The sequence below is a fragment of the Lysobacter sp. genome (genome assembly GCA_013141175.1).
Classification (GTDB): Bacteria; Pseudomonadota; Gammaproteobacteria; order Xanthomonadales; family Xanthomonadaceae; genus Lysobacter_I.
In genome coordinates, this window is the sequence record JABFRN010000001.1 from 3,558,268 (window position 1) to 3,673,610 (window position 115,343).

Consider the following 115,343-nt stretch of genomic DNA (forward strand, 5'->3'; position numbering starts at 1 on the left):
TTCGATCATGCAACGGCCATGGGGGAGGGAGTCAGCCATATCCTCGGGGATATACGTAATCGAAGGATGAAACCGGACGCGGACGAAAAATCGATCGCCGATCCGAACGCTGGCATCCCGGCCTGTGTCGCTTCCATTCCCGCAGATACGCAAAGCGCCCCGCAAACATCAGGGGGATTCACTCGGCACATCCATGTGCCTTTCCGGCCAGCGCTCGCGCGCTGGCGTTCGGCGGCGCGCGGACATGCCGCGCGATGATCCGCCTCACCCCTGCGGGCGGCTTCGCCGTGCCGATCGGCAATCCTGCCGATCGGTCGAACCTGGGGTCCTCATCGAAGCCCCCTCTCCGCCAGATACGCAAAGCGCCCCGCGAGGGGGCGCTTTGCGTATCTGGCGGAGAGGGGGGGATTCGAACCCCCGGTGCGCTATAAACGCACGCCTGATTTCGAGTCAGGTACATTCAACCGCTCTGCCACCTCTCCGAAGGGGCTCGCGACGATGGATTGCGGTCCACCGCTGCGGGGGCGTCATCATAAGGGGCGAGGCGCCCGGGGACAAGGCGCGTACACTTCCCGCCTCACTTCCCGCCATTCCAGATACGCCGCCATGTCCGAAATCCTCGCTCCCGTCTCGTTCGGCGAACTGCTCGACAAGATTGCAATCCTCCAGATCAAATCCGAGCGGATGAGCGACCCGGCCAAGCTCGCCAATGTCCGTAACGAACTGTCGGCATTGGAGAACAGCTGGATGGCGCATCCGGCGGCGGGTCACGACATCGCCCGCCTGCGCGCGCAGCTGAAGGCGGTGAACGAGCGGCTTTGGGTGATCGAAGACGACATCCGCATCAAGGAAAAGGCGCAGGCTTTCGACGAGGAATTCATCCGCCTCGCACGCAGCGTCTATTTCGAGAACGACGAGCGCGCGCGGATCAAGAAGGACATCAACCTCGCGCTGGGTTCGGCATATGTAGAAGAGAAGTCGTATCAGGATTACCGCGCTGGCGCGACGCCCTGAGCGTCATGTGACCGATCCGGCCCTCGGCAGAGGGTATCCACGCATTTCGTATCGCCCGGGCGGTTGAATCCGCACCGTCGCCGGACGCCGTGTGCGCCGACGATGGCCGCTGCCATGCGATCGCCACGGCGATTCTCGGACTGGACTTCGTGGACCTCCGGAATGCGGAAGGGCGGCTTCGCATGTCCGGCGGAGAGGATGGCGTGAAGGCGCTGAAACTGGGATGCCTTCCACATTCCGGGGCATCAAGCGGAAATGCTACTAATGGTATCCCTGCCAGCTATATTCACATAGCACTGTTCACTATCGGTAGCGGGTTCCGCAAAGCTTTCATGGAAATCCGGTGTTTTTGACTCATGGCTACCAGAATTGGCCGAATTCCCGGTGTCCCCCATCTTCCCTTCCTCATCGCTTGCGCTTACGTTTCACCTGCACGTGAAGGATCGCAGTCGAAGCGCAAGCGGCTACTTCGATCCCGGAGCTCCCGGCCTGCCGGGCACTTCGCAGGCACATGGATGTGCCGCGTGCATTCGCCCCTCAGGGGGCGCGCGATATCCACGGATGGGTGTCGTGTGTGTTCGGTGCAGGATGCACGCGATTGCCTGGAGGGACCCGACATCGTACGGAAACGATGGGCAGAACCAAGGTCGTTGCGCGGGCCCCAAGGAGGGGGCTCGCCCCGGCTGACCCGAGCATGGCCGTATCAACATGGGTCGTATCAGGGACGAGACGGATCGGGATTCGGACATCTCGAAATCGAAGGCATACGGACGAACCCTCGCGATGCATCATCGCGGGGGTTTTTTGTTGCCCATCGCGCCTGCAGGGTCGGTATCGAGCGCTGCAAACGCGCGAATCGGGAAGGGCATCAGCCGCGCGCCGGGTTCTGCGCCTGTTGAAGAGGATTTCTGTCGGAGAGGATTTCCTCTCGGGTTCGCTGCGCCCATGCGCTTTTTTTGGAAGCGCGCTTCAGCATGGGAACGTCTATCAGGATGACGAGGATTTCTGGAATTTGAATTTCTGGATCGGCTCGCCGGATACGGTGATGGGCGGTGGTTCCAACACTTGGCGCGCGCTGGCCAAAGTGAAGTAATCGGCTCTGCGATCCGACTGTGGACGCCCTCCGGTCAAAGCCGGAGGGCGTTCGTGCATGGCGAGTGCAATTCCGACTTCGCCGACGATGTCCGGAAATCGTACGAGGAGGCTTGTCTCCGCACTGGGTTATCGGCAGGCGTCGACATATCGTTCGAACGCCGCGATGCCATCCTCCACCGTCACCAGATCCATCACTCCATCGTGCTCGATCTTGGCACCCCATTTGAGTTCGCTGGCGGGCTTGCCGAGGTATTTCCGCGCTGCATCGTCGTAGCGATCGACGCAGAAACGGAGATCCGAATACGGCCCGCTGCGGCGCGGATTGCTGGCCGCGTGCAGGCCCAGCACCCTGGTGCCCATCGCATTGGCGATATGCATCGGCCCGGAATCCGGCGTCATCAGCAGGTCGGCGCGTCCCAGTAGCGCCGGCAGCTGTTTGAGCGTGTCCTTGCCGACCAGATCGAGCGCTGGCGCCTGCATCGCTGCGAGGATCGCGTCGCTGGTGTCGCGTTCAAGCTGGCTGCGCCCGCCGAGCAGCACGACCCGCCAGCCCCGCCCAGCTGCGTGGTCGGCGACTGCGGCGTATCGCTCCGGTGGCCAGTTGCGCAGGGCGTGGCTGGAGCAGGGCGAGATCGCCAGGGTCGGCACGCCGTTGTCCGGCCATTGCGCACGTGCCCACTCGCGCGCCGCGTCGGGGACCGGCAGGTCCCAGATCACCTCGGTCTGTTTCAGGCCCAGCGGTTCGCAGAAGCTGCCGATCGCATCGAGTACATGGATGCCGGGCCGGTCGGGGATACGTTCGTTGATGAAGAGGCCATGCAGGTCCTTCGAGCGCGATCGGTCGTAGCCGATCCTGCGTGTCGCCGGCAGGAACGCCGACAGCAGATTCGCCCGCGCCGCCACCTGCATCTGCAGCAGTGCGTCGAAGCGCCGGCCCTGCAGTTCGCGGCGCAGCATGCGCATCCCGGCCAGACCGGTCTTCTTGTCGTAGACCAGGAATTCGACTCCCGGCAGACCCTCCAGCAGTTTCTGCTCGCCCTTGCCGATCACCCAGGTCAGTGCGACTCCGGGCCAGGCCTGGCGCAGGGTGCGGATGAGCGGCAGGACATGGGTCACGTCGCCCAGTGCGGACAGGCGCAGCAGGCAGATCGACTGGGGGACGTTCAAAATATTTTCTTCACTTGCAGTTGATAGACTCGGTCAATGGCCGCCTTCGATGCCACCGAAAGCCTGACGCCGTTCCGCGATGTGCGCGGAGCGGGGGGAGGGGCGATTCTGTTCGACGCGACCTGCCTGCGGCAAGCGGGCGGGCGGGCGGCCGATCCTGTCTGGTTCGATCCGGCCTGGTGGGGCGACCGCGCCGAACCCGTCGGAAGCGGTGGCCGCGGCGGCGCCTGGTTCGTCGACGGCGCGCCGTCGGGAGGCGGTTTCGGCCCGGCGGTGCTGCGGCACTATCTACGCGGCGGTGTCGCTGCCCGGTTCAGTCACAACCGTTTCATCTGGCGCGGGGTCGGTCGGATCCGCAGCTTCGATGAATTCCGCCTGCTCCGCGAGCTGCTGCGCCGGAAGTTGCCGGTGCCGCGTCCCATCGCCGCGATCTACTGGCGCGACGGGATGTCCTATCGTGCCGGCATCCTGCTCGAACGTTTGCAGGGCGTGACATCGCTCGCCGATCGCGCCACCGCTGCCGGCAGCGCTGCGCCGTGGAAGGAGGCGGGGCAGATGATCGCCCGCATCCACCGCGCGGGGCTCGATCACGCCGATCTCAACGCTCACAACGTGCTGTTCGAGGACAGCGGACGCGGCTGGGTCATCGATCTGGATCGCAGTCAGCTGCGGATCCCCGCCACGCCGTGGCGCGAGGCCAATCTCGCCCGCCTGCAGCGCTCGCTGCTGAAGCTGCGCGGCGCACGCAGCGAGGTCGAGGTGGAGAAGGATTACGCCGCGCTGCGCAACGCGTACGATGCGCTCTGGCAGCGCGGGACCTAGGCGACAGCACGATGAGTTGGGCTTTGCGGTTTCATGGCGTCGGCAACGCGGCGGCGGTCGAATTGGGTTCGGCGATGGCGACCATCGAGCGCGATGCGCGGCCGTGGCTGACCATCGACTGCGGTGCGGAAGGGCTGAGCGAATACCTTGTGCACTACGGCGAAGCGCCGCGCGCCCTGTTCGTGACCCATGCCCATCTCGATCACATCGGCGGCTTCGAGCGGTTGTTCATCGATGCGTTCTTCGACCCGGCGCGGCGCGGGCGCACTCGCGTCTATGTGCCGGCCCGCGTGGTACCGCTGCTGCACCAGCGCGTCGGCGATTATCCGAACGTCCTCGCCGAGGGCGGCGCGAATTTCTGGGATGCGTTCCAGGTCATCCCGGTCGGCGACGCCTTCTGGCATGAGGGCGTGCGTCTGGAAGTGTTCGAAACCCGCCACCATTGGCCGCAGACCAGCTATGGCCTGCGCCTGCGCGGCAGCGTCGTCTGGACCAGCGACACCCGGCCGATCCCCGAAGCGCTGGCGCGATACGCCGATGCCGACGAGTTGATCGCCCACGACTGCGCGCTGCACGGCAATCCTTCGCATTCCGGTATCGACGATCTCGAGCGCGAGTATCCGCCTGCGCTGCTCGATCGCTGCATCCTCTACCACTACGCCAGTGCCGCCGACGGCGAAGCCCTGCGTGCGCGCGGACGGCGTGTCGCCCATCCCGGCGAATGCATCGCACTCGCCGCGCCGACCGCGCCGCAGGCGGAGCCCTTCGGCGCAACCGAAACCGTGGATGCCGCCTCTGTTCCGGCATCCGCCACGTAACTGGAAGCCATGAACGCCGTTCCGCAACCCCTCGATCTGCCGCGCGATGCCCTCGGGCGCCCGCTGCACGACCTGCGCTTGTCGGTGATCGAAGCCTGCAATTTCCGCTGTCCGTACTGCATGCCGGCGGAGCGCGTGCCCGACGATCATGGCCTCGATGCCGCATCGCGGCTGTCGTTCGACGAGATCGAACGCCTGGTACGTGGTTTCGTGCGCGTGGGCGTGCGCAAGCTGCGCATCACCGGCGGCGAACCGCTGTTGCGCAAGCGGCTGCCCGAGCTGATCGCGCGGATCGCGGCCATCGAAGGCCTCGACGACATCGCCTTGACCACCAACGGCAGCCTGCTCGCCGCGCAGGCGCGCGCACTGCGCGACGCTGGCCTGCATCGGGTCACCGTGAGTCTCGATACGCTCGATTCCGCGCAGTTTTCGACGCTGTCGGGCGGGCGCGGCGATCTCGCCGAGGTCCTGCATGGCATCGACGCGGCAAAGGCCGCCGGCTTCGCGAAGATCAAGCTCAACTGCGTGGTGCAGCGCGGCGTGAACGAGGACCAGGTCCTGCCGCTGGTCGAGTTCGCCCGCGAACACGGCCACACCCTGCGCTTCATCGAATACATGGATGTCGGCACCTGCAACGACTGGAAGATCGAGCGCGTCGTGCCTTCGGCCGAACTGCGCGACCGGATCCACGCACGCTGGCCGCTGCATGCGCTGGGTCCGCAGTATCGCGGCGAAGTCGCCGCGCGCCATGCCTTCGACGACGGTCGCAGCGAGGTCGGTTTCGTCAGCTCGATCAGTGCGCCGTTCTGCGGCGACTGTCATCGCGCTCGCGTTTCGGCGGAGGGCCGCCTGTACACCTGCCTGTTCGCGGGCGAGGGCACCGATTTGAAGCCATGGCTCGGCGGCAGCGACGCCGATGTCGTCGAACGCCTGACCGGTCTGTGGCAGGCACGCGGCGACCGTTACAGCGAATTGCGCAGCGGTTTGCGCGACCCGCGCAAGCGCGTCGAAATGTATCTGGTCGGAGGTTGAGCGCATGTCGCGTGCGATGCTGGCCGAAGCAGGATGGCAGCGCGTACCCTCGGGTTTGCCGCGCGCGTGGCTCGGCGCGCTGCCGATGGATCCCGCGCTCGATGCCGGCGATGCCGGTTCGCGCAATCTGCTGGCGGAAGCCTGGTGCTCCGATCTCGTCGCGCCGTTGCGCAACGGCCTGCAGTCGCTCGGGCTGCTGTCGAACGACGCGGTCGCCGTGCAGTGCACGCTGTTCCGCAAGACGCCGGACTGCAACTGGAAGGTTCCGTACCATCAGGACCTGTCGATTCCGGTCGCCGGACGCGTGGAACATCCTGCATTGTCGGGCTGGTCGGTCAAGGAGGACGGTCTGTACGTGCAACCCCCCGTCGAACTGCTGGATGGGTTGTTGGCGGCGAGACTGCATCTCGATCCGTGCGGCGATGACGACGGTGCGCTGCGCGTGGTCCCGGGGACGCACCGTCTCGGCCGTTTGAGCCCGCAACGGATCGCGGCGATGGACAAGCGACGCGACGAAGTCGTGTGCGTCGCCGATGTCGGTGACGTGCTGTTGATGCGTCCACTGGTGCTGCACGCATCATCGAAAGCCGAACGGCCGAAGGGTCGTCGCGTCTTGCATTTCCTGTTCGCGCCGCCGGATCCCGGCTGCGGGCTGCAGTGGAGGATCGCGGTTTGAAAAAGAATCCAGGGCTGACCCATCTCGATGCGCAGGGCCGCCCGGCGATGGTCGATGTCTCGGCGAAAGCGGTCGCCGCCCGCGCCGCCACGGCCGAATGCCGGGTGAGATTCCCGGTTGCCGTCGCTACGCAGCTGCGCAAGAGCGGACTGAAAAGCGCGAAGGGCGGGGTGGTCGAAACCGCGATCGTCGCCGGCACGCTGGCGGTGAAGCGCACGCACGAGCTGATCCCGTTCTGCCATCCGCTGCCGATCGACGGCATCCGTTTCGCCATCGATTGGCGTGGCGAGCGGGAGCTGGAGATCGTGTGCACCGTCAACGCCACCCACCGTACCGGCGTCGAAATGGAAGCGCTGACCGGCGCCACTGTCGCCGCGCTCACCGTCTACGACATGTGCAAGGCACTGACGCACGCCATCGTGATCGGTCCGGCGAAGCTGCGCGGCAAACGCGGCGGCAAGCGCGACTTCGGCGCGATCATGGAGAAGACTTGATGGCAGTGGCCACCGTGCTGTATTTCGCCAGCCTGCGCGACGCAGCGGGCCGCGACGGCGAGCACGTCGATCATGACGGCGATCTGCGTTCGCTCTATCTCATGCTGCAGGCGAAGCATGGTTTCGCGCTGCCGGTCGGACGCCTGCGGGTCGCGATGAACGGCACATTCGCGCGTTGGGAAGACGTGCCGGGCGAAGGCGCCGAGATCGCCTTCATTCCGCCTGTCAGTGGCGGTTGAGATGGTTCCGCGCTTCGCCATCGCCGACGCGCCCTTCGATATCGCCCCGCTGCGTGCGCATCTGCTGCGTGCGGAGGCGGGCGCCTACGCGAGCTTCGAGGGTTGGGTGCGCAATCACAACGAGGGCCGCGCCGCGCTCGGGCTGCGCTACGAAGCCTACGCCGCGCTGGCCGAAGTCGAGGGTGCGAAGATCGTCGAAGAGGCGTTGGCGCGCTTCGATATCGCCGATGCCACCTGCGTGCACCGCGTCGGCGATCTCGACGTCGGCGATCTCGCGGTCTGGGTCGGCGTCAGTGCGGCGCATCGCGATGCCGCGTTCGCGGCCTGCCGCTGGATCATCGACGAAGTGAAGACGCGGGTGCCGATCTGGAAGCACGAGCGCTACGCGGAAGGCGATGCCGCGTGGCTGCATCCCGATTGAGCCCGTTGTCTGAATGGCTCTGCTCGAAGTCGCTCTGGTCGAGACGGCTCAGGTCACGCTGTCGAGCAGCCGCTTCGCCGCCGCGCGCGCTTCCTTGCTGACTTCCACGCCGCCGAGCATCCGCGCGAGTTCTTCCTGGCGTTCTTTCGGCCCCAGCCGCTGCACGGCGCTCTGGGTCATGCCGGCGGCTTCGGCCTTGCTGACGCGGTAGTGGGCGTGGCCCTGCGCGGCGACCTGCGGCTGATGGGTCACGCACAACACCTGCCGGGTTTCGCCCAGCGCACGCAATTTCTGGCCGACGATCTCGGCGACCGCGCCGCCGATGCCGGAATCCACTTCGTCGAAGACCATCGTCGGCACCGCGTCGAGGCCCAGCGCGGCCACTTCGATCGCCAGCGACACCCGCGACAACTCACCGCCCGAGGCGACCTTGCGCAGCGAGCGCGGCGGCTGTCCGGCATTCGCCGAAACGAGGAATTCCACGCGCTCCGCACCGAGCGGATCGGGGCGTTCGACGTCGTTGGGCTCCAGCGCGATCTCGAAACGGCCGCCGCCCATGCCGAGATCGGCGATCAGTTCGGTGGTCGCTTTCGACAGCGTTGCCGCCGACGCGCGGCGCGCGGCGCTGAGCGCTGCCGCAGCCTCGCGCCAGCGATGCGTGGCGCCGACGATTTCGTCATCGAGGCCGATGAGGCGGGTGCTGGCATTGCGCAGGGTTTCGAGTTCGGCCGCCAAACGGTCGCGGACTTCGATCAGCGCTTCGGGCGCGGCACGGTGTTTGCGGCCGAGATCGTGCAGGCGGGTGAGGCGGTCTTCCAGCGTTTCGAACTGGTCGGGATCGACTTCCAGATCGTCGCGGATGCGCTGCAGCTGCCGGGTGGCTTCGTCGATCTGGATCGCGGCGGCGTCGAGCATGCCATCGACTTCGCCCAGTCGCGGTTCGTCGTTGCGGGCGCGGGCGATGTCGCCGCGCAGCTGTTGCAGGGTCTGCAGCAGCGAGGGCGCGTCGTCGCCTTCGAGCCGGGTCAGTGCGTGCTCGCAGGTTTCGATCAGGGTCGCGGCGTTGGCGTGGCGGCGATGGTTCGCGAACAGATCGAGGATCGAGACCGGCTCCAGGGTTTCGCGCTCGAGTTCGCGCCACTGGTGGTCCAGCAGGTCGATGCGATCGGTGACATCGCCCGCGCGCGACAGCGCATCGCGTTCGCGCAGCAGTGCGGACCATGCATCCGCGGCATCGCGCACCGCTGCGAGCGGTGCGGGGTAACGACCGAAGGCGTCGAGCAGATCGAGCTGACTGGCTTTCGACAGCAACGCCTGGTGCTCGTGCTGGCCATGGATTTCGACCAGCAGGCCGGCGAGTTGCGCCAGCTGCGTCACCGTCACCGGCCGGCCGTTGATCCAGGCGCGTGAACCACCGTCCGAGCGCAGCGTGCGCCGCAGCTGGCAGCCGCCCTCGTCGTCGCGGCCTTCATCCGACATTTCCTGTTCGCGCAGCCACGCCAGCGCTTCGGGGCGGTCGGCCAGGTCGAATTCGGCGTTCAGTTCGGCGCGTTCGGCGCCGTGGCGGACCATGCCGCTGTCGGCGCGCAGGCCGGAGAGGAAGCCCAGCGCATCGACCAGCAGGGACTTGCCGGCGCCGGTTTCGCCGGAAATCACCGTCATGCCGGGGCCGAATTCGAGCTCGGTGGCGGCGACGACGGCGAAATCGCGGATGGAGAGATGGGTGAGCATGGGTCGGAATTGTGCCTGAACCTGTCTCAATGTCCGAGACGGCATCGTGCGCCGGCTTCGATTCGGGCCCGCTTCCGCGTCCGCGCGCCCCTCGATCGGTATGATCGGCAGGTATGCACCGTCCCATCGACACCGGCTTCGATTCGCGCGCCCTCGACCCGCGCGCGCGCCTGCTGTTGCGGACATTGATCGCGCGCTACATCCGCGATGGCGAGCCGGTCGGTTCGCAGACGCTGGCCCGGCACGCTGGCCTCGATGTCAGTTCGGCCACGATCCGCAACATCCTGTCCGAGCTGGAAGACGTGGGCCTGCTTTCGGCGCCGCATACCTCATCGGGGCGGGTGCCGACCTCGCAGGGCTACCGGGTGTTCGTCGACAGCCTGCTGCAGATCCAGCCGCTGGCCGAGGGCGAAGTGGCGCGGCTGCGTTCCGAATTGGCGCCCGGTGCCGGCACCAACAGTCTGCTCGGCAGCGCGTCGGAGCTGGTGTCGGCGATGACCCATTTCGTCGGCGTTGTGAGCGTGCCCAAGCGCGAGCAGTTCGCGTTCAAGCATGTCGATTTCGTGCCGATGGACGGCCAGCGGGTGCTGGCGATCCTGGTTTTCGCCGACAACGATGTGCAGAACCGCATTCTCCACACCCGCCGCAGCTACGATGCCGGCGAACTGGAACGCATCGCGAACCATCTCAACGCCCACTACGCCGGCCGGCCGCTGGCGGAGGCGCGGGCGCTGCTGCTGGCCGAACTGCGCAACGCCAAGCAGGAAATGGAGGCGCTGATGGCGCAGGCGCTGGAACTGGCCGATCAGGCCCTGGCGACCGACGCCGAGGACATGCTGGTGGCCGGGCAGACCCGGCTCATCGGCATGCAGGGTCTGTCCGATCTGGACCGCCTGCGCGAACTGTTCGAGGCCTTCGCCAGCAAGCGCGAGATCCTGCAGGTGCTGGAACGGACGCTGCGCGCACCGGGCGTGCGGATCTTCATCGGCGAGGAAACCGGCATGGCGCCGCTGGACGGCGTGTCGCTGGTCACCGCGCCCTACGGCGTCGGCGGGCGGACGCTGGGCGTGCTCGGCGTGATCGGACCGACCCGGATGGCCTACGAGCGGGTGATCCCGGTGGTGCAGGCGGCGGCTTCGGTGTTGACGCAGGCGCTGGGGTCCGAAGAGGTCAGGTAGAGCGGCCTTCAGGCCGCTGTCTACCCCATCCCGCGGACACGGCGGCCTTGAAGGCCGCTCTACCCTTGATTCCATTCCGGATGGTCCCCATCCATCGGCGGTCGGCGGGGTTCTCTCCCTTTGCCCGCCTCCGGACCGAGTACGCATGAATCAGGAACAGACCCCGCAGGAAGACCAGATCTCCACCGCTGACGGAGTCGTCGCTGAAGACACCCCGCAGGCGATCATCGAACAGCTGAAAGGCGAGCTGGAACAGCTTCGCGCGGACGCCCTGCGCGAGCGTGCCGATCTCGACAACCAGCGCAAGCGGCTCGCGCGTGAAGTCGAAATGGCCCGCAAATTCGCCAATGAACGCCTCCTGGGCGATCTGTTGCCCCTGTTCGACAGCATGGAGGCCGGTCTGGCCGCCGCCGCCGAGGGCGACCCCCTGCGTGCGGGCATGGAGCTGACGCTGCGCCAGTTGCACCGCATCGCCGAGGCCAACGGCTTGCTGGAAGTGTCGCCGGCGGCCGGCGAGACCTTCGACCCGGAACGCCACCAGGCGATGAGCATGATCGATGCCCCGGGCGTGGCCCCGGGCGCGGTCGCACAGACGTTCCAGAAGGGTTACCTGCTCAACGAACGCCTGCTGCGGCCGGCGCTGGTGGTGGTGGCGAAGCAGGATTGAGGCGGCCCGTTCTCCCGTAGGAGCGACTTCAGTCGCGATTGCCGCTGCGGCGAAGCCTGATCGCGGCTGAAGCCGCTCCTACAAAAGCTTTGCCGGCCGCAGGGTAGCGCTTGAAACCTCCGCGCCGGCCCCCACAAACAGACCATCGGCGGCCGTGAGCCACCACCAATCTCCAACGTTCCAGAGGACAACATCATGGGCAAGATCATCGGCATCGATCTGGGCACGACCAATTCGTGCGTCGCGATCATGGAAGGCGGCAAGGCCAAGGTCATCGAAAACAGCGAAGGCGACCGCACCACGCCGTCGATCGTGGCCTACACCAAGGATGGCGAAGTCCTGGTCGGCGCCAGCGCCAAGCGCCAGGCGGTCACCAATCCCAAGAACACCTTCTACGCGGTGAAGCGCCTGATCGGCCGCAAGTTCACCGACGCCGAAGTGAAGAAAGACCTCGATCTGGTGTCCTATGCCATCGTCGAACACAACAACGGCGACGCGTGGGTCGCGACCAGCGACGGCAAGAAACTGTCGGCGCAGGAAGTCTCCGCGCGCATCCTCGAAAAGATGAAGAAGACCGCCGAAGCCTATCTGGGCGAGACGGTCACCGAAGCGGTCATCACCGTGCCGGCTTACTTCAACGACAGCCAGCGCCAGGCCACCAAGGACGCCGGCAAGATCGCCGGTCTCGACGTCAAGCGCATCATCAACGAGCCGACCGCAGCCGCGCTGGCCTATGGCCTCGACAAGGGCGACGGCGGCAAGGACCGCAAGATCGCCGTGTACGACCTCGGCGGCGGTACTTTCGACGTGTCGATCATCGAGATCGCCAACGTCGACGGCGAGAAACAGTTCGAAGTGCTGGCCACCAACGGCGACACCTTCCTGGGCGGCGAAGACTTCGACAAGCGCGTCATCGATTATCTGGTCGAGGAATTCAACAAGGACCAGGGCATCGATCTGCGCAAGGATCCGCTCGCCCTGCAGCGTCTGAAGGATTCGGCCGAACGCGCCAAGATCGAACTGTCGTCGTCGCAGCAGACCGAAGTGAACCTGCCGTACATCACTGCGGACGCCTCCGGTCCGAAGCATCTCAACATCAAGCTCACCCGCGCCAAGCTCGAAGCGCTGGTCGAGGAACTCGTGAAGCGCACCATCGATCCCTGCCGCACCGCGCTGAACGACGCCGGCCTGCGCGCCAGCGACATCAGCGAAGTGATCCTGGTCGGCGGCCAGACCCGCATGCCGAAAGTGCAGGCCGCGGTCACCGAATTCTTCGGCAAGGAACCGCGCAAGGACGTCAACCCGGATGAGGCGGTCGCGATCGGTGCCGCGATCCAGGGCGGCGTGCTGGCCGGCGACGTGAAGGACGTGCTGCTGCTCGACGTGACTCCGCTGTCGCTGGGCATCGAAGTGATGGGCGGCGAGTTCAACAAGGTCATCGAGAAGAACACCACCATTCCGACCAAGGCGACGCAGACCTATTCGACCGCCGCCGACAACCAGAGCGCGGTGACCGTGCACGTGCTGCAGGGCGAGCGCGCGCAGGCGGTGTACAACAAGTCGCTGGCCCGTTTCGATCTGGCCGGCATCGAAGCCGCGCCGCGCGGCGTGCCGCAGATCGAAGTCACTTTCGACATCGATGCCAACGGCATCCTGCACGTGTCGGCGAAGGACAAGAAAACCGGCAAGGAACAGAAGGTCGAGATCAAGGCCGGTTCGGGCCTGTCGGACGACGAGATCCAGCGGATGGTGCAGGACGCCGAGTCGCACCGCGAGGACGACAAGCGGTTCCACGAGCTGGTCCAGGCCCGCAACCAGGCCGACGCCCTCATCCACGCCACCCGTTCCGCGATCAAGGACAACGGCGACAAACTGCCGGGCGAACTGATCGGTCGCGCGGAAGGCGCGATCGCCGAAGTCGAAACCGCGATGAAGGGCGACGACAAGGTCCAGATCGAGGCGAAGTCGAAGGCGCTGGAGGAAGTCGTGCAGTCGCTGATGGCCGCCACCAACGCCGGCCAGGCGCCGGGCGGCGATGCCGGCCCCGGCGCGTCTTCGACCAAGAGCGATGACGTGGTCGACGCCGAATTCACCGAAGTGCGCGACGAAGACAAGAAGTGATGCAAACCGGTGCCGCCGTACGCAAATGCGGCGGCACCTCGTTATCGATCCCTCGATCGTCGAAGGTCAAAGGTCAAAAAGAGCGGTCGCGTTCTTTTTGACTTTTTTGCTTTCGACTTTTGACTTGCCGGCAGCAGCAGACCTGTGAGCAAACGCGATTACTACGAAGTCCTGGGCGTCGCCCGCAACGCCAGCGAGGACGAGCTGAAGAAAGCCTATCGCCGGCTGGCGATGAAGCTGCATCCGGACCGCAACCCGGACGATGCCGGCGCCGAGGCTGCGTTCAAGGAGGCGAAGGAAGCCTACGAAATGCTGTCCGACGCCAGCAAACGCCGTGCCTACGATGCGCATGGACACGCCGCTTTCGAGCATGGTACGGGCGGCGGAGGTGGCGGCCAGGGACATGCCGACATCAACGATATCTTCGGCGACATCTTCGGCAATATCTTCGGCGGAGCCGGCGGCGCGCGCGGCCCGAGGCGCGGCGCCGACATCGGTTATGTGATCGAACTCGATCTCGAAGATGCGGTCGCGGGTGTCGACAAACGCATCGAAGTGCCGACGATGGTCGGCTGCGGCCCGTGCAAAGGCAGCGGTTCCGAAGATGGCAAGATCGAAACCTGCAGCACCTGCCAGGGACGCGGACAGGTCCGTTTCCAGCGCGGTATCTTCGCGATGCAGCAGCCGTGCCCCACCTGCGGCGGGCGCGGCCAGAAGCTCAGCAATCCCTGCAAAGCCTGCCACGGCGCCGGGCGTGTCGAAGAGGAGAAAGTCCTGTCGGTGAAGATTCCCGCAGGCGTCGACAATGGCGATCGCATCCGTCTGGCCGGCGAGGGTGAAGCGGGCCCGGCCGGCGCCGCTGCCGGCGATCTGTATGTGGAAATCCGGGTGCGCGAACACGCGATCTTCCAGCGCGATGGCGACGATCTCCATTGCGAAGTACCGATCCGATTCTCTCAAGCAGCACTCGGCGATACCGTGCGCGTGCCGACGCTCGGTGGCGAAGCGGAAATCCGCATCCCGCTCGAAACCCAGACCGGCAAGGTCTTCCGCCTGCGCGAGAAAGGCGTGAAGTCGGTGCGCAGCCGCAGCACGGGCGATCTGTATTGCCGCGTCGTGGTCGAGACGCCGGTGAACCTGACCTCGCAGCAGCGCGACTTGCTGCAACAGTTCGAGGCGACGTTCGTCGGCGAGAGCGCGCATCGTCATTCGCCGCGTTCCAGCACCTTCATCGATGGCGTGAAGAGTTTCTGGGAGCGGATGACTTCGTGACGGCCTCGTGGTCCGGGCGGCGTTCGCGCCGCCGATAGGCCCGTCGGTAGCGTTCCCACGTTCCGCGCCCGATGTTGCGGCGCGGTTTGACATCGTCCATGGCCGGTAAGACGCTTGGCGGCGACGGTGCATCGTGCGCCGTCGCGCGCGCTTGTCAGCGCGCGTCCAGGAGATGTGGGCACCGATCCGACGTTGCCGGTATCGCCGGCCGTGGTTCGGGTTCGCCCCCCAGGATCAAGGAGAATCCCCATGTCGTTCGATTCACGTCCTGCCCGCCGGCTTGCGCTCGCTTCCGCGTTGTCGGCAGCCGCTTTGGCGGCCCCCGCATTCGCCGCCGGGCGCGTTCATCTGTCGCCTCTCAGCGAATACGATCCCGCCGACGGTTTCATCGTCGGTTACCGCAGCGGCAGCCTGCTCCGATCGGATTCGGCGCTGGTGCAGCGTTCGCTCAGCGGCGCGGTGGCATCCGTCTTCGGTCGCAGCGCCGCGCCGACGCTGCGTCGCGAACGCACGCTCGGCATCGGTGCCGAACTCATCGCCGTGGATCGCAGGCTCGGTCGCGCCGACGCCGAACGGCTGATGCGGCAGATCGCGCTCGATCCCGACGTGGAGTACGTCGAACCCAACATCCGGCTGCGCGCGGATTTCACGCCGAACGACACCTACTTCAACCTGCAGACCAATCTCAGCAGCGTGGGTGAGAACACCTACGCCACGCAGGCGTGGGATACCGGTTATCGCGGCCAGGGCAAGATCATCGCGGTCATCGATACCGGAATCACCAATCATCCGGATCTCAACGCCAACGTCATCGCGGGCGGTTTCGATTTCGTCAGCAATGTGTTCATGGCCAACGACGGCGGCGGACGCGACAACAATCCGGCCGATCCCGGCGATTGGGTCGCCGCGAATCAATGCTATGCCGGCTCGCCGACGCTGGGCTCCAGCTGGCATGGGACGCACGTCGCGGGTATCGCCGCAGCGGTCACCCACAATGCGACGGGCGTCGCCGGCATGGCGTTCAACGCGCGCATCCTGCCGGTACGGGCATTGGGGCGCTGCGGCGGCACGCTCGCGGATATCGCGGACGCGGTGACCTGGGCTTCGGGCGGCGCCGTGGCGGGCGCTCCGGCCGTGGGTGGGAACCGCGCCAATGTCATCAACATGAGTCTCGGTGGTGCCGGTGTCTGCAGCGCGGTCATGCAGAATGCGATCAATGGCGCGGTCGGCCGCGGCACGGCCGTCGTGGTCGCGGCGGGCAACAGCAACGCCAACGTTTCCGGTTTCACCCCGGCCAGTTGCGCGAATGTCATCGTGGTCGCGACGCACAGTCATACCGGCAGCTTTTACGGACAGAAAGAGCCCTTCTCGAACCATGGCAATGGCGTGGATCTCTCGGCGCCCGGCTACAGCATCGCATCGACCTACAATACCGGCGCATCGTCGCCCGGCGCGGCGACCTATGCCTATCTCAGCGGCACATCGATGTCGGCGCCGCATGTCGCCGGCGTGGTCGCGATGATGATGTCCAAGCCGAGCGCCGACTGTACGCCGGCGGCCTGCGAATCGATCCTGAAAACCAATTCCGACCTGTTCATGGGGCCGGTGCAGTACTACATCGGTTGGGGGCGCCTGAATGCATGGAAAGCATTGAACGCGACGCCTTGATGTCGGAGTGATCGACGCTGCATGTGTTGCTGTTCCGTTAAAGCGTCGGCTGGCCGATTCATTCGGCCGGCCGATCGCCGTTGCATCGATCATGTTCGCGCGAGAGCTGTTTTTTTAACGGTTTTTTTCTGTTTGCATATTTGGATAGCCGATCGGTTTTGTTAATGTTTTTTGATCTGCTGATCGTCGTCACGCAATCGAATGCGATTTCGGATGCGGCTGTATTGACGCGGTCATCTGCGAGTCGCAAGGTATGCAGCAGGCACGGAACGTGCCTGTATCGTGTCCGACCCGGGCTCCAGCGTGACGTTGGGGGCAGGTCGCCCAGGAAATAGGACATTTCTGCCGCATCCGCGGCATTCCGATTGAAATATGGAGATTTCGCAATGTCATCCAAGAACTCGCGCCTGCATCGTCGGGCGCTCGCACTCGCTGTGTCCGCTGTCTTCCTCTCCGGTGCGGCGATGGCTGCCGACCGCGTCAGCATCAGTGGTCTGAGCAACAACGAACCCGTCGATGGCTTCATCGTCCGCTATCGCGACGGCAGTGCAAGCAAGCTCGACCTGGCCACGCAGCAGCGTTCGCTGGATCAGGCCGCGTCGACCGCGTTCGGCCGCGCCCAGGCGCTCACCCTCAAGCATCAGCGCACGCTCGGTATCGGCGCCGAACTGGTCCAGGCCGATCGCCCGCTGGATCGCACCGAAGCCGAAACCCTGATGCGCCAGATCGCGACCAATCCGGACGTGGAATTCGTCGAGCCGAACATCCGGCTGTATGCGACGTTGACTCCGAACGACACCTTCTACAACCTGCAGTACGGCTTCCAGAACGGTGTCGGCGGCAGCAACGCCAACCTCGCTTGGGATACAGGCTTCCGCGGCGCTGGCAAGATCGTCGCTGTGCTGGATACTGGCTACCGCCCGCACGTCGACCTCAACGCCAACATCATCAATGGCTACGACTTCATCAGCAGTACCTTCTACTCCAACGACGGCAACGGTCGCGATAGCAGTGCGCTGGATCCGGGTGACTGGTCCACGGCAGGCCAGTGCTACGCCGGTTCCCCGGCCAGCAACTCCAGCTGGCATGGCACCCACGTTGCCGGTACGGTCGCAGCGGTGACAGGTAATGCTGCTGGCGTGGCCGGCATGGCCTTCAACGCGAAAGTGTTGGCGGTACGCGTGCTGGGCCGTTGCGGCGGTACGCTCGCCGATATCGCCGACGCGATCACCTGGTCGTCCGGCGGTGCGGTCGCTGGTGTACCAGCGGTCGGTGCCAACAAGGCGCAGGTCATCAATATGAGCTTGGGCGGCGGCGGCGCGTGTACGGCGGCGTCGGCGATGAATGTCGCGATCAACGGCGCGATCGGCCGTGGTACCACCGTGGTGGTGGCGGCCGGCAACAGCAACGCCAACGTGAGCGGTTTCACGCCTGCGAGCTGTCCTGGTCCCGGTGGCCTCGTCACGAACGGTCTGATCGTGGTCGGCGCGACCGATTCGGCGGCGAGAAAGGCATCGTTCTCGAACTACGGCGCGCGCGTCGATGTGTCGGCTCCGGGCGTGAGCATCGCTTCCACCCTGAATGCCGGCACCACTGTTCCGGGCGCCGACAACTACGTCTACTACAGCGGCACCTCGATGTCGTCTCCGCACGTGGCCGGTCTGGTTGCGCTGATGCACTCCAAGCCCAGCGTCGACCGTACGCCGGCGCAGGCCGAGACCATCATCAAGGCCAACATCAAGCCGTTCGGCGCGGTGCCGGTGCCGGGCCCGCTCGGTACCGGCATCATCAATGCGCAGACCACGCTCAACGCCACACCGTAATCGCGGATTCCATCCCGTCGCACCATGGACCCCGGCTTCGGCCGGGGTCTTTTGTTTTGCGTGGCGTCAATCGGCCGCAGCAGGCGCTCCGGTATGCTGCCCAGCCTGTCCATCGCCCGTATCGCCGAGGTCTGCATGCCCGTCCCCGTCCGAGTCCTGATCCACGGCGCCAGCGGGCGCATGGGCCAGACCCTGCTGCGACTCGCCGCCGAGCGCGAGGATCTGACCATCGTCGCTGCGGTCGCGCCGCCATCGGCCGATACCGCGCTGCTCGGGCAGCCGTTCCACCCGTCGAGCAACATCGAGCACGCGCCGGGCTTCGATGTCGCGATCGACTTCAGCCTTCCGGCCGGCGTCGACGCCATTCTGTCGCTGTGCGCGGCACGCGGTGCGGCCTTCGTGTCCGGCACGACCGGGCTGGCTTCGCAACAGCGCGCGATGCTGCGCAGTGCGAGCAGCCAGATCCCGGTGCTGTGGGCCGCCAATTTCAGCCTCGGCGTGGCCGTGCTGGAGGATCTGGTCGAGCGCGCCGCCGCCGCGCTGCATGCCTGGGACTGCGACATCGTCGAGTCCCACCACATCCACAAGCTCGATGCCCCTTCGGGCACTGCGCTCGCGCTCGGTGGGGCCGCGCAGCGCAAGGGCGCCGAACCGCGTTACGCCAGTCTCCGTGCAGGCGATATCGTCGGCGAGCATCTGGTGCAGTTCACGGGGCAGGGCGAGCGGATCGAATTGATCCACCGCGCCACCAACCGCGACATCTTCGCCCGGGGTGCGCTGCATGCGGCCGTCCGGCTCGCCGGTCGTGCGCCGGGCAATTACCGGCTGCGCGATCTGCTCGATTGAACCTGCACGCGACCGCCGCAAGGGAGAGGATGCGATGACGCGACACCCTGTGATCGGCATCGTCGGCAGCGAAGGCGCCTATGGTCGCTGGCTGCGACGATTCTTCGAAACGCGCATGCGGTTGCAGGTGCTGGGCCACGATCCGGCGGCATCGGACAGCGACGCGTTGGAACGCCTGCTGAGCGATGCCGATGTACTGCTGTTCGCAGCGCCGATCCGCAGTACCGAAACCATCATCGACGACTGCCTGCATCGATCGGCGGGCCGCGAGCGTGGCCGGCTGTGGCTGGACATCACCTCGATCAAACAGGCGCCGGTGGCCGCGATGCTGCGGTCGCGGGCGGAAGTCGCGGGCTTGCATCCGATGACCGCGCCGCCCAAGGCGCCGACGCTGAAGGGCAAGGTGCTGGTGATCTGCGAAGCGCGCCTCGATGCCTGGCGCGGTTGGCTGCAGGTGTTGTTCGATGCCTTGCAGGCCGAATGCGTGCGGGTCGCGCCCGAGTACCACGACCGGGCGATGGCGCTGATCCAGGCGATGGTCCACGCCACCCATCTCGCGGAAGCCGGCGTGCTCCGCAGCCATGCGCAACACCTCGGACCGCCGTCGGCGCTCCTGCCGCTTCGTTCGGCGTCCTTCGAACTCGATGTCGCGGTGATCACCCGCATCCTGTCGCTCAATCCGCAGATCTACGAGGACATCCAGTTCGGCAACCCGTATGCGCTGGAGATGCTGGACAGCCTGGTCGGCGAACTGTCCGCGCTGCGCGAGCTGATCGCACGCGGCGACGATGCTGCGCGGGCCTGTTTCCGCGCGCGATTCCTGCACGACAACCGCGCGCATTTCGACGCCGGCACGTTGGCCGACAGCAATCACACGTTCGAGCGCGTCGGTTACCTGCTCGCGGATCTGGTCGAGCGCGTATCCATCAGCGTGCATCTGCCGGAAGACAGCCCGGGTGCGCTGAGAGCGCTGCTGCAGGTGTTCGAGCGGCATGGCATCAACCTGTCGTCGATCCACTCGTCGCGCACGCCCGCCGGAGAGGTGCATTTCAGGATCGGATTCGACGCGGGCCTCGATGCCTGTGCCTGCGCCGCAGTGATCGCCGAGATCGACGCCAGCCGGATGGGCAGGGTGCTGGCGTCGTCCGCGCCATGATCCGGTAGCGCCCGGGAGCCCGTCGAAGGCCTCGCAGCCGCTGCCCGGCCGCATGTGCGCCGCAATCTGCGGGCCATGCGGGTCGCGTGTTCAGGTTGCTCCGGGCGCCGGGACAGCGCACAAATTTCGCTGGCGAAGGGTGGGGTGCGTCGGTACAATTCCCGCTCGCCTGATTCCCTCACGCCCCGGACCGGTTAGACACCGCGCCCGAGGCTTTGTGCAACCTGATGTAGCCCGACATAGGCGAACCACGTGACCGAAACCGCAATCCTTGTCCTCGAAGACGGCACCGTATTCGAGGGCGAATCCGCAGGCGCGCCCGGCCTGTCCGTTGGCGAGGTCGTGTTCAATACGGCCATGACCGGATATCAGGAAATCCTGACCGATCCGTCCTACGCCCGTCAGCTGGTCACGCTGACCTACCCCCACATCGGCAACACCGGCTGTACCGACCTCGATGACGAGGCTGAACGGGTCTGGGCGTCCGGCCTGATCGTCCGCAACGTGCCGCGCCGCCCCAGCAGCTGGCGCAGCCGGGTCGCGCTGCCGGAATGGCTGAAGGCGCGCGGCATCGTCGCCATTTCCGAAATCGACACCCGCAAGCTCACGCGCCTGCTGCGCGATCGCGGCAGTCAGAACGGTGCGGTGATGGCGGGTGAGATCGATATTGATAAAGCCCTCGAAGCCGCGCGCAAGTTCCCGGGCCTGAAGGGTATGGATCTGGCGAAGGTGGTCAGCACCGGCGAACGCTTCGCATGGCGCGAAGGCCAGTACGATCTCGACCGCGATACCTTCGTCAGCGCCGCACCGAAGTTCAAGGTCGTGGCCTACGACTTCGGGGTGAAGCGCAACATCCTGCGCATGCTCGCCGAACGCGGTTGCGACGTGACCGTGGTGCCGGCGCAGACCTCCGCCGCCGAGGCACTGGCGCTGAATCCTGATGGTGTGTTCCTGTCGAATGGACCCGGCGACCCGGCACCCTGCGATTACGCGATCGCAGCGATCCGCACGTTCATCGATCGCAGAATCCCCACCTTCGGCATCTGCCTCGGCCATCAATTGCTGGGTCTGGCCTCCGGCGCGCAGACGTTGAAGATGAAATTCGGCCATCACGGCGCCAATCATCCGGTGATCGAACTCGACAGCGGCCGGGTGATGATCACTTCGCAGAACCACGGTTTCGCCATCGACGAATCCACCCTGCCGGCGAACGTCCGCGTGACCCACCGCTCGCTGTTCGACGGCAGCAACCAGGGCATCGCGCTCGCCGATGCGCCGGCCTTCAGCTTCCAGGGACATCCGGAAGCCAGCCCCGGCCCGCACGATGTCTCGCCGCTGTTCGACCGGTTCGTGGCGATGATGGCTGCTGCGTAATGCCCATCCCCACCCGCCGCCGCTGGTTGCGCAGGACGATCGTCGCGATCGGCGTCTGCGCGCTGTATCCGGCCTTCGTGCTTGCAACCGTGTATGCGGCGACCGCGCAATCCGATCTGCCCGGCGGGCGCCACGGTCCGCGCGACGCCTATCGTCACAGTCTCGCCAGCGCGACCGTCGCCTACACCGGTTCGCCGCACTGGGTGCAATGGGTGACCGCCGTGATGGAGGACGGTGGGCGTGGCGACGACGCGCGCGCGATGGATGCGCACAACAATCTGCTCGGCGCGCGCATCGGTGCCGACGCGCACAGCTGGGCCGGGATGCGCGCTGCAGTCCTGGCGGCGGTCAAAACCGGCGATATCGATGTCAAGGATCCGAACCGCATCACCTGGTTGCCGCAGACGCGCTGGCGGGAACGCGCGTACTGAGCGTCATGCCCCATCTCTTCCAACAACTCCCAGACCCGACCGGACACAGCACAATGAAACAGTTTCCCTTCCTCGATCACGTCCGCCTGTGTTGCGCCGCGCTGTTGGCGCTCGCCGCGCCTGGCGTTGCGCTGGCTGCGGAAAGCAGCGCGCCGGCGGTGTCCAGCGCGGTACGCATGACCGATCTGCAGGTGCGGATGATGCCGTTCGGCGCGATCTTCGATTCGCTCGCCAGCGGAAATCCGGACTGGCCGATGCAGGAGAAGCCGGACGCGGTCACGCCGAAGCAGCGGGCCTGCCTGCGCGATGAGCTCTCCACGCCGGGATTCCGCCGCTACAAGCTGGCGCAGGTCGAGACGTACATCGCCGCCAATCCGTCGCGCGTGGATGCGGAGATCGCGCTGCTGGAGCAGGGTGCGGCCGATCTCTTCGGCACGCTGGTGGCTGCAGGCGCCGAAAGCGAGCGCACCGGCGTCGAGGCCGATCCCGCGGTCGTGCTCAAGAACGCCTCGCCGGAACAGATGCTGTCGTTCGTCACCTTCTTCAGCGATCCGAATTACGCCGAACTGCGCAAGCTCTCCGGGCTCGGCGATGCGCTCAGCATCGACAAATCCGCCGAGGAAAACGAATCCGCAGGCGAGAAAGTCGGCTCCACCCTCACGATGCAGATCATGCTGACCGCGATGTCGACCTGCAACGTGCCCACCACGGTGCTTTTCGACAAGTAGTGGATCCGCGATCCGCGACTGCTCCATATTCCACACTCCCACATTTCCCGAGTAACGAGATGCCCAAGCGCACCGACATCCAGACCGTCCTGATCATCGGCGCCGGCCCGATCGTGATCGGCCAGGCCTGCGAGTTCGATTATTCCGGCGCGCAGGCCTGCAAGGCGCTGCGCGACGAGGGCTATCGCGTGGTGCTGGTGAACAGCAATCCGGCAACGATCATGACCGACCCGGAGATGGCCGATGCGGTCTACATCGAGCCGATCAACTGGCGCACGGTCGAGAAGATCATCGCCAAGGAAAAGCCCGATGCGCTGCTGCCGACGATGGGCGGCCAGACCGCGCTGAACTGCGCACTCGACCTCGCCGACAACGGCGTGCTGGAAAAATACGGCGTGGAACTGATCGGCGCGTCGCGCGAAGCGATCCGCATGGCCGAAGACCGCGAGCTGTTCCGCATCGCGATGAAAGAGATCGGCCTGGAGTGCCCGAAGGCCGAGATCGCGCGCACGCTGGAACAGGCGCTGGATATCCAGTCGCGCGTCGGCTACCCGACCATCATCCGCCCGAGTTTCACGCTCGGCGGCAGCGGCGGCGGCATCGCCTACAACCGCGAAGAGTTGATCGACATCGTCAAGCGTGGCCTGGAGCTGTCGCCGACCACCGAAGTGCTGGTCGAGGAATCGGTGCTGGGCTGGAAAGAGTTCGAGATGGAAGTGGTCCGCGACAAGGCGGACAACTGCATCATCGTCTGCTCGATCGAGAACTTCGACCCGATGGGCGTGCACACCGGCGACAGCATCACCGTCGCCCCGGCGCAGACGCTCACCGACAAGGAATACCAGCGCCTGCGCGACGCCAGCATCGCGGTGCTGCGCAAGATCGGTGTCGATACCGGCGGCTCCAACGTGCAGTTCGGCGTCAACGCGCAGACCGGCCGCGTGGTGGTGATCGAAATGAATCCGCGCGTCTCGCGCTCGTCGGCGCTGGCCTCGAAGGCCACCGGCTTCCCGATCGCCAAGGTCGCGGCCAAGCTCGCGATCGGCTACACGCTCGATGAGTTGAAGAACGAAATCACCGGTGGCCTCACGCCGGCCTCGTTCGAGCCGAGCATCGATTATGTGGTCACCAAGATTCCGCGCTTCGCATTCGAGAAGTTCCCGGCTGCCGACGCGCGTCTCACAACGCAGATGAAGTCGGTGGGCGAGGTGATGGCGATCGGCCGCACCTTCCAGGAATCGCTGCAGAAAGCGCTGCGCGGTCTGGAAACCGGCAAGGTCGGCCTCGATCCGACCGATCTGGACCTGCGCACCGATGAAGGCATGGCGCGGATGCGCCGCGAAGTGAAGGAAGCCGGCCCGGAGCGCATGTTCTATCTCGCCGACGCGTTCCGCGCCGGCCTGTCTGTGGAAGAGGTGCATGCGCTGTCGTTCGTGGACCCGTGGTTCCTCGACCAGATCGAAGAGCTGATCGCCTGCGAACGCGAAGTCGCTGCGGCGGGTCTCGAAGGCCTTGATGCCAAGCGTCTGCGCGCGCTCAAGCGCAAAGGATTCTCCGACGCGCGTCTGGCCCAACTCGCCGGCACCAACGAAACCGCCGTGCGCGCGCTGCGCAAGGCGTTCAATGTGCGCCCGGTGTACAAGCGCGTGGATTCCTGCGCCGCCGAGTTTTCGACCACCACCGCGTATCTGTATTCGACCTACGAGGGCGAATGCGAAGCCGCGCCGACGTCGCGCGACAAGATCATGGTGCTGGGTGGCGGCCCGAACCGGATCGGGCAGGGCATCGAGTTCGACTATTGCTGCGTGCATGCGGCGTTGGCGCTGCGCGAGGATGGCTACGAAACCATCATGGTCAACTGCAATCCGGAAACCGTCTCCACCGATTACGACACCTCGGATCGCCTGTACTTCGAATCGCTGACCCTGGAAGACGTGCTGGAAATCGTCGAGCTGGAACAGCCGAAGGGCGTGATCGTGCAGTACGGCGGGCAGACGCCGCTGAAACTCGCGCAGGCGCTGGAAGCCAACGGCGTGCCGGTGATCGGCACCTCGCCGGATTCGATCGATCTGGCCGAAGACCGCGAACGCTTCCAGAAGCTGGTCGAAAAACTCGGCCTGCTGCAGCCGGCGAACCGCACCGCGCGCAACGCCGACGAGGCGCTGGCGCTGGCGCGCGAAATCGGCTATCCGCTGGTGGTGCGCCCCAGTTACGTGCTCGGCGGACGCGCGATGGAAGTGGTCTATTCCGACGCCGACCTGTCGCGCTACATCCGCGACGCGGTGAAGGTCTCGAACGATTCGCCGGTGCTGCTCGATCGTTTTCTCGATCACGCGGTCGAGGTCGATATCGATGTGATCGCCGACAAGGACGGCCATGTGCTGATCGGCGGCGTCATGGAACACATCGAGGAAGCCGGCGTGCACTCGGGCGACTCGTCGTGTTCGCTGCCGCCGTATTCGCTGTCGGCGCACACGCAGGGCAGGCTTCGCGAACAGGTGGTGGCGCTGGCCAAGGCGCTGAACGTGGTCGGCCTGATGAACACCCAGTTCGCGATCCAGCAGGAAGCCGACGGCACCGACGTCATCTTCCTGCTCGAAGTGAATCCGCGCGCCTCGCGCACCGTGCCCTTCGTGTCCAAGGCCACCGGCATGCCGCTGGCGAAGATCGCCGCGCGCTGCATGGCCGGCATGACCCTGGCGGAGCAGGGCGCGCTGAAGGAAATCGTTCCCCACTACTATTCGGTGAAGGAAGCGATCTTCCCGTTCGCGAAGTTCCAGAACGTCGATCCCATCCTGGGTCCGGAAATGCGTTCGACCGGCGAAGTCATGGGCGTCGGCCGCAATTTCGGCGCAGCGTTCGCGCGCGCGCAGGAAGCCGCCGGCATCAAGGCGCCGCCGGTCGGCAAGGCCTTCATCTCGGTGCGCGACCCCGACAAGCAGCGGGTGCTGGCGGTGGCGGAGGAACTGATACGCCGTGGCTTCGGCCTCGTCGCGACCCGCGGCACCGCGGCATGGCTCGGTGCGCAGGGCGTCGCCTGCGACGTGATCAACAAGGTCGTCGAGGGCCGTCCGCATATCGTCGACCTGATCAAGAACGGCGAGATCACCTATATCGTCAACACCACCGAGGGCAAACAGGCGATCGCCGACTCGTTCTCGATCCGGCGCGAGGCGCTCCAGCACCGCGTCACCTATTCGACCACGATTGCAGGCGCGAAAGCCTTGCTGCATTCTCTCGACTTCCGCGACAGTGGCCCGGTCTGGGCGCTGCAGGAATTGCACAAGGAACTGGATCCATCATGAGTCGAGCCCCCCTGACCCTGAAAGGCGCGCAGCGCCTGCGCGCCGAGCTGGAACAACTCAAGAGCGTGCAGCGCCCGGCGGTGATCAGCGCGATCGCCGAAGCCCGCGCCCACGGCGATCTGAAGGAAAACGCCGAGTATCACGCCGCGCGCGAGCAGCAGGGCTTCATCGAGGGCCGCATCAAGCAGCTCGAAGCCGAGCTGTCGCATGCGCAGGTCATCGATATCTCAACGCTCAACGCCGGCAGCCGCGTGGTGTTCGGCGCGACCGTGACCCTGGCCGACGTGGAGACCGAGGACGAGAAGCGCTACCAGATCGTCGGCGACCTCGAGGCCGACATCAAACTCGGACTGATCGCGATTTCCTCGCCGATCGCGCGTGCGCTGATCGGCAAGCACGAAGGCGATGTGGTCGAAATCGACGCACCCGCCGGCCGGCGCGAGTACGAACTGATCCAGGTCGCGTACGAAGGCTGACGGGGTCGCTACGATGGCGCGTGCCATCTTCCTGCTGCCCGCGTGGTCGAGCTTCGGTCGTCAGGGTCTTTCGCCCGAACTTGCGAAAGCGTTCGGTCGCGCGGATGCGCCCGCCCCCGGCCACAGCGGCGGCGATGCGCAGTTGATGCGTCATTTCACCGCCACGCCCGCGCAATGGGCGCCGGCCGCGATCACGCGTCAGGCCGATGTCGGCGATGCCGCCGGCGCGGCGTGGCTGCGTGCCGATCCCGCGCACGTGCGGCCGGAGATGACCGGTGCGCGCCTGCTGGGCATCGGCGAGCGCCTGTCGCTGTCGCAGGACGATGTCGATGCGCTGCTGCCGGCGCTGAAGCCGGTGTTCGGCGACAGCGGCTTCGCACTGGACGCGCCGACCCCGGCGCGCTGGTATCTGCGCCTGCTGCGCGAAGCGAAATTTCCGGCCTTCAGCACGCCCGACGAAGCGCTGGGCGAGGATCTGTTCGAGCACCAGCCCGAGGGTCCGGAAGGACGCCGCTGGCGCGCATTGCTCAACGAAGTGCAGATCGTGCTGCACAACCATCCCTGGAACGCGCGGCGCGCCGAACGCGGGCTGGTGCCGATCAACGCACTGTGGGTCTGGGGCGGCGGTGTTCTGCCGGATCGTATCGCCGCCGATGCGACCCATGTGCACTGCGACGACGATCTGCTGCAGGCGTTGATTGGGCTCGCGGGCGGTACGGCGCAGCCTTTGCCGCAGGATTTCGGCAGCGCGTCGTCGAATCGCAGCGGGATCGCGCTTCATGACCTGCGCCGATACCGCGATTTCGCCGTATTGCAGCGCGATTGGCTGCTGCCGGCGTTGCGGGCACTGCGCGTGGACGGGCTCGCATCGCTTGTTCTCGACGCGGCGGACGGCACGCAGTTGAAACTCGCGCGCTCGCAGCGCTGGCGCTTCTGGCGCGGCGTGTGGGCGATGCCCGCACCCTCTCGACCGCAGGCTGCGGATCCGACATGACTCGTACGATCCGGCGCCGCGACGCTGCGGATGCACCCGACGCGCAGGGCGACTGGCCGCCGCAGCTGTCGCCGCTGCTGCGTCGCGTCTACGCCGCGCGCGGCGCGCACAGCTACGCGCTCGCACAGCCGCGCCTGAGTCAATTGCTGCCGCCGGATGCGCTGCTCGGCATCGATGCCGCCGCGCGTCTGCTGGCCGATGCGATGGCGGCCGGGCGACACATCGTGGTGGTCGGCGATTTCGATTGCGATGGCGCCACCGCCTGCGCGGTCGCGGTGCGCGGGCTGCGCATGCTCGGTGCGCAGCAGGTGTCGTATGCGGTCCCCAATCGCATGGTCCACGGTTACGGGCTGTCGCCGGCGCTGGTCGAAGACCTCGTCGGCATGCGTCCCGATGTGCTTGTGACGGTCGATCACGGCATCGCCTGCCATGCCGGCATCGCTGCGGCGAAAGCGCACGGCTGGCAGGTGCTGGTCACCGATCACCACCTTCCGGGCGAACTGCTGCCGTCGGCCGATGTCATCGTCGATCCGAACCTTCCGGATGATCCATTCCCCAGCAAGGCGCTGGCCGGCGTCGGGGTGATGTTCTACGTGCTGCTCGCGCTGCGCCGCCATCTGCGCGATGCCGGTCACTTCGGCGCCGATCCGCCCGATCTGTCGGTGCTGTTGGATCTGGTCGCGGTCGGCACGGTCGCCGATCTGGTGCCGCTCGATGCGAACAACCGCACCCTGGTCGCGGCCGGTCTGCGCCGGCTGCGCGCCGGTCGCGGCTGCGCCGGTCTGCAGGCGCTGATCGAGGTGTCGCGCAAGCAGGCGGCGACGCTGACTACCAGCGACATCGGTTTTTCGATGGCGCCGCGCATCAACGCCGCCGGTCGTCTGGAGGACATGGCGCTCGGCATCGAATGCCTGCTCTGCGACGATCCGCGCCGCGCGCGCGAGCTGGCCGAAGTGCTGGACGGCATCAACGCCGAACGTCGCGGCGTGCAGCAGCAGATGGTCGGCGATGCCGAGGCCGCACTGGCCGGACTCTCGTTCGACATCGACTCCGGCCGCGCCACGGTCTGTCTGTATCGCGAGGACTGGCATCCCGGCGTCGTCGGCCTGGTCGCATCGAAGATCAAGGAGCGTGTGCATCGCCCTGCGATCGCGTTCGCGCCCAGCGATACCGGCAGCGATCAGTTGCGCGGCTCGGCGCGTTCGATCGCCGGTTTCCATATCCGCGATGCGCTTGCGGCGGTCGATGCGCGACATCCGGGATTGATCGAGAAATTCGGCGGACATGCGATGGCCGCCGGGCTCAGTCTGCGACTGACCGATCTGCCGCGTTTCCAGGCTGCGTTCGAGGACTGCGCGGCGGCGATGCTGTCGCCTGAACTGCTGCAGGACGTGATCCTCAGCGACGGTGCGATGCCGCCCGAAGCCTGCGACATCGGCACTGCGCTCGCGCTGCGCGATGGCGGACCGTGGGGGCAGGGCTTCGCGGAGCCGCTGTTCGACGATGTCTTCGAGGTCGTCGACTGGAAGATCCTGGGCGGGCAGCACCTGAAGCTCGAACTGGTCCGGCCGGGCATCGCGACCAGGCGTTTGAACGCGATCCACTTCGGCGGTTGGACCGGCGAAGCGCCGGCCCCGCGTTCGCGCATCGCCTACCGGCTGCAGCCCGACGATTGGCGCGGCGGCGATGCCGTGCAGTTGGTGGTCGTGCATCGCGAGGCGGCGACCGCTGCGTAAGAACTGCGGCTTCGATCGTTGGTTCGATGCTGTCATCCCGAACGAGGGCGAAGCCCGAGGAGGGACCTGCTTGTGGCGCGTACAGCCACAACAGCAGGTCCCTCGGCCCGTTGCACGGGCGCTCGGGATGACAACGACCTGGTCCATCTACGGCCGAGGAAGATTTGAACAGTCGGCTATGTTTTTTGTTCAGATCGTTGCTATTCCTCTTCGTGCCTCGGTTTGTAGGCATCGACCAGTCGGCTCTGCACCTGCGCCGGCACCGGTTCGTAGTGGCTGAAGTCGAGCGAATACCGCCCACGACCCGCGGTGACCGATTTCAGCTCCGCCGCATAGCCTTCCAGCTCCGACAGCGGCACCTGCGCCTTGACCAGGATCTCGCCGCCGCGCACCGAGTCGGTGCCGTTGATGCGCGCGCGCTTCGACGACAGACCGCCGCTGATATCGCCCATATGCGATTCCGGTGCGGCGACTTCCAGATCGACGATCGGTTCGAGCACCTGCGGACGCGCTTTCGCGATCGCGTCGAGGAAGGCCTTCTTGCCGGCGGCGACGAACGCGACCTCCTTGCTGTCGACCGGATGATGCTTGCCGTCGTAGACGATCACGCGCACGTCCTGCATCGGGTATCCGGCGACCGCGCCGGTGCCCAGTACCTGGCGCACGCCTTTTTCCACGGCGGGCATGAATTGCCCGGGAATCGTGCCGCCCTTCACTTCGTCCAGGAACTCGAAACCGGCGCCGCGCGGCAGCGGTTCGATGCGCAGGAACACTTCGCCGAATTGACCGGCACCACCGGTCTGCTTCTTGTGGCGATGATGGCCTTCCGCGTTCGCAGCGACGGTTTCGCGATAGGCGATGCGCGGCGGGCGGCTGGTCACTTCCACGCCGTAACGGTCCTTCAATCGCTGCAGGTTGATGCGCAGGTGCAGGTCGGAGAGGCCGCGCACCACGGTTTCGTTGGTCTCGATCTCATGCTCGACGTGGAAGCACGGATCCTCCTCGGCCAGCTTGTGCAGCGCGATCGACAGTTTCTGCTCATGGCCTTTGCTCGCCGCCGCCACCGCAAGGCCGAACATCGGCTTCGGGAAATCCAGCGGCGCGAGATGGATCTGGTCCTCGTCGTGGCTGTCGTGCAGCACGGCGTCGAAATGCAGCTCGTCGATCTTGGCCACGGCGGCGATATCGCCGGGAATCGCCTGTGCGATTTCGACGTGCTCCTTGCCCTTCATCTTGAACAGATGCGCGACCTTGAACGGCTTCTTGCCGTCGTCGACGAACAGTTGCGTGTCCTTCTTCACCGTGCCCTGGTAGATCCGGAAGATGCCGAGCTTGCCGACGAAAGGATCGTTGACGATCTTGAACACGTCGGCGATCACATGGGCGGCGGCATCGGGCGTGGAGACGATCGGCGCTGCGGTATCGCCCATGCCCTTCACGAACGGCGGCGGATTGGCTTCGCCCGGATGCGGAAAGAGTTTCTCGGCGACATCGAGCAATTCCTTCACGCCCACGCCGCTGCGCGCGGACACGAAGCAGACCGGGACGAGATGACCTTCGCGCAGGCACTGCTCGAAGGCATCGTGCAACTCCTGACCGCTCAGGCCTTCCTCGCCGACTTCGAGGAAATGGTCCATCACGCCTTCGTTGATTTCGACCACCTGGTCGATGATCTTCTGGTGCCAGTCGCCGACCGGGCCCAGGTCGCTGTCGCCGGTGCGATGGCCGAAACAGTCGATGACCGCCTTGCCGCCGTCGGCGGGCAGATTCAGCGGCAGCACTTCATTGCCGAAGGTCTCGCGCAGCTCGTCGAGCAATGCGCCGAGCTTGGTGCCGTCGTGATCGATCTTGTTGACGACGATGACCCGGCAGAGTTTGCGCGCCTGGCCGTACTCCATCATCCGGCGCGTGCCGTAGCCGATGCCGGCGTCGGCATCCACCACGACCGCAAGTGTTTCCACCGCCGCCAGCGCCGACAGCGTGGGGCCGCGGAAATCCGGATAACCGGGCGTATCGATGAGATTGACGTGGATCAGCGGTTGACCGGGCGCGGTGTGGTCGATGCCGGCGATGGCGGCATCGATGGAATGTCCGCGTTCCTTTTCGATGGCGTCGAAATCGGACACCGTGCTGCCGCGTTCGATGGTGCCTGCCGTCTGGACTGCGCCGCCGGCATGCAGCAGGGCTTCGAACAAGGTAGTTTTGCCGGCGCCGGGGTGGCCTGCGAGGGCCACGTTGCGGATGTGTTCTGTGGAGTACGACATGAGCGACTCTCCTTTCGCGAAAGGCGTTGGGGTGAGCCGTCATGGCTGTCCGCGTTCGGGAAGCCTGCCGTCCGAGCAGGCGCTCGGCGGGCGGTCATGGCGGTACGTCCTGAGGACGCCCGCCAAGGATCGGAACTTCGGCGGCGCGGGTCAAGCCGCATTGCGGTACGGCGATGCGGGTATTTGATTTCGGTCAATCGCAGCGCTGCACCCAGTCTGCGGATGCGCGCGCACAGGCACATTTCCAAGCCGCGGCGAGCGCGTAGACTCGGCCGCTCAGCAACGGATGAGGAGTAGTCGTCATGGCTTTGAAACGTATCGCGACCGCGCATTGGGAAGGCGACATCCAGACCGGCAAGGGCGGGATGAGCACGCCGCAGAGCGGACTGTTCGCCGATCAGAATTATTCGTTCAAGACCCGCTTCGGTGACGAGAAGGGAACCAACCCCGAGGAGTTGCTGGCCGCCGCCCACGCCGGCTGCTTCAGCATGGCGCTGTCGGCGGTACTGGGCCGCGCCGGGTTCACGCCGACCCGGATCGACACCCGTGCCGAAGCGACGATGGAGCCGGGCATGGATCCGGGCCCGACCGTGACCGGTGTGCATCTGGTCGTGAGCGCCGTGGTGCCGGGTATCACCGCCGCGCAGTTCGCCGAGATCGCCAATGCCGCGAAAGCCGGCTGCGTGATCTCGCGAGCGCTGGCGGTGCCGGTGACGATCGACGCGACACTGGTTTGATCGCTGCCGCTTGATCGGCCGTGCCCGGCATCATGCGGGCACGGCCGGCGGCGCGTGGCTGGCGGACAACCCGGGACAATGGCGGAGAGGCGGTGGATGACCTTGCCAGTGTGGAGATCCGATCAATACCCGGTGCTGTAAATAAATTGTTAATCCGTGGCGCGGCTCGAACGCAAGCAGGATCCCACGGGCGATGAAGCTACCGCGCCTTGTTCGCCGTCGGCTTCCTGCAGGGTGCGGAGGCAACATCGCCTGCAGGCCTGAGCTTGTCCGGCGCCTGAGGGCGCCACTTCCCACCTTCGCCCGGAGTTGCTAGCCTGAGCCGGAACGCGTCCGGAGCGCGGCCTTGCCGGCCGCCCGGAAACATCGAATCGGGAGATCGGGAATCCGGATGGAACATGCATCGCCATCGACGCTGAAGGGTGCGCCTGCGCCGGCCGCGTGGATTTCCGCCCTTGGCTTCGATGTTGCGCACGATTTCGACATTGCGCCCGATGCAGTGCGGACCTCCTCTACAACGATCCGGAGCCCCGCGTCGATCTGGGGGGCATCCGCTCCCGCGACCCGCGACCCGACCCCTTCTTTTCTTCGCAACAGACCCGTCATGGAAAATCGATGTCGTAAGGCATAACCACCGCTGAGCGACACTCGTTGAATATCCATTTGGAGCAGCTTGATGGCTGATATTCGACAACAGGCAGTGGCCACTGCCCATGAATACCGACAAGGGAATATCGCGACATTGGACGACGCGATGACCCGCAGGCTGATCGCCTCCACCGTGATGAGCGAAAGCCACGGCGGCGATCCTGCCGCGACGAATCGTCTCGGATTCGTCGGACGCTACAAGGCCGGCGCGGAATTCCTCGCCGAAGCCGGTTACGTCGACAGGGACAAGCTCGGCCAGGCGATGGCGGGGCAGAAGTCCGAGTGGGCGTGGGCGAAATCCGGCGGCATGGCCGCATTCCTCCAAGACGCTTCCCACTGGACCAGCGGGCTCAGCCTCGACGCCTACAAACGCTCGCCGGAGCTGCAGGACAACGCGTTCAAGCTCAACGCCGAGAAGCATCATCAGCGCGCCTTGGAACAGGGGTTCCTGGGCGAGGACGAAAAACCCGGGCGCGTCGCCGGCTTCCTCAAGGCCGCGCACATCGTGGGTTTCAACAGCGCCCGTGAAGCCATGACCGGCGGTCGCGCCTATCGCGACGCCAATGGCGTCAGCAACTACGACCGCATCCACGACATCAGCCGCAATGGCGATGGTCTGGACAAGTTGATGACGGCCATGCGGCCCGATGCATCGGAAACATCGGCCGGAAAGACGGCCGCGATCGCTTCGGTCGCGCATCCGGATCACCCCGAGCACGGGCGGTATCGCGAGATGTACGCCGCCCTGGCGTCGGTGCCCGGACTGTCCAGCGATCAGGAACGGCAGCGGGCGGCAGCCTCGATGATGGTCGCGACCATCGTCGCCGACATGCCGCGCGTCGATCACGTCGTCGCCGGTCCGGGCGGTGCGGTGTTCGCGGTACAGGGCGATCTGCGCGACGTCTCGCACAAGATCCTGCCGCTCAACCTCGCGCAGCTCGCTTCGCAGCCGATCGAAACATCGACGGCGCAGCTTGGCGTGCTCGCGCCGCCGCAAACCTCTCCACCCCGCAATCCACACACCGACCCACAGTCCGACCCACACGTCGACGCTACGCGCCAGGAGCGTGCGCGCGCCGTCTGATTTCCGCCACGTCGCCACACCGATCCGTGGCGTTCCATTTTTTCTTTTTTTCGAGATGAGGAAGCACGTATGCGTTATCGAAGTGCATCGATCCTGACATTGATGTTGTTGGTGGCCGCGTGCAAGCCGACCGCGCCGGCGGCCGAACCGGCGGCAGCGGCACCACCCGCCGCCGTCGCAGAGCCCGTGACCGCGCCGACGCCTGCTCCGGCACCAGCGGTGGATGCCGCGTTCACCAGGGAGATGCCGTATGCGGATCTGCGCAAGCGACTGACCGATGCCGGATGGTTGCCTTTGAGAGATCCGATGTGCCGCGAAAACGTCGGCGGCGCAGCGCTGGTTTGCGGCGAGCTGCCGGAAGTCGAAAGCTGCAGCGGCGACGGCCATTGCGTCATGTATTTCGCCAATGCCGCCGAAGGCAAGCGCATCCGCGTGACCGCGTATGGACCTTCCGAACGCTGGAACGTCGCGGGCGAAGAAGCCGCGTTCGCGGTGACGTCGTGGGATGTTTCCGCGCTCGACCCTGCCGCGAAGTCGATGGATGGCGCTGTGCCTGCCTGTCCTTCGCAGGATTTCGACGCGTTCCTCAAGGCGTTCGCTTCCGACGATCGCGTCGAGCGGGCGTTCACCGCGTCGATGGTCAAGACCGCGGAACTCGGCGGCGGCGAGGATGGCGACGACACTGTGCTGGTGTACCAGCCTGCGGCGGGTTACGCCGACTTCAACGTCAAGTACACGGACAACGCGTTCCACTTCATCGACGCAAACGGCAAGAAGGATGCCGCTTCGCTGGATCTGAAGGTGGAGCCGCAAGGCGATGACGTTCGCATGGTCCGTTACCAGTACGGCATGTCGGAAGGCAATTCATACAAATTCGAGAAGAAGGCGGGCTGCTGGTATCTCACCGAGGATCCCGATCCGCCGAGTCCTTGAGTCGGAACAGACCGCGGCAGGCGTCCCGCGCTTGCTGTATTCCACGTTTCATGAGTGAAGACATTGACATGAGCGGGAAGGGGGCCGGTTTCGCATTGCCCCCGCCGACTGCTCTTCCCCGAGATCATGCGTCGAACAGGAGATTCCGGAAATGGCCAAAATCAAGATCTACGAAAGCGTCGGCGGTAATTCCGACCCCGTCAGCAACTACCGCGATCTGGAGAATCATCATCCCAGCAAAGGGCTGCAGGAGAGTGGGCGCGTGTATGCCCGCGTCGGTGGGGAGTCGGAAGAAATACTGGGCAACTACAAGGGCGGCGCGGTCCTGACGCCGGGCGGCGAATACATGGTCAGCAAGGACATGGTGCTGACCGCGCCCGGGCTTTCCAACGGCAACGTGCCGATCCCGTCCCCGGCTGCCGGCGTGATCGGCAAGATCGATCGCACGGATGGCGTCATCACCATCAACGACCCCAAGACCGGCGACACGATGTTCCAGATCCGTCATGCCCAGGTCGATCCGAATCTCAAGCCCGGCGACAAGATCGAATACGGCCAGTCGCTCGGGTTGCAGCACGGCTACAACAACGGCAATCCGAACGCATTTCCGAATCACGTCCACTTCGATGTGAACACCAGGTACATCGCCCAGGCGGACAAGTGGATCAAGGACATGGACAGCGGCGCGCTGACCACCGACAAGCGCCCGGCGCAGACCGAAAACCTCGTGACCGAACGCCCCAGTTTCGTGCCGATTTCCGGCAATTTCCCGAAGCCTGCCGATCCGCCGCTGGCCGATGGCAAGCTCAGCATCGGCGAAAAGGGCCCGGAAGTGGAAAGACTGCAGCTGGCGCTCAAGGCCGCCGGTGCGCTCGATGCGAAGGGCAATGCGCTCAATCCGGACAAGGATTTCGGCGAGCGGACGCGTGAAGCGGTCATCAATTACCAGAAGACCCATGGCCAGCCCGAGACCGGCGTTGCCGACCGGAAGATGCTGACCGATCTGGGCGTGATCGCACCGCAGCAGAACCAGACGCCGCCGACGCAGACGCCGACACAGACGCCTCCGCAGGATCAGACGCAAACGCCCCCGCAGCAGCCGACGGGCAACCGGGTTCCGGGCGGTCCAACCGACTTCGGCTCGACCAATCCGCTCGGTACGCTGATTTCGAGCGGCGAAGGCGGTTACGGCTCCTACAACCGCGGTCGTGCAGGCGACGCCAACGGTGCGCAGATCGACTTCTCGCAGATGACCGTGGGCGAAGTGATGCGCCGTCAGGATCTGGCGAAAGGCGATCCCGACCGTCTGTTCGCGGTCGGCAAGTACCAGATGATCCCGGGCACCTTCGAGGAAGCGGTGAATTCGTTGGGGGTCGATCGCAACGCCAAGCTCACGCCGCAGTTGCAGGAACGGATGTTCGCCGATTACCTGGTCGACGAAAAACGTCCGCAGGTGAAGGCGTACATCACCGGTGAGACCAGCGGCGCGCAGGGCCTGCAGGGCGCGCAGCTCGCGCTGGCGCGCGAATTCGCGAGCGTCGCCGATCCTCGGACCGGGCGCAGCGTCTACGACGGCGATTCGGCCGGCAACAGCGCATCGATCACGGCCGCCCAGGTCGGTACCGCGCTCGATCAGATGCGTGGCCAGTACCAACAGAACATCAAGAGCGGCATGAGTGCGGACGAAGCCTATCGCGCGCTGAGCGGCGACCCCACTCAGACCCAGGGCGGCCAAACCAAGGGCCAAAGCGGCAGCACCAGCGATACGCTGCTGATCAAGGAAGAACGCGGCGAAGGCGTGAAAGGCCTGCAGGAAGCACTGAACAAGGCGGGCATCCGCGATGCGCAGGGCCAGTCGCTGCCGACCACCGGTTATTTCGGCGACAAGACCGAAGAAGCGGTGCGCAAGTATCAGGAGCAGAAGGGGTTGGAAGTCGACGGCAAGGCCGGCAAGGACACGCTGACCGCGCTGGGGATCTATCCGGGCCAACAGGCGGAGCGCGCCACGGCCACGCAAAACGCCACGACGCCCGTCAGCAGCAGCGAGCAGCGCCCGTCATCGACCACCGCGCCCGAAGGATCGAAGTCGTCGCAAACGCAGTCGCCAGCGACATCGACCGAAACCCCGCCGAGCAATGTCGCCCCGCAGCAGATGTCGCAAACGGACAAGCCGCTCATGTCCAATCCCAACCATCCCGACAACAAGCTGTACCAGCAGGCCTTGTCGAATCTGGAACAGTTGGGCCCGAGCGGCGGCTTCAAGTCGCGCGAAGACATGGAGAAAGCAGCCGCAGCGGTCGCAGCGGACGCCAAGGCGACCGGCTTGCAGAGCATCGACCATGTCAGCAAGACCTCGGCGCCGAATGGCCAGAATTATCTGGTGGCGGTCCAGGGCGACCCGACCAGCGCGGCGTCGAAGAATTCCTATGTCGACTACAACCAGGCGGTGAACCAGGGCGTCGACCAGAGCACGAAGATGGCCGAAGCGACCAAGCCTGCGGTACAGCAGGCGCAGCAGGTCGATCAGAACCAGCAACAGGACCCGAACAAGCAGGACCAGAACAAGGTGGCCATGGGCGCTCGTTGATCGAACGCGACGATGCGATGAGGAACGCCAGCGGGCCATCGGGAGATGGCCCGTTTTTTGCGCGTTTCGAGCGCCATCGTCGTGGATATCAAATTCCAAGGCTGACGCCGATAGCGGTTGCTTTTTTGTAGGAGCGGCGCAAGCCGCGAAACCCGCAGCCCATCCCCCCGGCAACTTTCGCAATCAGGGCACAGCCCCGCAATCCATCACAGCATTCAGCCGATTAGTGCTAACTGCAAGCAGTACAGCGTCGAAGACAATTCAAGGCTTACTGCTCTGCGCGGGAAGGGCGATCCAACGGAGCCGCTGGAGTGTCGGCTCAGTGTCGAATGGCACTTACTTAAGCACGGCATCCAGATTTTCGTCATTCCCGCGTAGGCGGGAATCCAGTGACTTCAGGCTTTCTTGACCAAGCAAAGGCGCTGGATCCCCGCTTTTTGCGGGGATGACGGGGCTTAAGTAAGCGCCATTCAGCTCAGTGTCCCTTTCTTTTTGGTAATGCGGCGTCATAGGCTGTGTCGATTCCGCGCGTGGTGCATATGGACAAAGATCCTGGATTCTCTGAATGGTTAGCTGAAACCATGCGGCTTCGAGGTCTTGGTGATCAATTGCCATCCCGTATGTATAAATTTTTGTCGCCGGAGTCGAAATTTTTTTCTTCAACGATGCAAGAAATAATGCTCAATAGCCGTGTGCGGCTTTCGTGCCGAAGCGAGTTCAACGATCCGTTCGACACAAGCTTCGGCCTAGAAGAGCCAGATTCAAGGATTATTTCTTCGTTCCTGCAGGGGATATCTACTCGGCAAGGCAATTTTTCTGCTTTGCCCGATGAGTATATTCAAGGCGCCGCGAGCAACCCATCAGCATTCAAGGTCAAGGCGCACGCAAGTATCTCCGAATCTCTTGATCGCTTTGGCATTTTCTCGATGACAGAGAGCATCGCCCAGCCATTGATGTGGGCCCACTACGGCTGTTCTCATAGGGGAATTGCCTTGGTGTTTCGCCACGCGCTTTCGGAAAACAGCCTTGGAGGTTTTCCGATTCGCTACCAGGACGAGTACCCTCGCTCCACCTTGGCACCCGAAGGGATCGAGATCATCCACGTGTTCGTCAAGGGCCGAGCGTGGGAATATGAAAAAGAATGGCGTCTCGTGTATGGCAATCGGGCTCGAGAATGGTTGGACATTCCGCCGGCGTCGCTTGTGGGGTGGTGTTCGGCATTCACACAGAGCAATCGACCTATGACTGTGTCTTTGAATTGGCCAAGCAACGGCGGGAACTGAACTTGCCACCGATATGTCTTTTCCACGCGTTCGCTGGGGAGTCCTACGACCTCTCTTTTGCGCAGTCCGTCGGAAATAACCAGTGGAAACCCGCCGACCTTCCCTGAGCTAACAACTACTCTCGACAGCAAAAATGAATTTCAGTACGACGGACAGTACAACGGAAAAGGCCATCCGTTTCCGAATGGCCTTTCGCTAAAAAAACCCCTATAAATCATAGGCTTGTTTGGTGGGCGGTGCAGGGTTCGAACCTGCGACCCTTGCCGTGTGAAGGCAATGCTCTACCGCTGAGCTAACCGCCCGGAGATCGGGTTGATGATTGTACGGAGTGAGCGAAACCGAGGCAAGCCGGTAGAGGCCCGGTGCTTCGGAGGGCTTACTCCAGTTCGGATTTGGCGTAGGCGGCGTCCAGGGCTTCCATCGCATCCAGCGGTTTGCAGCTGGCGGCTTTCTCGTAGGCGGCAGCGGCTTCGTCTTCTTTCTTGTCGCCGTGCAGCAGCATCAGCAGGTTGCCGTGCTCGATATTGGCGATGGGGGAGGCCGGGGTGAGCTTCAGCGCTTCCTTGATGTGCTTTTCGGCCTCGGACGCCTTGGCGCCGTAGGTCAGGCCGCCGATCATCGCGCCGATCTTGTTGATGATCTCGCCGTGGTAGATCGCCAGCGCGGTATGCGCTTCGGCGTGTTTGGGCGCCAGCGACAGCGCGGTGTCCAGCGAGGCGCGGACCTTGCCGGCGATACCGTCCTTCAACGCCTTGGCGATCGACAGCCCCTGGCTGTAGCGGCCGAGCGCGAAGGCATGGCGGTAGTGGCTGTTGGCTTCATCGGGAAGCGCCTTGATGGCGGCTTCGGCCAGTTTCGCGGCCTGTTCGAAACGCTTGAGCTTTTCCGCGTCGTTGTCGACCAGATAGGTCGCGTGGATGCCGATCGCTTTGGCCGCGACCGAGGCGCCCACTGGACCAAGCGCTTCGCCGGCCTCGAATGCGGCCTTGAAATCGCCGGCGTGGAAGCTGCGCCAGGCATCCTGCAGCGCATCGGCCAGCGCGTTGGCGTCCATCCCCTTGGGCGCTGCTTTTCCGGCCGCTTTGATCAGCGCTGCAGTGTGTTTCGCATCCGGGAAGGGTTCGCAATCGCCGGCATGCAGCTTGGGCCAGGCTTTCTTGAGCGCATCGCCGGCATAGGCGAAGGCTTTGGCGTCGTGGGGGAAGGCGGCCCAACTGGATTTGGCCATGTTCGAGTCCTCGCAATGGAAGCCGCCAGCATCCCGCGAGTCGCGATGCGTGGCAAGTCCTGAAGCTGAGGTATCCCCACATTTGCGTGCATCCAAAAACATCGTCGTCCCCGCGAACGCGGGGATCCAGCGACTTTCAGCTTCTGTGCAGCGCAAAGAGACCGGGTTCCGGCGTTCGCGGCAACGACGGGTAAAAGATATGGTGATGGCCGATCAATCGATCCGTTGATGTCCATGAGGAAAAAGTGGGGCACCTCGGGCCCCGAAGGCCTTGCAGCATGGGCGGCCCTAGTGTGTTTGCTCTGCCGTGCGGAGCCATGCTGGCCGTGTCCCAAGCCGGGTCCCCCGGCATCCCCGCAACGGAGATCACTCATGGCACGCAAGAAAATCACCGGCAAGACCCGTATTTCCACGCCCACCGCGACGCCCCGCCACCTGTGGCTTGCCGGTCTGGGCTTGGCGTCGATCGCACGCAAGCAGAGTTTCGCTGCGGTCGGTGGCGCCGCCGACCGTGTCGTCGAAGCGCGCCGTCAGGCGACCGCCGCCGTCGGCCAGATGCAGTCCAATCTCACCACCGCCGCTGGCGAATTGCGCACCCGCATCGAAGCCGGTGCCGCCCAGTTGGGCAATACGCTCGAAACCACGCTGTCGCCGCTGGTCGCCAGGTTCAAGCCGGCGAAGGCCAAGCGCACCGCCCGTCGCGGTCGCAAGCCGGGCAGCAAGAATGTCCGCCGCACCACCGCGAAGAAAACGGTCAAAGCCGTGAAGCGCGCGCGCAAGGCCTGATCGTTTCGGGCTGCAATCGATAGTGCAAAAAACAAGGGCGCCATTGGCGCCCTTGTTCGTTTCCACGGCGCGATGGGCTCACGGAATGGGGCCGCATCCCTTCTGCGCCATGCATACTTCAAACCGGAATTGGCAGATGTCCGGATGGGTGCCTCTGGCGATGCATCGCACCAAGCCGTCGTCGCACTCCCGATATGCATGTGGTGGGCATGCAGCGTCGGCGATGCCGATATCGAAATATCCGCGACAAAGCACGCGCACGAACACGGACGATGCCTGCCGTATGTATGGCAGGCATCGTCGACAAGGACAGCGTTGGTTTCCGAAATCGCGGCGTGGATTCCGGAATCAGTAGCGACGATCGCCGGGAATCATCTGCGCTGCCGATTTTGCTGGCAGATAACCGTACTTGCAGAGCCATAACTGGTCCCTGCAGATATCGATATCGATTCCGGCAGCCACGCAAGCACGAAACTCCGATACGCATCCATAGGCTGCTGCTGCGTTGCCGGAAGACACCGTGAGTAGAAGTCCTGTCACAAGTGTGCCGATGGTTGTTTTCAGTATTGTTTTCATGGGCAATTCCTTTTTTCCGTTTAAAAAATCCCCTGCGTCGACAGACTACTGCGGCAGCTGGATGGTTGCAATTCCGCGCCTGCCCGGCGAATGCGCGATGCGTCAAGGATCGCGACCGTCCTGATCGCCCATGCGCTCATTCCCGCTGGGGCCCATCAAAGCGAAACGATCCCTCGCCCGATCGACCGCGCATGCCGGCGATTGTCGTGAGCAGGTGAATGGGGATCGCGATCCGCTCGGGATATACGACAAAGGGATATGCGGCAAAGAGAACGCATTCAGGCCCGCGGCCGGTAAAATGCCGCATGACCCGACCGACGCCCACCATCACCGACGTCGATGCCCTGCGCCATCGCCATGCCGAGGCGAGCGAGCGGCCGACCCGGATCCATGTCGATCTCGATGCGCTTTCGCACAATCTCCGTGCACTGCGCGCGCATGCGGGCGTGCCGGTGATGGGCATCGTCAAGGCCAACGCGTACGGGCACGGGCTGGTGCCGGTGGCCTTGCATCTGCAGGCGCAGGGGGTTGAACACTTGGGTGTGGCTTTCCTTGAGGAAGGCATCGCGCTGCGGCAGGCAGGCGTGGACGTGCCGATCCTGGTGATGGGCGGCATCTTCGGGCCGCAAGTGGCCCGGTTCATCGTCCATGACCTGGACATCACGGTGTCGTCGCTGGACAAGCTGCGCCAGGTCGAGCGCGCGGCCGAGGCGCTTGGTCGCAAAGCCACCATCCATCTGAAGATCGACACCGGGATGGAGCGTATCGGCGTGCACAACTACCGTGCCGGCGGTTTCATCGAAGCGGCGGTCGCGTCGCCGTGGTGCGTGGTGAAGGGCATCTATTCGCATCTGGCCTGCGCCGACGATCCCGCATCGCCGATGACCGCGCTGCAACTCGAACGCTTTCTCGAGGCCTGCGCGCATTTCGACCGCATCGGCGCACCGATGCCGCTGCGCCATCTGGCCAATTCCGGCGGGGTGCTGCATTTCCCCGAAACCCATCTGGACATGGTCCGTCCCGGGATCGCGCTGTACGGCGTGCTGCCCGACCCCGCGTCCCGGCCCACGGTGGATCTCCGGCCCGCGCTTTCGCTGGTGTCCCAGATCGTGTACTTCAAAGTGGTCGAGGCCGGGCATCCGGTCAGCTACGGCGCCACGTGGGCTCCGCAGCGGGACACGCGCGTGGTGACCATTCCGATAGGCTACGGCGATGGCTATCCACGTTCGCTGTCGTCGCGCGGCGAAGTGCTGATCCGTGGACATCGCCACCCCATCGTCGGCCGGATCTGCATGGACCAGTTCATGGTCGACCTCGGACCACAGGGCACCGCCTACAACGAAGACGAAGTGGTGTTGATCGGTCGCCAGGGCGATGCCGGGATCCGCTGCGAGGCGGTGGCGCAGGCCGCGGGGACCATCCCGTACGAGATTCTGGTGGGCCTGAACGATCGCATTCCCCGCGAATACCGGGGCGGCGCTTTGTCGCGGATCTGACGCATGATCGGTGCCGGGAGCACGAGGACGCGAGTGCGGTTTGCTCGCAAAACAGGCGGATGGCCGCAGTGGTGCGGCAGAAGGAGATTCACCATGTTCACAAGGATGTTCGTCCGCATGGAGACGATGTGATGGCCAATGCGATCGTCTGGTTCCGCAATGATTTGCGCCTGTCCGACAATCCCGCGTTGCAGGCCGCGCTCGACGCTGGCTATGCACCGATTCCGGTCTATATCCATGCGCCGGACGAAGAGGGCGCATGGACGCCCGGCGCGGCGGCCGAGGCTTGGCGGCACCACTCGTTGGCCGCGCTCGACGCCGCGCTGCGCAAACGCGGCTCGAGGCTGCGTTTTTTCCATTCGCCGACCTTGCAGACCCTGCAGTCGCTAGCAGCCGCCTGCAACGCCGAAGCGGTGTTCTGGAATCGCCGCTACGAGCCTGCGATCGAGAAGCGCGACACCGCGATCAAGGCCGCGCTGAAGTACCAGGGCCTGCGCGCCGAGAGTCACAACAGCGCACTGCTGTTCGAGCCCTGGCAGATCGCGACCAAGCAGGGCGGCCCGTACAAGGTCTTCACCCCGTTCTGGCGCGCGTGCCAAGCGGCGCTGCATTTGCCGATGCTGCACGACGCGCCCGCGACCCTGCCGAAGGTCGACGATGGTCCGCATGGCCTGCCGTTGGAGGCGTTGAAACTGTTGCCGTCGCCGGGTTGGGACACGGATTTCTGGGCGCATTGGCAGGCCGGAGAATGCGGCGCGCGCGCGGCGCTGGATGTCTTCGCCGAAGGCGCATTGCGCGATTACCGCAAGGAGCGCGACCGTCCCGACCGCGTCGGCACCTCGCGGCTGTCGCCGCATCTGCATTTCGGCGAGATCGCGCCCTGGCGGATCGCGGCGGTGTTGCTGTCGCTGCGTACGCCGCGTTTGGCCGAGGAGATCGACGGCTACCTCCGGCAACTGGGTTGGCGCGAGTTCGCCTATCACCTGTTGCATCATTTTCCGCAGACGACCGAACAGAATCTCAATCCGCGCTTCGCCGATTTTCCATGGGCGAAGGTCAGCCCGTCCATGCGCGATGCCTGGCATCACGGCCGCACCGGCGTTCCGATCGTCGATGCCGGCATGCGCCAACTGTGGCAGACCGGATGGATGCACAACCGCGTACGGATGATCGTCGGCAGCTATCTGTGCAAGCACATGCGCTATCACTGGCGTGAAGGCGCGCGCTGGTTCTGGGACACCCTGGTCGATGCCGATCTGGCCAACAACACCCTCGGCTGGCAGTGGATCGGCGGCACCGGCGCGGATGCCGCGCCGTATTTCCGCATCTTCAACCCGGTGACCCAGGCCGAAAAGTTCGATCCCGATGGTGCGTACATCACCCGATGGTTGCCGGAGCTGTCGCCATTGCCGCCTGCACTGCGATTCGCGCCGTGGACCGACCCGCTCACGCTGGCCCGCTACGCCCCCGACTACCCGCGAAAGCCCATCGTCGATCTCGCCCGCGGCCGTCTCGCGGCGCTGGACGCCTATCGCAGGATCGGTGGCGGGAGCGACTGAGCGATCCACGGCTCGCGTTGACCGCGGCTGTCGCGCGTGATTCACTCGCGGCACGACGGGGAGACACGTATGACCGATGAAAAGTCCGCAGGCACACCGGCGTTCAAGCGTCCGCGCCGCGAATCCATGTCGCGGGTCGACACCGCATGGCTGCGGATGGAGCGGCCGACCAACCCGATGATGATCACCGGCGTGCTCATGTTCGATGAGCCCATCTCGCTTGTGAAACTGAAGAAGGTCATCGAAAAGCGTTTCCTCGATTATTCGCGGTTCCGGATGAAACCGGTCGAGACGCCTGCCGGCATGGCGTGGCAGACCGACGATGATTTCGATCTCGACTGGCACGTGCGGCTCTCGGCGCTGCCGGGCCGCGCCGACCAGAAAGCGCTGGAACGCTTCGTCAGCGCGCTCGCTTCCAGCCCGCTGGACAAGACCAAGCCGCTCTGGCAATTCCATCTGGTCGAGAAATACCACGGCGGTTCGGCGCTGGTGTCGCGCATCCACCACAGTTATGCGGACGGCATCGCGCTCGTGCAGGTCCTCTTGTCGCTGACCGACACCGCCCGCGAACCGGGCAAAGGCGCAGATCTGGGCAAGGCCTGGCTGAAGCAGGACGGCGCCAAGGTCGCGCGCCGCGTGGGTGCGGTCGAGCGTTACGCCAAGCTCGGTACGAAGATGCTCGAAAAGGGCATGGACATGTACCGCGACCCCACCTTGGCCGGCGTACTGGCGAAGGAGGGCGGCGATATCGCCCGCGAACTCGTCCAGGCCCTCGCGCTGCCCGACGATCCGCCGTCGCTGCTGCGCGGCAAACTGGGCGTGAGCAAGCGCGTCGCCTGGGCGCCGCCGCTGGATCTGGAGGAAGTGAAGGCGGTCGGCCGCGCTTGCGGCTGTACCGTCAACGATGTCCTGATGGCCACCGCCGCAGGCGCTTTGCGCGATTACATGATCGAACGCGGCGAGCATGTCGACGGCATGACCCTGCGCGCCACCGTGCCGGTCAACCTGCGTCCGCTGGAGCACGCGCGCAAGCTCGGCAACCATTTCGGCCTGGTGTTTCTCGACTTGCCGGTAGGCATCAGCAACCCGATCCGGCGCCTGGAGCACGTCGCCGAATGCATGCACCAGCTGAAGAATTCACGGCAGGCGATCGTCGCGTACGGGCTTCTGGCGGCGCTCGGCATGGCGCCCGCGCCGGTGCAGGAACTCGCGCTCGAGATGTTCAGCCGCAAAGCGACCACGGTCGCGACCAACGTCCCGGGCCCGCAGCAGCCGCTGTACCTGGCCGGCGGCAAGATCCGCGAAATGATGTTCTGGGTACCGCAGACCGGTTCCATCGGCATCGGCATGTCGATCCTGAGCTACAACGGCAAGGTGCACTTCGGGTTGATCGCGGATGCCAAGCTCGTCCCCGATCCGGATGCGGTGATCCGCCGTTTCGGCACCGAGTTCGAGAAGCTGCTCTACCTCACCCTGATGGGCAGTTGGGAGCAGACCATGGATTCGGTGGCCGCCGAGGCCCTGCTCAGCTGAAACGCACCCCATGGGGTGCGGCTTGGCCCGAGGTATCCCCACACATCGAACATTTCAAAAGACGTCGTCATCCCCGTGAACGCGGGGATCCAGCGACTTCCCGCTTCTGTGCAGCGCAAAGACACTGGGTTCCCGCGTTCGCGGGAACGACCGGTGGAAGAACGGCGACTGCCGATCAATCGATCCGTTTTATTTTCATGCGGAAAAGCGGGGATGCCCCAGGCCAAGGCGCATCGGCATGTCCGATGCGGCAGTTGCGCAAAGGCGCACAGGCATTTCCGATGCGGCGGGTGCGCCAAGGCGCATCCCATGGGCGCGGGAAAGGATGCAGGTTGCATGCTGCGCCGCGCAATTCGCATAGACAGCCCGGTGTCAGCTTCCCGAGCCTAAGGTGACTCCGCCTACCGGCGCCCTATGCCGGTCTACAGGAGTTCCTCATGTTCAAGTCCTCCCATACCTCGGTCGCGATCGCCATCGCGACCAGTCTGCTGCTCACCAGTTGCGCCACCTACACCGGCCAGACCAATGCCCCGGACGATCCCAACCGCACCCGCAATGGCGCCCTGATCGGCGCGGCCATCGGTGCGGTGGCCGGCATCCTGAGCGGCGACGACGCGCTTGAGCGTCGCCAGCGTGCGCTGGTCGGTGCCGGTGTCGGCGCAGTCGCCGGCGGCGCGGTCGGCGTGTATCAGGACCGCCAGGAAGCCGATTTGCGGCGCCGCACCGCCGGTACCGGCATCGAAGTCACCCGCGATGGCGACGTGATCAAACTCAATCTGCCCGATGGCGTGACCTTCGATTTCGGCAAGGCCAATCTCAAACCGCAGTTCTACTCCGCACTGGATCAGGTCGCCGCGACTATGGCCGAGTACAACCAGACCGTTGTCGAGATCAGCGGCCACACCGACAGCGTCGGCAGCGACGAAGCCAACCAGCGTCTGTCCGAGCAGCGCGCAGGATCGGTCTCCAATTACCTCGCCGGCAAGGGCCTGATCCGCGAACGCTTCGAAGTGGTCGGCATGGGCGAACGTTATCCGGTCGCCAGCAACAACTCCGATTCCGGTCGCGCCATGAACCGTCGCGTCGAGATCCGCGTGGTGCCGCTGACCCAGGGCGGCTGAGTTTCCACCATCGCAATCCATCGACGGGCCGCATTGCGGCCCGTCTTCGTTTGTGGAGCGTGCTGGCGCGAAACGACTCGCATTCAAGAGTCGTCGCAATCTGTTTCGGGATGCAGGGAATGAAATGTGATTCCGATCACCGAAGGCGCTGGTCGAAACGTGGCCATAATCCGTCGTGATCGCGGGCGGGGCAGGATGCCGAGCGCTGGCGGGTCGCGAACAGGGGGTTTCCTTCGGACATCATAACGAGCCCTGTTCATGTCGAACCCATTTCCGTTTCATCATCATCTCCTCACGATCTGCCTCGGTGCCGCAGCAGCAGTCGCCACGTGCTCCTGTACCGATACGAACAACGACGCGCGCAGCCGACGATCGACCGCGACGCTTCTTGCGCAGACCGAGCGTGCGCCCGTGGGCTCGCCGAGAATCAGAAGCCGACCACTGCCGCCGCTCTTGAGCGGCCCACCCGCAGGCAGTCTTGATACAGCCTTCAGCAATGACGGTATCGTCGCCCATCACAATGCTGCTGGCGGCAACGGCAGCGACAACGGCGAGGCCGTCGCGATCGACAGCAACGGACGCATCGTCGTCGCCGGCTACAGCACGAATGCCAACAACGCACTGGTCATGACCCTGTGGCGGTACACGTCGACCGGTGCGCTCGATACCACTTTCAACGGCACCGGTCATGCGACCCATGCCGGCGGTGGCGGCGCGAACGCCAACGATCAGGCGATCGCATCGTCCGTTGCGATCGACGCCAGTGGCCGCATCCTCGTTGGCGGTTACAGCATTGCGGCGAATGTCTGGGGCATGGCGATGTGGCGGTTCAATGCGAATGGCACGCCGGACGATACGTTCGGTGCGGCCGGCAGCGATGGCATGGTGCGTTTCCCCAGCCCGCAGAGCGGCGGCACGGTCGCGACGATGGCGCCGAACGGGCACATCCGCGCATCGGGTTTCACCTGGAACGGCACCGACTGGGATTCGGCGCTGTGGCGTTACGACGCCAACGGCGCTTTCGATGCCGGCCGCGCCTACATCTATTCGAATTACTCGACCGGCGGCAACAACGAAGACATCGCCGTCGACGTTGCGCATGACACCAATGGCAGAGTCGTGATGACCGGCTATCGCACGAATGCGGCCGGCAACCAGGACATGACCGTGTTCCGGTTTTCCGATGATGACGGAGGCCCCCTCGACGACAACTTCGGCACCGGCGGCATCGTCAGCCACGACAATGCTGCAGGCGGGCAGGGCAACGATGTTGGCCGCGCGATCGCGTTCGACAGCGACGGCAAGATCGTGATCGCCGGTTGGAGCCCGCGCGGCAGCGGCGACACCAACGGCGACATGGCGATCTGGCGTTTCAACGGCAACGGCACGCTGGACGCCACGTTCAAGAGCAGCGGTTACGTGACTCATCATGCGGCGGCCGGTGGCGACGGTAACGACTGGGGACGAGCCGTGGTGATCGACGGCAAGGGGCGGATCGTGGTCGCCGGGCAAAGCGCGAATACGGCCGGCGATGCCGATATGGCCGTGTGGCGCTATCTGGCAAACGGCGAACTCGACACCGCGTTCGGAGGCAAGGGCTGGATCGTCAATGCGGCTGGCGCCGGTGGCACCAGCGGCAGCGACGGCGCGCGCGGCATCGCGATCGATGCGAACGGCCGGCTCGTCGTGGTCGGGCGCAGCGCCAACGCGAACGGCGATATCGACATGACGATCTGGCGCATCCTGCCCTGAGCAGGTGCGGCTCTGGACAGGTGCGGCTCTGAGCAGGCGTGAATGCGTTGGAACCCGCCGACTTCAGCCCACCGCAATCAGGAAAGACGCGGGATCCACGCGTTCGCCGGGGTGACGCGATTGGACGTCGCGATTGCCGGATCCATCGCGGATACGCTTGTATCTGAAAAACGGCTGTCCTAAGATCGCCTGCTGGCAAAGGAACAGGGAATGGGTGCGATGCCTAAGTTCGATGCTCAACATCATGCCGTCGGGCGGGTTGCTCGAAAGCGCATGCACTGCGCGCTGGGCAGCGCGAAACACATCAATCGCAACGCACATCGACTGAAGCCCGTCGGCGACGGACGGTCATAGTCATCGCTGGCCTGCGACAGGGCCGGTACGCGTCATTCTTCAGCGTCATGGATCAGCGATGGTCCGGCATGCACCTGCGCAACGTGGGGGCGGGGCTGTCGGGCGTAACAGGGCGTTGGCCGCAGACGGGACAGGGATCCAGCGTTTTTTTCGAAAAGCAGGCCACTGCAGGTCCTGGATTCCGTTGATGGGGTGTCTGTCGAGAGTGTGCTGGGGCGACGCGTTCGCGCCCGTCATGACGATCTAAATATCCGGGGGGGTACGATGGAAGCGTATTCACGATTCAACTTGATAGGCTCATCCGAGCAGTTCCAGAAAGTCCTCGCGCGCATCCAGAAGCTGGCGTCGCTCGACGCGACCGTGCTGCTGTCCGGGGAAACGGGGACAGGCAAAGAGCTCGCGGCGCGGGCGATCCACTACCGCAGCGCCCGGTCCGACAAGCCGTTCGTGCCGGTCAACTGCGGTGCGCTTGCCGAATCGCTGATCGAAAGCGAGTTGTTCGGCCACGAGCGCGGCGCATTCACCGATGCCAAGACCGCCTCCAATGGATTGATCGGCGAGGCCGCTGGCGGCACGCTGTTCCTGGACGAGGTCGACACGCTGAGCGCCAAGGCGCAGGCGGCGCTGCTGCGTTTCCTGCAGGATCGCACCTATCGACGGGTCGGCGGCGGCACGCTGCGGCAAGTGGACGTGCGCGTGCTGGTGGCCAGCAACGCGGACCTGCCCGAACTCGTGCAGAAGCGTCAATTCCGCCAGGATCTGCTCTATCGCCTGAATGTGCTGTCCCTGCACTTGCCCGCGCTGCGCGACCGCGAGGGCGATGCTGCGGTGCTCGCGCGGGCGGCGCTGCAGCGGTTGAGCCATCAATACCGTTTGCCGTTGAAACAACTGCATGCCGATGGTCTCGCGTTCATCCAACGCTATCGCTGGCCGGGCAATGTCCGCGAGTTGGAAAACATCATCCATCGCGAATTCCTGATGAGCGACGATACCGAACTGCATCTGCGCGAATCCTGCGAAGCGCTGATGGGCCCGGCCGTACTGCTCGCCGACAGCGATACAAAGGCGCCTTTCCGCGATGCCAAGGCCAATGCCCTGGCCGAGTTCGAACGCAGCTATGTGCGCGCGATGCTGGCGCGCACCGGTGGCAACATTTCGCAGGCGGCGCGCTTGTCGAAGCAGGAGCGCAGTGCCTTCGGCAAGCTGGTGCGCAAGTACAAGCTCGGCGGTTTCGAAGGTCAGGTGGCCTGACCGTTGCTTGGAATGCGCGCATCGCGTGCGTTCGATCCGATGCGTCCGCGCGGCTCGCCCTTCCGGGGCGGGCCCGGCGAATGGCGCCGGTGTCCGACGGTGCCGTCGAATCGCCATCCGCTGAATCGCGCGCGGAATCCGCAAGGCGGCGCGCGCCGACGAACCCCAGGTTCTCCTGCGTGCGCGCAGGTGGGGCCGGCTCGCGCAATTTTGAGTCAAATCATGCCGAATCCACCGGAGCGCGCGGTATTCTTGGCCCACGATCCGGTGACACATCAACTTCAAATCCGCACCTATGGATGAGCAACTCGTTGTATTCGCTGAGAATGCCATCCGCGCCTACCTGGCCGACCGCCCGGACAGCGCGGATACGCTCGATGGCATCCATTGCTGGTGGATTCTCTGGCCCGGCTTGTCCGAGTCGCCGGTGGTGACCCAGATCGCGTTGGAGCGGCTCGAAGCCGCGGGCGAGGTGGAGCCCGTCAGCGTCGGCAATCAGATCCTGTGGCGGCGCCCGCGCGCACAGCATCAAACGGTTTGAATCCACGCACCGCATATCGCCGTCACCGGCGATTTTTTTCGTCTCGATGCCTTCACTGCGATCGCCCCGCCATGGTGGGCGTCTCCGTGCGGCCGATGAGGTGAAAATCCACCCACCGGGTAAAAAACGACTCGATCCGACCCGATCCGCAGCGGAGTCTCGAAAACACCCGTGATCTGTCGATTCTTCGGCGATCGTGCCTGCAAGCGCGGATGGTCGGCGGTGTGGCGCGCATCGGCATGAGGTCGAAAAGCACCTCGTGCGCGGCGTCCGGATGCGGGGTTCGTATCGCAAACAATTGTTTTTCATGGTGCTTGCGGCCGGATCTTCCGGTGGCGCGGAAATTGCTGTGCATCGTTGCAAGGCGTGCGATCGGCATTCGATGGGGCGCAGGCCGTGCCCGTCCGTGTGGCGGGGAACGTTTTACAGGGGCGTCGCGCCGAGGCCGGCGTAGGCGATGCGCTGCAGGGATCGAAGAAGAAGGGGTGGCGATGAACTGGTTCGGCAGCGGTGGCGGCAAACCGAAACCCGGCGGTGGCCAGTGGGTGGAGATGCAGGAGTACGTGCACAAGCGACCCGGCGTGGACGGCCAGCGCGGCGAGATCGAAAACCCGCAGGGCAGCGCGACCTACGATCGCAATCCCACCGACCTCACCGTGCACGGCATCGTGTCCGAGAAGCCGGGCGGTGGGACGTTCCTGATGCAGCAGATCGCCCTGGACGCGCAGCAGATGGGCAAACCGTTCGTGCGGACCACGATGACAGCGCCCAGCGCGTTCGGTTTCTACCATCGCATGGGCATGCTGCCTTCGCAGCAGAGCAAGGCGATGGGCGAGCTGTCGATGGCGCGGACCCATCCGGAAGGCGTGAGCTTCCCGATCGGACAGGTGGGCAGCAAGCCCGGGCGTCTGAACCAGGAGTCGCTGGACGCGATGGACCTGCGCATCAAGACCTCGCGGATGCAGTGGGAAGCGCCGACCGAGACGGTGGTGCGCAAGTCGTCCGGACGTTGAGCGGATGCGCGATGCCCCGGCCCGCACTTTCTTGATCGTACCTGCTTTGATCGTACTTTCTTCGACCGCGCCGTCTTGAATCCACGGTCGACGCGGATTGCCGATATCGGAACTGTTCCGCTCACCCTGCGAGACAACGATGGATGAACCCAAGCGACAGGTGAAACACCAGAATCCCTATCCCGAGGGAACCGAAAAGCACGCGCTGTTCGAGGAAGCCTGGTCGAAGAAAACCGCGTTCGGCAATTTCACCGGGATGTGGGATTCGGGCCGCAAGAAACGCGAGGCGCGCGTGCAGCAGCGCGTGGAAAGTTTCACCGCGAACCGGGATGCCTTCGTCAGCGACAATGGCCTGCCTTTGCAGCCTTCGTATCATCCGGAGCGGGATCAGCCCGATCATCCGTACACCGGTTTTCACGGCAAGGGAGAGTCGGTCAAGTACCTCGATCACAGCAAGGACGACCGGCAGGGCTTCGCCGTCAGCTTCGATCAAGGACGTCTGCAGCAGAAAGGCATCAAGAATGCGCAGGGCGAGGTGGTTCCGCCCGATCGCGTGGGCGACAAGGTGATGTTCACCCGACGGGCGTCCAACGCGGGTCAACTGCTCGCCATGATCAAGAGCACCAGGCCCGAGCGGGTGCAGCACAGCACGTTCAACGAAGGCATGGCGGTGGCCAATGCGGGCTTCATCAACCTGGATCAAACCGGTCAGGTGGACAGCTTCAAGTTGAGTTCGGGTCACTACGCGCCCGATGTCGAGAGCGGCGTGAAGCTTGCGATGTGGAGCGAGCAGCATGGCGTCTTTCAACAGGGCCAGGCGCGCATCCAGGACCACAGTGGCAAGCCGATGGACACATCGATCCAGGCGCGCATGTTCGCGGTGCAGTCGTGGGCGTCACGGCAGAACCACTGACGACCCGGCGCTCGGCGCCCCGACACCCTCCAGGCGCGCGGACCAGGTTCCGTGGCGCGGTCTTCACGGGAATCACGACAACAGGAAAAAGATCATGGAGGGTGGAAATGGAGGGAGAGGCAGGGGTTATGCCAGCGGTGAGCACAGGGGCGCGATGGAGTTCCTGAGTGCCGAGAACAGAGGGCGAAGCAGACGCAATTCGCTGCAGCAGGCGGACCTGATCCATCAAGCCGGATTGGAACAGGATCCGTTGATGCCACCCAGGGCGTTCGGCCGGGACAGCTTCGAGGCGCTCACGGACCCGCGTGGAAGCATCGATGCGCGCGCGCTGCTGAGCCAGATGCATCCGACCCAGGAGCAGCGATGGAATCCTGATCTGGGAGGCGGGCGGCGTCAGATCCGGACAGGCCGGAATTTCAGGGTTCCGGACCGGGACGATCCCAATCGCCATTTCAATGTGCGCATCCATACCAACGACAACCACCGGGAGAATCCCGAAGAGAACGCGTTCGGCCACGCCATCGTCCGGGTCGAGCACGTCGAGCGGGTGATGAACGCCGCAGGCGTTGAAGTGCATCACGTCAGGGGTGCGCTGATGGGGCTGCCGCCCGTGGGACATGTCGGCGGCCCGTGGGTCGCGCACCCGAACGATGACCAGGCCAATGCCGCGCATATCCCGGCGAGATTCGGCCGTCGTCTTCCCTGATGCGATGGTCGGAGCGGACTTTCCGATGATCGACCGCCGCTGGACAAGGAGTCGTGCGTGCATGCAATAGCGGAGATGAATGCGGCGGCGCAGCTCGAACCGGCGGACGAATCGCCTGCCGGCCTGTCGCTGTCGACGCTCTGGGATGCGCTGGCGTCCGCGCAGTGGTCGCTGCGCGCACAGCAGCGGTGGCTGCCCGAAGTGCTGGCTCGCGCGCACGAACTGGTGCCGGAATCGCGCATCGCATGGCTGCTCCGATTGCGCGAAGCGTCCCACTCCGCGTGGGCGGCGCCGGCATCCGTCCGGCAAACGATGCTGCAACTGGCGTCTGCATGGTGCGATTGGCCCTTGCTGTTGACGAGCTGCGAGCGCATGGACGCCGCAGGCGAATTGCCGGCCTGGGCCGGCTCCCTCATGGCGACAGCGCAACTGCGGTTGGGCGAGTCGCAAGCGGCATTGAGCCGCTGTCGGGCGATGGCGTTGCTGGATCCGCAGGATCGTTGGGCGACCGGGATGCACGATGCGCTGCAACAGTGGATCGCCTTCGTCGAGCGCGCGCCACCGATCCCCGGCGACGGATTGCGGCTGGAACCCCTGGGACATCATCACGCGCAGGACTTCGCGAACCAGTACTTCGACCCCGCCATCGCCGAACGCTGCTGCCTGCCGACCTTCGCCGATCACGCGCACTGGCATCGTTGGCTCGACCAGTGCTGGGGCTACGGCGATCAGCGCCTGTATGCCGTGATCCATGCCGAATGGGGCTTCGTCGGCAGCGTCAGTCTGATCCTGCACGACGACATCGGCCTGTTCTACTACTGGCTGGGCCGCGATTTCCAGGGGCATGGCCTCGGCCCGGCCGCGGCGCAGCTGCTGTTGGAAGACGCACGCGTGCAGCGTCGCATGCGCACCTGCTATGCCAAGGTCTTCGAGTACAACACGCCTTCGCGCCGCGCATTGGAAAAGCTCGGTTTCGACGCGCTCGATTTCCGCCCGGCGCCACCGAACGCGGATGAAATGCTGTATCGGCGGGGCCCGGCGCAGACGCGGCAAGGCAGCGTCGAAGAACTGCGCGCCCTGTTCGTGCGCATGGGCCTGGACACGCGGATCGCGGTGCCGTTGCCGGAAGCGCCAACGACGCGATCGATGCGCTTCGATCGGTAGTCCCGACCCTGAAGTCGCTTTTCGCCGGCCCTGTGGCCGGTGACGCTTTGGATCCTGTCCCTGAGGTATCCACACTCTTTCGAGCATTTCAAAAAAACGTCGTCATCCCCGCGAATGCGGGGATCCAGCGACTTCAAGCTTCCGATGCTTCCGGCTTCTGCGCAGCGCAAAGGCACCGGGTTCCCGCGTTCGCGGGAACGACGGGCAAAGGAACGGTGACTGCCGATCAATCGATCCGTTTGATGTTCTTGAGGAAAGAGTTGGAATACCTCAGATCCGGTTCCGGGTCCGATGCGTCTCCCGTGCGCGGCACGCGTTTCCGCCCCGACGGCTGCGCCGAGACTGCCGCGAACGGTTGCGGTGTCGGTGTGCAGGCGATATCGGCGCTTAGCTTCTGCCGGTGGAAGCGCTGCGACCTGCTCATCGTCGGAACCGTCGGAGACCTGCTCCACGACGGTGCCCGGTACGGGCGTGACCGGCGCCGCGTCGGTCATGACATCGCAACGCGATGGTTTTTTTCTTCAAGCATCGCGCGGTGGGTGGAATTGCACCCGTATGCGGTTTTTTTCGCTCATCGCGCATCGCGATCGTTCCAGTCGTCGCAAAGCTGGCGTATCGCCTTGATCCGACAGGCTTTGCGGCGCTTCGCCGGGTGTGGATGCCGACTGCGGTTCGCATGCGCACCGAGTCGACAAGTACTCGGTACGTTGCGGGTCGGGTTGCGGAAATACCTGGAAACGCAGTGATATCAACGACTTCATCGATTCCGGGAAGTTGGCACGCAACTTGTTATCGATATCCTCGAAACAGCTTCGGCGGCCGTCGAAATCGCAGGCGCAATCGCGAACGATCGAGCCGATGTTGTTGAAGGTTGCATGCAGTCCGGCAGCCGCCACGGGTCCGCAAGTCGGACGCATCGAACATCAACACAACCCAGGGTTGGGGCAAGCGAATGAGCGAAAGCATTCAGAAGAAGCTGTTGCGAGTGCGTCCACCACGTGTACGCATCACCTACGACGTGCATACCAATGGAGCCATCGAGAAGCGGGAACTGCCGTTCGTGGTCGGGATCTTCGCCGACCTGTCGGGCGACCGCGATCCGAATCCGGCAGATCCCAAGGCGGCGCTGCCGGAGTACAAGGATCGCAAGATCGTCGACATCGACCGCGATAACTTCAACGAAGTGCTCAAGCAGAGCGTCCCGCGCGTCAACCTGAAGACCGTGAACAACGTGCTGCCGGGCGGCGACGGCAGTCCGCTGAAAGGCGCGCTGGTGTTCGAATCGATGACCGACTTCGAGCCGATCAATATCGTCCACAAGGTGCCGGTGCTCGACAGGGTCTTCCAGCAGCGCAAGCTGCTGCGCGATGCCCAGGCCCGCGCCGAGGTCAAGGACACGGCCGCCAAGGCGCTCGACGATGCCGTGGTCGCCATGGAAAGCACCGGCGCGCATTGGGCGTCCACGGCCAGGTCCGCACTGACGGTGCTGGCGGATGCGCTCAAGGCGGTCAACGACGCGAAACCGGCCGCCGCGACCACCGCGCAGATCCATGCGGCCAGCGACGCCTTGAAGAACAAAGCCGTGCCTGCGTTGAGACATGCGGCCGACCATCTCAAGGTGGAAGACGAGCGTCAGGACAGGATCGCAACGGCCGGTGGTGCGACCACCGGCAGCGATGCGGCGCGGACTGCGCTGAAAGCGGCGGTCGCGCCGTTCGAAGCCGCTGCCGTGGCCGCCGAAAATGCGGTCAAGGAACTGGTTGCATTGGCCGACCCGAACACCGCCAAGGTGTCCGATGCCACCGCAACGGCGCTTGAAACCAACAGTACGACGACGCTGCCGCCGCTGGTCGCCGCGATCGAAACAGCGACGCCGTACAGCGCGGTCGACAGCCAGATCACGGCGACACTGACGACGGCGTTTCCAGCGCCTGCGGATTTCGCGGCCGGCGTGTCCGCCGCACTGCGGGATCATGTGTTTCCGGTCGTGAGTGCCGGCGGCGGCAGCGGCGTCGGTCGCGGCTCGGCGCTGTCGATCGATTTCGCGGTGGCCGCCATCGATGCTGCGCTCAGCAAGCAGCTCTCGGCGATCATGCACAGCGCGAAGTTCAAGGAAATGGAAGCGACCTGGCGCGGGCTGTTCCATCTCGTGTCGCGCACGGAAACCGGCACGCGACTGAAGTTGCGCATCTTCAATGCCACGCTCAAGGAACTGCAGGACGACATGTCCAAGGCGGTCGAGTTCGACCAGAGCAAGCTGTTCAAGCTGATCTACGAAGCCGAATACGGCACGTTCGGCGGCTTCCCCTACAGCATGCTGCTGGGCGGCTACGAAATCGGCCCGGGCGCGCCGGACATGACCTTCATCAACGCGATGTCCAGCGTGGCGTCGGCGGCGCACGCGCCGTTCCTGGCGGCCACGGCGCCGGCGATGTTCGGCCTGCCTGATTTCGGCGATCTTGCCAAGCCGCGCGATCTGGCCAAGATCTTCGAAGGCGCCGATCTGACCGCGTGGTCGGAGTTCCGGGGCACCGAGGATTCGCGCTATGTGTCGCTGGTGTTGCCGCACGTCATGCTGCGCCTGCCGTACGGCGAGAACACGCTGCCGGCCGATGGCTTCCGCTTCGAGGAAGCGGTGCTCACCGAAGACGGGGTGCCCGACAACCGGAACTTCCTGTGGGGCAATGCCGCGTATTTCCTGGCCGAGCGCATCACCAATGCGTTTTCGCTGTACAGCTGGACGGCGGCGATCCGCGGCGTCGAAGGCGGCGGCCTGGTCGAAGGCCTGCCGATCTACACCTTCAGCAGCGGCGGCGACGACGGCATCAAGGAAATCCTCTGCCCGACCGAAGTGGCCATCACCGACCGGCGCGAGAAGGAGATCAACGATCTGGGCTTCATCGCGCTGTGCCACAGCAAGGGCAGCGGCAAGGCGGCATTCTTCGGCGGCCAGACCACCAACCGGCCGAAGAAGTACATCAATGCCGATGCCAACGCGAACGCCGCGCTGTCTTCGCGCCTGCCGTACATCATGGCGGCTTCGCGATTCGCCCACTACATCAAGGTGATCGTGCGCGACAAGGTGGGCGGATTCCTGACCCGGGGCAACGTCGAAACGTTCCTCAACACCTGGATTTCGCAGTATGTGCTGCTCGACGACAACGCATCGCAGGACGTGAAGTCCGCGTTCCCGCTGCGCGAAGCGTCGATCGTCGTGGTGGATGTGCCGGGCGAGCCCGGAGCGTACAAGGCGACCGTGTTCCTCAAGCCGCATTTCCAGCTCGAGGAGCTGACCACGTCGATCCGGCTCGTGGCCGATCTGCCGAAGTAGGCATTCCGAAGCTTATCCGGCGAGACATCGCCCAATACATCCCATACGAGGAACCAAAGCAATGGACCTGATCATTTTGCGGCCCGGGAAATCGGACATCATCGGCGAGGACAGTTCGACCTATATCGACAACGACAAATGGCGCGATCCGATCTTCAAGTTCGACAAGTGCCTTGAACTGGTGTCGATCCACCAGGGCATGAAGCAGCAGATCACCACCGACGTCAGCAACAAGGCCCGCACGTCGGGCCGGCCGGTGATCACCGAGTTCACCTGCGTGAAGTACGTCGATCAGACATCGGTCAAGCTCTACGACTATTGCCTGCGCGCCGAGACGCTGGGGTCGGGCAAGGACGAGCCGACGATGCTGTACATCGCCCGCAACTCCGGCGACCGGACCGGCAACATCATGACCTTCGCGCTGCGCGACGCGATCATCAGCGAGATCCAGTTCCAGTCGCACCCCAACGACATGCCGACCGAGCAGTTCAAGCTCAATTTCACCGAAATCCTGTGGACGTACACGATCCAGGACGTCGACATGTCGACCAAGGGCAGCATCCACAAGGGCTGGAGCGTGATGCACAACAAACCGATCGGCAGCTTCACCTGATCCGACGTGCGTCCGGGCCGTCGACGCCTCGTGTCGGCGGCCCGCCTGCCAGTGCATTGCCCAGTGCGGGGTCTCCATGCAGTTCCTGTTCGAGCGTCTGAGTGTTCTTCCCCGCAACCTGGATGGCCGATCCGAGCCATTCGACCAGGTCGCTGCGGTCATCGCGCAGATCCAGCGCATCGCATCTACCGCGCGCAGCGTCGGCGATTCGGTCGCAGTCGTGCCGTGGGGAATGCGCTCGGTTCCCACCATGGGTGCGAGCGCGACGCTGCAGATCGAGGCGTTCGCGAAGACGCTCGGCGATGCCATCGCGCGCTACGAGCCGCGTTTGAAATCGGTGCAGGTCAGCGTCGAGCGTCACGACGATCCGCTCAGCCCCTACGGTCTGCTGGTCAGCGCGATCTTTCCCGATGAAGACCAGCCGCGCAATGTGCGCGTCGCTGCGCCGTTCTGAAACCGGGCAGGAGCGCGCGCATGCATTCCCCGGCGGATCGCCTCAAGGACTTCTATCAGCAGGAGCTGACGGCCCTGTGCGAGGAGGCCAGCGAATTCGCCAACGATTATCCCGAGCAGGCGAACATGCTCGGACTGCAGCGTGGCCGCTCGTCCGATCCGCAGGTCGATCTGATGATGCAGTCGTTCGCTTATCTGACCGGCCGCCTGCGCCATCAGCTGGAGATCGACCAGGCCGACCTGCCCAATGCGCTGTTGGGCGATCTGTATCCGCATCTGGAAGCGCCGCTGCCGTCGATGGTGATCGCCGAGATCGGCGTGCAACCCGATGGCGTCGCGGTGATCGAGCGCGGGCGCAGCGTGACGGCGACCGTGCCGATCAAGGGCGGCGGCAGCGCCATCTGCCGGTTTCGCACCTGCTGCCAGACCGTGCTGTATCCGTTGACGGTCACCGAACTGGGCATCGTGTCTCCCGGCGACTATCCGCTGCTCGCCCCCGATCCCGATGTGCGCGGCATCCTGCGGGTACGCCTGCGCAAGCACGGTCGCGCGTCGCTGGCGCAGATGCAGCCGCGGAATCTGCGGTTGCACCTCAACGCCGAAGCCGGCAGCGCGGCGTATGCGCTGCAGCACCTGCTCGGCGCGAGTCTGCGCGGTATCGCGGTGGTCGAGGATGCCGGCAACGACCGGGCGCGAGGATCGACACCGCACCTCCTGCCGGCCGACAGCCTGCGCTGGGTGGGGTTCGAAGACGACGAGGCCGCGTTGCCGTCGCATCCGCAGGCGCATCCGGCGTTCCGGATCCTGCAGGAATACTTCGCGTTCCCGGAAAAATTCCTGTTCTTCGATATCGCATCGCTGCATTTGAAGACCGCCAGCGATACGGTCGATCTGCTGTTCCTGCTCGATGTGCCGCCGAATCCCGCGCTGCGGCTGGCGCCGGCGATGCTGGCGACGAACTGCGTTCCGCTGGTCAATCTGTACCAGCAGCGCATCGATCCGCTCAATCTGGACCACTCGCGCTACGAATACCGGCTCAGCGGAGACGCCTCGCAGCACGACAATTGCGAGATCTACCGGATCGACCGCCTGGATGCGGTGCGCGCAGGCGCCAAGCCTCGGGTGGTGGTGCCGTATTTCACGATGGACGATTTCCAGCACGTCGAAGGACAGGATTACTTCTACATCACCCGGCGCGAAGCGAGCCAGCGTCCCCGGATCGGCGGTACCGAACTGTACGTCTCGTTCCTCGATGCGAAATTCATGCTGACCGATCCGGCCGAGGATGTGATCGGCGGCAGTGCGCTGTGCACCAACCGGCGCATGCCGGAGCGTCTGCGCGTCGGCGACTTCCTGCAGATCGAAGGCGCCGCGCCGATCGCCGAGATGCGCGTGCTGGGCAAGCCGACCGCGCACCAGACGCCGCCGATGACCGGCGAGCGGCCGTGGCTGCTGGTGTCGCAGCTCGCGCTGAATCATCTGTCGCTGGCGAACGGCCCGCATGCGCTGGCCGCGCTCAAGGACATCCTGCGCCAGCATGTCGGCCCGAGCAGCACGCTGGGGCATCGTGCGATCGACGGCATTCTCCAGATCAAGAGCCGTTCGCTGGTGCGCTGGCAAGGCCGGCCCGGCGGATACGCGCAGGGTTTCGAGATCGATCTCACGCTTGATCATTCCCGCTTCGAGGAGACCAGCGCGGTGCTGTTCTGCGCCGTCCTGCGCCAATTCTTCGCCCTGTACGCCGCCGTCAACACGGTGGTGCAGGTGCGCCTGTTCATGCCCAACAACAAAGGAGTCGTCAAGGAATGGCCACCATTGGCAGGCAACCAACTCCTCCTTTGAACGGCGCCGCCAATCGGGGTTCGTTGAACCAGGCGATCATCGGGCAGTACGCGCGCTTCAATGTGTTCCAACTGGTGCGCCTGCTGCAGCAGAAGCCGGGCGCGGATGCGCACGACGCCTGGCCGGTCGGGCTGCGCCTGCGCTTCCGCGCAGACCTGCGCGCGAACTTCACCGGGCACGAAGTCACCCGGTTGACGCGGGCCAAGGCCATGCCTGCGTTCCGTCACGAAGCGCGGGTCGGGCACAGGATGCCCGCACGCATCGAACTGCGCACGCCGAATTACTGCGTGGCCAGCGAATTGGGCCCGCTGCCGGAGCCGTTCCTGGAATGGGTGCGCGATCAGGAACGGGCCGGTGCCCATGCCATGGCGGCATTCCTCGATGCGTTCAACCAGCGCGTGCACGTATTGCGACACGAACTGAAGCGACGCTCGCTGCGGGCGCTCGACCCCGCGCAGCCCGAGCGGACGCGCTATGCCGGGCAACTGGCCGCGCTGATGGGCGTGGCTTTGCCGATGCAGCAGGCGCAGATCCCGCTGCCGATGCGCGCCTGGCTGGGCCTGGCGGGCGTATTGGTCAACACCCGCAGAAGCGCGACGGTGGTGGCCCAGGTGCTGACGGCTTACCTCGGCGTGCCGTGCCGGCTGCAGACGATGGTGGGGCGCTGGCGCGACATCGAACCGAACGACCGCATCGCATTGGGACGCCAACGCCATGCGCTGGGACAGCAGAGCCTGCTGGGCAGCCATACCTGGGATGCGCACGCATCGGTGCGCCTGCACGTGGCGTGCATGCCTTACGACGCCGCCTGCGCACTGTTGCCGCTGCGCCCGATGCGCATCGGCGACGCGCAGCCGGACGCCGCGCATGAGGGCCTGGTCGCGCTGGTCCGGATGCTGCTGGATCGTCGCTTCGATTGCGATGTCGAATTGACGCTGGATTCGACCACCGTACCGCCCTCGCGCATGCAGTTGCCCTGGCGCGGCGGCGGTCTCGGCCTGCGGCTGGGGCAGACCGCCTGGCTCGGACGGCACACCGGGCGGCGCGTGCGCTTCACGATCGATGCCTTCGATGCGGGAGCCGCCGCATGAATCTGCCCCTGGATCCGATCGATGGCACCGCAGTGCAACTGGTCGAGCAGCCGCAACTGTTCCAGGGCTGTCGCATCGATATGCCGGGCGGCAAGGTGCTGGGCGACAGCGCCCTGCGCCTGGTCCAGTTCCAGGGCCAGGAGAGCGTTTCGGATCTGTTCGAATACCAGCTCGAACTGCATGGCGACACCATCGCGGCGGGAGGCGGCGAATCGCTGGTGTTTTCGCAGCTCATCGGCCGACCGATCACCGTGGGTATCGGCAACACCGCGTTCGAGGATCGCAGCGCGGGTCAGCAGGCGCTGTCGTTGGCGCTGGGCGGCGGCGACGGGGGCGAGTTCTCGCTGTTCAACGGCATCGTCGCGTCCTTCGCGATCGAGATTCCCGGGGTCTACCGGGTGACGATGCGGCCGGCCGCGTGGCGGATGGGGCTCACCAACCGCTATCGCATCTTCGGCCAGAAAAGCGTGCGCGAAGTGCTGGAGCAGTTGTGCCGCGAGCATCGCGTGGAAGCGTCCTTCGACGGCCTGACCGGTAGCGCCAACATCGCGTCCACGCGCATGCAGGACTGGCTGCAGGCGGGCGAGACCGATCTGGAATTCATGCGCCGGCTGATGGGCAAGGCGCATGTGTTCTATTACTTCACGCACAGTGCGGGCCGGCACGTGATGGTGTTCGACAACCAGCCGGCGTATCCGCCCGCGCTGAGCGGCGACAGACCGCTGCGCTACACCTCCACCGGCATGGACGAGCTGGGCATGCACCAGTGGGATACGGTGTCGCAGTACAGCTATCAGCAATCGCTGGGCATCAGCGGCGTGGACGGCGTGTTCACCCTGCAGAGCGAAGCCTGGGACGTGCAGCAGCCGGTGCATCCGTTGGCCAGCTTCAGCAGTTTCCGCGCCAACAGCCGCCCCGACACGGGCGATCTGCCGTTCACGCAGTACAAGATCGTGCAGTACGGTTTCAGCGACAACGAGGTGCGCGATTTCGCGCAGTCCACCGAGTTGGCGATGCATACCGCGAATGTGCAATTCAGCGGGGCAAGCCGCTGCTCCGCGTTCCGGGTCGGGCACAGCTTCCGCATGCAGCCCACGCCGTCCGACTACAGCGGGTCCGAAGTGCGTCCGGAACTGAAGGACGTCGAGTTCGTGCTGACCCACGTGCAGCACAGTTCGAGTCTGGATGGCGATTACAGCAACCAGTTCTCCGCGACCTTGGCGAGCGGACTGGTGTCGATGGTCGGCATCCAGGACACCCAGCAGGGCATGGTGCTGGCGCATGTGACCACGCCCGGCGGCAGCGATGTGGTGAAGGACTGGCCGTACTACGTGCCGGATGATTTCAGCCTCGGGCGCCAGCTGTTGCAGGACAGCCAGGGCGTGCACCGCAAGCTCAACGCGAAAGGCGTGTACGTGCGTTTTTCCTGCGACGGCCCGGATGCGCCGCCGGTGTGGGTGAAGCTCGCCTCGCACATGCAGACCATTCCCGAAGTGGGCTGCAGCGTGTGGGTATCGCGCGCCAACGACGAGTCCGAGCTGCCGGAAATCCAGAACATGGTCCAGGCCGACGGCAGCAAGACCATCACCGATTCGACCTGGACCGCGCATACCCAGGTCGGCAACAGCTATTCCACCAGCTTCGGCGACAGCCGCAGCGTCCGCTTCGGCCAGCCGTGGAGTCGCGGCGACGTCAGCAAGGCGGTGACGCTGGTGGAGGACGCGTACGCTACCGGGCAGTTCCGCGATGCGTCGTATTCGCGCGGCGGCAACTACGGCTATTCCACCTCGGAGACCGCCGAAAAAGGCGTGTTGAACGAATCCTGGTCGTACGGTTCGAGCTACAGCTACTCGTGGAGCCTGGAACAGAAGAGTTTCAGCGCCGCCGGCAGCAGCCATCATCAATCGGTGGTCGGCAAGAGCGATCCCGCGCAGGTACAGCCCGAAGCGCCCGATGCCGACACCCTGGCGGCGGTGCAGTCCTCGCGTTCGGTGGTGTGGGGCAACACCTATTCCAGGAGCGACAGCCACGGCGATACCAAATCGGTGGTGACCTACGAAGGCGATGTCGAGAACGACAGCACCCACACCGGCGATGTGCTTTCCAACACCACGATCAGCGGCGCCACGACCAACAACAGCACCCATCACGGCAAGGTCAGCAGCAAGAGCGACATCTTCGCGGATTCGGAAAACGTCTCCACCATCACCGGCACCAGCACCAACCGCAGCACCCACAACATCGTCCACAACGTCACCACGGTCGCTGCGCAGAGCAGCTCCAGCGCGATCGGCGCGACCAACAGCAACGACGTGGTCGGCGTGAGCAATTCCAACTCGGCGACCCTCGCCAGCAACCGCAATTCGCTGGTCGGCGCGAACATCGATCTGAGTCTGCAGGGCACCGGCAACGCGGTGTCGATCACCGGCATGGAAAACCGCATGTCCATGACCGGGATGAACAATACGCTCAGCGTCACCGGAGAATCCAACACCCTCAGCGTGACGGGTTCCAGCACCACCATCGAAGTGGCCGGTCCGGGCGTGCACGTCTCGGTGAAGTCCGACCAGGCCAGCATCGACCTCAACGGGCCGGTGATGCAGATCCCCGTGATCATCCTGGTGCTGTGACGATGAAGCTTACCCGATGAAAATCATCAAACCGCTCACGCTGGGCATCCTGCACCAGCCCTATCGTTTCCAGGGCCGGCACCGGCTGTCGATCGCAGCGCTGGGGTTCTTCGCGCTGGGCCGCAGCGACGAGCGCTTCCTGGTCGACAACCTGCAGTGGCCGAAGGTACTGCCGCAGCTGCCGGCGGGCCTGCCGCTGGATCACGTGCTGCCCAAGGCGCATGCCGAAGTCATGCTCTGCGGCGCGGCGCATGCGCCGAAGCCGGTCGAATCGATGCAGGTGCGGCTGCAGTGCGGGCCGGTGGACAAGCGGCTGCGGGTGATCGGCGACCGGCGCTGGGACCGCACCTGGACGCGCTCGATCTGCGTGCATGTGCCCACGCCGTTCACGACCATGCCGCTCACGCTGGATCGCGCCTACGGTGGTGCCGATCACGACAATCCGCTGGGCTGCGGGCATCTGCCGCCGCTGTCGTGGCTGCAGGCGCAGGCCGGCAGGATGCCCAATGTCGAATACGCCGACCGGCCGGTGACGCCGGGCCGGAGCGATCAGCCGTACGCGGGTTTCGCGCCGCAGTCGCTTGCGCACGCCGAGCGCAAGCGGATCGCCAGCGGCACCTACGACCAGCGCTGGCTGAGCGAGGATTTTCCGGGGCTGCCGCGCGATTTCGATTTCTCGCTGTACAACCTGTCGCCGATCGATCAGCAGTTCCACGGCCGTTTCGCCGGTGGCGAAGCGTATCGACTGGAAGGGCTGCATCCCATCGAACCGGTGCTGGCCGGCAGCCTGCCGGCGATGCGGGCGCGGGCGTTCGTGCTCATGCAAGGGCAGGGTGCCGACGCTGCGCAGGACATCGCGCTGCAGTGCGACACGGTGTGGTTCTTCCCGGAAATAGCGGTGGGCCTGATGGTGTATCGCGGCGAAGCGCCGGTCGACGACAGCGATGCGCTCGACCTCGACACGCTGATGGTGGCCTACGATCCTGCGGCGCACCCGCGCGGCACGGCGCACTATCGCGAGGTCATGGCCCTGCGCCGCGACCCGAAGACCGCAGCAATGCACGCCTTCAACGAATCCCAGCTGGCGCCCGAACGCAGTCCGCAGCGGCAGGCCGAACGCGATGCGATGCGCGCGCGGCAGGCGCAGGCAGCGCAGGCGCATCGCCAGGCGCTGCTGGACGAAACGATGGACGAGTTCTGGCAGCGCAGCGGCATGGCCAAACCGAAGGATGACCAGGCTGCGCAGGCGCCCGCACCGCTGTTGCCGGCGGTGTCGGTGCATGCGATCGAAGAGGGCGATTTCGATCTGGCCGAACTCTTCGCCCGTGCACAGGTGCTGGCGGATGAAGCGCGTCGCGATGGCGAAGCCAAGCTCGCCGCACTGTCGGCGCAATTGCCCGTCGCGCCGCCGACGAAAGAGAACACCATTGCGGAGCAGATCGATGCCGCATTGGCCCGCGCGGCCAAACCCGCGTACGACCTGCTGACGCCCGCGCAGCAGGCCCCTTTGCCGTCCGAACTGGCGCACGCGCTGGCGCTCGCCGAACAGGCAGCCCCCGGCGCGGTGGATCCCGTGCAGTTGGTCGAGACGCGCGCAGCGTTGGCCCGCGTACCGGCGCTGCAGCGCGCGGCGCGCGCAGCGGCGCCGCTGCCGACGACCTTGCAGGCAGCGCTGCCCGATCCCGTCGCGCAGGCGCTCGGTGCGCAACTGCTTGCGATGCATCGCGCCGGCGAATCGCTGGCGGGGCGCGATTTCGCCGGTGCATGGCTGCGCGGCGCCGATCTGCGCGGCGCCGATCTGCGCGAGGTGCAGTTGGAGCGCGCGGATCTGAGCGGCGCCTGCCTGGCCGATGCGTATCTGTCGGCGGCTGCACTCACGGCCGCATGTCTGGACCATGCCGATCTGTCCGGTTGCCGTTTGCAGGGCGCCAATCTCTGCGGCAGTTCCGCGCGCGGCGCTTCGCTCGTGCGCGCCAATCTCACTGGTGCCCGTGCCTTCGATGCGTGCTGGCCCGCGGCCGACCTGCGCGGCGCGCAGCTCGACGATGCGCTGCTGATGCGCATCGATCTGAGCGATGCGCAGCTCGACGACACCCATCTGACGCGCACGGTGCTGATGCAGGCCAAGGCGCCGCGCAGCCGCTGGGTGGGCACGCGCTGGAGTATGTGCGTCGCGCCTTCCGTGGATTTCGGTCGCGCCTGCTTCGACGGCGCCACGCTCAGCCGCAGCGTGCTGATGGATGCGTCGATGGCCGGCAGCTCGTGGCAGGGCGCGACCCTCGATACGGTCTATGCCGGCGGCAAATCCGACTGGCGCGACAGTCGTCTGTCGCTGCTGCGCGCCAACAAATGCGGCTGGCGCGACAGCGCCTTGAACGGTGCGTGTCTCGATGGTGCGGTGCTCGCCAGCTGCGATTTCGGCGGGGCCGATCTCAGCGACGCCAGCCTGCGCGGCGCGCAGTTGCATCGCTCGCTGTTCATGCGCACGACCCTGCGCGGGATCGACGCGGCGAACGCCAGTTTCTTCCAGGCGCTGTGCCGCAAGGCCGATTTCACCGACGCCGGGTTGGAAGGCGCGGTGCTGGTGCAGGCCGACATGAGCGAAGCGGCGATGCAGGGCGCACGCATGGCCGGCGCACGCGTGGACCAACCGGCGAGGTTGTCATGACTGCTTCCGCCATGAGTGCAGCCGTGCATACCGCCCCGGGCTGGGACGACATCGCGCGCCTGCTGCGGCTTTCGCGGCCGGTGAGCGGCCTGTCGCTGCAGGCGCTGTCGCTGCGCGATCGCGCGCTCAACGGCGGCGTCTTCGAAAAGTGCGGGTTGGCCGGTGCGGATTTCGCCGGCAGCGATCTCGCCAACGCCTGCTTCATCGACTGCGATATGCAGGGCGTCGATCTGCGTGCGGCGGCCTTGACCAACACCACCTTCGTGCGTTGCCGGATGGCGGATGCGCGCATGCCGATCGGCGCACCCGCGCAGCTCGTGCTGGTCGATTGCTCGCTGACCGGGTCCGACTGGCAGGGCGCGCATCTGGCGCGCAGCGCGGCCAGCGGCTGCGATTTCGCGGCGTCCGCGATGCGCGGCGTGCGCCTGGAGCGCAGCGTGCTGTGGAAGGCCGGGCTGCAGGGCGCGGACATGCGCGGTGCGGTGTTCGACCAGGCTGCGCTGTGCGACACCGACCTGCGCACGACCGCGCTGTCCGGCCTGCAGGCCAGCCTCAGCGCGCTGATGAACAACGATCTGCGCGGACAGCAGCTGGCGGGCGCCCGGATCCAGCGCTGCCAACTGCTGGGCAGCGATCTGCGCGATGCCGATCTGCGCGGCGCCGACCTCGGCGAGTCCGGCTGCATCCAGGTGAATTTCGAGGGTGCGAATCTGGACGGCCTGCGCGCGCAGCGCGGCATGTTCCTGTCCGCGCGGCTGGCGCACTGCAGCGTGCGCGGCGCCGATCTGCACGGCGCGCTGTTCCACGCCGCCGTGGTCGATGGCGTCCGCTTCGAGCACTGCGCGATGCGCGAGAGCAGCTGGGAAAAGAGCCGGATGCGCGATGTCCGCTTCGCCGACTGCGATCTGCGCGACAGCCGTTTCGACCACGCCGGCATCAGTGACGGCGAATTCGTCCGCGTGCAGCTGCAGAACAGCCGCTTCCACAACACCCGTCAGACCGATGTCCGCATGCGCCGCGTGCAGCGCAAGGGCCTGCGCGGCACCAACGCCGCGCTGCTGGACATCGAAGCCCCCACTCTGGAACTGGAGAACCTCCCGTGCGCACCCTGAATGCAGATCCCATCGCGCCAGTCGCCCCGGCCGCGCCCGTGGCGCTCGCGGACACGCGCATCACCGTCCTTTTCGAGGACGGCAGCTGCCTGCTCGGCAACGGCATGCGCGCGCTGCGCGCGGTGAGCTGTCTGGTCGAACCGCAGATCGGCGACCGGGTCCTCGCCAGTACATCGATCGATGGCCCGTGCCACGTGCTGCACATCCTCGCCCGCAGCGAAAGCGGTACTGCACGCGTCAGCGTGCCCGACGCCGAGGGCATGGCGCTCTGCCAGTCGCGCATCGCCCTGCACGCCACCGAGAGTCTGCACATGGGCAGTGCCGGCGACGCTTCGCTGAGCGCGGCCGGTGGCACGCTGTCGTTGAACGGACGCAATCTGTTCGTGACCGTGACCGACACCATCGTCGAACAGGCCAATCACTACGTCGGCAAGATCGGGCAGTACCTGCTCGACGTGCGCGCGCTGCTGCGCCTGCACGGCAACGACGCTCTCATCACCGCGGCGCACGACATCAAGGTCGACGCCGAACGCATCAGCATGGGCTGAGCCATGTTCGCCAACAACAATCTCGGCGTGATGAGCCTCGGGTTCCCGGATGTCTGCATCGTCGGCATCATCCCGGTGCCGGAGGCGAACATCGATTTTTCGATCACCGATATTCCGACCGTCTTCAACGTGCTGTACGGCGGCGGTCTGGTCGAGAACCTGATCACGATCAGCACGCTGAGCACGGCGGATGTCGGCGTCGGCGTGGTCTCGGGGATGTGCATGGGGCCGAAGCGCTCGATCCTCGGCAGTTTCAAGCTGCTGGTGGGGGCGATCTTCGTCTCGCGCCTGACCTCCATCAACGGCCAGAACGGCCTGTTGCCCAACACGGTCGGCATCTGCCTGCTGCCGACCCAGTTCCGCGTGCTGGTGCTGTCGTGACCGGCGCGCGCCTTGGCCTCGTGCTGCTGCTGGCGCTGTGCGCGCTGGGCGGCTGCGGTTCGATCAAGAGCAAGCTCGGGATCGGCCCGCCGCATGCGTCCCTGCGCAGTCTGAGCATCTCTGCGGACCCCGGCGCCAACAGCGGCAGCGGCACGCAGTTGGACATCGTGGTGGTCTACAGCAGCAGTGCTGTCGCCATGCTGCCCAAGACCGGGCCGGACTGGTTCCGCCAGCGCGACGGGCTGCGGAAAGCGCTCGGCAAGGACATCGAGGTGGTGTCCGTGGAAAGCGTTTCGCCCGACGAAGTCTTCGCGGTGGACCTGCCGCGCCGGACCCGGAAGAAAGGGCTGGCGGTGTACGCGTTCGCCAACTACGTGGCGCCCGAGGGCTGGCCGCCGATCGCGTTGACGGCGTACAGGAAAGTCGCGCTGCGCCTGCAGGCGAAATCCATCGAGCTTTCAGAGCAATGAGGAGCGACACATGACCGACAATGAATTCCTGCCCGATGCGGTCCAGTGGTCCGAGGGCATGCTGCTGTCGCCCCAGCATTTCCAGCAGAACGATATCCATGCGCAGGCCATGCTGCACCAGCGGCTGGCGAGCCTCACGCCGCATGCCTGGGGCGTGCGCCGCCTGCAGCTGGACGCCACGCGCCTGGCCGATGGACTGATCAAGGTCACCGAATGCGATGCGGTGATGCCCGACGGTCTGCCGCTGGTGTTCCGCGCCAGCGCCTCCGGTCCCGATCTGAGTCTTGCGGTGGAGGCCAGATACGGCGCCGACGGCGCGCCTGCCCCGGTGCGCGTGTTCCTCGCCATTCCGCCGCGTGCCGGTGCGGCGCAGGGCCCGATCGGTTCGCGCACCTCGCAGCGCCGCTACGAGAGTCTGTCCGGCGTCGAAACGATGGACGAGGTGACCGGGATCGGCGACGTGCTGGTGGAGCGGCAGCGCGCGCGCATCGAACTGTTCGCCGAAAAGGACCTGCCTGCAGGCTATCCCGCGCTGCCGTTGCTGGAAATCATCCGCGATGCCTATGGCGCGGTGTCGCTGACCCGCTATCACCCGCCGATGTTCCGTATCGGTGCGTCGGCCTTCCTCGGTGCGCAGGGCCTGCAATTGCAGTTCGCCGCGCTGCGCAACGACCTGTGGGAAAAATTGCGCGAACTCGCCGGCACCAGCGAGGACGATGCGCCGGAGTCCATCGCGGTGTTGAGCGGCGAGGCGAGGATGCACCTGCGCATCGCCCGCGAGATCGCGGCCTGCCTGCCGCTGATCGACACCATCCTGTACGACCCGCTGTGCTCGCTCCAGCAGGCGTGGTGGGCGATGGCGCAGATCGTCGGACGCATGGCGGCGATCGGCGGCAATCCGCGTCCGTTGAAGATGGATCCTTACCGCCATGACGATTGCCAGCCGCAGTTCCAGGCGGCGCTGGCGTTCGTGATGCGCAAGCTGGCGCTGGTCAACACCGATTGGGACAGTCCGGAATTCGTGCGCGTGGGCGACGGCACGTACCAGCGTCTTCTGTCCGAAGACAGTCCGCAGACGGTCTATCTCGAGCTGCGCAAGCGCGAAGGGCAGAGCGCGGGCGAACTGCAGGCGTGGTTGGGGCAGGCGCGCATCGCCAGCGGGGATCTGATGCCCGTGCTGCGCCAGCGGCGCTTGCCCGGCGCTTCGGTGCGAGTGCTCGGCGCGCGCGAAGTGTCCAGTCTCGGCCTGCGCGCCGATGCGCTGATCTTCGCGGTCAGCAGCGAACGCCTGGAGATGCCGCAAGGCATGGTCGAAAGTTTCCGCCCGGGGCTCGCGATGGTGGTGCAGGGCGATGCGCAGCATGCGCCCGCGGCGATCATCCTCCATCACCGCAAACAGGCGGGCGGCGCATCGGTGGCGCCGCCGTCGACGACGGCGTCGGAGTCGGGACATGCCTGAGCGCATCGGCGCCCCTTTGTTCCTGCTGGCCCGATTCGCCGAATTCTTCGCGGCGGTGGTGGACAGCAAACAGGCGATCGCCGAAGGTCGCCTCGGTGCGGTGCTGTCGGTCGGCGACGAACCGCAGCCGACCGATCCGGGCGATCTCGCCGCACGCCTGAGCGCCAGACTTGCGGCGGTCTTGCGGCTGCAGGAAAAAGAGGTGTCGCGCAGCGGCAAGCCGGACGAAATCCATGCGCATCGCAAGGCGATGTACATCATGGCGGCGGTGACCGACGAGGTCTACATTCTCGAGGTCGATTGGGCGGGACGCGATGCCTGGATCGACGTGTTGCTGGAATACAATTTTTTCCAGTCGCGCAATGCCGGCACCCGCTTTTTCGAGATGGCCGACGAACTGCTGGCCGCGCAGATTCACGATCCCCTGCAGGTCGATCTTGCGGCGGTGATGGTGATGGCGCTGCAGTTGGGCTTCAAGGGTCGCTATCGCGGCACGGTCAGCGATGCCGAACTGGATGCGCTGCGGAACCGGCTGTTCCGGCTGGTCGAGCGCGAGCACGGCGCGCTCGCCACCGGGATGGCATTTCCGCAGACCACGGATGCGCTGCAGGCGGGCGGTACGCCGGAGCGGCTCGCACCGCTGTCGCCCTGGTATACGGCGGCGGCGATGGTGTTGATCGTTTACCTGGCGATATCCAGCGTGATGTGGCTGTGGCTGCTCGAACCCTTCCGTCGCGCTGTCGGGAGCGGTGAATGACCCTGGCTGCCGCCACCGCATCGCCCGCTCCAAGCGCCCCGACTTCTGCTGCGCAGGATGTCGCCGCGCAGGGCGCAAGCGCGCAGAGCGTTGCCGCCGACAGCGCGAACGCCCAGGCCGCTGCCGGCCATGGTGCGCTCGACCTCGATGCGTTGGGTCTGGGCTCGATCGACTTCACCAGAATCGATCTGCTGAAGACATCGCTGGCGGGAAGCGGCGTGTTGATCGGGCTGCTGCTCGCGTTTCTGGTCGTGCGGCGCCTGCGCAAGCCCGCGATCGTCACGTTGGGCAATGCCGAGGGAAGCTGCGGCATCTGCGCGCGGGTGCGGGCCTGGCTGCAGCGGATGCTCGGCGCCATCGATTACCTCTCGACCCGGCGCGAGTGGCGCTATGCGCAGCCCTGGCTGCTGGTGCTGGGCGAGCGCAGCGCCGGCAAGAGCAGCCTGATCGCATCGGTGTCGGAGACGTGGCGTCACCACGCGCCGAAGCATGCCGACCAACTGCACGCCGAGGGCATGCGCTGGTCGTATTTCCGCTACGGCGTGTTGATCGATGGCGACGGCCTGCTGGTGGCTGCGGATGAGGGCGAACCCGAGGCCAAGCAGTGGGACCGGGGGCTGAAGGCGCTGAACGATCTGCGTCCGGAGCGCCCGCTCGACGGCATCGTGCTGTGCGTGTCGGCGAGCACGTTGCGCAATGCGAAGCTGTCGCAGCGCATCGCGCTCGCCGAGAACGTCAACCGCCAGATCAGCCGGCTGCAGACCAGCGTCGAATTCATGCTGCCCGCCTACGTGGTGGTGACGCAGTGCGACAGCATCCCCGGCTTTGCGTCGTTCTGGCAAAACCAGGCGCCCGAGCGACTCGGTGAGATGGTCGGCTATTCCGCCATCGCCCAGGATCAGACCCGGCTGCCTTCCGACTGGGCCGACAGCGCGTTCGACCGGGTCGGCGCGCGGATGCGCGAGATCCAGACGGATGTCGCCGCACTCCGCGAAACGATCGACGATGTCGACGGCTTCTTCCTGTTTCCCACGCACTTCGGCGAGTTGCGCGATCCCTTGGCGCAGTGGCTGGAAACCGTATTCCGCACCACCGCCTGGCAGAGCGGCTATCTGTTCCGCGGCCTGTATTTCACCGGATCGGTCGAGGCCGACGGCACCCGCGCCGAAGGCGTGCGCGGCGATGTCGATTTCGTCGATGCGCTGGTTTCGGAGAAGGCGCTGCGCGAGCCGGCACTGGCCAAGCCGACACGGCAGGGCATCTGGTCGCGCAATCGCCTGATCCATCAGCTGCAGGTCGCTGCGGTCGCTGTTGCGGTCGGCCTGTTCGTCGCGCTGGGCATCGCCGGATACAAGGTGTCGAAACAGGTGTCGGCGGTGGTCTCCGCCATCGATTCGCTGGACAAGATCGCGCCGCGCGTGCCGGCTGCCGAAAGCGGCGAATGTCTGGCGCGCGAAGATGTCTATCCGCTGTTGGCGCAGGTGTCGCGGATCGACACCCGGTCGCGTTACCTGGTGATTCCGCTGTCGTGGGTGGACGGCCGCCTGACCAGCGGCAGCGCGGCGGCCATCGGCAACTCGGCGGTGCGGAAGGTGCTGTTGCCGACCTTGTCGTGCCTGCTGGAACAACGTTCGCGCGATCTGTTGATGTCCACGCGCATGCCCACCGCCGCAACCGGGAACGCGCTGTCGCGCGAACGCAGCGATTTCCGGCAGCTCGTGGTCGATGCCCGCGATTTCGAGGACAACCTCGTGCGCTTCCGGACGCTGTCGAAACAGAACGATGCGCTGGACGAGCGTCGATTGATCGCGATGCTGGACGCGCTTTCGTCCTACGCGTTCGGCGAAGCCCTGCCGAAGGACGTGTGGCGCAAGGGTGGAGTGCTGGACGACGCGTTCCGCGAGATCGACGATGTGCGCGAGCCGATCATGCCCAACGGCCTGCATGCGCGCCTGGCCGCTGCGATGGACGCGCGCAGCGCCAGCCTGCGCGCGGCGCTGACTCGCGAAGTGTCGGTGGGCGACGATCTGCTGGCGCTGTTGAACGAAGGACAGCCGCCGATCCTCGACAACACGCGTCGCATGGGGATCTGGCTGTCGTGGGTGCAGCGGTCGTGGCTGGGGTCCTCCGCCGAACGCAATCCCTGCCAGGACATCGTCAATGCCAACAAGGCCGATGTCGAAGCGCTGATCGCCTACTACGGCAATCTCCCGGTCATGACCGGCATGCTGCAGCGCTTCGGCGCCAAGCAGTGCCACCAGCCGGAGATGCAGACACTGGTGACGATGACGATGGCGCCTTACGGCCCGATGTTCATCGCCGGCAAGGGCGGATTGACGCTTGCGCCGGAGTTGCAGGGCGAACTGTCCGGTCTGCCCGCGCTGGTGGAACTGCCCTATATGCAGCTCACTTCGGCACGACCATTCGCGTGCGTCGGCGCGGCTGCGGACTGGCGCGCGAACGAGCTTGCGGAAGCGGCCGGTTATCTCCGTCAATACGAGGCCTTCGCCAAGTCGCGGAAACTGCCGCCGCTGGCGGACGGCGGACGGCCGCTCTACGACAGCCTGGCCCGGGAATCCCTGGCGCACGCGCTGGACGACGCCCTGCGTCGCGCCCAACGGGTGGCGGACGATTCGCAGGCCGGTCTGGAAGCGGCCAATCGCACCGATGCGCAGTTGACCCGGGTCGGCGACGAGCTTGCGCAGGGCATGGACGCGCTCAAAGCGGTGCTCAATGCGTATGCGACCTACGGTTTTTCCGACGGCGGCACCGAGGTGCGCCAGTGCGCGCGCGGTTTCGCTGCGGACAATCTCGGCGGTGTGGATGCGCTGGCGGACGGCAGTCGCCTGTACGCGCCGCCGGTCGCGGTGGGCACCGACACGATGTTCACGCTGGGCGGATTGCCGGTGACCAGGGATTTCCTCGCCCGCCAGGTGGCGCGCGCGCAGGTGCTGGCCGGCTATGCCGATCCGTTCCTGTCGGTGCTCAGCGACACGCCCGGCGTCGACGACGCCTGGCGCGACACCCCGCAGACCGCCGCGTTCTGGCGCAACACGCGCGACGAAATCGACCGCTACACGAAAGGCAAGGAGCCTGCGGGCCAGATCGCCAATCTGGATGCGTATTTCATCGCCCAATTGACCGGCATGACCTATGCCAACTGCGCCAGCCTGCTGGCGGCGTATACCTCGCCCGAGTATGGCAACGACCTGTTCTCCGATCGCCGTCGCAAGCTGGAGCGGCAAGTGCAGTTGCGCTGCACGGACCAGCGTCAGGCGCAGGCGGAGTCGGTGTACGACGCGCTCGCGACACGGTTCAACCGCGATCTGGCAGGCCGTTATCCCTTCGGTGGGATGAGCTCGCGCGATGCCGGCCTGCCGGCGGTGCGGGCATTCTTCCTCGACTACGCCGATCAGCGCGAGGGCATCGTCGCCGCCCTCGATGCGATGGACGGCAATCGCTGGCGCGCTGCCAAGGGTTTCGTCGCCGAACTCGATGCGGTGGCCGCATTCTTCTCCGGCAACGTCGGCGCCCCGGGGCAGATGGGCATGGTGGGGTTGAGTACGGTGTTTCCGGCGGAGCCCGCCAGAACGGTCGGCGGCGATCAACTGCTGACCTGGCGATTGAAGGTGGAAGACACCGAGTCCACGTTCCCGAACGGCTTGAAGCCGCTGCAGTGGATGCCCGGCGATTCGTTGGCGCTGCAGTTGCGCTGGGCGACGCGCTCGCAGTGGCGTCCGCTGGCCGATCCCGCCCAGCCGGGGCTGGACGCACAGGACGTGACGGCGACCTTCAGCGCGAACGGGGCCTGGGCGCTGCTGCGCTTCATCGACACCTACCGCATGCCCAATACCCGGTCGACCGTTCCCGGCCAGACCCTGCTGGGCTTCCGTGTGCCGGTGCAGAGTCTTGTGGTGGGCGAAGACGGCAAGCCGGCGCACAGCGAAGCCAGCGTGTTCATGACCTGGGTCCTGACCACGGTCGATCCGAAGACGCAGACAGGGAAAACGATCGTGTTGCCCGGGACGTTCCCGCGCAGCGCACCGGTGGAGTAGCGCGCGGAGGCTGCGGGTGCGGCATCCGGACGTGGGAATTCGAGAGTACAGAAGCGATATGGGAGATCAGCGCATGACCCGAAATGCAGAAGGCAATGTCGAAGCAGCGGACCGCTACTTCCGCACCACATTGGGCTGCGCCTGGGAGGAACTGCTCGCTCCGGTGTCCGCCGACGCGCCGGTGGGTGTGCCGGCGGCGCAGGACGAGGCCTACCGCCGCATCCGCCACGAACGCGAGGAGGAGGATGCCAGCCTGCCCCTCGGCGCCTGGGAACGCGAACTCAAGCGCGCGAACTGGGTGGCGGCCAGCGAACTGGCGGCGGCGGCGCTGACTGGCCGCAGCAAGGACCTGCAACTGGCGGCATGGTTGTTGGAAGCATTGATCGCACGCAGCGGTTTCCAGGCGTTGGCGCCTTGCCTGCGCCTGATCGATGCGCTGCTTCTGCAATACGGCGACAGCCTGCATCCGCAGGACAGCGAGCATCGCATCAACCTGTTGCTGTGGATCGGCCAGAAATTGCTGCCGCCGCTGCGGCGGGTGATGATCACCGCCACCGGCAGCGGACACGATTTCGCCTGGAACGACTGGGAGCAGGCGCAGCGCAACGAGCAACTGCGCGCCAGTCTCGGCAAGCAGCGCGAAGGCGAGATCGAAGGCGCCACGCTCGCCGATGTCGGTGCGGCGCTGGCCTGTACCCCGGATGCGCGCATCGTGTTCCTGCGCGACTGTCTCTGCGACGGCATGGCGGCATTGCAGGCGCTCGAATGCACGCTGGATGCGCAACTGGGGGGCGATGCGCCCGGCCTGAGCAGCATGCGCAATCTGCTGGAGCGCATCGAAGTGGTCGTGGTGGCCGAAGCGCGTCGCCGCGGCGTGACCACGCCGACCCGCAGCGGCGACGGCGTGCCTGTATCGCAGGGCGGCGGCGGGGACGGTGGCGATGCCGCGATGGAGCCGCTGGCCGGATGGCCTGGAGGATCGCCGGGTGGGCCGCCGGGTGGACCGCTGGATCGGCGCGAGGTGTATGCCGCCTTGGCCGAGATCGCGCACGCGCTCGAAACGATCGAGCCGCACAGCCCGGTGCCGTATCTGATCCGGCGCGCGGTGGCGTGGGGCGGTTTGAACACCGCGCAGTTGTACAGCGAGGTGTTCGTGCGCTGCGGTGGCCAGATCAACATCTTCGAACTGCTGGGACTGGGCGATCCGGCGGCCGGACACGAGAGTCGGGCCGCCTGATCATTCGTCGCGCTTGCGCCGCAAAGGAGTCATCGCATGAGTACACCATCCCGCAATGGACCCGCCGCAAGACCCGTTGCGCTCGTGATCGCAGCGCAGATGCGTCTGTCGATGCCGAAGACGGCGCAACCGCATCATCAGGCGCCCGTGAACGTGAAGCATGCGCTGAAGAACGCGGCTAATTCATCGCCCGCCGCGAAAGCGGCCTTCAAGCGCGCCGCGCCGTCGGTCAAGGCGGCGACGCCGCATATCAAGGCGCTTGCGCAGCCCGGCAAGGGGCTGCTGTCTTCGCTGCGCCACGGGGTTTCGGCGCTGCGTCCGCTGCGTCAGGTGACGCGCGAAATGCGCAAGGAAAGCACCGATCCCAAAGCGACCGTCGCCTCGGCATTCAAGGCGGCTGCCAATGCGTCGCCAGCGGCAGCCGCGGCTTTCCAGCACGCCGCGCCAGCAGCCGCCAAGGCGCAACAGCATGTCGAAGCCTTGAGCCGGCTGCAGCAGGGGCCGAAGTCCGGCCTGCTGTCCACGCTGGGTCATGGGGTCCAGGCGATGCGATCGCTGCGCCAGGTGACCAAGGCCATGCCGCGTACGCCCGGATTCGCACCGATCGAGTCCGCGCACGGCGTTTCGCATGCGTTGCAGTCGCCCGAGAATCCGCATGCATCGCAGGGCCAGGCGATCGATCACCGCGAGCTGCTGGCGCAGTTGCGGCAGCACATCGCTTCTGCGCAAACGACGCCTGCGCAGGGTGGCGGCACGGCTCCGGCCGCTTCCGACCGGCAGGCGCCCGTACAGTTCGCGGCGATGCTGATCGTGCGCGGAAAATCCGCCGCGCTCTCCGCCTTCAAAGATCGCGGGTGAACACGCATGCGCACCCGGACAACGCCATCGCAGACGCACGGGGGGCGCTGTCGTGGACGGCGCAGCGCGGCATGCTGATCGAATCCGACGCGATGCTGCCCCACGACCAGGTCCGTTGGCGGCCCTTCGCCGGTGCCACGCGTCCGTCATGGATACCGGGACGCCTGCGTGCATTGCGCGAAGCCGAGGACGACGCGCAGACCGTGCTGGCGTTCCTGCTGACAGGGCTGGCGACGCATGCGATCGATCCCGCCGAGGTGGTCTGGATCGTCGATCTTGCCCCTGGAGAAGGCGAGCGCGCATGGCGGGTATTGCGGGCGCTGTCCGGCCGCGCGCCGCGCGCGCCGCCGATCCGCTACCTGGCACGCAGCTTCGATGCCCAGCACCATGCACGCCTCGCGGCGCATCCTTTGCTCAAGCCGCTCCTCGCCAGCGGCGACCTGCTTCTTGATCGCGAGGGCCTGGGCATACCGCCGCAGCGCATCCGCAATCCCATCGTGGTATTGGCCCACGAAGGCGCGTCCGCGCAATCGCAGCGTCTTTACGCTTCGCACGCAGGCGAATTGCGTGAAGCCTGGAGCGACCCGGATGGCAATCTCGACTGGCGGGCCACCACCCAGCGCGATGGCGTGATGCGCCTGCTCTCGGCGTACCGGCAGTCGCTCGACGGCGCCGAATTCACCTTGCCGCACGGCGCGATGGCGACACTGTCCACCCTGTTGCGGGCCAGCGGCGGGCGGCTGTTGTTGCGCGCATCGGATCATGGCGCCAAGGACATCGCGCAGATCCGCATGGGCGCGTTGCGGTACGGGACGGAACGCGCAAGCGTCCGGCACTCCGGCGCCGTGCTGCAGGTGAATTTCGAGGCGCTCGCGCGTTGGCATCGCGCCCATGGGGCCAGCATCCATCAGACCCAGCGCGACGACGACGGCCGCGTCCTGCATGTCGCACTCCACGACGTCGCCGGTGGTCGACTGCAGGAGTGTCTTCCCGACGTGATCGGGCTGCCGCATCCGGACGATCACGTCCAGATGTTGCTGGCGTTCGAAACACTGTCCGCCGTGACCCCGGCGCAGGGTCTGGCGCTGTTGCATGCGCAGGCCGGCGACCCGCGCGCGCTGCGTGCCCTGTCGCGGCACATCCCCCGCAATGGTCCTGTCGCCGGGGGCGCCGCCCTGTGCCAATGGCGCGACATGCTTGCGTACTGCCGTGCGCTCCACTACCCGTGGTGCGATGGCGGCGAAGAAGACGACGAGATGTCGGCCATGTTCGCGACGGTTTCCCGTGACCTGGAGGCGTTGCCCCCGGCCGGTCGCGGTCACGATCTTCCCGCGGAAAAATAACGACAAGGAGCGGTCATGTCAGCCAGCAAAAAGAGAACGCTTGCCGATTTCCTCGGCGCATCGAATACCCCGAACCCCGTGCCCGAATTCAATGTCCCGCGCATCACGGTCAGGGAGCAGGCATGGTCGGAGATCAGCAGCGAGGCGTCGGCCAGCCGCGCGCTGGTCACGCACAACCAGTACAGGAACGCGAACACCTGGAAAAAAGGGTATGTCGATCTCTCGCACACGCACGGCGAATTCAAGAAAGTCGTCAGCGACAAGTACAAGATCCAGAAACACAATGTCTCGACAGCCGAGTTGGGATCCGGCGCGAAATCATTCCCGAAGATCGTCGATCGATTGTCGGACGCGCATGGGGCGAAGGATGCGCTGCGCGTGCTCAAGGGCACGCACCTGGAGCATGGCCTGCTATCGACGACAAAAGACCAGCGCAGGGCCGCCGTGGAGCTGGGGACCGAAATCGGAGTCTCCGAATACCTGCGCGGCGGCACCGTTGCCCTGACCGATGCCAGCATCAATCTCTACAGGGTGAAGCATGGCAATCTGGCGAAGAGCGATTTTTCGGATCATACGAAAGGATATTCCGGCGCCGGAGAGGGCGGGGCCGAGCGGCTTCGAACCATCAAGACCATCGTCGATGTGTTCAAGCCTTACGACGGACCGCTGAAAAGCATCTACGACACGCACGCGTCGCTGAAGCCGGACCGGCCCTGGGAAACGGGACTGTCGGGCACGCCCACCACGCAGGAGAAATACGACGCTTGGCGCGGTTACAAATTCCAACGATGGACACGTCGCGAGTAACGGTGCGCTGCGTGCCCGCGCGAATGCTGCGTAAAGCGACCGCTCCGTCGTTATCGCCGATGTGAGGTACGCCGTACGACACACGGAAATCCGCATCCCCCAGTCACGTAAAGGAAGACAGGCATGGACACGAACGACAGACGCCGCATGAGCGGCGACTTCGGCGGCAGCGGCGGCAACAGCGGCCGATCCGACAGCGATCATTCGCTGTCGTCGATGTCGCAGGTCAAGCGCACGCCGATGTTCCAGCAGGACTACGCACGCATCGATGCATTGATGCGGGACAAGCATGCGGTCATGGGCCATCTGAGCGGCTTGAACGAGCTGGTCGGTCAAGGCGTCAAACTGAAGGATGCGCTGTACCGCACCGAACAGCAGCATGGCTTCGCGCCGGAGATAGAGCGGCTGCAGGGCGGGCTTTACAGTTCGGGCGAGTTCATGGGCATCGTCGGCAGCGGCCGGATGTTCAAGGATCGCAGTGCAGCGCCGGATCACGGCGAATACACCCATCGCCTGCAATGGCATGCAGTGGCCAAGGACATGGAGTCCAATCCGCAGCACTACACGGCGAAAACCGCTTCGGATCTCTATCGTGGCCTGGCCACGCGTTACCAGCATGGACAGACAGCCAAGTACAACTGGATGTCGCTGTTCGATCACAACGACAACACCGGGGATTACCGGCAGGCGGAAACGCTGACCTCCGACCTGAAGCAGAACATGCAACTGCCGGCGCTGCAGAAATCCCTGCTGGTCGAGCATTCGAAGCGCCAGAAGCTCGGGATGCTGGGCGCCTACAAGAAGGGGGCGGATCGAAATCAATACGTGCAGATGATGCAGTCGATGGAGATCCACAAATACGATGCTTTCCTGGCCCCCGAGCACATGCCGTCGCCAAGGCAGGAGGGGCAGCAGCCCTCGACCAAAGCGTTCGCGCCGATCGCGCTGGTCAAAGGCAGCCTGAAGAAAACCGATCTCTGATCGATGCCGGCAGACGATCCGTCGCGCCGCTGAAGCGCCGTCTTCCGGAAGCTCCGGATCGGACCGTTCCGTCGAAACGGTGCTGTGCTACAGCTTCAGATCCAGCGCGATGCCATGCTTGCGCGACGCCGGCATGGCGTCGGTCACGTCGCCGTTGATCGCATGGCGCACGTCTTCCGGGACGCGGTAGGACAGGATGGTCTGGGTGCGCGTCGGCAGCGGTTCGTCGATGGTGGCGGGCGCTTCGATGCGGGTGGGCTGTTCGACCCAGCCCCAGTGGCCCGGAATCGAGGTACGCCGGGTATCCTCCTGCGGATGCGCGGTGCCGAGTTCCGGTCGGAAATGCCCGGCGCGATGGATCACGCTGACGCGTTCGCGATCGTTGCGCAGGTTCAGCAGGATCTCCAGCAGCATCGCCCGTGTCCGTTCGAGGGAATGGGCCGAGTATGCGAGCCGCTGCCGGCAGGGGCAAGGGTCGTCGACAACCGTTGAGGGCTGGTCATGGAGAGGGCGTAATGGCGAGGGTGTACCAGACCGAACACATGGGCGAGGCGCATGTGCGCGTGGCCATCGTCACCGCGCGAGGCGAGGCCGATCTGCTGGTGCATCGGGTCGGCAGTTGGGGCCTGGCGCACGGCGACGGCCTGTGGTTCATCACCCGCGACAAGCAGGACGCTTCCGTCTGGATCCATTCCTGCAGCATCGGCATGGCGGAGGTGAAGGTCTGCTTCGTCGACGGTTATTCGGAAGCCGGATGGGTCAGGCCGCATCGTCTGCAGGGCCGGTTTTCGCGCTGAGCCCGCAGCACCGGGCAAGCGGTCCAGCGGCCTTGATTCATCAATCCAGACCGATCACTCGCCGGTCATCGCCAAGGCCAGCGCCTGCGCCACTTCGATGCCGTCGATCGCGGCCGAATAGATGCCGCCGGCATAGCTGGCGCCTTCGCCGGCGGGATACAGCCCGCGCGTGTTGATGCTCTGGTAATCGGCGCCGCGGGTGATGCGGATCGGCGATGAGGTGCGCGTCTCCACGCCGGTGAGCACGGCGTCGTGCATGGCGAACCCCTTGAGCTGGCGATCCAGTGCGGGAATGGCTTCGCGGATCGCGGCGATGGCGTAGTCGGGCAGGGCGGTGGACAGATCGCCCAGGCGCACGCCGGGCGTGTACGAAGGCTGCACGTCGCCGAAGTCTTTCGATGGTCGGCCGCGTACGAAATCGCCGACGAGTTGCCCCGGCGCCCAGTAATCGCCGCCGCCGAGCTTGAACGCCTGGCGTTCCCAATGCCGCTGGAACGCGATACCGGCGAGCGGGTCGCCCGGGTAATCGGTCGGACCGATGCCGACGACGAGGCCGGCATTCGCGTTGCGTTCGTTGCGCGAATACTGGCTCATGCCGTTAGTGACGACCTGCCCGACTTCCGAGGTGGCCGCCACCACGGTGCCGCCGGGACACATGCAGAAGCTGTAGACGCCGCGTCCGTTCTTGGCGTGATGCACGAGGCGGTAGTCGGCGGCGCCGAGCAGCGGATGCCCGGCGGACGCGCCGAAGCGCGCGTTGTCGATCAGCGACTGCGGATGTTCGATGCGGAAACCGATCGAAAAAGGTTTCGCTTCGATGTACACGCCGCGCCTGTGCAGCATCTCGAACGTGTCGCGCGCACTGTGGCCGATCGCCAGCACCACGTGTTCGCAGGGCAGTGCTTCGCCATCCTTCAGCACCAGGCCGCGCAGCCGGCCGTCTTCGATGCGCACATCCTCGACCCGCGCGCCGAAGCGGATCTCGCCGCCCAGCGATTCGATGGTCGCGCGCATTTTCTCGATCATGCTGACCAGGCGGAACGTGCCGATGTGCGGCTTGCTGACGTACATGATTTCTTCCGGCGCGCCGGCCAGCACGAATTCCTCCAGCACCTTGCGCCCGTAGTGGTGCGGGTCCTTGATCTGGCTCCAGAGCTTGCCGTCCGAGAACGTACCCGCGCCGCCTTCGCCGAACTGCACGTTGGATTCGGGATCGAGCACCGCCTGGCGCCACAGGCCGAAGGTGTCGCGCGTGCGTTCGCGCACGGCTTTGCCGCGTTCCAGCACGATCGGCCGGAAGCCCATCTGCGCAAGAATCAGCGCCGCGAACAGGCCGCAGGGCCCGAAGCCGATCACCACCGGCCGCGATTCCAGCGTGCTTGGCGCATGTGTCACGAAGCGATAGCGCATATCCGGACTGGGCGCGACGTGCGCAGGCCTGCGTCCGGCAACGCCGGCTTCGAGCGTATCGCGCAGCTCGACGTCGACCGTGTAGATCAGCGCGATCGCACTGCGCTTGCGCGCATCGTAGCTGCGCTTGTGGACGGTGAACCCGACGATGTCGCCGTCCGCGATGCCCAGCCGCTGCACGATGGCTGCGCGCAACGCCGCCTCGGGATGGTCCAGCGGCAGTTTGAGTTCGGTCAGGCGCAGCATTCGGCGATTCGGGGCAGGCGGAACCGCAATGCTCGTTGAGGTCGGGGGTCGGGCGCAAGGCGGGCGGCAATGCAGCGCCTACAATGCATGTCCGATCGCCCTCCGGACGCCGCCATGCCGCCAACCACGACCGCTGTCGCGACGGCCGATGTCATCGTCATCGGCGGCGGCGCTGCGGGCCTGATGTGCGCGCGCGTCGCGGGTCAGCGTGGTCGCCGCGTGCGCGTGATCGAACACGCCAACCGCTGCGGCAAGAAGATCCTGATGTCGGGCGGCGGTCGCTGCAATTTCACCAACACCGGCACCACCGCCGCCAATTTCATCTCGAACAACCCGCATTTCTGCAAATCGGCGCTGGCGCGCTACACGCCGCAGCACTTCGTCGAGATGGTCGAGCGCCACGGTATCGCGTACCACGAAAAAGAACTCGGACAGCTGTTCTGCGACGAATCCTCGAAGTTGATCGTGAAGATGCTGCTGGACGAATGCGCCGATGCCGGCGTGCGCATCGAGACGGGATGCAGCGTCGGGCGCGTGGAAAGCATCGATGGCGGCTTCCTCGTGCGCACCACGCAGGGCGAGCTGCGCGCGCCGTCGCTGGTGGTGGCGACCGGCGGACTGTCGATTCCCAGCATGGGCGCGACCGGTTTCGGCTACGAACTGGCACGCCAGTACGGCCACACCGTGCTGTCGACCCGCGCCGGCCTGGTCCCGTTGACACTGACCGGCAAACACCAGGAGCGCCTGGCCGACCTCAGCGGCGTGGCGTTCCCGGTGACCGCGCAGTGCAAGGGCCACGAGTTCAGCAACTTCATGCTGATCACCCATCGCGGCGTCAGCGGCCCCGCGATCCTGCAGATCTCGTCGTACTGGAATGTCGGGGACGCGCTGCATCTGGATCTGCTGCCGCAGGGCGATGCGTTCGACCTGCTCGTGGATCTGCGTACGCGACGTTCAGCCGCGGAACTGCGCAACGCACTGGGCGAGCTGTTCTCCAAACGCTTCGCCGAGCGACTTTGCGAGCTGGGGTTTTCGAGCCGCCCGATGCGCCAGTTCAACGATCCCGAGTTGCGCGCGATGGCCAACCAGTTGCAGCACTGGCCGCTGGTCGCGAACGGTACCGAGGGTTATCGCACTGCGGAAGTGACGCTGGGCGGCGTCGACACCGACGAGTTGTCATCGTCGACGATGCAATCGAAACGGGTGCCGGGACTGTATTTCATCGGCGAAGTCGTCGACGTCACCGGCTGGCTGGGCGGCTACAACTTCCAGTGGGCGTGGGCGTCGGGACATGCCGCCGGAACGGTGGCGTGAGGAAATCCGGGCATGCCCGCGCGCCGTTTGCACGACGCGCGGGCGCGACACGATCGAAGCGAAGCGATCAGGGGATCTGGCAGCCGTTGCGGATCAGGCAATCCTCGTAGGCGCCATAGCAGACGGCGAACGGCGTGCCGGACGCGCGGCACTGGTTGTACTGCTGGTAACAGGTATTCCTGCGACATGCCGCATCCGCGAACGTGGATGCAGTGAGCAGGACGAGTGCGGTGGCGGCCAGGGCGGTTCTGAAAGACTTGCGTTTCACGAGAAGCTCCTTTCTCTGGGATTGTCCCCTGTGGCGTTCACGGTAACGCTGTTCCGCGAACCGATTCCTTGCGCGGGCGCACGCTTCGGCACGATCGTGCGCGTACGACCATCGCTCAATCCTGATAGGCGCGGATCAGCGTGTTCAGATGCACGCGTTCGGCATCGCGCAGGAACGGCGCCAGCAGCATCATGACCTGGATGATGCCCTGACGGATCGCGATCTGCTCGTCCTTGTCGCCACGGGCGGCCGAATAGTTCAGCCAGAACGTGGACAACACCAGCACATTGGTGGCGGCGGCGTTCAGTTCATCGGCGGAACCGCGCATGATCCCCGCCTGCGACAATCCGCGCATCACGAGGTGGGCGCGTTCATCGGCGCGCTTGAGGATGCGTGCGAAGCGCAGGCGCATGCGACGGTTGCGGCTGAGGATTTCGACAAGGTCGCGATACAGAAAGCGATAGTCCCAGATGCATTCGAACACCAGATGCAGCTGCAGCCAGATGTCTTCCAGTTCGGGCAACCGACCGCTGGGCGCGGCGAGCGCGTTGTCCATGCGCTCCTCGTAGCGCGCGAACAGCTGCTCGATGATGTCGTCCTTGTTGCGGAAGTGGTAATAGAGATTGCCGGGGCTGATCTCCATCTCGTCGGCGATGTGGTTCGTCGTGACGTTGGGCTCGCCCTGCGTATTGAACATCGCAAGCGAAGTGTCGAGGATCCGTTGTCGGGTCTGTCTTGCCATCGAGGGGTGGGGCAGCGGCCCGGGCGGGTCGGCCTCAGCCGGCCAGCTTCTTCACCATGTCGACGTATTTTTTCTTCGCATCGTCCTGCGCGGTGCCCTTGAGCTTGGCCCAGGCTTCGTACTTGGCAGTGCCGACGAAATCGAAGAAACCGGGTTTGGCGCCGCTGACATCGCCCTCGGAACCCTGTTTGAACAGCGCATAGAGGCGCAGCAGGGTGTCGTTGTCGGGGCGTTCGGCCAGGCTCTGGATATCCTTCGCGGCTTGTTCGAAGCTCTTCTGCAGATCGGACATGGTTCTAACCCTCCCGTGGAGGCGGCATGACAGCATGGCGCGGGGGGCGGGTCAATACGACACTGGGGTATGCGCCCGGCCCGGGTCCGCTGCCGGGAAGCATGCGGTGGGGAGGTCACCCTACGCCCCCGGATTGTTCTTGAACGCCGGCTCTGGCAACTTAGCTGCTTCGGACTGCGCCGCAGTCCCGGAACCTGGCTCGGGATTCTCCATGTCAGGCTCTATTCTCATGAGGGCGAGGACATGAGTTATTTCGTTACCGGTGCCACCGGGTTTCTGGGGCGCTTCCTGGTGGGCAACCTGTTGAAACGGAAGGGCACGGTCTATGTGCTGGTGCGCAAGGATTCGCAGAAGAAATTCGATGCGCTGGCCAAGAAGATGGCCTGGGACATGAAACGCGTGGTGCCGGTGCACGGCGACATGACCGCCGCGAAGTGCGGCCTGACCGCTGCGCAATTGAAGACATTGTCCGGCAAGGTGAAGCACTTCTTCCATCTGGCGGCGATCTACGACCTGACCGCCGATGCCGAAAGCCAGCGCAAGGCGAACGTCGATGGCACCCAGAACGCCCTGGACCTGGGCGTGGCGATCGGTGCCGGTTGCTTCCATCACACCAGTTCGATCGCCGCCGCGGGCCTCTATCAGGGCGTATTCCGCGAGGACATGTTCGACGAGGCCGAGGGTCTGGACGACCCGTACCTGCGCACCAAGCACGATTCCGAAGGTCTGGTGCGCAAGGAGAAGCGCATCAAATGGCGCATTTATCGCCCGGGCATGGTCGTCGGCCACTCGCAGACCGGCGAAATGGACAAGATCGATGGTCCGTACTATTTCTTCACGTTCCTCAAGAAGCTGCGCGAAATGCTGCCGCCGTGGATGCCGATGCTGGGTCTGGAAGGCGGTCGCATCAACGTGGTGCCGGTGGATTTCGTGGTCGACGCCATGGATCACATCGCGCACAAGCCCAAGCTCGACGGACACTGCTTCCACCTCGTGGACCCGGAACCGATGCGCGTCGGTGAGGTGCTGAACACCTTCGCCCGCGCCGGTCATGCCCCCGAAATGACCATGCGCCTCGATGCGCGCATGTTCGCGTTCGTCCCCAGCGGCGTGCGCGGCGCGGTCGGCAGCCTGCCGCCGGTGAAGCGTTTCATCGGCATGCTGCTGCGCGACTTCAAGATCCCCAAAGGTGTCTTGAAATTCATCACCTATCCCACCCGATTCGACAACCGCGAAACCGAGCGCGCCTTGAAAGGCAGCGGCATTTCGGTGCCGAAGCTGGACGATTACGCTTGGCGTCTCTGGGACTACTGGGAGCGTCACCTCGATCCCGATCTGTTCATCGACCGCAGCCTGAAGGGCAAGGTCAAAGGCAAGGTCGTGGTCGTGACCGGCGGTTCGTCGGGCATCGGCCTGTCGACCGCTCAACGACTGGCGGAAGCCGGTGCGACCACGGTGATCGTCGCCCGCGGTGAAGAAGAACTGTTCAAGGCCCGCGACGAGATGAAGAAGGGCGGTGGCAAAGTCTTCGCCTACACGGCGGATCTCGCCGACATGGCCGATTGCGACCGGCTGGTGGCCATGATCCTCAAGGAGCATGGCCATGTCGATATCCTGATCAACAACGCCGGCCGGTCGATCCGTCGTTCGATCGAGCTCAGCTACGACCGCTTCCACGATTTCGAACGCACCATGCAGTTGAACTACTTCGGCTGCCTGCGGCTGATCATGGGCGTCATGCCGACGATGATCCAGCGTCGCAAGGGTCACATCATCAACATCAGTTCGATCGGTGTGCTCGCCAGTTCGCCACGGTTCTCGGCCTATGTCGCCTCGAAAGCGGCGCTGGACGCCTTCAGCCGCTGTGCCCAGGGCGAGTTGTCCGGCAAGGGCATCAGCTTCACCACCATCAACATGCCCCTGGTGCGTACGCCGATGATCGCGCCGACCAAGATGTACGAAAGCGTGCCGACCCTGAGTCCGGACGAAGCTGCGGATCTGGTGGTCAAGGGCATCATCGAGAAGCCCAGCCGGATCGCGACCCGCCTGGGTATCTTCTCGGCGGTGCTCAACGCAGTCGCACCGAAGGCGTACGAGGTGATCATGAGCACCGCGTTCGAGCTGTTCCCGGATTCGGCGGCGGCGAAGGGCGACAAGAAAGCGCTGAAGGAAGACCAGCCGAGCCAGGAGCAGATCGCGTTCGCTTCTCTGATGCGCGGTGTGCACTGGTAACGTCTGGCGACCCTGTCGCCGAGCTTGAAATGCAGAAGGCAGCCGAAAGGCTGCCTTCTTTTTTGCGACTGCCAATGAAGTCTGTCGGGCCAGACGTGCGGTCAGAACCCGCTGGTACGCCTTTCTCGAGACAAAAAGAAACCCGCCTACCTGAAGCCGTGAGGGGAGGGGAGCTACGGTCTTCTCAGCTGGTTGGCGGGTTGAAGAGCGGCTTGAGGCCGCCGAAACTTGCCTGTGGAACTCGCGTCGCGGAGGCAACGCGATGACATCCGAACTTATCAGATGAACGATCGGGCCGGGCGTCGAGGGCGAGTCTCCGCGCGGTTTCGTTCATTCATGATTTGGCACTACCGTGGTTCAGGCCTTCGACGCTGCCGGCTTACGGCCGCGTTTTGCTGGAACCTTCACGGCCTTGGCCACTTTCTTCGCAGCCTTGCGCGGCGCAGCGGCCGGCTTGCCGCCCTGGCGGCGCAGTTCGTCGGTCAACGCTTCGACGCGGCTGCTGAGATCGGTGAGGTCTTCGCGGCTCGGCACGCCGAGCTTGACGAGGGCGCGCTGGACGCGGTCTTCGAAGACCTTTTCCAGCTTGTCCCAGGTATCGGTGGCGCGCTCGCGGGCCTGGCCCACGCGGTTTTCGACCACATCGCGCACCACTTCGGCGCGACCGCCGGCGAACTTGCGCATGGTCTGTTCCAGACCCATGCCTTCCTTCACCAGGCCTTCGAACAGCTTGGTGCCCTCGGCCTGCGCGCGCGAGAACGCGCCAACGCCAGCGAGCCAGACCTGCTGTGCGGATTCGCTCAGCGACTTGGAGAGGTGCTCGGCCTGTGCCTGCGCATCGGCGGCTTTGGCGGTGGTCTTCTTTGCAGCGGCTTTCTTGAACTTGGCCATGATGCCCTCCCAGCGGGCGCGTGATCGATTGCGCAGCAGAGTGCGGGAGTTGTCTAGAGTATTCACACGAGGAATCGCGATGGCGCGTCGTGCGGCCATCGCGGTGCTCCGTGGGGGATGCGCACGACGGCGCGATCAACCGCGATTGCGGCGCTTGATCAGGTGCTCGGTTTCTTCCAGCGCGCGCCGCAGCCGTGCGGTGGTTTCGGTGCTGCGGGGAGGGGCTTTGCCCATCCCGCTCAGCACGGTGCGGTGACGGTCCGCAAGGACTTCATCGCGCAGGCGGATGCCGTGGGCAGCCAGCACCGGTCGCAGGGTTTCGGCGCGATTGCGCAGGTCCTGCAGCGTGTTGCGGTAACCCAATTGGCATACACGGCGGCGATTCGAGAAGCTGAAGGCATTGGTGAAGAACATTTCGCCGTCGTTCGAATTCGGTTCGAAGATCAACTGGTCGATGTCCGGGTACTGTTGGGCGTATTTCGCAAGACCGACCTGCATGCGCGACTGCAGCAGGGTGCGAAACGTCTGCGACATCACCGCCGGAAGGCCACCCTGCCAGATCCGGTGCGGGTCGACCTCACCGCGACGACCTGCGTCGCTGTCCACCCGGGTCGAATCGAACGGCACCAGCGGATTGATGCCGATCAGCAGGTCGATACCGCGTTCCAGCAGCACGGATGCGTGCATGGTCCGGCGCAGCGCGCCATCCACATAGTGACGTCCGCGGACTTCGACGGGTGGGTAGAGACCCGGCAGCGCAGCGCTGGCCTGCACCGCCTTGGAGATCGGAATGTCCATCCAGTGCTCGCCGCCGAAGCGGACGGCTTCGCCGCTGTCGAGATCGACCGCGACCACATAAAGCTCGCGATCGAGTTCGCGGAAGTCGTTGCTGCGCCCGCCGCGGCTGAAGATCTCGCGCAGGAAGCGCTCGACTTCGGTGTTGTCGAACAATCCGGCAGGCACCAGTCCGCCAAAGCGGAGGATCAGGTCGGACAGCCGCGATTCGCGCGGATTGAGCAGGCTGCCCCACCATTCCAGAGTGAGCCTCGGCAGTGCCGATGCGCGGCGCATGTATTCGAATACCGCCGGGCGCAGGAAGGTTTCCGGCCGGAAGCGCACATCGTCGCTCTCGCCGGTGATGAAGATCCGGCACATTTCGGTGGTCGACATGCGGTTGACCAGCCCGGCGGCGAGGAATGCGCCGCTGCTGACGCCGACATAGCAGTCCATCCGGGTCAGATCGATCCCGTCCAGCGCATCGTCGAGGGCGCGCAGCGCGCCGAGCTCGTACATCGCGCCGATCGGGCCGCCGCCGGCGATCGCGAGGCCGATGCGGGCGGACGTCGGAGCGGGAGTGCGTGAGGTCGGCTTGCGCTTGCCGGACTTGGCTTGAACGGGTCGGCTGGCGGCGTGAAGTGAGAGCATGCAGAAGGCACTTGGGGAACTGATCGAGTGTAGCCGAAAGGCGTGCATGCGGCGTTCGTTCGATGGTCGTATGTTGCGCAGTCCTCGCTCACCCGGATTCAAGCCATTGATTCCGTGGACGAATCACGGTCGGTCTTGCCTATTGCAAACGCGTCCCGGCTCGACACGCTTGCCGATCGCTCGCACGACGCCGATCATCTGCATCGATGAAGATCGTCACTCCAGATTCTGCGCATGGCCGGCGTCGGCTCGACAAACGGGCGTTGAGCGTACTGCTGGCCCGTCGATTGGCATGGCATCAGGCGGTGCATGATCCAGCGCGTGAACCGCGCAACGATTCGCGTTGGCTGCCCGAACTTCGGCGCTGGCAGGCGGCGCGGCTGGCGGCAAGCTTCCAGGGCTTCATGCAGGACCCGAAGCGCAAACCGGCGGCGGAATTCTTCCTGACCGATCTCTACGGCGACCGCGATTTCAGCCGCCGCGACTCCGACATCGCCCGGGTCGCGGGGAAAATGCAGCGACTGCTGCCGCAGACGCTGCTGGAAACGCTGGCGGATGCGATCGAACTGGGCGCGCTGAGCCACGCCTTCGATCTGCGCATGGCGGAAGCCTTGGAGCACTTGGCGCCCAGGCGCAAGACCTTGGACGACGAACTCTATGGTCGCGCGTATCGCGAAGTGGGACTTCCGCGACTGCGCGGGCATCAGGTCGACCTGATCGTTGTGGCCGGATACGGTCTTGGCCACGCGCTGCGTACACGGGGCGTTTCGACGCTGCTGGGTGTGCTGCGCGGGCCGGCGCGTGCGGCCGGCTTCGGCGAACTGCAGTCGTTCCTGGAGCGTGGCTTCGGCGCCTATGCCAAGTTGGATGACGTGGGCGCGTTCATCGCCGACATCGAGCGCAGCGAACGCGAAGTCGCGCGCCGCCTGTTCGCAGAGCATCCGGAGCCGTTCGCGCCGCTGCCGGATGCGCATCCACCGTCAGGCAACAAGCGGAAGCAGATCCGCGACCGCTAGCCACAGTGTCCCGTTGTCGCGGGGAAGCCCCTTGGTCTGTCCCCTGATTCGATACTCAGCGCTGCACGAAGCGCCACAAGAAACGCCGGGTCCCGATTTGACCCGCCTGCCGGCTGTTGAAAGCCGCCGGGATGACGATGGCTTTGCTTTGGCTGTCTTGAATGCGGGGTCTTGAATGCTCGATCCCGGGTACAGGACCCGGACCATGGCTCAGCCGAAGCGTTCGTCCAGCACGCGGCGGATTTCGTTCTCGATCGGGCCTTTGAAGGCCGATACCAGAAAGCCGAGCTTGGCGGTCACATGCAGCGATTTGGGCGCCAGTGCGATCTTGCCGTCCACGCCGGAGCGGTTGAAGTTGAGGGTATCGCCGTCCCATGCGTAGTCGAAGTCGAAGCGCTCCGCAAGCTTCTCGGCGACCTCCTCGACGGCTTTGCGCGCCTTCGCATGCGGCAACGAATGCGAATGACGGATATCGATGGACATGGGCATCTCCTTTGAGGATGGCCGGTATTGTGCGCACTGCCGGCCGCGGTTCCAAGGCCTGCGGCCCGGTCCCATGATAAATTGCCGCCGCATGGAAGGTCTGAAACTCCGATTCCCCGAACATCACCACCCGGAAATGCCGCTCGGCGCGGGCGTCCATGCCATCGGCCGCATCGGCGACACCGTCGGGCTGGTGTCCGATCTCGACGCACCCTCGATCCGCTTGTTCGTCGACCGTCGTGGCGTGTGGATGACCGTGGCCGACGGCGCGCGCGGCATCCATGTCAACGGCCGCCCGGTGCAGCGCATGGCGATGTTGCGGCTGGGCGATGCGATCTATCTCGATGGCGTGGAGATGCTGTTGGTGTCCTCGCGCGCGGTCGAAGCGCTGCCGGACGCGTTGCGCCATGTCCCCGGCGAATTCCGCGGCGATTGCAGGGTGGTGGTGCGAGGCGTGGGTGGTCGCCACCACGGTCGCAGCTTCACCCTCGAGGCGCCGCGCCTGGTCGGTCGCAGCGACGAGGCCGATATCCGCATCGAAGACGCGGCGTTCGCCGAACGCCATGCGCGGATCGAGATGATCGGGAATCAGGTCGTCCTGCGCGACCTCGGTAGCGGTGAAGGCAGCATCGTCAACGGCAACCCTGTACGGGACGCGCTGTTGTCGCCGGGGGACCAGATCGTGTTCGACGTGCACCACCGCTTCGTGATCGAAGCGCCGGCCAGCAGCACCTCGCTGTTGACCCGGGTCGTCGAAAACGACGATGCCAGCGAGACGCTGCCGCCCCAGCGCGGCCGTGGACGGCGGTTGCCGTGGCTGCTGCTGGCGGCGGTGCTGCTGGCGTCGGTGATCGCTGCGTTACTGCTGCTGGGCGGCGACTGAGCGCAGCGCCGAGGTTCGCCGTCGCTGTTGCCATTTCCAGAGTCGCCAGCCGAGCAATGCGGCGAGAATGCCGGCGTACAGCGCCGGTTCGCGCACGTCGGATTTCACCAGCCACCAGAAATGCAGCACGGCGAACACGCCGATGGCATACACCAGCTTGTGCAGCCGGCCCCAGCGACGGCCGAGTCGGCGCATCCAGCCCTGGGTCGAGGTGATCGCCAGCGGCAGCAACAGCAGCCAGGCGGCGAAGCCGATGGTGATGTAGGGACGTTTCACGATCTCCTCGAAGATCTGCAGCCAGTAGCCGCGCAGATCGAGCCCCAGATAGGCAGCGAAATGCAGGGTGGCATAGGCGAATGCGTACAGCCCGAGCATCCGCCGGAAACGGATGAGCACGGCCTGTCCGCTCAGCTGGCGCAGCGGCGTGATCGCGAGCCCGATCATCAGGAACCGCAGCGCCCACAGGCCCAGGCGATGCTCCACCTCGGCCACCGGGTCGGCGCCCAGGGCGTCGCTGCCGGTGTTGAAGACGTCCCAGAACTGCCAGGCGAGGGTCGCCAGCGGCGTCAGGCAGAGCAGGTGCACGAAGGTTTTGGCGGCGATGATGCCTCGGGAGGTCGATGCCATCAGAACCACTTTTTCAGATCGAGGCCTTTGTACATCCCCGCGACTTGTTCGGCGTAGCCGTTGAAGATCCGGGTCGGGATGCGTTCGGCGAACAGCTTGCTGGCGGTGCCGCTGATCCGCCGCTCCGTCTTCTGGCTCCAGCGCGGGTGGTCCACGTTCGGATTGACGTTGCTGAAGAATCCATATTCCGATGGCTGCAGATCGTTCCAGGCGGTCGGCGGCATCTTCTCGACGAAGCTGATCCCGACGATCGACTTGATGCTCTTGAACCCGTACTTCCACGGAATGATCAATCGCACCGGTGCGCCGTTCTGCTGCGGCATCGGTTTGCCGTACAGACCCGTGGCGAGCAGCGTGAGCGGATGCATGGCTTCGTCGATGCGCAGGCCTTCGCGGTAGGGCCAGTCGATCGAGTCATAACGTACGCCCGGCATCTGCCGGGGGTCGGCGAGGCTGGTGAAGGCCACGTATTTCGCCTTCGAGTTCGGCTCGAAGCGCTTCAGCAGCGCTCCCAGCGGCACGCCGAGCCACGGAATCACCATCGACCAGCCTTCGACGCAGCGCAGCCGGTAGATGCGTTCTTCGGGTTTGAAGCCCTTGAGCAGGTCGGTGAGGTCCAACTTGCCAGGTTTCGCGCATTCGCCGGACACCGTGACCGTCCATGGCTTGGTTCGCAGGGTCTTGGCGGCCTGCGAAGGGTCGGTTTTGCCGGTCCCGAACTCGTAGAAATTGTTGTAACCGGTCACATCCACCAGTCGGGTCAACTCCTCGCCGGTGCGGAACCCCGACTTCAGCTGCGCCGGAGTCAGGGCGGTCTTCGGTGGCGCGGGAGGCTCGGCCTCGGCACAGCCGGACAGGCCGAGGGCCGGAGTGGCGGCGAGCAACCCGAGCAGCCGGCGGCGGTCGTGGTAAACGGCCTCGTCGGTGATCGCGGCGGCGGGGATGCGCAGTGCGTCGCGCAGGGAGGCGGGGAGGGACATGGCGGAGATCCGTGTAACTAAGGGGTCGACTATAAGACGAAGGTAGTAGGCATTCGGTTGCGCGGCATACGCAAATTTCCTTCCGTGATCGCGTCCGCCTCCCCAAACGATGCTGCGCTGCGGCATACTCGACGGCCAACCCACGTCCATGGAACAGAACGATGTCGCGCGCCTACAATTTCAGTGCCGGTCCCGCCACCCTGCCCGAGAGCGTCCTCCGCCAGGCCCAGGATGAGATGCTGGAGTGGCGCGACTCGGGCGCGTCCATCGTCGAACACAGTCATCGCGGCCCCGAGTTCATCCAGGTCGCCGCCGAAGCAGAAGCCGATCTGCGCACGCTGATGTCGATTCCCGACGACTACGCGGTGCTGTTCCTCGGCGGCGGCGCCACCACCCAACAGGCCTTGATTCCGCTGAATTTGGCGGCGCCGGGCCAGACCGTCGATTACGTGATCAGCGGCCACTGGGGCAAGACGGCGATCAAGCAGGCCAAACCCTATGTCGATCTGCGCGTGGCCGCCACCAGCGAAGCCGGCGGCTTCCGCGACATTCCGGCGCGCGACACCTGGCAGCTCTCGGCCGATGCCGCCTACGTGCACATCACCGCCAACGAAACCATCCATGGCGTGGAATTCAGGTCTTTGAATGGGATGGACACCCCGGACGTCGGCGACGTGCCTTTGATCGCCGACTTCAGCTCCAGCATCGCTTCGGAGCCGGTCGACATCTCGAAGTACGGCGTGATCTACGCCGGAGCCCAGAAAAATCTCGGCCCGGTCGGCATCACCGTCGTGATCGTGCGCCGCGATCTGCTCGAACGCGCCGGCCAGCCGCGTGCCGACATCTTCAACTACGCCTCGCACCTCAAGGGCGAGTCGATGCTCAATACGCCGCCGACCTGGAACTGGTACATGCTCGGCCTCAACGTGAAGTGGATGCTGGCCGAAGGCGGCGTCGCCGAATTCGCCCGCCGCAGCACCGAGAAATCCGCGCTGCTGTATTCGGCGATCGACGCGTCCGGCGGCTATTACCGCAACGAAGTCGCCGCCGCCGTGCGTTCGCGCATGAACGTGCCGTTCTTCCTCCACGACGAAGCGCTGGACAAGCCGTTCCTGTCCGAAGCCAAGGCCGCCGGCCTGATGGCGCTGAAGGGCCATCGCGCCCTCGGCGGCATGCGCGCCTCGATCTACAACGCGATGCCGGTGGCGGGCGCGAAGGCGCTGGCCGATTTCATGAAAGACTTCCAGCAGCGTCATGGCTGATAAGCCCAAAAGCACCGGTGCCTCCAAGCCGGCGAAGCGCGCGGCGAAGAAAACCGCGACGAAAGCGGCGACCGCCCCGAAGTCGTCGGTGGAGATTCCCACCGACGCCCAGGGCAAGCCCGATCTGCTCGCGGTCCGTGCGCAGATCGACGGCATCGATCGCGAGATCCAGACCCTGATCGCCGAACGCGCGATCTGGGCGCACCAGGTCGGCAAGGCCAAAGGCAAACTCGCGGCAGCGGTCGATTACTACCGCCCCGAGCGCGAAGCGCAGGTGCTGCGTCGCGTCGTCGACCGCAACGAAGGCCCGCTGTCGGACGAAGTGCTGGTGCGCCTGTTCCGCGAAATCATGTCCGCGTGCCTGGCCCAGCAGGAGCCGCTGCGGGTCGGTTATCTCGGGCCGGAAGGCACGTTCTCGCAGCAGGCGGTGTACAAGCATTTCGGTCACTCGGCCAAGGCGTTGCCGCTGGTCACGGTGGAAGAAGTGTTCGATGAAGTCGCCGCCGGCAACGCCGATTTCGGCGTCGTTCCGGTCGAGAACTCCGGCACCGGCACCATCCAGTCCACGCTCGATCTGTTCCTGACCTCGCCGCTGATGATCTGCGGCGAAGTCGAGCTGCGCGTACACCAGTACCTGCTGTCGCGCACCGGGCACATCGAAGACATCGAACGCATCTATTCGCACACGCTGTCGCTGGCGCAGTGCAAGGGTTGGCTGCGTCAGAATCTGCCGAAGGTCGAAAAGCACGCGGTCGCCAGCAACGCCGAAGCCGCGCGTCGTGCGCGCAATGCCGACGATGCGGCGGCAATCGCCGGCGAGAACGCCGCGCATGTCTACGGCCTGAAAGTGGTGGCCGGCCCGATCGAGGACCGCAGCGACAACACCACGCGCTTCCTGGTGATCGGCCGCGCCTCGTTCCCGTCGTCGGGCAACGATCGCACTTCGCTGCTGGTCTTCATCCGCGACCAGCCCGGCGCGCTGTACAAGATCCTCGAACCGCTGGCGCGGCGCTCGATCAGCATGAACCGGATCGAATCGCGTCCCGCGCACGGCGCCTTGTGGCAGTACGCCTTCTTCATCGATGTCGCCGGCCATGCCGAGGAATCGCCGCTGAAGGACGCGCTGGCCGAGATCGACCGGTATGCGGGCGACGTGCGGGTGCTGGGGTCGTATCCGGTGGCGGTGCCATAGGACTTGCATGACGGACGAAGCATTTTTTTCGGCGCTCGCACAGCCCGGTATCCAGAAGCTGCGCGCCTACGATCCCGGCCACGATCTGGTCGCATTCCGGCGCCGCTTCGAAGGGCGACATCTGATCGAACTGGGCTCGAACGAGAATCCGTACGGCCCCAGTGCGCGTGCGAAGGAAGCGATCCTCGCGACGATCCACGACAGTTTCCGTTATTCCGATCCGCTCGGCGGCGATCTCAAGCGCGCGCTCGCGGCGAAGCACGGTGTCGATGTCTCCTCGATCCTGCTCGGCAACGGTTCGCACGAATTGCTGATGCAGTTCGCGCAGGTGTTCGCCGGCCCCGGTGTCGATGTGGTCGCGTCGCGGTTCGGTTTCGCGGTGTATGCCATCGCTGCGCAGTGCGCCGGCGCCACGCTGCGGGTCGCGCCCTGTAATGCCGACGATCACGCGATGCCGCGCGGCCACGATCTCGATGCGATCGCAACTGCAGTCACGCCCGCGACGCGTCTTGTGTATCTCGCCAATCCGAACAATCCCACCGGCACCTGGTACGGCGCCGACGCTTTCGCCGCGTTCATGGCGAAGGTGCCGGCGGATGTCGTGGTCGTGGTCGACGAGGCCTACGCCGAATTCGTCGATGCGCCGGAATGCGCGTCGGCGCTGACGCTGCAGTCGGCGTATCCGAATCTCGTGGTCACCCGCACCTTCAGCAAGGCCTACGCGCTGGCGGGGCTGCGCGTCGGATTCGCCATTGCGCATCCCGGCCTGATCGCGGTGATGGAGCGCGTGCGCGAAAGTTTCAACGTCAACAGTGCCGGTCTGGCTGCGGCCGAAGCCGCGCTCGGCGACGTCGAACACCTCGATTGGGTGGTCGCGCGCAATGCCGAGCAGCGAGGAATACTCGCTGCGGCACTTCGCGCGCGCGGCCTGACCGTATTTCCGTCGCAGACGAATTTCCTGCTCACGCAATTCGCCGGCTTCGATAAAGGTGACTCCGGCGACAACGCGCGCGTCGCGAAGATCGAAGCCGCCTTGTGCGAAATCGGCGTCGTGCTGCGGCCGATGGTCGGTTACGGTCTCGGTCATTGTCTGCGCATCACGGTCGGCAATGCCGACGAAAACCGCCGGCTGCTGGCCGCGCTCGACGAGGTGCTGGCATGAGCGGCGCGAACAGACTCGATTGGATCGTCGGTGCGGGCAAGCCGCTCGCCGGCCGTATCCGCGTGCCCGGCGACAAATCGGTGTCGCACCGCGCGGTCATGCTGGCCGCGTTGGCCGAAGGCGTGTCGCGCATCGACGGTTTCCTCGAAGGCGAAGATACCCGCGCGACTGCGGCGGTGTTCCAGAAGCTTGGAGTGAAGATCGAAGCGCCGTCGCCGCAGTCGCGGATCGTGCATGGCGTGGGTCTGCGCGGCCTGCGCGCCAGCGCCGAGGCGCTGGACTGCGGCAACGCCGGCACCGGCATGCGCCTGTTGACCGGCGTGCTGGCGGGGCAGGCGTTCGGCAGCGTGCTGGTCGGCGATGCTTCGCTGTCGAAGCGGCCGATGCGGCGGGTGATCGATCCGCTGGCGATGATGGGTGCGATCATCGACAGCGAAGCCGGCGGTCTGCCGCCGCTGCGTATCCGTGGTGGATCCGCGCTGCAGGGCATCGACTACACCTTGCCGGTCGCCAGCGCGCAGGTGAAATCCGCCGTGCTGCTCGCGGGCTTGTATGCCGATGGCGACACCACGGTGCGCGAACCGCATCCGACCCGCGATTACACCGAGCGGATGCTGTCCGCATTCGGTTGGCCGATCGAGTTCTCGCCGGGTCTTGCGCGCGTGCGCAGCGGTGCGGACGGACAGCATGCGCTGCGCGCGACCGACGTATCGGTACCGGCGGATTTCTCGTCGGCGGCGTTTTTCCTGGTGGCGGCCAGCGTCATTCCGGGTTCCGACCTCACGCTCGAAGCGGTCGGCATGAATCCGCGCCGCACCGGCCTGCTGCAGGCGCTGCGGAGGATGGGCGCCGATATCGTCGAAACCAATGCACGCAATCAGGGCGGCGAAGCGGTGGCCGATCTGCATGTGCGCGCGACGCAACTGCGCGGTATCGATGTGCCGGAAGAGATCGTGCCCGACATGATCGATGAATTCCCGGCGCTGTTCGTGGCCGCCGCCTGCGCCACCGGCAGCACCCGCGTCAGCGGTGCCGCCGAGCTGCGGGTGAAGGAATCCGACCGCCTCGCCACGATGTCCTCGGCGCTGCGCGCGCTGGGCATCCGCGTCGACGAGTTCGACGATGGCGCGACGATCCACGGCGGCCGGTTCGCCGTCGATCCCGCCAAGCCGGTCGTGATCGACAGCCACGGCGACCACCGCATCGCGATGGCGTCGGCGATCGCCGGGCAGTGCTGCGACGGCGAGTTCACGATCGGCGACATCGCGAATGTCGCCACCTCGTTTCCGGGGTTCGATGAACTGGCGAAGCACGTCGGGTTCGCGATGCGGAACGTGGCGATATCGGTGTGATACGTTGATCCGCCGTCGAATCCAATGACGTTCATTGCCGGAGAAACATCGGGATGTCCGCATCGCGCCTTGTGCAAGGAGTCTTGGCGCTGCTGTTGTCCGCCGCCGGGATGGCGTCGGGCATGAGCGGCGATGAGCGCGTGATCACGGCGTATCCGCATGTCGCGGCTCCGGAACGCGCCGCGACGATCCGCGCCGGCTACGTGCGTATCAAGCCGGGCATGTCGTCTGCGGAGGTGCGCAACCTTATGGGTGAGCCCGATGAGATTCGCCCGCTGTATGCGCCGATGGCGAAAAAACCGGATGCGATCGGGCAGACCTGCTGGTACGTCCTTCAGCGGTTGGCCGAACACGGCAGCCAGAACGAACGACAGGAGTCCGCCGTCCGCGTGAGCTTCGACCTCCAGGGTGTCGTCACCGCTGTCGATGCCTGGGGACTCGAATAACGCGTCGCCCGTTCAGCGCCCTTCGAGCGTGAACGCGATCGGCACTTCCACCGCTGCGGCCACCGCGCGACCATTCTGCTGCGCCGGGCGGAAGCGCCAGCGTTTCGCGGCCTGTACGGCGGCACGATCCAGCGAGCGCGAACCGCTGCGGCTGACCACGGTGACGGCGGTCGGCTCGCCGTCGGCACCCACTTCGATCCGCACCACGACCTTGCCGGTTTCGCCGTTGCGCAGCGCGTCGGCGGGATATTTCATCGCCGGTTTGGAAATCGGGACCGGCACGCTGCCGGGGGCCAGATTCGGCGCAGGGCGGTCGGTCTGCGAAGCCGTCTCCGTGCCCGCTTGTGCGGCAGGCGTTTCGACCGGGCGGGGAACCGCGACCGGCGGAGGCGGTGGGGGCGGGTTGCGCATGGCTTCCTCGGCCGCTTCGGACATGCCGCTGGCGCTGCGTTCGCCGCCGGCCATCGGTGCGGGCAGGGGCTCGAACACTTGCCCGTCCGCATCCCCGGTCTTGCCTTCGGGGCGATAGAAATCGCCGTCGTTGCGCATGTCCAGCCACAGCAGCAGGAACAGCAGGAAGCCGGCGCCGAATCCACCGGCCACCACGTACCACGCCCGGCGGGACAGACCGAAGCGCGGCTTCGACGGCGCGTCACGCGATGGCGATCCCTGCGGAGGCTTGGACTGGACAGTCGACATGCGGGCGATGATGGGCACGGAGGAGGCCGGATTGTGGCATGGCTTGTGCAGCCGGAATCCATTCATCCATGCCGCATCGGCGCGGATTGGGCGGCAATTCAGGCGATAATTCGCGTCCCGTCACGCTTCGCGATCCGTCCCCCATGCTCGATCCCGCCCTGCTGCGCACCCAACCCGCCGAACTGGCCGCCCGCCTCAAGGACACCCGCGGTTACGATCTGAACGTCGCCGACCTGCTGCTGCTCGAAGCCGAGCGCAAGCAGATCCAGGTGCGCACCCAGGAACTGCAGAATCTGCGCAATACGAAGTCCAAGCAGATCGGCATGCTCAAGGCCAAGGGCGAGGACGTGTCGGCGGTGATGGCCGAGGTGGCGGCATTCGGCGAAGAGTTGAAACAGTGCGAGGCTGACCTGGCCGATCGGCTTGCGAAGATCAACGCGATCGCTGCGGGCCTCCCGAACCTGCCGCACGACTCGGTGCCGGCCGGTAAGGACGAACACGACAACGTCGAACAGCACCGCTGGGGCACGCCGCGCGCGTTCGATTTCGAGGTCAAGGATCACGTCGCCCTCGGCGAGCGCCACGGCTGGCTGGACGGCGAAACCGCCGCCAAGCTCAGCGGCGCGCGCTTCACCGTGCTGCGCGGCCAGCTGGCGCGCCTGCACCGCGCGCTGGCGCAGTTCATGTTGGATCTGCATACCGGCGAGCATGGCTACGAAGAGACGAATGTGCCGCTGCTGGTGAATGCGGATTCGATGCGGGGGACGGGGCAGTTGCCGAAGTTTGAGGAGGATTTGTTTTCGACTGTTGAAGTTAAACCAGCTATTGGGGAAATTAAATCAGCTGTAGACAATAGATCCGCTCAAGAGCGATTGATTAATCAGACTCTGGATGTCATGCGGCTTACAGAATCCTTCCAATCTGGTATTGATCTCTATGAAAATCTAAAGAACTTTGTCAAGTCAAACGTTCAGTACTACCTCATCCCCACCAGCGAAGTCCCCCTCACCAATATCGTCCGCGACGAAATCGTCGACGCAGAAAAAATGCCGATGCGCATGACCGCGCATTCGATGTGCTTCCGCGCCGAGGCCGGCAGCGCCGGGCGCGATACGCGCGGGATGATCCGCCAGCACCAGTTCGAGAAGGTCGAGCTGGTGACCATCGCCAAACCCGACGAGAGCGACGCCGAGCACGAGCGCATGACCCGCTGCGCCGAGACCGTGCTGGAAAAACTCGGCCTGCCGTACCGCAAGGTGCTGCTGTGCAGCGGCGACATGGGTTTCTCTGCGCGCAAGACTTACGACCTCGAAGTCTGGTTGCCCTCGCAGAATACCTATCGCGAAATTTCTTCCTGCTCGAACTGCGGCGATTTCCAGGCCCGGCGGATGCAGGCGCGCTGGCGCAATCCCGCGACCGGCAAACCGGAACTCGTGCATACGCTCAACGGCTCCGGCGTCGCCGTCGGCCGCGCGCTGATCGCGGTGATGGAGAACTACCAGAACGCCGATGGCTCGATCACCGTGCCCGAAGCGCTGCGCGGCTACATGGGCGGCGCCGAGCGCATCGCCTGAGGCGATCGTCCGCTTCCCTGTAGGAGCGGCGCAAGCCGCGAAGAACAACGGAAAGATTGTCCGCAGCCTATCGCTGCTTGCGCCGCTCATACAGGGAGAACCAGAGATCTGAAAACACGGGCCGCCTACGCGGCCCGTGCAGTATTCGGATGGAGCATGCGCTCAAGGCGTCTGCACCGGCAGCGTGTCCCGACAGTGCTGCCAGACGATCTTGCAGCTGCCCAGCGCACCGGCGTTGCCGCAGCGGGCCGACAGGCTGGTGAGCGGCGGCAGCTCGGTGTAGGGGCCGGTGTCGCGCGGATCGTTCGGATTCAGGCTGCTCAGGGTTTTCTGGTACACGGTCTGTGCGCCGATCTTGCCGTAGATGGTGACGGACTGGACCGGGTTGGAAATGCCGCAGACGCTGTCGGTGGCGGTGCACAGTTTCACCCGGATCACCGATGCGCCAGCGACCGGGCTGAGCGACAGCGATTCGGTGTCGGCATGATTGATGGCGTTGTCGCAGGGCTGGCCTGCCGCAGCGCAGTTCGCGACGGGAGTGCAATAGGCGAGCGTGGCGGAAGCGGGTGCGCTGTGGGCGCCCAGCGCGAGCGACACCAGTACGGATGCGGTCAAACATTTCATGGGATCGATTCCTTTGCTTTCGGGGATGGGCCAGCGCGCCGCTGTCGGCAGCGCGCCGGAGTTGCGTGAAGTCGTTTACTTGCGCCAGATCGCTGCATAGCGCGCGTCGTCGCCTGTGGCATACCCGGTCACCGCGCGGGTGAGAAAGCCCGATCGACCGGCGCTGTTCCACTCGGACTGATACTGCTGCGCGCTGAGGCCATGACGCGCCTTGATCGCACCCGCTGGCTTCGCGCTCCAGATCGCGGAGAACCAGACCTTGCCGTCGAGGCCGTAGGCGTTGAGATAGATCAGCTTCAGGCCCTTGGCGTCGTTCTCGACCACGGCCTGTTGATACGCATCGGGGCTGAGCCGCGATTTCGCCGACCAGTTGCCGTAGTCGGCTTTTTCGTACAGCGCGGTGTAGCGCGGTTGGCCGTTGACCGCGCTGACCGCGATGTTGCGCGGCCGGAATCCCGCCGCTGTCCAGTCGTCGAAGCGCTGCTGGTGTTCGTTCGCCGAAAGCCCGTGATAGGCGCGCGCCTGCGGGCCGTTGTCCTTGCGGAAAATCACCGCATAGCGCACGTCGTCGCCGCTCTTGTAGCTTTCGACCAGGGTCGGCCGGAATCCCTTGCCGGTGAGTTCGTCGAAGCGCTGCTGATACTGCGCCGCGCTCAGACCGTGGAAGGCCTGCCATGCGTTGTTGCCGGCAGGCCGGAAGATCGCGTTGTAGCGCACATCGCCGCCGACGCTGAAGCCGTCGATCCATTCCGGCGCATAGCCGGCGAGCGCCGCCTGTTCGACCACGCACTGGTAATCGCGTGCGGGAATGCCGTGGCGCGCGTATTCCTTGCCGCCGGGTTCGACCACGCCCGGAACCGTGCGCGCGGTGTAGGTTTTTCCAGTCTTGAAGCGGCCGTCGTCGATGCCGCAGATGCGCGGGATGCGGTTGCGCTTGCTGCCGTCGTTGTCGCTGAGGAATCCACCGGTGGCGCTGATGCCGTCGTTCGCTCTGGGCACGCCGACTTCGAAATGCAGATGCGGCCCGCTGGCGCAGCCCACTTCGCCCTCGTCGCCGAGATACGTGCCTGCATTGACGAACTGGTTTTTCTTCAGGCCCGCCTTGCCGCTGGACGAACCCTTGCGCATATGCGTGTACTTGGTCCATTCGCCGTTGGCGTGTTCGATCCAGACGTAATTGTTCTTCTGTTCGCTGACCGGTTTGCCCTTGCAGTCGAGGCGATCGTCGAAGCCGTCGACGACATGGCGCACGAAGCCGTCGGCGGCGGCGACGATCCGGTAGGTGCCGCCGCCGCGACCGTTCATGTCGATGCGTCCGGGCGGGCTGTGGTCGATGTGATCGCCGCCGACGCGGATTTCGGTGCCGTTGGCGTAGGGAATGCGGTACAGGCCTTTCGAGGGCTCGATGGCGGATGCGTTCGCGCCGAGCAACAGCAGCGCGGCCCCGGACAGTGCGATGCGTGATGCGTTGGACATGGGTGTCTCCGATGGGATGCGAGGATGGCGATGGGCAGGGCGGTGTCGTTGGGCGTTCGGGCCGTGTACGTGCCGTCTTCGGGTCCGCTCGTGGAATCAGTCGCGAGCGGCGGCGGAAACCCGCCAACCGTTCGTCGGCCGGCGCGTTCGCACGGCCGAGTCCGCCGAATGCCGTGTTCGACGTTATGGAAGTCGTGCACAGGTCCGAATGCGATGGATGGCGGGATCGGACGGCTTTCCGCGACTCAGGGATCGAGGCGGTGCGTGTCCCGCACCGCCGGTCGCATCATTCATCCCGGAGGAGTCGCACCATGTCGAAACCCTGTCTGCCGATCGCCATCGCACTGCTGTGCACCGCGTCCGCCCATGCCGCGCAACCGCCGGTCGGTGCGGACGACCTGCTCAATCGACCCGATCCGCAGATCGAGCGTCCCGGCTCGTCCGGACCGGGACAGGGCGAGCTGGAAATGGAACAGGAACTGCAGCTCGCCGGCATCCGCATTCCCTGGGGCGGAGATGCCGATGTGCCTGCCGGCCGCGCCGATGGCAAGCGCGACGGCCTGTGCGTGTTCCGTTACCGTTACGTCACCCGCAACACCGATAGCACAGCGTCGCATCCGACCAGCACGCGCATCACGCTCGGTGCGCGCAATGGTGCCGTGCTGCACGGCACGCTGTTGCCGTCGATCGCGAGCGTCGGCAGCGTGGCGTCCAGTGGGAAGATCGCACTGGCACCGGGACACTGGGTGCTATACGTGCAGATCGATGCCACCGACCGGATGATCGAACGCGACGAAACCAATAATCTGCGCCGGGTCGGCGTGACCGTGCGCGGCGATTGCGGCGCGCGCGCGTTGCGGGCATCGCCTTATTGATTCGGTCAAGTGAAGTTTGAACGTGTGGGAGGGGCTTCAGCCCCGACTGTCGGCCGAAGGCGTCGGGGCTGAAGCCCCTCCCACAGCACAACATGAGTTCAAAATTTTTCTAGCCGGATCAATAGTCGAGGTCAGCCGTTGTCGCGTGCGCGGGCCAATGCCTTCGCTGCATCGACGGTCTTCGGATCGTTGTCGCCGAGTGCGTCGCGCCGCACCTGCCAGGCCTCGCGCAGCAGCGCTTCGGCTTCGCGATTGCGTTTGCGGTCGATCAGCAGTTCGCCCAGTGGCAGCAGCACCACCGCCAGGCGTTGATGCCCCGCCGGCAGGCGTTCGCGATAGATCGCCAGCGCCTGCCGCATCGAGGTTTCGGCCTCGTCGAGCCTCCCCTGGCGATGCAGCACGATGCCGAGCCGGTTGAGATCGGCGCCGACGCGGTCGTGGGTTTCGCCGTAGTCCCTGCGCTGCAGCGCGAGCGCCTCACGATAGCGATGTTCTGCGGTTGCGTATTCGCTGCGGTTTTCGGCGAGGCGACCCAGATTGAATACGGTCGCACCGCGTCCCTTGTGACCGGGTGGGTAGGCGTCCAGCGCGCGCAGATAGAAGCGTTCCGCTTCTTTCGCATCGCCGCTTTCCGACAGCAACAAGCCGATGTCGTTGAGATTTTCCGCAGTCATCGGATGATGTTCGCCGAACACGGCAAGGCGGATCCGCAGCGCATCCTCGAACAGGGCGCGAGCACCTGCGTAGTCGCGCCGCGATTGCAGCAGGCGGCCCAGATTGGCCATCACGATCGCGGCTTCAGGATGCGCCTTTCCCAGCGACGCCTGCATCCCGGCCAGCGCTTCGCGATAAAGGCTTTCGGCGGCGTCGTATTCGCCGAGATCGCTGCGGATCATCGCGAGGTTCGACAGACTGGTGCGCAGATCGGGATGCTGCGCGGGCAGGATCTGCCGCCGCAGCGTCAGCGTCTGTTCCAGCAGCGGCTTCGCACCGGCGTAGTCGCTCTGCTGGCGCAGCGTCATCGCGAGCAGGCTGAGCGCTTCGGCGACCAGCGGATGGCGTTCGCCGTACAGCCCGCGACGCATCGCCAGAACGTCGCGGAACAGGGCTTCGGCGCCGCGCTGGTCGCCACGCCGCGCGCGCAGTTGGGCGATATCGATCATGGTCGTCGCCACCTCTTCGTGCCGCGCACCGAAGAGACGACGATAGCCGTCGAGCGCAGCCGTCAATTCCGCATCCGCTGCGCTGTACTCCGCCAATTGGCTCAGCGCGCGGCCGTGCCCGCGCTGCGCGCCCGCGAGCAACAGCGGCTGGGGCTGCGGCAGCTTGCGCAAGGTCGAGAGATTGCGCTCGAACAACGCGCGCGCCTGTTTGAAATCGCCTGCCCGGCCATACGATTCGGCGACGACGGCAAGGACTTCGACTGCAATCTCCGGATTCTTGTCGAGTTCACCCTGCATGCTCTCCCAGCCCGCATCCAGCGCCTGGCGCGCGCTCAGCGGCACGCCGCCGGTTTCGCGCGGGTCGCTCAGCAGGAACACGCGTTTCAGCAGTGCAAGCGTCTGCCGGGTCTTTTCCGCTTCGGCCTGCGCACGGTCGCGCTCGCGGGCGATGGCCTGCGCCTGCAGCGTCGCGGTGATCGCGTAGCCGGAGAGCAGGGCGAAGATCGCGATGCCGGCGGCCACCGCCCACGCATTTCGCTTGAGGAATTTGCCGCTGCGATAACGCCAGCTTTCCGGGCGCGCAAGCACCGGCAGGCCGGTGCGCCAGCGTTCGAGGTCGTCGATCAGCGCATTCGCCGATGCGTAGCGGCGTTCCGGCGCCTTGCGCAGGGCCTTGAGCACGATGTTGTCGAGATCGCCGCGCAATTTGCGGCGCAGTGCGCCCGGTGTCGTATTGCGCGCGGCGTAGCGCTCGCTGTCGTCGTCGGCGATGCGTTCGCTAGGCCGCACCGGTTCGCTGCGGCAGATCGCGTCTTCCAGCGCACGCTGAGAAGCGTCCGGCGCATGCTGCGCGCGATGCCCGGTCAGCAGTTCGTACAGCAACAATCCGAGCTGATAGAGATCGGTCGCGGTGGAGGTCGGTTGCCCCAGCACCTGCTCCGGCGTCGCGTAGTCGGGCGTGAAGGCGCGGAGTGCGGTGCGTGTGTCCGGCTGTGCGTCGGGCTGCGGTTCGCCGGAAGTGTCCGTGAGCGCCTTCGCGATGCCGAAGTCCAGCAGCTTCGGTCTGCCGTCCGCGCCGACGAGGATATTGCCGGGTTTCAGATCCCGGTGCGCGACCAGATTGCGATGCGCGTAGGCCACGGCTTCGACGATCTGCACGAAGAGCGCGATGCGCGCGTCGATGTCGAGCCGCTGGCGGTCACAGGCGCGGTCCAGCGCTTCGCCTTCGACATATTCCATGACCAGATACGGGCGGCCGTCGCGGCTGCGTCCGCCGTCGAGCAGACGCGCGATGCCCGGATGGGTCAGCGACGCCAGGATCTGCCGTTCGCGCGCGAAGCGTTCGAGAAATGCATCCGACTCGTCGCCCGGCCGCAGCAGTTTCAATGCACCGGTCTGATGGAACCCGGCGTCGTTGCGTTCGACCAGATAGACCGTCCCCATGCCGCCATGGCCGATCCGGCGCAGCGGCTGCCATACGCCGATGCGTTCGGGCAGCGCGTCATGCGCGTCTTCGGTCGGCGGCGAAGCCTCGAACAGGGAACGCCAGCGTGCGTGTCCGGTCTGCGGCGGCTGCAGCGCTTCCGACGCATCGGCAGCGAGTCGCAACAGGTCGCGCAGCGCGTGACCGTGTACGGCGTCCTCCGCATCGATCGCGCATACGAACGCCTCGCGTGCGTCGCCGTGCAGATCCAATGCGGTGTCGAACAACGCATCCAGGCGGACGCGGGGGTCCTCCGCATCGGGTCCGGTCGCGGTGGGTCCGCTCATGGCGGATCCATCGCCTGCAGCAGCCAGGCCCGCGCCCGCATCCAGTCGCGCTGCACGGTGCGCAGCGACGACTGCATCGTCTCGGCGGTTTCTTCTTCTGTCATGCCGGCGAAGTAGCGGCATTCGACCAACTGCGCCAGACGCGGATTGAACGCGGCGAGTTTGCACAGCGCATCGTCGATCGCCAGCAATCGTTCCGGTTCGCTCGCGTCCGCCACCACATCAGCGTCCAACGTCGCGTCGACCGCACCGCCGCCGCGTTTGCCCGCGAGCCGTCTGCGGGCGTCGTCGATCATGATCCGGCGCATCGCCCGCGCGCAGATCGCGAAGAAATGCCCCCGGTTCTGCCAGTCCACGCCGTCCTCGTCGACCAGCTGCAGATACGCCTCCTGTACCAGACTGGTGGTGTCGAGCAGCGGGCCACGCTGACCGTCGCGGGCGAGCTGGCGATGGGCGATCGCCTTCAGCTGGTCGTAGACCAGCGGCACCACCCGGTCGAACGCCTCGCGATCGCCGGCATGGTGGCGCTGCAGCAGTCGGGTGATGTCGCTGGGCGGATCGCTGGGCATGGCGTGATGGAGCTCCGATCCGGTCGAGGGCCCGTGACTCGGGCGATGCGGCTCCCCTGCGACCTCAAGCGCAAAAAGCGGCCACGATCGGCCACCCCCGGGGGCGCGCATCCGCATTGCATGGGTGAGATAAACTTGGTTCAATGCGCCCCACTGTTCCGTGGATGGAAATATCGCCGTGAACGATCTCAACGACCTGTACTACTTCGCGATGGTGGTCGAGCACTCGGGTTTTGCCGCCGCCGAGCGCGCACTGGGTATCCCGAAATCGCGCCTCAGCCGCCGCATCAGCCAGCTCGAAACCGACATGGGTGCGCGCCTGCTGCAGCGTTCGACGCGTCGTTTCGCGGTCACCGACGTCGGCCAGAGCGTCTACCGCCACGCACAGTCGATGCTGGCCGAAGCCAGCGCCGCCCGCGAAGTGGTCGACCGGCTCAGCGCCGAACCCCGCGGCCTCGTGCGGGTGAGCGTGCCGGTCGGCATCGCCCAGGAGCTCATCCCGAAGCTGCTCCCCGATTTCCTCGCCCGCTACCCGCTGGTGCGCGTGCAACTGCACGTCAACAACCGCCGCGTGGACGTGATCAACGAAGGCTTCGACGTGGCGATCCGCGTCCGCGCGAAGCTCGACGACGACGGCAGCCTGGTGATGCGCAGCTTCGGCCAGATCCAGGAACTGCTGGTCGCCAGCCCGAAATACCTCGATCGCGCCGGCCGACCGCGCGAGCCGGAAGAACTGGCCAGCCACACCACGCTCAGCATGAGCGAGGACGAGGCCCGCCAGCGCTGGGAACTGCAGGGCGCGGGCGGCGAAGTCCGCCGCGTCGAACTCAAACCCCGGGTCTCCGGCTTCGATTTCCCGATGCTGATGGCGCTGGCCAAACAGGGCCTGGGCGTGACCCTGCTGCCGGAAACCATCTGCGCCGACGCCGTGCGCAACCGCGAGCTGGAAGTGGTGTTGCCCGCTTGGCGCCTGCCGATGGGCATCTGCCACGCGGTGTTCGCCTCCCGCCGCGGCCTGCTGCCGGCGGTGCGGATGTTCATCGACTACCTCGCCGAAAGCCTGCCGCCGCTGCTGGAGGCCTCGCGCCTCAACTGCCTGCACTGCCCGGGTGGGATGGCGCCGACGAAGCAGGGTAAAATCGCCGAGCCGGCGTGAGCCGCAATGAGTGACGGCTCGGGGTGTTGAGCTTGTCATCCCGAGCCGAAGGCGAGGGACCTGCTGTGCGCTTCAGGGCACAGCCAAAAAACAGGTCCCTCACCCGATGAAGCCGGGATTCGGGATGACAACAGTTTTTTTTTGCCGCAGTTGAAAAAAATACGGAAGCGTGGCCGAGTGGTTTAAGGCAGCAGTCTTGACTGCGTAGGCCGAAGGCCGGAGCGAACATCGACCGCAGGTCGATGGTCAAACTGCCGATTGTCGAAGATGCACACAATTTAAAACGGAGAGATGGCCGAGTGGTTTAAGGCAGCAGTCTTGAAAACTGCCGTGGGTTTACGCCCACCGTGGGTTCGAATCCCACTCTCTCCGCCATCACACAGAGACGAATGCTGATGTGCGATGCACTTGTATGGTCCTTTGACGCAATAAGGGACATCAGTTGGCTTGAAGCTATGAAATCTATCGCTTCCGTGGCGATGGCAATCATTGCTTTTTTCGCATTAAAAAACTGGCAGCGGCAGGATAAAGCTAAAAGAAATGCGGAATTTCTTGATTCTCTGATTGAGGCTGCTCATGTCTACATTGTGGAAATAGATAAGCCGATAGCGCTCTTTGAGATGACAAAGATCGGCATGGAAAGTTATGCGCCACTGAATGAAAGCGGTGAGGATGCAGACACGGCTATCAAGGGTGCGATCGCCTATATCCAGAAAAATGGGGAGAGGGAAGCTAAGCGTCTTCTAGAGATGCTACAAGCCGCCCAGCCGTCAATGATTAAGCTTAGATCATTGGCAGCAAAAGGACAGGTATTCAAGTTCAAAGATTATGCAAAATGCCAGAATGCAATTGCCATGCTTACATGGAATTATGAAAAGATTGAAGCCTTCGCTGCTGTTGTTGGATCTTCTACATGGAACTGGGAAAATCCTGAGGTAATGAAGAGTTTGAAGGGCGTAATGGCAATTGACGGAAACGAAGTACGTAGCAGTGTTCAAGAGAACAATGTTGCTCTTCTCGAATTCACTCGCGACACATACGAGCGTATATACGGTTAATGCCATGGCTTGTCTATTTGTAGCGAGATTTGGAAGAGTTATTGAGACATCTTGCTTACTACAAACTTGATTCTTCTAAATGGTTTCAAATGGTGAATTGACGACACATGCCTTCCTGAACCAGCCCTCCTGGCATCGATGCTTTGTCGATTTTTTCTTTGCGTGTTCACGCTTCGGCGCGTACGGTGCAGGCACACATCGTCGGAAGGGGAACGAACATGTCGCATCTGAAACTCACGAGTGCCTGCGCTTTGGCTCTGCTGCTGGTCGCAATGGATGCGAGTGCCGGGAAAACCCGCACCAAAAGCAACAACTCGAACGACCGCGTTGCCCCCGAGGGCGTGGTGCTGCAAGAGACCGCAGTCGGGGCCAATGCCTGCGCCACAGGGACCGGCAGCTGGTCGTGGGCAGTATCGTCGGTCAGCACGATGGCTGGAGGTGCCGGGGGCGGTGCCGCAGCCGCCAGCTACGCGCGCACGGCGGATGCGCAAACCGACATCGGCGCGGTCTGCGATGCCGCGCAGTCGGCCATCGATCGGATCAATGCGGACCCCGCCAAACTCGATGCCTTGAATGCCGCGATCGAAGCCCAGGACAACGCTGCCATCGAGACGCTGTTGACCGGCAACGGGCTGTCGAAGCCGCTGGTAGCAGGTGCGCAGTTCCATGCCATCAATACCAAGGGCACCGGAGCCACGAACGGCCGCATGGCCCAGGACATGCCCAACCGCATCAGCATGAATGTCACTGTCGCGCGCGTGGAGGGAAGCCTCAGCATCACCGTCTCCCACAACAAGACCGGCCACGTCACGCTCAATCGCTGAGTCGAAAAAACCGCAACAAAGCCGGATGGGCGGCGGCAGGGGCGACCCGGCTGCGCTAGCACGCGTGCCGCGCATCGATCATGCAGGAGGCTTTGCCGCACCGCTCCCGTTAGAATGTCGGATGCCTATCCGCCCCGCATCCGCAGCCACCTCCCCACTGACCCTGATCCGCAACGCCTCGGTGTTCGCACCCGAGGCCTTGGGGCTGCGCCAGCTGCTGATCGGCGGTGGCCGGATTCTGTGGATCGGCGCCGCTGACGAGATCGCACCGAGCATTGCCGGCCTTGAGGTGATCGATCTGGGCGGCAACCGCCTGATTCCCGGTTTGATCGACGGCCATGCCCACGTCACCGGTGGCGGCGGCGAGGGCGGATTCGCGACCCGGGTACCGCCGGTGCCGTTGTCGCGATTCACCACCGCCGGGGTGACGACCGTGGTCGGGGTGCTCGGTACCGACGACCTCGCACGGACGCCAGGAGAACTGCTGGCTTCCGTTTACGCGCTGCGCGAGCAGGGCCTGGGCGCGTTCGCCTGGTGCGGCGGCTACCACATGCCGCCGGTCACGCTGACCGGCAGCGTTCGTGGCGACATCGTTTATCTCGACCCGGTCATCGGTGTCGGCGAATTGGCGATCAGCGATCACCGCTCCAGCCAGCCCACCTTCGACGAATTCGTCCGCATCGCGTCCGAGGCGCATGTCGCCGGTTTGATGAGCGGCAAGGCCGGCGTGCTGCATCTGCATCTGGGCGATGGCGTGCGCGGCCTCGAACTCGTGCGTCGTGCGCTGGACGACACCGAACTGCCGGCGCGGGTGTTCCATCCCACGCACATCAACCGGCGCAAGGCGCTGTTCGAGGAAGCGCTGGCGCTGGCGCGGCGCGGCTGCACGGTCGATATCACCGCATTCCCGGTCGAAGATGGAGAGGACGCTTGGTCCGCCGTCGAGGCCTGGGAGCGCTACCACGCCTCCGGCGCGCCGGCAGAGCGGCTGACCATCAGTTCCGATGCCGGCGGCTGCCTCCCCACCTTCGACCACGACGGTCGCCTCTGCAAAATGGATGTCGGCAGCGCGCACGCGCTGCTCGACGCCGTGCGTGAACTGCTCGCGCGCGGGCATGCGCTGGATGCGGTGCTGCCGGCGTTCACCCGCAACATTGCGCGCCACCTGCGTCTTGCCGGCAAAGGTGAAATCGCGGTCGGCGCCGATGCCGACCTCGTCGTGCTCGACGCCGACAGCCATGTGTCCGATGTCATGGCGCAGGGCGCCTGGCATCTGCGCAACGGCGCGGTGCTGCGGCGCGGCCTGTTCGAGGACAGCGCCGACCATGCGCGCGGATGACCGGTCCTCCACGAAATCCCCTTTCAGAAAGAATCCCAGGAAGCCAGATGTGTCCCAGTAAAGTCCCCGACGGGGAAGAACGCGGTTGGATCATTCCGATCGGTGGCGCCGAAGAAAAAGAGAACGACCGCGCGATCCTCGCCCGTTTCGTCGAACTCTGCGGCGGTGCCGATGCCGATATCGTGGTGATACCCACGGCGAGCCGGCTCAATGCGACCGGTCCACGCTATGTCGAGATCTTCAACAGCCTCGGCGTCGCCAAGGTCACGGTGATGGATTTCGATACCCGTCGCGATGCCGACGAGCCGCGCCGGGTCGAGCGCATCAACGAAGCGACCGGCGTGTTCTTCACCGGCGGCAATCAGCTGCGGCTCGGGACCCTGCTCGGCGGTACTGCAGTGGCGAAGGCGATCCGGATCTGCAACGCAAGCGGCATGCACGTGGCCGGCACCAGCGCCGGTGCGGCGTTTCTGAGCGAACACATGATTGCGTTCGGCGAAGAGGGCCCGACCCCGATCGCCGGCATGGTGCGCTTGGCGCCGGGTCTCGGCCTGACCAACCGGTTCGTGATCGACCAGCATTTCCGCCAGCGCGACCGTCTAGGCCGGCTGACCGCAGCGCTGGCCTTCAATCCGTTCGCGATCGGCATCGGTCTGGACGAAGACACCGCCGCCTTCATCTCACCGGACAACACGGTGGAAGTGCTGGGCAGTGGCGGGGTGACGGTGGTCGATGCCGCCGGGCTGCAGTTCTCATCGATGGCCCAGGTCAACGAGGGCGAACCGGTCTGCCTGCTGGGCCTGAGCTTCCACATCCTCGTCGCCGGTGCTACGTTCAACCTGCACACGCGCAAGGCTTCGGCAGGCGCGCTGCTCAGGCCCAAGGAATAAACAGGAGAGTCCACCCGTCATGCGCATTCTCGATCGTTCGGTATTCGTCGGCCCCTCGCTGTATGCGCATTTTCCGGTGATCCGGCTGGAGCTGGACCTGGAACGGCTGGAAGCCTGGCCGACCGGAAAGCTCGGCCCGGCCTTCGTCGATGCGCTGGTGGAAGCGCTGCCGGGGCTGGCCGAACACGGCTGCTCCTACCGCACCCCGGGTGGTTTGATCCGGCGGATGAAGGAAGGCGAGGGCACCTGGCTGGGCCACGTGCTGGAACACGTCGCGATCGAACTGCAGAACATGGCCGGCGAAGACGTGACCTTCGGGAAAACCCGCAGCATCGACGACCGCCCCGGCGTGTACTCGGTGGTCTACGAATACGCGCAGCGCGAGGAGGGCATCGAAGCCGGCGAACTGGCGCTGAAACTGCTGCGCTCGCTGCTGCCGCCGGAACTGCGTTCGGCCGATGCGGTACCCGACGACTGGAACTGGCCCGACGCGCGCGACACCTTCATCCGTTACGCCCAGCGCCGTGCGCTGGGGCCGTCGACGATGTCGCTGGTCAAGGCCGCCGAAGACCGCAATATCCCGTGGCTGCGCTTGAACGAACAGTCGCTGGTGCAGTTGGGCCACGGCAAATACCAGCAGCGCATCCAGGCGACGGTGACCGGCAAGACCTCGCACATCGCGGTGGAGCTGGCCAGCGACAAGGAAGAAACCAACAAGATCCTCGGCTCGCTCGGACTGCCGGTGCCGCGCCAGGAACTGGTGCAGAGCGAAGGCGCCGCGCGCCGCGCCGCGCGCAAGATCGGCTTCCCGGTGGTCACCAAACCGTACAACGGCAATCACGGCCGCGGCATTTCGA

Annotated in this window: 101 protein-coding genes and 3 tRNA genes (2 of these 104 only partly in view); 79 read left to right on the forward strand and 25 right to left on the reverse strand. The window is 65.2% G+C overall.

The features are described from left to right. Positions 1–9: the 5' portion of a serine/threonine-protein phosphatase gene (locus HOP03_15685; protein NOT89601.1), read on the reverse strand. The gene continues 696 nt to the left of window position 1, outside the view; only the first 9 of its 705 coding nucleotides appear in the window; its start codon is at positions 7–9; the stop codon falls past the left edge of the window. Between the two features lie 382 nt (positions 10–391). Continuing rightward, positions 392–482 (reverse strand) — tRNA-Ser (locus HOP03_15690). A 124-nt stretch (positions 483–606) separates the two neighbouring features. Here HOP03_15690 and HOP03_15695 point away from each other — a divergent pair. Beyond that, positions 607–1,014 (forward strand): hypothetical protein, encoded by a 408-nt coding sequence (locus tag HOP03_15695; protein ID NOT89602.1) that lies wholly within the window; start codon positions 607–609, stop codon positions 1,012–1,014. An 895-nt stretch (positions 1,015–1,909) separates the two neighbouring features. Continuing rightward, entirely contained in the window at positions 1,910–2,107 is a 198-nt protein-coding gene (locus tag HOP03_15700; protein NOT89603.1) for a hypothetical protein, read from the forward strand. Between the two features lie 128 nt (positions 2,108–2,235). On the opposite strand, the gene HOP03_15705 is transcribed toward HOP03_15700, so the two are convergent. Further along, on the reverse strand, positions 2,236–3,279 hold the full coding sequence (locus HOP03_15705) for a glycosyltransferase family 9 protein (protein NOT89604.1): 1,044 nt from the start codon (positions 3,277–3,279) through the stop codon (positions 2,236–2,238). Between the two features lie 33 nt (positions 3,280–3,312). Between HOP03_15705 and HOP03_15710 the strand changes: the two genes are divergently transcribed. The 7 genes from HOP03_15710 to HOP03_15740 are packed head-to-tail and all read left to right on the forward strand — an operon-like array spanning position 3,313 to position 7,778. Further along, on the forward strand, positions 3,313–4,098 hold the full coding sequence (locus HOP03_15710; GenBank protein ID NOT89605.1) for a 3-deoxy-D-manno-octulosonic acid kinase: 786 nt from the start codon (positions 3,313–3,315) through the stop codon (positions 4,096–4,098). An 11-nt stretch (positions 4,099–4,109) separates the two neighbouring features. Further along, positions 4,110–4,916, forward strand: coding sequence for an MBL fold metallo-hydrolase (locus HOP03_15715; GenBank protein ID NOT89606.1), 807 nt, complete (start codon positions 4,110–4,112; stop codon positions 4,914–4,916). A gap of 9 nt (positions 4,917–4,925) precedes the next feature. After that, entirely contained in the window at positions 4,926–5,948 is a 1,023-nt protein-coding gene (moaA, locus tag HOP03_15720) for a GTP 3',8-cyclase MoaA (protein NOT89607.1), read from the forward strand. A gap of 4 nt (positions 5,949–5,952) precedes the next feature. Then, the gene (locus tag HOP03_15725) at positions 5,953–6,624 is read left to right on the forward strand and encodes a phytanoyl-CoA dioxygenase (protein ID NOT89608.1); all 672 of its coding nucleotides are present in this window, start codon (positions 5,953–5,955) and stop codon (positions 6,622–6,624) included. Positions 6,625–6,671: 47 nt separating this feature from the next. Next, positions 6,672–7,118, forward strand: coding sequence for a cyclic pyranopterin monophosphate synthase MoaC (gene moaC, locus HOP03_15730; GenBank protein NOT89609.1), 447 nt, complete (start codon positions 6,672–6,674; stop codon positions 7,116–7,118). Further along, positions 7,118–7,357 (forward strand): MoaD/ThiS family protein, encoded by a 240-nt coding sequence (locus HOP03_15735; GenBank protein NOT89610.1) that lies wholly within the window; start codon positions 7,118–7,120, stop codon positions 7,355–7,357. Before moaC ends, HOP03_15735 begins: the two co-directional genes overlap by 1 nt. Position 7,358: 1 nt before the next feature. Continuing rightward, positions 7,359–7,778, forward strand: a complete 420-nt coding sequence (locus tag HOP03_15740; protein ID NOT89611.1) for a molybdenum cofactor biosynthesis protein MoaE — start codon at positions 7,359–7,361, stop codon at positions 7,776–7,778. Positions 7,779–7,826: 48 nt separating this feature from the next. On the opposite strand, the gene recN is transcribed toward HOP03_15740, so the two are convergent. Continuing rightward, positions 7,827–9,509, reverse strand: coding sequence for a DNA repair protein RecN (recN, locus tag HOP03_15745; protein NOT89612.1), 1,683 nt, complete (start codon positions 9,507–9,509; stop codon positions 7,827–7,829). Positions 9,510–9,622: 113 nt separating this feature from the next. Between recN and hrcA the strand changes: the two genes are divergently transcribed. The 15 genes from hrcA to recJ all read left to right on the forward strand — a co-directional run bounded on the left by hrcA (position 9,623) and on the right by recJ (position 29,284). Then, positions 9,623–10,687 (forward strand): heat-inducible transcriptional repressor HrcA, encoded by a 1,065-nt coding sequence (hrcA, locus tag HOP03_15750; protein NOT89613.1) that lies wholly within the window; start codon positions 9,623–9,625, stop codon positions 10,685–10,687. 145 nt (positions 10,688–10,832) lie between these two features. After that, positions 10,833–11,354, forward strand: coding sequence for a nucleotide exchange factor GrpE (grpE, locus tag HOP03_15755; protein NOT89614.1), 522 nt, complete (start codon positions 10,833–10,835; stop codon positions 11,352–11,354). Between the two features lie 195 nt (positions 11,355–11,549). Then, positions 11,550–13,475 carry a molecular chaperone DnaK gene (dnaK, locus tag HOP03_15760; protein ID NOT89615.1) on the forward strand — a complete coding sequence of 642 codons (1,926 nt, stop codon included), beginning with the start codon at positions 11,550–11,552 and terminating at the stop codon, positions 13,473–13,475. A 144-nt stretch (positions 13,476–13,619) separates the two neighbouring features. Further along, positions 13,620–14,747: a molecular chaperone DnaJ gene (gene dnaJ / locus HOP03_15765; protein ID NOT89616.1), complete on the forward strand. Its 1,128-nt coding sequence runs from the start codon at positions 13,620–13,622 to the stop codon at positions 14,745–14,747. Positions 14,748–14,996: 249 nt separating this feature from the next. Continuing rightward, positions 14,997–16,415 (forward strand): S8 family peptidase, encoded by a 1,419-nt coding sequence (locus HOP03_15770; protein ID NOT89617.1) that lies wholly within the window; start codon positions 14,997–14,999, stop codon positions 16,413–16,415. A gap of 464 nt (positions 16,416–16,879) precedes the next feature. Then, the gene (locus HOP03_15775) at positions 16,880–18,238 is read left to right on the forward strand and encodes a S8 family peptidase (GenBank protein NOT89618.1); all 1,359 of its coding nucleotides are present in this window, start codon (positions 16,880–16,882) and stop codon (positions 18,236–18,238) included. 135 nt (positions 18,239–18,373) lie between these two features. Further along, on the forward strand, positions 18,374–19,084 hold the full coding sequence (locus HOP03_15780; GenBank protein ID NOT89619.1) for a 4-hydroxy-tetrahydrodipicolinate reductase: 711 nt from the start codon (positions 18,374–18,376) through the stop codon (positions 19,082–19,084). Positions 19,085–19,118: 34 nt separating this feature from the next. Then, positions 19,119–20,240 (forward strand): prephenate dehydrogenase, encoded by a 1,122-nt coding sequence (locus HOP03_15785; GenBank protein NOT89620.1) that lies wholly within the window; start codon positions 19,119–19,121, stop codon positions 20,238–20,240. A 252-nt stretch (positions 20,241–20,492) separates the two neighbouring features. After that, positions 20,493–21,614 (forward strand): glutamine-hydrolyzing carbamoyl-phosphate synthase small subunit, encoded by a 1,122-nt coding sequence (gene carA / locus HOP03_15790; GenBank protein ID NOT89621.1) that lies wholly within the window; start codon positions 20,493–20,495, stop codon positions 21,612–21,614. Continuing rightward, on the forward strand, positions 21,614–22,045 hold the full coding sequence (locus HOP03_15795) for a hypothetical protein (protein NOT89622.1): 432 nt from the start codon (positions 21,614–21,616) through the stop codon (positions 22,043–22,045). The genes carA and HOP03_15795 overlap by 1 nt, the downstream gene beginning before the upstream one ends. A 53-nt stretch (positions 22,046–22,098) precedes the next feature. After that, the gene (locus HOP03_15800; GenBank protein ID NOT89623.1) at positions 22,099–22,773 is read left to right on the forward strand and encodes a hypothetical protein; all 675 of its coding nucleotides are present in this window, start codon (positions 22,099–22,101) and stop codon (positions 22,771–22,773) included. 59 nt (positions 22,774–22,832) lie between these two features. Then, positions 22,833–26,078: a carbamoyl-phosphate synthase large subunit gene (carB, locus tag HOP03_15805; protein NOT89624.1), complete on the forward strand. Its 3,246-nt coding sequence runs from the start codon at positions 22,833–22,835 to the stop codon at positions 26,076–26,078. Beyond that, entirely contained in the window at positions 26,075–26,554 is a 480-nt protein-coding gene (gene greA / locus HOP03_15810) for a transcription elongation factor GreA (GenBank protein ID NOT89625.1), read from the forward strand. The genes carB and greA overlap by 4 nt, the downstream gene beginning before the upstream one ends. A gap of 13 nt (positions 26,555–26,567) precedes the next feature. After that, complete coding sequence (locus tag HOP03_15815) at positions 26,568–27,548, forward strand: phosphoglycerate mutase (protein NOT89626.1); 981 nt, start codon at positions 26,568–26,570, stop codon at positions 27,546–27,548. After that, positions 27,545–29,284, forward strand: a complete 1,740-nt coding sequence (recJ, locus tag HOP03_15820; GenBank protein ID NOT89627.1) for a single-stranded-DNA-specific exonuclease RecJ — start codon at positions 27,545–27,547, stop codon at positions 29,282–29,284. The genes HOP03_15815 and recJ overlap by 4 nt, the downstream gene beginning before the upstream one ends. A 200-nt stretch (positions 29,285–29,484) precedes the next feature. Here recJ and HOP03_15825 read toward each other — a convergent pair whose 3' ends face one another. Beyond that, positions 29,485–31,548, reverse strand: coding sequence for an elongation factor G (locus HOP03_15825; protein NOT89628.1), 2,064 nt, complete (start codon positions 31,546–31,548; stop codon positions 29,485–29,487). A gap of 302 nt (positions 31,549–31,850) precedes the next feature. On the opposite strand from HOP03_15825, the gene HOP03_15830 reads away from it, so the two are divergent. The 5 genes from HOP03_15830 to HOP03_15850 all read left to right on the forward strand — a co-directional run bounded on the left by HOP03_15830 (position 31,851) and on the right by HOP03_15850 (position 38,820). Next, a complete protein-coding gene (locus HOP03_15830; GenBank protein NOT89629.1) occupies positions 31,851–32,285 on the forward strand; it encodes an OsmC family protein in 435 nt (144 codons plus the stop codon). Between the two features lie 754 nt (positions 32,286–33,039). Beyond that, positions 33,040–34,017 (forward strand): hypothetical protein, encoded by a 978-nt coding sequence (locus tag HOP03_15835; protein ID NOT89630.1) that lies wholly within the window; start codon positions 33,040–33,042, stop codon positions 34,015–34,017. A gap of 69 nt (positions 34,018–34,086) precedes the next feature. Further along, the gene (locus HOP03_15840; GenBank protein ID NOT89631.1) at positions 34,087–34,950 is read left to right on the forward strand and encodes a hypothetical protein; all 864 of its coding nucleotides are present in this window, start codon (positions 34,087–34,089) and stop codon (positions 34,948–34,950) included. Between the two features lie 151 nt (positions 34,951–35,101). Next, positions 35,102–37,537, forward strand: coding sequence for a hypothetical protein (locus tag HOP03_15845; protein NOT89632.1), 2,436 nt, complete (start codon positions 35,102–35,104; stop codon positions 37,535–37,537). Between the two features lie 515 nt (positions 37,538–38,052). Beyond that, complete coding sequence (locus tag HOP03_15850) at positions 38,053–38,820, forward strand: DUF2971 domain-containing protein (GenBank protein NOT89633.1); 768 nt, start codon at positions 38,053–38,055, stop codon at positions 38,818–38,820. Between the two features lie 227 nt (positions 38,821–39,047). Here the strand turns inward: HOP03_15850 and HOP03_15855 are convergent. Continuing rightward, positions 39,048–39,122, reverse strand: a tRNA-Val gene (locus tag HOP03_15855). A 74-nt stretch (positions 39,123–39,196) separates the two neighbouring features. Next, positions 39,197–40,048, reverse strand: coding sequence for a hypothetical protein (locus HOP03_15860; protein NOT89634.1), 852 nt, complete (start codon positions 40,046–40,048; stop codon positions 39,197–39,199). Positions 40,049–40,420: 372 nt separating this feature from the next. Here HOP03_15860 and HOP03_15865 point away from each other — a divergent pair, with 372 nt between their 5' ends. Then, positions 40,421–40,834 (forward strand): hypothetical protein, encoded by a 414-nt coding sequence (locus HOP03_15865; GenBank protein NOT89635.1) that lies wholly within the window; start codon positions 40,421–40,423, stop codon positions 40,832–40,834. Between the two features lie 348 nt (positions 40,835–41,182). On the opposite strand, the gene HOP03_15870 is transcribed toward HOP03_15865, so the two are convergent. Continuing rightward, positions 41,183–41,410, reverse strand: a complete 228-nt coding sequence (locus HOP03_15870; protein NOT89636.1) for a hypothetical protein — start codon at positions 41,408–41,410, stop codon at positions 41,183–41,185. 305 nt (positions 41,411–41,715) lie between these two features. Here HOP03_15870 and alr point away from each other — a divergent pair, with 305 nt between their 5' ends. The 7 genes from alr to HOP03_15905 all read left to right on the forward strand — a co-directional run bounded on the left by alr (position 41,716) and on the right by HOP03_15905 (position 51,017). Beyond that, complete coding sequence (gene alr, locus HOP03_15875; GenBank protein ID NOT89637.1) at positions 41,716–42,906, forward strand: alanine racemase; 1,191 nt, start codon at positions 41,716–41,718, stop codon at positions 42,904–42,906. 131 nt (positions 42,907–43,037) lie between these two features. Continuing rightward, positions 43,038–44,465, forward strand: a complete 1,428-nt coding sequence (locus HOP03_15880; GenBank protein NOT89638.1) for a deoxyribodipyrimidine photo-lyase — start codon at positions 43,038–43,040, stop codon at positions 44,463–44,465. 69 nt (positions 44,466–44,534) lie between these two features. Continuing rightward, entirely contained in the window at positions 44,535–45,998 is a 1,464-nt protein-coding gene (locus HOP03_15885) for a wax ester/triacylglycerol synthase family O-acyltransferase (protein ID NOT89639.1), read from the forward strand. Between the two features lie 437 nt (positions 45,999–46,435). Beyond that, positions 46,436–47,119 (forward strand): OmpA family protein, encoded by a 684-nt coding sequence (locus HOP03_15890; GenBank protein ID NOT89640.1) that lies wholly within the window; start codon positions 46,436–46,438, stop codon positions 47,117–47,119. Between the two features lie 453 nt (positions 47,120–47,572). Then, positions 47,573–48,871, forward strand: coding sequence for a hypothetical protein (locus HOP03_15895; protein ID NOT89641.1), 1,299 nt, complete (start codon positions 47,573–47,575; stop codon positions 48,869–48,871). Between the two features lie 618 nt (positions 48,872–49,489). Then, positions 49,490–50,476 carry a sigma-54-dependent Fis family transcriptional regulator gene (locus HOP03_15900; GenBank protein NOT89642.1) on the forward strand — a complete coding sequence of 329 codons (987 nt, stop codon included), beginning with the start codon at positions 49,490–49,492 and terminating at the stop codon, positions 50,474–50,476. Between the two features lie 295 nt (positions 50,477–50,771). Further along, entirely contained in the window at positions 50,772–51,017 is a 246-nt protein-coding gene (locus tag HOP03_15905; GenBank protein ID NOT89643.1) for a hypothetical protein, read from the forward strand. A gap of 52 nt (positions 51,018–51,069) precedes the next feature. Here the strand turns inward: HOP03_15905 and HOP03_15910 are convergent, their stop codons facing one another. Then, on the reverse strand, positions 51,070–51,372 hold the full coding sequence (locus HOP03_15910; GenBank protein ID NOT89644.1) for a hypothetical protein: 303 nt from the start codon (positions 51,370–51,372) through the stop codon (positions 51,070–51,072). Between the two features lie 136 nt (positions 51,373–51,508). On the opposite strand from HOP03_15910, the gene HOP03_15915 reads away from it, so the two are divergent. The 4 genes from HOP03_15915 to HOP03_15930 all read left to right on the forward strand — a co-directional run bounded on the left by HOP03_15915 (position 51,509) and on the right by HOP03_15930 (position 54,813). Continuing rightward, entirely contained in the window at positions 51,509–52,030 is a 522-nt protein-coding gene (locus HOP03_15915; GenBank protein ID NOT89645.1) for a hypothetical protein, read from the forward strand. A gap of 139 nt (positions 52,031–52,169) precedes the next feature. After that, on the forward strand, positions 52,170–52,943 hold the full coding sequence (locus HOP03_15920; protein ID NOT89646.1) for a hypothetical protein: 774 nt from the start codon (positions 52,170–52,172) through the stop codon (positions 52,941–52,943). A 253-nt stretch (positions 52,944–53,196) separates the two neighbouring features. After that, positions 53,197–53,649, forward strand: a complete 453-nt coding sequence (locus HOP03_15925) for a hypothetical protein (GenBank protein ID NOT89647.1) — start codon at positions 53,197–53,199, stop codon at positions 53,647–53,649. Positions 53,650–53,706: 57 nt separating this feature from the next. After that, positions 53,707–54,813, forward strand: coding sequence for a GNAT family N-acetyltransferase (locus HOP03_15930; GenBank protein NOT89648.1), 1,107 nt, complete (start codon positions 53,707–53,709; stop codon positions 54,811–54,813). A 521-nt stretch (positions 54,814–55,334) separates the two neighbouring features. Here the strand turns inward: HOP03_15930 and HOP03_15935 are convergent. After that, positions 55,335–55,709 carry a hypothetical protein gene (locus HOP03_15935; protein ID NOT89649.1) on the reverse strand — a complete coding sequence of 125 codons (375 nt, stop codon included), beginning with the start codon at positions 55,707–55,709 and terminating at the stop codon, positions 55,335–55,337. 56 nt (positions 55,710–55,765) lie between these two features. Between HOP03_15935 and tssC the strand changes: the two genes are divergently transcribed. The 19 genes from tssC (at position 55,766) to HOP03_16030 (ending at position 81,449) form a co-directional block, all read left to right on the forward strand. After that, positions 55,766–58,144, forward strand: a complete 2,379-nt coding sequence (gene tssC / locus HOP03_15940) for a type VI secretion system contractile sheath large subunit (GenBank protein ID NOT89650.1) — start codon at positions 55,766–55,768, stop codon at positions 58,142–58,144. 61 nt (positions 58,145–58,205) lie between these two features. Further along, positions 58,206–58,757, forward strand: a complete 552-nt coding sequence (locus HOP03_15945) for an Hcp1 family type VI secretion system effector (GenBank protein NOT89651.1) — start codon at positions 58,206–58,208, stop codon at positions 58,755–58,757. 76 nt (positions 58,758–58,833) lie between these two features. After that, entirely contained in the window at positions 58,834–59,211 is a 378-nt protein-coding gene (locus tag HOP03_15950) for a type VI secretion system baseplate subunit TssE (protein ID NOT89652.1), read from the forward strand. 20 nt (positions 59,212–59,231) lie between these two features. After that, positions 59,232–61,052, forward strand: coding sequence for a type VI secretion system baseplate subunit TssF (gene tssF / locus HOP03_15955; protein ID NOT89653.1), 1,821 nt, complete (start codon positions 59,232–59,234; stop codon positions 61,050–61,052). Between the two features lie 23 nt (positions 61,053–61,075). Then, positions 61,076–62,143 (forward strand): type VI secretion system baseplate subunit TssG, encoded by a 1,068-nt coding sequence (gene tssG / locus HOP03_15960; GenBank protein ID NOT89654.1) that lies wholly within the window; start codon positions 61,076–61,078, stop codon positions 62,141–62,143. Beyond that, the gene (locus HOP03_15965; protein NOT89655.1) at positions 62,140–64,773 is read left to right on the forward strand and encodes a hypothetical protein; all 2,634 of its coding nucleotides are present in this window, start codon (positions 62,140–62,142) and stop codon (positions 64,771–64,773) included. The genes tssG and HOP03_15965 overlap by 4 nt, the downstream gene beginning before the upstream one ends. 16 nt (positions 64,774–64,789) lie before the next feature. Then, complete coding sequence (locus HOP03_15970; protein NOT89656.1) at positions 64,790–67,441, forward strand: DUF2169 domain-containing protein; 2,652 nt, start codon at positions 64,790–64,792, stop codon at positions 67,439–67,441. After that, positions 67,438–68,553 carry a pentapeptide repeat-containing protein gene (locus HOP03_15975; GenBank protein NOT89657.1) on the forward strand — a complete coding sequence of 372 codons (1,116 nt, stop codon included), beginning with the start codon at positions 67,438–67,440 and terminating at the stop codon, positions 68,551–68,553. The genes HOP03_15970 and HOP03_15975 overlap by 4 nt, the downstream gene beginning before the upstream one ends. A gap of 104 nt (positions 68,554–68,657) precedes the next feature. Then, a complete protein-coding gene (locus tag HOP03_15980; GenBank protein ID NOT89658.1) occupies positions 68,658–69,101 on the forward strand; it encodes a DUF3540 domain-containing protein in 444 nt (147 codons plus the stop codon). Between the two features lie 3 nt (positions 69,102–69,104). Beyond that, on the forward strand, positions 69,105–69,482 hold the full coding sequence (locus HOP03_15985; GenBank protein NOT89659.1) for a DUF4150 domain-containing protein: 378 nt from the start codon (positions 69,105–69,107) through the stop codon (positions 69,480–69,482). Next, positions 69,479–69,952 (forward strand): hypothetical protein, encoded by a 474-nt coding sequence (locus HOP03_15990; protein NOT89660.1) that lies wholly within the window; start codon positions 69,479–69,481, stop codon positions 69,950–69,952. The genes HOP03_15985 and HOP03_15990 overlap by 4 nt, the downstream gene beginning before the upstream one ends. 10 nt (positions 69,953–69,962) lie before the next feature. Continuing rightward, positions 69,963–71,411, forward strand: a complete 1,449-nt coding sequence (locus HOP03_15995) for a type VI secretion system baseplate subunit TssK (GenBank protein ID NOT89661.1) — start codon at positions 69,963–69,965, stop codon at positions 71,409–71,411. Beyond that, positions 71,404–72,168, forward strand: coding sequence for a type IV secretion protein DotU (locus HOP03_16000; protein ID NOT89662.1), 765 nt, complete (start codon positions 71,404–71,406; stop codon positions 72,166–72,168). The genes HOP03_15995 and HOP03_16000 overlap by 8 nt, the downstream gene beginning before the upstream one ends. After that, the gene (locus HOP03_16005; GenBank protein ID NOT89663.1) at positions 72,165–76,223 is read left to right on the forward strand and encodes a hypothetical protein; all 4,059 of its coding nucleotides are present in this window, start codon (positions 72,165–72,167) and stop codon (positions 76,221–76,223) included. The genes HOP03_16000 and HOP03_16005 overlap by 4 nt, the downstream gene beginning before the upstream one ends. Before the next feature lie 73 nt (positions 76,224–76,296). Continuing rightward, on the forward strand, positions 76,297–77,460 hold the full coding sequence (gene tssA, locus HOP03_16010; protein NOT89664.1) for a type VI secretion system protein TssA: 1,164 nt from the start codon (positions 76,297–76,299) through the stop codon (positions 77,458–77,460). 36 nt (positions 77,461–77,496) lie between these two features. Further along, positions 77,497–78,318 carry a hypothetical protein gene (locus HOP03_16015; protein ID NOT89665.1) on the forward strand — a complete coding sequence of 274 codons (822 nt, stop codon included), beginning with the start codon at positions 77,497–77,499 and terminating at the stop codon, positions 78,316–78,318. Further along, on the forward strand, positions 78,315–79,661 hold the full coding sequence (locus HOP03_16020) for a hypothetical protein (protein NOT89666.1): 1,347 nt from the start codon (positions 78,315–78,317) through the stop codon (positions 79,659–79,661). Before HOP03_16015 ends, HOP03_16020 begins: the two co-directional genes overlap by 4 nt. A 15-nt stretch (positions 79,662–79,676) precedes the next feature. Next, positions 79,677–80,468: a hypothetical protein gene (locus HOP03_16025; protein ID NOT89667.1), complete on the forward strand. Its 792-nt coding sequence runs from the start codon at positions 79,677–79,679 to the stop codon at positions 80,466–80,468. A gap of 123 nt (positions 80,469–80,591) precedes the next feature. Then, entirely contained in the window at positions 80,592–81,449 is an 858-nt protein-coding gene (locus HOP03_16030; GenBank protein ID NOT89668.1) for a hypothetical protein, read from the forward strand. An 87-nt stretch (positions 81,450–81,536) separates the two neighbouring features. Here HOP03_16030 and HOP03_16035 read toward each other — a convergent pair whose 3' ends face one another. Beyond that, positions 81,537–81,863 (reverse strand): hypothetical protein, encoded by a 327-nt coding sequence (locus HOP03_16035; protein NOT89669.1) that lies wholly within the window; start codon positions 81,861–81,863, stop codon positions 81,537–81,539. 101 nt (positions 81,864–81,964) lie between these two features. Between HOP03_16035 and HOP03_16040 the strand changes: the two genes are divergently transcribed. Beyond that, the gene (locus tag HOP03_16040) at positions 81,965–82,246 is read left to right on the forward strand and encodes a hypothetical protein (GenBank protein NOT89670.1); all 282 of its coding nucleotides are present in this window, start codon (positions 81,965–81,967) and stop codon (positions 82,244–82,246) included. A gap of 54 nt (positions 82,247–82,300) precedes the next feature. On the opposite strand, the gene HOP03_16045 is transcribed toward HOP03_16040, so the two are convergent. After that, positions 82,301–83,902: an NAD(P)/FAD-dependent oxidoreductase gene (locus HOP03_16045; GenBank protein ID NOT89671.1), complete on the reverse strand. Its 1,602-nt coding sequence runs from the start codon at positions 83,900–83,902 to the stop codon at positions 82,301–82,303. Between the two features lie 114 nt (positions 83,903–84,016). On the opposite strand from HOP03_16045, the gene HOP03_16050 reads away from it, so the two are divergent. Continuing rightward, positions 84,017–85,216 (forward strand): NAD(P)/FAD-dependent oxidoreductase, encoded by a 1,200-nt coding sequence (locus HOP03_16050; GenBank protein ID NOT89672.1) that lies wholly within the window; start codon positions 84,017–84,019, stop codon positions 85,214–85,216. 67 nt (positions 85,217–85,283) lie between these two features. Here the strand turns inward: HOP03_16050 and HOP03_16055 are convergent, their stop codons facing one another. The 3 genes from HOP03_16055 to HOP03_16065 form a co-directional block, all read right to left on the reverse strand. Next, entirely contained in the window at positions 85,284–85,484 is a 201-nt protein-coding gene (locus HOP03_16055; protein NOT89673.1) for a hypothetical protein, read from the reverse strand. A 115-nt stretch (positions 85,485–85,599) separates the two neighbouring features. Next, the gene (locus HOP03_16060) at positions 85,600–86,226 is read right to left on the reverse strand and encodes a TetR/AcrR family transcriptional regulator (protein ID NOT89674.1); all 627 of its coding nucleotides are present in this window, start codon (positions 86,224–86,226) and stop codon (positions 85,600–85,602) included. A gap of 34 nt (positions 86,227–86,260) precedes the next feature. Beyond that, positions 86,261–86,518 carry an acyl-CoA-binding protein gene (locus HOP03_16065; protein ID NOT89675.1) on the reverse strand — a complete coding sequence of 86 codons (258 nt, stop codon included), beginning with the start codon at positions 86,516–86,518 and terminating at the stop codon, positions 86,261–86,263. Between the two features lie 243 nt (positions 86,519–86,761). Here HOP03_16065 and HOP03_16070 point away from each other — a divergent pair, with 243 nt between their 5' ends. Next, complete coding sequence (locus tag HOP03_16070) at positions 86,762–88,750, forward strand: SDR family oxidoreductase (protein NOT89676.1); 1,989 nt, start codon at positions 86,762–86,764, stop codon at positions 88,748–88,750. Positions 88,751–89,107: 357 nt separating this feature from the next. On the opposite strand, the gene HOP03_16075 is transcribed toward HOP03_16070, so the two are convergent. Both HOP03_16075 and HOP03_16080 read right to left on the reverse strand, forming a co-directional pair. After that, the gene (locus HOP03_16075; GenBank protein ID NOT89677.1) at positions 89,108–89,641 is read right to left on the reverse strand and encodes a phasin family protein; all 534 of its coding nucleotides are present in this window, start codon (positions 89,639–89,641) and stop codon (positions 89,108–89,110) included. A 135-nt stretch (positions 89,642–89,776) separates the two neighbouring features. Beyond that, on the reverse strand, positions 89,777–91,066 hold the full coding sequence (locus HOP03_16080) for a lectin subunit beta (GenBank protein NOT89678.1): 1,290 nt from the start codon (positions 91,064–91,066) through the stop codon (positions 89,777–89,779). Positions 91,067–91,272: 206 nt separating this feature from the next. Here HOP03_16080 and HOP03_16085 point away from each other — a divergent pair, with 206 nt between their 5' ends. After that, complete coding sequence (locus tag HOP03_16085) at positions 91,273–92,082, forward strand: hypothetical protein (GenBank protein ID NOT89679.1); 810 nt, start codon at positions 91,273–91,275, stop codon at positions 92,080–92,082. Between the two features lie 210 nt (positions 92,083–92,292). Here HOP03_16085 and HOP03_16090 read toward each other — a convergent pair whose 3' ends face one another. Further along, positions 92,293–92,565 carry a polyhydroxyalkanoic acid synthase gene (locus HOP03_16090; GenBank protein ID NOT89680.1) on the reverse strand — a complete coding sequence of 91 codons (273 nt, stop codon included), beginning with the start codon at positions 92,563–92,565 and terminating at the stop codon, positions 92,293–92,295. 91 nt (positions 92,566–92,656) lie between these two features. Between HOP03_16090 and HOP03_16095 the strand changes: the two genes are divergently transcribed. After that, the gene (locus HOP03_16095; protein ID NOT89681.1) at positions 92,657–93,448 is read left to right on the forward strand and encodes an FHA domain-containing protein; all 792 of its coding nucleotides are present in this window, start codon (positions 92,657–92,659) and stop codon (positions 93,446–93,448) included. On the opposite strand, the gene msrQ is transcribed toward HOP03_16095, so the two are convergent. Continuing rightward, positions 93,425–94,075: a protein-methionine-sulfoxide reductase heme-binding subunit MsrQ gene (gene msrQ / locus HOP03_16100; GenBank protein NOT89682.1), complete on the reverse strand. Its 651-nt coding sequence runs from the start codon at positions 94,073–94,075 to the stop codon at positions 93,425–93,427. The two genes, HOP03_16095 and msrQ, sit on opposite strands and share 24 nt — an antisense overlap. Then, positions 94,075–95,055 carry a protein-methionine-sulfoxide reductase catalytic subunit MsrP gene (gene msrP / locus HOP03_16105; GenBank protein ID NOT89683.1) on the reverse strand — a complete coding sequence of 327 codons (981 nt, stop codon included), beginning with the start codon at positions 95,053–95,055 and terminating at the stop codon, positions 94,075–94,077. Before msrP ends, msrQ begins: the two co-directional genes overlap by 1 nt. A gap of 161 nt (positions 95,056–95,216) precedes the next feature. Here msrP and serC point away from each other — a divergent pair, with 161 nt between their 5' ends. From serC to HOP03_16130, 5 genes are read left to right on the forward strand one after another with little or no spacing between them, the layout of a single operon-like run. Further along, positions 95,217–96,317 (forward strand): 3-phosphoserine/phosphohydroxythreonine transaminase, encoded by a 1,101-nt coding sequence (serC, locus tag HOP03_16110; protein ID NOT89684.1) that lies wholly within the window; start codon positions 95,217–95,219, stop codon positions 96,315–96,317. Then, positions 96,310–97,509, forward strand: coding sequence for a prephenate dehydratase (gene pheA, locus HOP03_16115; protein ID NOT89685.1), 1,200 nt, complete (start codon positions 96,310–96,312; stop codon positions 97,507–97,509). Before serC ends, pheA begins: the two co-directional genes overlap by 8 nt. Positions 97,510–97,516: 7 nt before the next feature. Continuing rightward, positions 97,517–98,671 (forward strand): histidinol-phosphate transaminase, encoded by a 1,155-nt coding sequence (locus tag HOP03_16120; protein NOT89686.1) that lies wholly within the window; start codon positions 97,517–97,519, stop codon positions 98,669–98,671. Then, complete coding sequence (gene aroA, locus HOP03_16125) at positions 98,668–100,023, forward strand: 3-phosphoshikimate 1-carboxyvinyltransferase (GenBank protein NOT89687.1); 1,356 nt, start codon at positions 98,668–98,670, stop codon at positions 100,021–100,023. Before HOP03_16120 ends, aroA begins: the two co-directional genes overlap by 4 nt. Before the next feature lie 53 nt (positions 100,024–100,076). Further along, positions 100,077–100,469: a hypothetical protein gene (locus tag HOP03_16130; GenBank protein NOT89688.1), complete on the forward strand. Its 393-nt coding sequence runs from the start codon at positions 100,077–100,079 to the stop codon at positions 100,467–100,469. A 12-nt stretch (positions 100,470–100,481) separates the two neighbouring features. Here HOP03_16130 and HOP03_16135 read toward each other — a convergent pair whose 3' ends face one another. Continuing rightward, positions 100,482–101,168 carry an energy transducer TonB gene (locus HOP03_16135; protein NOT89689.1) on the reverse strand — a complete coding sequence of 229 codons (687 nt, stop codon included), beginning with the start codon at positions 101,166–101,168 and terminating at the stop codon, positions 100,482–100,484. 143 nt (positions 101,169–101,311) lie between these two features. Here HOP03_16135 and serS point away from each other — a divergent pair, with 143 nt between their 5' ends. Next, positions 101,312–102,742 (forward strand): serine--tRNA ligase, encoded by a 1,431-nt coding sequence (gene serS / locus HOP03_16140; protein ID NOT89690.1) that lies wholly within the window; start codon positions 101,312–101,314, stop codon positions 102,740–102,742. Positions 102,743–102,904: 162 nt separating this feature from the next. On the opposite strand, the gene HOP03_16145 is transcribed toward serS, so the two are convergent. Both HOP03_16145 and HOP03_16150 read right to left on the reverse strand, forming a co-directional pair. Next, positions 102,905–103,366, reverse strand: coding sequence for a hypothetical protein (locus HOP03_16145; GenBank protein ID NOT89691.1), 462 nt, complete (start codon positions 103,364–103,366; stop codon positions 102,905–102,907). A gap of 75 nt (positions 103,367–103,441) precedes the next feature. After that, the gene (locus HOP03_16150) at positions 103,442–104,842 is read right to left on the reverse strand and encodes a peptidoglycan DD-metalloendopeptidase family protein (protein NOT89692.1); all 1,401 of its coding nucleotides are present in this window, start codon (positions 104,840–104,842) and stop codon (positions 103,442–103,444) included. A 311-nt stretch (positions 104,843–105,153) separates the two neighbouring features. Here HOP03_16150 and HOP03_16155 point away from each other — a divergent pair, with 311 nt between their 5' ends. Continuing rightward, positions 105,154–105,717, forward strand: a complete 564-nt coding sequence (locus HOP03_16155; protein NOT89693.1) for a hypothetical protein — start codon at positions 105,154–105,156, stop codon at positions 105,715–105,717. Between the two features lie 131 nt (positions 105,718–105,848). Here the strand turns inward: HOP03_16155 and HOP03_16160 are convergent, their stop codons facing one another. Together HOP03_16160 and HOP03_16165 are read right to left on the reverse strand one after the other, a co-directional pair. Beyond that, positions 105,849–108,650: a serine/threonine protein kinase gene (locus tag HOP03_16160; protein NOT89694.1), complete on the reverse strand. Its 2,802-nt coding sequence runs from the start codon at positions 108,648–108,650 to the stop codon at positions 105,849–105,851. Continuing rightward, complete coding sequence (locus HOP03_16165) at positions 108,647–109,219, reverse strand: sigma-70 family RNA polymerase sigma factor (protein ID NOT89695.1); 573 nt, start codon at positions 109,217–109,219, stop codon at positions 108,647–108,649. The genes HOP03_16160 and HOP03_16165 overlap by 4 nt, the downstream gene beginning before the upstream one ends. A gap of 178 nt (positions 109,220–109,397) precedes the next feature. Here HOP03_16165 and HOP03_16170 point away from each other — a divergent pair, with 178 nt between their 5' ends. The 7 genes from HOP03_16170 to cphA form a co-directional block, all read left to right on the forward strand. Continuing rightward, the gene (locus HOP03_16170) at positions 109,398–110,375 is read left to right on the forward strand and encodes a LysR family transcriptional regulator (protein NOT89696.1); all 978 of its coding nucleotides are present in this window, start codon (positions 109,398–109,400) and stop codon (positions 110,373–110,375) included. A 285-nt stretch (positions 110,376–110,660) separates the two neighbouring features. Further along, positions 110,661–110,750, forward strand: a tRNA-Ser gene (locus HOP03_16175). Positions 110,751–110,770: 20 nt separating this feature from the next. Continuing rightward, positions 110,771–111,433 (forward strand): hypothetical protein, encoded by a 663-nt coding sequence (locus HOP03_16180; GenBank protein NOT89697.1) that lies wholly within the window; start codon positions 110,771–110,773, stop codon positions 111,431–111,433. A 218-nt stretch (positions 111,434–111,651) separates the two neighbouring features. After that, complete coding sequence (locus tag HOP03_16185; GenBank protein NOT89698.1) at positions 111,652–112,257, forward strand: hypothetical protein; 606 nt, start codon at positions 111,652–111,654, stop codon at positions 112,255–112,257. A gap of 121 nt (positions 112,258–112,378) precedes the next feature. Further along, positions 112,379–113,596, forward strand: coding sequence for a beta-aspartyl-peptidase (locus HOP03_16190; protein ID NOT89699.1), 1,218 nt, complete (start codon positions 112,379–112,381; stop codon positions 113,594–113,596). Positions 113,597–113,643: 47 nt separating this feature from the next. Continuing rightward, positions 113,644–114,486 carry a cyanophycinase gene (locus HOP03_16195; GenBank protein ID NOT89700.1) on the forward strand — a complete coding sequence of 281 codons (843 nt, stop codon included), beginning with the start codon at positions 113,644–113,646 and terminating at the stop codon, positions 114,484–114,486. A 19-nt stretch (positions 114,487–114,505) separates the two neighbouring features. After that, positions 114,506–115,343: the beginning of a cyanophycin synthetase gene (gene cphA, locus HOP03_16200; GenBank protein ID NOT89701.1), read on the forward strand. Its footprint extends 1,955 nt past the window's final position; 838 of the gene's 2,793 nt are visible here — the first part of the coding sequence; it begins with the start codon at positions 114,506–114,508; its stop codon lies beyond the right edge, outside the window.

Excerpts from the sequence above, each read along its gene's own strand:
- HOP03_16075 (NOT89677.1), bottom strand. The coding sequence starts at position 89,641 with ATGGCCAAGTTCAAGAAAGCCGCTGCAAAGAAGACCACCGCCAAAGCC.
- HOP03_15915 (NOT89645.1), top strand. The coding sequence starts at position 51,509 with ATGAACTGGTTCGGCAGCGGTGGCGGCAAACCGAAACCCGGCGGTGGC.
- HOP03_15740 (NOT89611.1), top strand. The coding sequence starts at position 7,359 with ATGGTTCCGCGCTTCGCCATCGCCGACGCGCCCTTCGATATCGCCCCG.
- aroA (NOT89687.1), top strand. The coding sequence starts at position 98,668 with ATGAGCGGCGCGAACAGACTCGATTGGATCGTCGGTGCGGGCAAGCCG.
- HOP03_15945 (NOT89651.1), top strand. The coding sequence starts at position 58,206 with ATGGACCTGATCATTTTGCGGCCCGGGAAATCGGACATCATCGGCGAG.
- HOP03_16090 (NOT89680.1), bottom strand. The coding sequence starts at position 92,565 with ATGTCCATCGATATCCGTCATTCGCATTCGTTGCCGCATGCGAAGGCG.
- HOP03_16155 (NOT89693.1), top strand. The coding sequence starts at position 105,154 with ATGTCGAAACCCTGTCTGCCGATCGCCATCGCACTGCTGTGCACCGCG.
- HOP03_15965 (NOT89655.1), top strand. The coding sequence starts at position 62,140 with ATGAATCTGCCCCTGGATCCGATCGATGGCACCGCAGTGCAACTGGTC.
- HOP03_15920 (NOT89646.1), top strand. The coding sequence starts at position 52,170 with ATGGATGAACCCAAGCGACAGGTGAAACACCAGAATCCCTATCCCGAG.
- HOP03_15840 (NOT89631.1), top strand. The coding sequence starts at position 34,087 with ATGCGTTATCGAAGTGCATCGATCCTGACATTGATGTTGTTGGTGGCC.
- HOP03_15785 (NOT89620.1), top strand. The coding sequence starts at position 19,119 with ATGACGCGACACCCTGTGATCGGCATCGTCGGCAGCGAAGGCGCCTAT.
- HOP03_15860 (NOT89634.1), bottom strand. The coding sequence starts at position 40,048 with ATGGCCAAATCCAGTTGGGCCGCCTTCCCCCACGACGCCAAAGCCTTC.
- HOP03_15910 (NOT89644.1), bottom strand. The coding sequence starts at position 51,372 with ATGCACAGCAATTTCCGCGCCACCGGAAGATCCGGCCGCAAGCACCAT.
- HOP03_16085 (NOT89679.1), top strand. The coding sequence starts at position 91,273 with ATGAAGATCGTCACTCCAGATTCTGCGCATGGCCGGCGTCGGCTCGAC.
- HOP03_15825 (NOT89628.1), bottom strand. The coding sequence starts at position 31,548 with ATGTCGTACTCCACAGAACACATCCGCAACGTGGCCCTCGCAGGCCAC.
- HOP03_15780 (NOT89619.1), top strand. The coding sequence starts at position 18,374 with ATGCCCGTCCCCGTCCGAGTCCTGATCCACGGCGCCAGCGGGCGCATG.
- HOP03_16030 (NOT89668.1), top strand. The coding sequence starts at position 80,592 with ATGGACACGAACGACAGACGCCGCATGAGCGGCGACTTCGGCGGCAGC.
- HOP03_16025 (NOT89667.1), top strand. The coding sequence starts at position 79,677 with ATGTCAGCCAGCAAAAAGAGAACGCTTGCCGATTTCCTCGGCGCATCG.
- HOP03_16035 (NOT89669.1), bottom strand. The coding sequence starts at position 81,863 with ATGCTGCTGGAGATCCTGCTGAACCTGCGCAACGATCGCGAACGCGTC.
- greA (NOT89625.1), top strand. The coding sequence starts at position 26,075 with ATGAGTCGAGCCCCCCTGACCCTGAAAGGCGCGCAGCGCCTGCGCGCC.
- HOP03_15865 (NOT89635.1), top strand. The coding sequence starts at position 40,421 with ATGGCACGCAAGAAAATCACCGGCAAGACCCGTATTTCCACGCCCACC.
- HOP03_16185 (NOT89698.1), top strand. The coding sequence starts at position 111,652 with ATGTCGCATCTGAAACTCACGAGTGCCTGCGCTTTGGCTCTGCTGCTG.
- grpE (NOT89614.1), top strand. The coding sequence starts at position 10,833 with ATGAATCAGGAACAGACCCCGCAGGAAGACCAGATCTCCACCGCTGAC.
- HOP03_15845 (NOT89632.1), top strand. The coding sequence starts at position 35,102 with ATGGCCAAAATCAAGATCTACGAAAGCGTCGGCGGTAATTCCGACCCC.
- HOP03_16095 (NOT89681.1), top strand. The coding sequence starts at position 92,657 with ATGGAAGGTCTGAAACTCCGATTCCCCGAACATCACCACCCGGAAATG.
- HOP03_15715 (NOT89606.1), top strand. The coding sequence starts at position 4,110 with ATGAGTTGGGCTTTGCGGTTTCATGGCGTCGGCAACGCGGCGGCGGTC.
- HOP03_15695 (NOT89602.1), top strand. The coding sequence starts at position 607 with ATGTCCGAAATCCTCGCTCCCGTCTCGTTCGGCGAACTGCTCGACAAG.
- HOP03_16015 (NOT89665.1), top strand. The coding sequence starts at position 77,497 with ATGAGTACACCATCCCGCAATGGACCCGCCGCAAGACCCGTTGCGCTC.
- HOP03_15880 (NOT89638.1), top strand. The coding sequence starts at position 43,038 with ATGGCCAATGCGATCGTCTGGTTCCGCAATGATTTGCGCCTGTCCGAC.
- HOP03_15885 (NOT89639.1), top strand. The coding sequence starts at position 44,535 with ATGACCGATGAAAAGTCCGCAGGCACACCGGCGTTCAAGCGTCCGCGC.
- HOP03_15830 (NOT89629.1), top strand. The coding sequence starts at position 31,851 with ATGGCTTTGAAACGTATCGCGACCGCGCATTGGGAAGGCGACATCCAG.
- recN (NOT89612.1), bottom strand. The coding sequence starts at position 9,509 with ATGCTCACCCATCTCTCCATCCGCGATTTCGCCGTCGTCGCCGCCACC.
- HOP03_16070 (NOT89676.1), top strand. The coding sequence starts at position 86,762 with ATGAGTTATTTCGTTACCGGTGCCACCGGGTTTCTGGGGCGCTTCCTG.
- HOP03_15795 (NOT89622.1), top strand. The coding sequence starts at position 21,614 with ATGCCCATCCCCACCCGCCGCCGCTGGTTGCGCAGGACGATCGTCGCG.
- HOP03_16065 (NOT89675.1), bottom strand. The coding sequence starts at position 86,518 with ATGTCCGATCTGCAGAAGAGCTTCGAACAAGCCGCGAAGGATATCCAG.
- HOP03_15775 (NOT89618.1), top strand. The coding sequence starts at position 16,880 with ATGGCTGCCGACCGCGTCAGCATCAGTGGTCTGAGCAACAACGAACCC.
- HOP03_15770 (NOT89617.1), top strand. The coding sequence starts at position 14,997 with ATGTCGTTCGATTCACGTCCTGCCCGCCGGCTTGCGCTCGCTTCCGCG.
- HOP03_15725 (NOT89608.1), top strand. The coding sequence starts at position 5,953 with ATGTCGCGTGCGATGCTGGCCGAAGCAGGATGGCAGCGCGTACCCTCG.
- HOP03_15980 (NOT89658.1), top strand. The coding sequence starts at position 68,658 with ATGCGCGCGCTGCGCGCGGTGAGCTGTCTGGTCGAACCGCAGATCGGC.
- HOP03_15985 (NOT89659.1), top strand. The coding sequence starts at position 69,105 with ATGTTCGCCAACAACAATCTCGGCGTGATGAGCCTCGGGTTCCCGGAT.
- HOP03_16040 (NOT89670.1), top strand. The coding sequence starts at position 81,965 with ATGGCGAGGGTGTACCAGACCGAACACATGGGCGAGGCGCATGTGCGC.
- HOP03_16005 (NOT89663.1), top strand. The coding sequence starts at position 72,165 with ATGACCCTGGCTGCCGCCACCGCATCGCCCGCTCCAAGCGCCCCGACT.
- HOP03_15800 (NOT89623.1), top strand. The coding sequence starts at position 22,099 with ATGAAACAGTTTCCCTTCCTCGATCACGTCCGCCTGTGTTGCGCCGCG.
- HOP03_16080 (NOT89678.1), bottom strand. The coding sequence starts at position 91,066 with ATGCTCTCACTTCACGCCGCCAGCCGACCCGTTCAAGCCAAGTCCGGC.
- HOP03_15995 (NOT89661.1), top strand. The coding sequence starts at position 69,963 with ATGACCGACAATGAATTCCTGCCCGATGCGGTCCAGTGGTCCGAGGGC.
- HOP03_16150 (NOT89692.1), bottom strand. The coding sequence starts at position 104,842 with ATGTCCAACGCATCACGCATCGCACTGTCCGGGGCCGCGCTGCTGTTG.
- HOP03_15815 (NOT89626.1), top strand. The coding sequence starts at position 26,568 with ATGGCGCGTGCCATCTTCCTGCTGCCCGCGTGGTCGAGCTTCGGTCGT.
- HOP03_16045 (NOT89671.1), bottom strand. The coding sequence starts at position 83,902 with ATGCTGCGCCTGACCGAACTCAAACTGCCGCTGGACCATCCCGAGGCG.
- HOP03_16130 (NOT89688.1), top strand. The coding sequence starts at position 100,077 with ATGTCCGCATCGCGCCTTGTGCAAGGAGTCTTGGCGCTGCTGTTGTCC.
- carB (NOT89624.1), top strand. The coding sequence starts at position 22,833 with ATGCCCAAGCGCACCGACATCCAGACCGTCCTGATCATCGGCGCCGGC.
- HOP03_15735 (NOT89610.1), top strand. The coding sequence starts at position 7,118 with ATGGCAGTGGCCACCGTGCTGTATTTCGCCAGCCTGCGCGACGCAGCG.
- HOP03_16000 (NOT89662.1), top strand. The coding sequence starts at position 71,404 with ATGCCTGAGCGCATCGGCGCCCCTTTGTTCCTGCTGGCCCGATTCGCC.
- serC (NOT89684.1), top strand. The coding sequence starts at position 95,217 with ATGTCGCGCGCCTACAATTTCAGTGCCGGTCCCGCCACCCTGCCCGAG.
- msrP (NOT89683.1), bottom strand. The coding sequence starts at position 95,055 with ATGTCCCTCCCCGCCTCCCTGCGCGACGCACTGCGCATCCCCGCCGCC.
- moaA (NOT89607.1), top strand. The coding sequence starts at position 4,926 with ATGAACGCCGTTCCGCAACCCCTCGATCTGCCGCGCGATGCCCTCGGG.
- tssF (NOT89653.1), top strand. The coding sequence starts at position 59,232 with ATGCATTCCCCGGCGGATCGCCTCAAGGACTTCTATCAGCAGGAGCTG.
- moaC (NOT89609.1), top strand. The coding sequence starts at position 6,672 with ATGGTCGATGTCTCGGCGAAAGCGGTCGCCGCCCGCGCCGCCACGGCC.
- HOP03_16190 (NOT89699.1), top strand. The coding sequence starts at position 112,379 with ATGCCTATCCGCCCCGCATCCGCAGCCACCTCCCCACTGACCCTGATC.
- recJ (NOT89627.1), top strand. The coding sequence starts at position 27,545 with ATGACTCGTACGATCCGGCGCCGCGACGCTGCGGATGCACCCGACGCG.
- HOP03_15905 (NOT89643.1), top strand. The coding sequence starts at position 50,772 with ATGGATGAGCAACTCGTTGTATTCGCTGAGAATGCCATCCGCGCCTAC.
- hrcA (NOT89613.1), top strand. The coding sequence starts at position 9,623 with ATGCACCGTCCCATCGACACCGGCTTCGATTCGCGCGCCCTCGACCCG.
- HOP03_16145 (NOT89691.1), bottom strand. The coding sequence starts at position 103,366 with ATGAAATGTTTGACCGCATCCGTACTGGTGTCGCTCGCGCTGGGCGCC.
- tssC (NOT89650.1), top strand. The coding sequence starts at position 55,766 with ATGAGCGAAAGCATTCAGAAGAAGCTGTTGCGAGTGCGTCCACCACGT.
- dnaK (NOT89615.1), top strand. The coding sequence starts at position 11,550 with ATGGGCAAGATCATCGGCATCGATCTGGGCACGACCAATTCGTGCGTC.
- HOP03_15950 (NOT89652.1), top strand. The coding sequence starts at position 58,834 with ATGCAGTTCCTGTTCGAGCGTCTGAGTGTTCTTCCCCGCAACCTGGAT.
- serS (NOT89690.1), top strand. The coding sequence starts at position 101,312 with ATGCTCGATCCCGCCCTGCTGCGCACCCAACCCGCCGAACTGGCCGCC.
- alr (NOT89637.1), top strand. The coding sequence starts at position 41,716 with ATGACCCGACCGACGCCCACCATCACCGACGTCGATGCCCTGCGCCAT.
- HOP03_15975 (NOT89657.1), top strand. The coding sequence starts at position 67,438 with ATGACTGCTTCCGCCATGAGTGCAGCCGTGCATACCGCCCCGGGCTGG.
- HOP03_15970 (NOT89656.1), top strand. The coding sequence starts at position 64,790 with ATGAAAATCATCAAACCGCTCACGCTGGGCATCCTGCACCAGCCCTAT.
- HOP03_15925 (NOT89647.1), top strand. The coding sequence starts at position 53,197 with ATGCCACCCAGGGCGTTCGGCCGGGACAGCTTCGAGGCGCTCACGGAC.
- HOP03_15710 (NOT89605.1), top strand. The coding sequence starts at position 3,313 with ATGGCCGCCTTCGATGCCACCGAAAGCCTGACGCCGTTCCGCGATGTG.
- HOP03_15835 (NOT89630.1), top strand. The coding sequence starts at position 33,040 with ATGACCCGCAGGCTGATCGCCTCCACCGTGATGAGCGAAAGCCACGGC.
- msrQ (NOT89682.1), bottom strand. The coding sequence starts at position 94,075 with ATGGCATCGACCTCCCGAGGCATCATCGCCGCCAAAACCTTCGTGCAC.
- HOP03_16060 (NOT89674.1), bottom strand. The coding sequence starts at position 86,226 with ATGGCAAGACAGACCCGACAACGGATCCTCGACACTTCGCTTGCGATG.
- HOP03_15900 (NOT89642.1), top strand. The coding sequence starts at position 49,490 with ATGGAAGCGTATTCACGATTCAACTTGATAGGCTCATCCGAGCAGTTC.
- HOP03_16120 (NOT89686.1), top strand. The coding sequence starts at position 97,517 with ATGACGGACGAAGCATTTTTTTCGGCGCTCGCACAGCCCGGTATCCAG.
- HOP03_15870 (NOT89636.1), bottom strand. The coding sequence starts at position 41,410 with ATGAAAACAATACTGAAAACAACCATCGGCACACTTGTGACAGGACTT.
- pheA (NOT89685.1), top strand. The coding sequence starts at position 96,310 with ATGGCTGATAAGCCCAAAAGCACCGGTGCCTCCAAGCCGGCGAAGCGC.
- HOP03_16135 (NOT89689.1), bottom strand. The coding sequence starts at position 101,168 with ATGTCGACTGTCCAGTCCAAGCCTCCGCAGGGATCGCCATCGCGTGAC.
- HOP03_16160 (NOT89694.1), bottom strand. The coding sequence starts at position 108,650 with ATGAGCGGACCCACCGCGACCGGACCCGATGCGGAGGACCCCCGCGTC.
- HOP03_16165 (NOT89695.1), bottom strand. The coding sequence starts at position 109,219 with ATGCCCAGCGATCCGCCCAGCGACATCACCCGACTGCTGCAGCGCCAC.
- HOP03_16180 (NOT89697.1), top strand. The coding sequence starts at position 110,771 with ATGTGCGATGCACTTGTATGGTCCTTTGACGCAATAAGGGACATCAGT.
- HOP03_15890 (NOT89640.1), top strand. The coding sequence starts at position 46,436 with ATGTTCAAGTCCTCCCATACCTCGGTCGCGATCGCCATCGCGACCAGT.
- tssA (NOT89664.1), top strand. The coding sequence starts at position 76,297 with ATGACCCGAAATGCAGAAGGCAATGTCGAAGCAGCGGACCGCTACTTC.
- HOP03_16050 (NOT89672.1), top strand. The coding sequence starts at position 84,017 with ATGCCGCCAACCACGACCGCTGTCGCGACGGCCGATGTCATCGTCATC.
- HOP03_16195 (NOT89700.1), top strand. The coding sequence starts at position 113,644 with ATGTGTCCCAGTAAAGTCCCCGACGGGGAAGAACGCGGTTGGATCATT.